Annotated in this window: 107 protein-coding genes, 2 tRNA genes, 2 pseudogenes and 1 riboswitch (2 of these 112 running past the window's edge); of the genes and pseudogenes, 58 read left to right on the top strand and 53 right to left on the bottom strand. The window is 66.8% G+C overall.

The genetic code is table 11. The features are described 5' to 3' along the window. From glpD to purT, 4 genes are all read left to right on the top strand, one after another. Positions 1-1179, top strand: partial view of a glycerol-3-phosphate dehydrogenase gene (glpD, locus tag ACFQRC_RS10810; RefSeq protein ID WP_379961064.1) — the 3' portion only. 282 nt of this gene lie to the left of the window's left edge; the window shows 1179 of its 1461 coding nt (coding positions 283-1461); its start codon lies off the left edge, out of view; its stop codon occupies positions 1177-1179. Positions 1180-1185: 6 nt separating this feature from the next. Next, on the top strand, positions 1186-1599 hold the full coding sequence (locus ACFQRC_RS10815; RefSeq protein ID WP_379961066.1) for a hypothetical protein: 414 nt from the start codon (positions 1186-1188) through the stop codon (positions 1597-1599). Next, positions 1596-2078 (top strand): hypothetical protein, encoded by a 483-nt coding sequence (locus tag ACFQRC_RS10820; RefSeq protein ID WP_379961068.1) that lies wholly within the window; start codon positions 1596-1598, stop codon positions 2076-2078. Before ACFQRC_RS10815 ends, ACFQRC_RS10820 begins: the two co-directional genes overlap by 4 nt. 120 nt (positions 2079-2198) lie before the next feature. Next, positions 2199-3377 carry a formate-dependent phosphoribosylglycinamide formyltransferase gene (gene purT, locus ACFQRC_RS10825; RefSeq protein ID WP_379961070.1) on the top strand — a complete coding sequence of 393 codons (1179 nt, stop codon included), beginning with the start codon at positions 2199-2201 and terminating at the stop codon, positions 3375-3377. Here the strand turns inward: purT and ACFQRC_RS10830 are convergent. From ACFQRC_RS10830 to ACFQRC_RS10855, 6 genes are all read right to left on the bottom strand, one after another. Continuing rightward, entirely contained in the window at positions 3374-4864 is a 1491-nt protein-coding gene (locus ACFQRC_RS10830) for a hypothetical protein (RefSeq protein WP_379961072.1), read from the bottom strand. The two genes, purT and ACFQRC_RS10830, sit on opposite strands and share 4 nt — an antisense overlap. A gap of 86 nt (positions 4865-4950) precedes the next feature. Then, the gene (locus ACFQRC_RS10835; RefSeq protein WP_379961074.1) at positions 4951-5760 is read right to left on the bottom strand and encodes a thiazole synthase; all 810 of its coding nucleotides are present in this window, start codon (positions 5758-5760) and stop codon (positions 4951-4953) included. Between the two features lie 115 nt (positions 5761-5875). Beyond that, the gene (locus ACFQRC_RS10840; protein ID WP_379961076.1) at positions 5876-7705 is read right to left on the bottom strand and encodes a calcium-binding protein; all 1830 of its coding nucleotides are present in this window, start codon (positions 7703-7705) and stop codon (positions 5876-5878) included. Positions 7706-7878: 173 nt separating this feature from the next. Continuing rightward, the gene (locus ACFQRC_RS10845) at positions 7879-8370 is read right to left on the bottom strand and encodes a hypothetical protein (RefSeq protein WP_379961078.1); all 492 of its coding nucleotides are present in this window, start codon (positions 8368-8370) and stop codon (positions 7879-7881) included. 69 nt (positions 8371-8439) lie between these two features. Next, entirely contained in the window at positions 8440-9237 is a 798-nt protein-coding gene (locus ACFQRC_RS10850) for a DUF72 domain-containing protein (protein ID WP_379961080.1), read from the bottom strand. Then, positions 9237-9587 (bottom strand): GFA family protein, encoded by a 351-nt coding sequence (locus ACFQRC_RS10855; RefSeq protein WP_379961082.1) that lies wholly within the window; start codon positions 9585-9587, stop codon positions 9237-9239. The genes ACFQRC_RS10850 and ACFQRC_RS10855 overlap by 1 nt, the downstream gene beginning before the upstream one ends. A 151-nt stretch (positions 9588-9738) precedes the next feature. Here ACFQRC_RS10855 and ACFQRC_RS10860 point away from each other — a divergent pair, with 151 nt between their 5' ends. After that, positions 9739-10140: a hypothetical protein gene (locus ACFQRC_RS10860; RefSeq protein ID WP_379961084.1), complete on the top strand. Its 402-nt coding sequence runs from the start codon at positions 9739-9741 to the stop codon at positions 10138-10140. 28 nt (positions 10141-10168) lie between these two features. On the opposite strand, the gene ACFQRC_RS10865 is transcribed toward ACFQRC_RS10860, so the two are convergent. Beyond that, the gene (locus tag ACFQRC_RS10865; protein ID WP_379961086.1) at positions 10169-10762 is read right to left on the bottom strand and encodes a hypothetical protein; all 594 of its coding nucleotides are present in this window, start codon (positions 10760-10762) and stop codon (positions 10169-10171) included. A gap of 160 nt (positions 10763-10922) precedes the next feature. On the opposite strand from ACFQRC_RS10865, the gene ACFQRC_RS10870 reads away from it, so the two are divergent. After that, on the top strand, positions 10923-11342 hold the full coding sequence (locus ACFQRC_RS10870) for a DUF1801 domain-containing protein (protein ID WP_379961088.1): 420 nt from the start codon (positions 10923-10925) through the stop codon (positions 11340-11342). Between the two features lie 109 nt (positions 11343-11451). Further along, positions 11452-12123: a hypothetical protein gene (locus tag ACFQRC_RS10875; RefSeq protein ID WP_379961090.1), complete on the top strand. Its 672-nt coding sequence runs from the start codon at positions 11452-11454 to the stop codon at positions 12121-12123. A 7-nt stretch (positions 12124-12130) separates the two neighbouring features. Here the strand turns inward: ACFQRC_RS10875 and ACFQRC_RS10880 are convergent, their stop codons facing one another. The 3 genes from ACFQRC_RS10880 to ACFQRC_RS10890 all read right to left on the bottom strand — a co-directional run bounded on the left by ACFQRC_RS10880 (position 12131) and on the right by ACFQRC_RS10890 (position 13727). Further along, positions 12131-12568: a VOC family protein gene (locus tag ACFQRC_RS10880; RefSeq protein ID WP_379961092.1), complete on the bottom strand. Its 438-nt coding sequence runs from the start codon at positions 12566-12568 to the stop codon at positions 12131-12133. A 63-nt stretch (positions 12569-12631) separates the two neighbouring features. Next, positions 12632-12991 carry a VOC family protein gene (locus tag ACFQRC_RS10885; protein ID WP_379961094.1) on the bottom strand — a complete coding sequence of 120 codons (360 nt, stop codon included), beginning with the start codon at positions 12989-12991 and terminating at the stop codon, positions 12632-12634. A gap of 16 nt (positions 12992-13007) precedes the next feature. Further along, complete coding sequence (locus ACFQRC_RS10890; RefSeq protein WP_379961096.1) at positions 13008-13727, bottom strand: DUF899 domain-containing protein; 720 nt, start codon at positions 13725-13727, stop codon at positions 13008-13010. Positions 13728-13886: 159 nt separating this feature from the next. Here ACFQRC_RS10890 and ACFQRC_RS10895 point away from each other — a divergent pair, with 159 nt between their 5' ends. The 3 genes from ACFQRC_RS10895 (at position 13887) to ACFQRC_RS10905 (ending at position 15147) form a co-directional block, all read left to right on the top strand. After that, positions 13887-14240 (top strand): DUF2200 domain-containing protein, encoded by a 354-nt coding sequence (locus ACFQRC_RS10895; protein ID WP_379961098.1) that lies wholly within the window; start codon positions 13887-13889, stop codon positions 14238-14240. 371 nt (positions 14241-14611) lie between these two features. Next, a complete protein-coding gene (locus ACFQRC_RS10900; RefSeq protein ID WP_379961100.1) occupies positions 14612-14734 on the top strand; it encodes a hypothetical protein in 123 nt (40 codons plus the stop codon). Next, positions 14734-15147: a DUF1801 domain-containing protein gene (locus tag ACFQRC_RS10905; protein WP_379961102.1), complete on the top strand. Its 414-nt coding sequence runs from the start codon at positions 14734-14736 to the stop codon at positions 15145-15147. Before ACFQRC_RS10900 ends, ACFQRC_RS10905 begins: the two co-directional genes overlap by 1 nt. Before the next feature lie 308 nt (positions 15148-15455). Here the strand turns inward: ACFQRC_RS10905 and thyX are convergent, their stop codons facing one another. The 6 genes from thyX to cpdR all read right to left on the bottom strand — a co-directional run bounded on the left by thyX (position 15456) and on the right by cpdR (position 20286). Next, positions 15456-16229: an FAD-dependent thymidylate synthase gene (gene thyX, locus ACFQRC_RS10910; protein WP_379961104.1), complete on the bottom strand. Its 774-nt coding sequence runs from the start codon at positions 16227-16229 to the stop codon at positions 15456-15458. Then, positions 16226-17008, bottom strand: coding sequence for a hypothetical protein (locus ACFQRC_RS10915; protein WP_379961106.1), 783 nt, complete (start codon positions 17006-17008; stop codon positions 16226-16228). Before ACFQRC_RS10915 ends, thyX begins: the two co-directional genes overlap by 4 nt. Positions 17009-17158: 150 nt before the next feature. Further along, positions 17159-17668 (bottom strand): GNAT family N-acetyltransferase, encoded by a 510-nt coding sequence (locus ACFQRC_RS10920; protein ID WP_379961108.1) that lies wholly within the window; start codon positions 17666-17668, stop codon positions 17159-17161. Next, positions 17665-19584, bottom strand: coding sequence for a phosphomethylpyrimidine synthase ThiC (gene thiC / locus ACFQRC_RS10925; protein WP_379961110.1), 1920 nt, complete (start codon positions 19582-19584; stop codon positions 17665-17667). The genes ACFQRC_RS10920 and thiC overlap by 4 nt, the downstream gene beginning before the upstream one ends. 26 nt (positions 19585-19610) lie before the next feature. Next, positions 19611-19718, bottom strand: a riboswitch (TPP riboswitch). Positions 19719-19780: 62 nt separating this feature from the next. Beyond that, positions 19781-19855, bottom strand: a tRNA-Val gene (locus tag ACFQRC_RS10930). 53 nt (positions 19856-19908) lie between these two features. Further along, complete coding sequence (cpdR, locus tag ACFQRC_RS10935; protein ID WP_379961112.1) at positions 19909-20286, bottom strand: cell cycle two-component system response regulator CpdR; 378 nt, start codon at positions 20284-20286, stop codon at positions 19909-19911. Between the two features lie 155 nt (positions 20287-20441). Between cpdR and ACFQRC_RS10940 the strand changes: the two genes are divergently transcribed. Next, the gene (locus ACFQRC_RS10940) at positions 20442-21299 is read left to right on the top strand and encodes an N-formylglutamate amidohydrolase (RefSeq protein WP_379961114.1); all 858 of its coding nucleotides are present in this window, start codon (positions 20442-20444) and stop codon (positions 21297-21299) included. A gap of 184 nt (positions 21300-21483) precedes the next feature. Here ACFQRC_RS10940 and ACFQRC_RS10945 read toward each other — a convergent pair whose 3' ends face one another. Continuing rightward, the gene (locus ACFQRC_RS10945) at positions 21484-22584 is read right to left on the bottom strand and encodes a class I SAM-dependent methyltransferase (RefSeq protein ID WP_379961116.1); all 1101 of its coding nucleotides are present in this window, start codon (positions 22582-22584) and stop codon (positions 21484-21486) included. 118 nt (positions 22585-22702) lie between these two features. Between ACFQRC_RS10945 and ACFQRC_RS10950 the strand changes: the two genes are divergently transcribed. Further along, positions 22703-24190 (top strand): alpha/beta fold hydrolase, encoded by a 1488-nt coding sequence (locus ACFQRC_RS10950; protein WP_379961118.1) that lies wholly within the window; start codon positions 22703-22705, stop codon positions 24188-24190. Positions 24191-24260: 70 nt separating this feature from the next. After that, complete coding sequence (locus ACFQRC_RS10955) at positions 24261-24836, top strand: hypothetical protein (protein WP_379961120.1); 576 nt, start codon at positions 24261-24263, stop codon at positions 24834-24836. A gap of 7 nt (positions 24837-24843) precedes the next feature. On the opposite strand, the gene ACFQRC_RS10960 is transcribed toward ACFQRC_RS10955, so the two are convergent. Then, positions 24844-28044, bottom strand: a complete 3201-nt coding sequence (locus ACFQRC_RS10960; RefSeq protein ID WP_379961122.1) for a hypothetical protein — start codon at positions 28042-28044, stop codon at positions 24844-24846. Between the two features lie 347 nt (positions 28045-28391). On the opposite strand from ACFQRC_RS10960, the gene ACFQRC_RS10965 reads away from it, so the two are divergent. Both ACFQRC_RS10965 and ACFQRC_RS10970 read left to right on the top strand, forming a co-directional pair. After that, positions 28392-28973: a YqaA family protein gene (locus ACFQRC_RS10965; RefSeq protein WP_379961124.1), complete on the top strand. Its 582-nt coding sequence runs from the start codon at positions 28392-28394 to the stop codon at positions 28971-28973. Positions 28974-28980: 7 nt separating this feature from the next. Next, positions 28981-29652: a DUF4019 domain-containing protein gene (locus tag ACFQRC_RS10970; RefSeq protein ID WP_379961126.1), complete on the top strand. Its 672-nt coding sequence runs from the start codon at positions 28981-28983 to the stop codon at positions 29650-29652. On the opposite strand, the gene ACFQRC_RS10975 is transcribed toward ACFQRC_RS10970, so the two are convergent. Then, the gene (locus ACFQRC_RS10975) at positions 29649-30293 is read right to left on the bottom strand and encodes a glutathione S-transferase family protein (protein ID WP_379961128.1); all 645 of its coding nucleotides are present in this window, start codon (positions 30291-30293) and stop codon (positions 29649-29651) included. The two genes, ACFQRC_RS10970 and ACFQRC_RS10975, sit on opposite strands and share 4 nt — an antisense overlap. 126 nt (positions 30294-30419) lie before the next feature. Between ACFQRC_RS10975 and ACFQRC_RS10980 the strand changes: the two genes are divergently transcribed. The 5 genes from ACFQRC_RS10980 to ACFQRC_RS11000 all read left to right on the top strand — a co-directional run bounded on the left by ACFQRC_RS10980 (position 30420) and on the right by ACFQRC_RS11000 (position 35917). After that, the gene (locus ACFQRC_RS10980; protein ID WP_379961130.1) at positions 30420-32555 is read left to right on the top strand and encodes a TonB-dependent receptor; all 2136 of its coding nucleotides are present in this window, start codon (positions 30420-30422) and stop codon (positions 32553-32555) included. After that, complete coding sequence (locus ACFQRC_RS10985; RefSeq protein ID WP_379961132.1) at positions 32555-33694, top strand: PepSY-associated TM helix domain-containing protein; 1140 nt, start codon at positions 32555-32557, stop codon at positions 33692-33694. The genes ACFQRC_RS10980 and ACFQRC_RS10985 overlap by 1 nt, the downstream gene beginning before the upstream one ends. 40 nt (positions 33695-33734) lie before the next feature. Next, positions 33735-35120, top strand: coding sequence for an MATE family efflux transporter (locus ACFQRC_RS10990; RefSeq protein ID WP_379961134.1), 1386 nt, complete (start codon positions 33735-33737; stop codon positions 35118-35120). 133 nt (positions 35121-35253) lie between these two features. Next, positions 35254-35514 carry a hypothetical protein gene (locus tag ACFQRC_RS10995; protein WP_379961136.1) on the top strand — a complete coding sequence of 87 codons (261 nt, stop codon included), beginning with the start codon at positions 35254-35256 and terminating at the stop codon, positions 35512-35514. A gap of 43 nt (positions 35515-35557) precedes the next feature. Continuing rightward, on the top strand, positions 35558-35917 hold the full coding sequence (locus ACFQRC_RS11000) for a hypothetical protein (protein ID WP_379961138.1): 360 nt from the start codon (positions 35558-35560) through the stop codon (positions 35915-35917). On the opposite strand, the gene ACFQRC_RS11005 is transcribed toward ACFQRC_RS11000, so the two are convergent. Next, positions 35886-37118: a DUF418 domain-containing protein gene (locus ACFQRC_RS11005; protein WP_379961140.1), complete on the bottom strand. Its 1233-nt coding sequence runs from the start codon at positions 37116-37118 to the stop codon at positions 35886-35888. The genes ACFQRC_RS11000 and ACFQRC_RS11005 overlap by 32 nt on opposite strands. A gap of 229 nt (positions 37119-37347) precedes the next feature. On the opposite strand from ACFQRC_RS11005, the gene ACFQRC_RS11010 reads away from it, so the two are divergent. Continuing rightward, positions 37348-38010, top strand: coding sequence for a hypothetical protein (locus ACFQRC_RS11010; RefSeq protein WP_379961142.1), 663 nt, complete (start codon positions 37348-37350; stop codon positions 38008-38010). 43 nt (positions 38011-38053) lie between these two features. On the opposite strand, the gene ACFQRC_RS11015 is transcribed toward ACFQRC_RS11010, so the two are convergent. Further along, positions 38054-38569 (bottom strand): DUF6456 domain-containing protein, encoded by a 516-nt coding sequence (locus ACFQRC_RS11015; RefSeq protein WP_379961144.1) that lies wholly within the window; start codon positions 38567-38569, stop codon positions 38054-38056. A 92-nt stretch (positions 38570-38661) separates the two neighbouring features. Here ACFQRC_RS11015 and ACFQRC_RS11020 point away from each other — a divergent pair, with 92 nt between their 5' ends. Together ACFQRC_RS11020 and msrB are read left to right on the top strand one after the other, a co-directional pair. Further along, positions 38662-39225, top strand: a complete 564-nt coding sequence (locus ACFQRC_RS11020; RefSeq protein WP_379961146.1) for a helix-turn-helix domain-containing protein — start codon at positions 38662-38664, stop codon at positions 39223-39225. 62 nt (positions 39226-39287) lie between these two features. Next, positions 39288-39779 (top strand): peptide-methionine (R)-S-oxide reductase MsrB, encoded by a 492-nt coding sequence (gene msrB / locus ACFQRC_RS11025; RefSeq protein WP_379961148.1) that lies wholly within the window; start codon positions 39288-39290, stop codon positions 39777-39779. A 128-nt stretch (positions 39780-39907) separates the two neighbouring features. Here msrB and ACFQRC_RS11030 read toward each other — a convergent pair. Continuing rightward, positions 39908-39983, bottom strand: a tRNA-Val gene (locus ACFQRC_RS11030). Positions 39984-40176: 193 nt separating this feature from the next. On the opposite strand from ACFQRC_RS11030, the gene ACFQRC_RS11035 reads away from it, so the two are divergent. Genes ACFQRC_RS11035 through rfbA form a run of 6 tightly spaced genes read left to right on the top strand, consistent with a single transcriptional unit; the run spans position 40177 to position 46051 of the window. Further along, positions 40177-41334, top strand: coding sequence for an NAD-dependent epimerase/dehydratase family protein (locus tag ACFQRC_RS11035; RefSeq protein WP_379961150.1), 1158 nt, complete (start codon positions 40177-40179; stop codon positions 41332-41334). Further along, the gene (locus ACFQRC_RS11040) at positions 41331-42620 is read left to right on the top strand and encodes a glycosyltransferase family 4 protein (protein WP_379961152.1); all 1290 of its coding nucleotides are present in this window, start codon (positions 41331-41333) and stop codon (positions 42618-42620) included. Before ACFQRC_RS11035 ends, ACFQRC_RS11040 begins: the two co-directional genes overlap by 4 nt. Next, positions 42620-43186 (top strand): dTDP-4-dehydrorhamnose 3,5-epimerase, encoded by a 567-nt coding sequence (gene rfbC / locus ACFQRC_RS11045; RefSeq protein WP_379961154.1) that lies wholly within the window; start codon positions 42620-42622, stop codon positions 43184-43186. Before ACFQRC_RS11040 ends, rfbC begins: the two co-directional genes overlap by 1 nt. Then, positions 43186-44277, top strand: coding sequence for a dTDP-glucose 4,6-dehydratase (rfbB, locus tag ACFQRC_RS11050; RefSeq protein ID WP_379961156.1), 1092 nt, complete (start codon positions 43186-43188; stop codon positions 44275-44277). Before rfbC ends, rfbB begins: the two co-directional genes overlap by 1 nt. Further along, positions 44274-45185 carry a dTDP-4-dehydrorhamnose reductase gene (gene rfbD / locus ACFQRC_RS11055; RefSeq protein WP_379961158.1) on the top strand — a complete coding sequence of 304 codons (912 nt, stop codon included), beginning with the start codon at positions 44274-44276 and terminating at the stop codon, positions 45183-45185. Before rfbB ends, rfbD begins: the two co-directional genes overlap by 4 nt. Next, positions 45182-46051 (top strand): glucose-1-phosphate thymidylyltransferase RfbA, encoded by an 870-nt coding sequence (rfbA, locus tag ACFQRC_RS11060; protein ID WP_379961160.1) that lies wholly within the window; start codon positions 45182-45184, stop codon positions 46049-46051. The genes rfbD and rfbA overlap by 4 nt, the downstream gene beginning before the upstream one ends. A gap of 20 nt (positions 46052-46071) precedes the next feature. On the opposite strand, the gene ACFQRC_RS11065 is transcribed toward rfbA, so the two are convergent. The 7 genes and pseudogenes from ACFQRC_RS11065 to ACFQRC_RS11095 form a co-directional block, all read right to left on the bottom strand. Next, on the bottom strand, positions 46072-46998 hold the full coding sequence (locus ACFQRC_RS11065; protein WP_379961162.1) for a winged helix DNA-binding protein: 927 nt from the start codon (positions 46996-46998) through the stop codon (positions 46072-46074). A 285-nt stretch (positions 46999-47283) separates the two neighbouring features. Next, complete coding sequence (locus ACFQRC_RS11070) at positions 47284-48021, bottom strand: aspartate/glutamate racemase family protein (RefSeq protein ID WP_379961164.1); 738 nt, start codon at positions 48019-48021, stop codon at positions 47284-47286. A 59-nt stretch (positions 48022-48080) separates the two neighbouring features. After that, positions 48081-49499: an NAD(P)(+) transhydrogenase (Re/Si-specific) subunit beta gene (locus tag ACFQRC_RS11075; protein ID WP_379961166.1), complete on the bottom strand. Its 1419-nt coding sequence runs from the start codon at positions 49497-49499 to the stop codon at positions 48081-48083. 171 nt (positions 49500-49670) lie between these two features. Beyond that, positions 49671-50120, bottom strand: a pseudogene (locus tag ACFQRC_RS11080) (proton-translocating transhydrogenase family protein); the annotation flags it as partial. A 143-nt stretch (positions 50121-50263) separates the two neighbouring features. Beyond that, positions 50264-50668: a hypothetical protein gene (locus ACFQRC_RS11085; protein WP_379961168.1), complete on the bottom strand. Its 405-nt coding sequence runs from the start codon at positions 50666-50668 to the stop codon at positions 50264-50266. Between the two features lie 34 nt (positions 50669-50702). After that, complete coding sequence (locus ACFQRC_RS11090) at positions 50703-51827, bottom strand: Re/Si-specific NAD(P)(+) transhydrogenase subunit alpha (RefSeq protein WP_379961170.1); 1125 nt, start codon at positions 51825-51827, stop codon at positions 50703-50705. Positions 51828-51843: 16 nt separating this feature from the next. Next, positions 51844-51981 (bottom strand): aa3-type cytochrome c oxidase subunit IV, encoded by a 138-nt coding sequence (locus ACFQRC_RS11095; protein WP_379961172.1) that lies wholly within the window; start codon positions 51979-51981, stop codon positions 51844-51846. 121 nt (positions 51982-52102) lie between these two features. Between ACFQRC_RS11095 and ACFQRC_RS11100 the strand changes: the two genes are divergently transcribed. The 3 genes from ACFQRC_RS11100 (at position 52103) to ACFQRC_RS11110 (ending at position 55433) form a co-directional block, all read left to right on the top strand. Continuing rightward, positions 52103-53578, top strand: a complete 1476-nt coding sequence (locus ACFQRC_RS11100; RefSeq protein WP_379962420.1) for a sigma-54-dependent transcriptional regulator — start codon at positions 52103-52105, stop codon at positions 53576-53578. A gap of 45 nt (positions 53579-53623) precedes the next feature. Further along, positions 53624-54379: an SDR family NAD(P)-dependent oxidoreductase gene (locus ACFQRC_RS11105; protein WP_379961174.1), complete on the top strand. Its 756-nt coding sequence runs from the start codon at positions 53624-53626 to the stop codon at positions 54377-54379. A gap of 148 nt (positions 54380-54527) precedes the next feature. After that, positions 54528-55433, top strand: a complete 906-nt coding sequence (locus ACFQRC_RS11110; RefSeq protein WP_379961176.1) for a manganese catalase family protein — start codon at positions 54528-54530, stop codon at positions 55431-55433. A gap of 38 nt (positions 55434-55471) precedes the next feature. On the opposite strand, the gene folP is transcribed toward ACFQRC_RS11110, so the two are convergent. Then, positions 55472-56545 (bottom strand): dihydropteroate synthase, encoded by a 1074-nt coding sequence (folP, locus tag ACFQRC_RS11115; protein WP_379961178.1) that lies wholly within the window; start codon positions 56543-56545, stop codon positions 55472-55474. A gap of 334 nt (positions 56546-56879) precedes the next feature. Between folP and ACFQRC_RS11120 the strand changes: the two genes are divergently transcribed. After that, positions 56880-57188, top strand: coding sequence for a hypothetical protein (locus ACFQRC_RS11120; protein ID WP_379961180.1), 309 nt, complete (start codon positions 56880-56882; stop codon positions 57186-57188). 100 nt (positions 57189-57288) lie between these two features. Here ACFQRC_RS11120 and ACFQRC_RS11125 read toward each other — a convergent pair whose 3' ends face one another. The 4 genes from ACFQRC_RS11125 to glmM all read right to left on the bottom strand — a co-directional run bounded on the left by ACFQRC_RS11125 (position 57289) and on the right by glmM (position 61595). Continuing rightward, positions 57289-58416, bottom strand: coding sequence for a site-specific DNA-methyltransferase (locus ACFQRC_RS11125; protein ID WP_379962421.1), 1128 nt, complete (start codon positions 58414-58416; stop codon positions 57289-57291). 234 nt (positions 58417-58650) lie between these two features. Then, the gene (locus tag ACFQRC_RS11130; RefSeq protein WP_379961182.1) at positions 58651-59301 is read right to left on the bottom strand and encodes a ribonuclease HII; all 651 of its coding nucleotides are present in this window, start codon (positions 59299-59301) and stop codon (positions 58651-58653) included. A 97-nt stretch (positions 59302-59398) separates the two neighbouring features. After that, entirely contained in the window at positions 59399-60172 is a 774-nt protein-coding gene (gene thiD / locus ACFQRC_RS11135; protein ID WP_379961184.1) for a bifunctional hydroxymethylpyrimidine kinase/phosphomethylpyrimidine kinase, read from the bottom strand. An 88-nt stretch (positions 60173-60260) separates the two neighbouring features. Then, positions 60261-61595, bottom strand: coding sequence for a phosphoglucosamine mutase (gene glmM / locus ACFQRC_RS11140; RefSeq protein WP_379961186.1), 1335 nt, complete (start codon positions 61593-61595; stop codon positions 60261-60263). Positions 61596-61681: 86 nt separating this feature from the next. On the opposite strand from glmM, the gene ACFQRC_RS11145 reads away from it, so the two are divergent. The 4 genes and pseudogenes from ACFQRC_RS11145 (at position 61682) to ACFQRC_RS11160 (ending at position 65341) form a co-directional block, all read left to right on the top strand. Beyond that, complete coding sequence (locus ACFQRC_RS11145; protein ID WP_379961188.1) at positions 61682-62962, top strand: dicarboxylate/amino acid:cation symporter; 1281 nt, start codon at positions 61682-61684, stop codon at positions 62960-62962. Between the two features lie 140 nt (positions 62963-63102). Beyond that, positions 63103-63447: pseudogene (locus ACFQRC_RS11150) on the top strand (NUDIX hydrolase); the annotation flags it as partial. Between the two features lie 111 nt (positions 63448-63558). Continuing rightward, positions 63559-64203, top strand: coding sequence for a DUF47 domain-containing protein (locus tag ACFQRC_RS11155; RefSeq protein WP_379962422.1), 645 nt, complete (start codon positions 63559-63561; stop codon positions 64201-64203). A 133-nt stretch (positions 64204-64336) separates the two neighbouring features. Next, on the top strand, positions 64337-65341 hold the full coding sequence (locus tag ACFQRC_RS11160; RefSeq protein ID WP_379961190.1) for an anion permease: 1005 nt from the start codon (positions 64337-64339) through the stop codon (positions 65339-65341). Between the two features lie 38 nt (positions 65342-65379). On the opposite strand, the gene ACFQRC_RS11165 is transcribed toward ACFQRC_RS11160, so the two are convergent. The 3 genes from ACFQRC_RS11165 to ACFQRC_RS11175 all read right to left on the bottom strand — a co-directional run bounded on the left by ACFQRC_RS11165 (position 65380) and on the right by ACFQRC_RS11175 (position 69915). Continuing rightward, entirely contained in the window at positions 65380-66780 is a 1401-nt protein-coding gene (locus ACFQRC_RS11165; RefSeq protein WP_379961192.1) for an amidohydrolase family protein, read from the bottom strand. A 116-nt stretch (positions 66781-66896) separates the two neighbouring features. Next, positions 66897-68297, bottom strand: coding sequence for an amidohydrolase (locus ACFQRC_RS11170; protein ID WP_379961194.1), 1401 nt, complete (start codon positions 68295-68297; stop codon positions 66897-66899). 1 nt (position 68298) lies between these two features. Continuing rightward, on the bottom strand, positions 68299-69915 hold the full coding sequence (locus ACFQRC_RS11175) for a peptide MFS transporter (RefSeq protein ID WP_379961196.1): 1617 nt from the start codon (positions 69913-69915) through the stop codon (positions 68299-68301). Positions 69916-69986: 71 nt separating this feature from the next. On the opposite strand from ACFQRC_RS11175, the gene ACFQRC_RS11180 reads away from it, so the two are divergent. Next, positions 69987-70625 carry a nitroreductase gene (locus ACFQRC_RS11180; RefSeq protein WP_379961198.1) on the top strand — a complete coding sequence of 213 codons (639 nt, stop codon included), beginning with the start codon at positions 69987-69989 and terminating at the stop codon, positions 70623-70625. 50 nt (positions 70626-70675) lie between these two features. Beyond that, the gene (locus ACFQRC_RS11185) at positions 70676-71032 is read left to right on the top strand and encodes a GntR family transcriptional regulator (RefSeq protein WP_379961200.1); all 357 of its coding nucleotides are present in this window, start codon (positions 70676-70678) and stop codon (positions 71030-71032) included. Positions 71033-71047: 15 nt separating this feature from the next. Here ACFQRC_RS11185 and ACFQRC_RS11190 read toward each other — a convergent pair whose 3' ends face one another. From ACFQRC_RS11190 to ACFQRC_RS11200, 3 genes are all read right to left on the bottom strand, one after another. Beyond that, a complete protein-coding gene (locus ACFQRC_RS11190; RefSeq protein WP_379961202.1) occupies positions 71048-73486 on the bottom strand; it encodes an FG-GAP-like repeat-containing protein in 2439 nt (812 codons plus the stop codon). A gap of 77 nt (positions 73487-73563) precedes the next feature. Next, positions 73564-76029, bottom strand: a complete 2466-nt coding sequence (locus tag ACFQRC_RS11195; protein WP_379961204.1) for a hypothetical protein — start codon at positions 76027-76029, stop codon at positions 73564-73566. A 136-nt stretch (positions 76030-76165) separates the two neighbouring features. Continuing rightward, positions 76166-77893, bottom strand: a complete 1728-nt coding sequence (locus tag ACFQRC_RS11200) for an acyl-CoA dehydrogenase (protein WP_379961206.1) — start codon at positions 77891-77893, stop codon at positions 76166-76168. Positions 77894-77947: 54 nt separating this feature from the next. Between ACFQRC_RS11200 and ACFQRC_RS11205 the strand changes: the two genes are divergently transcribed. Continuing rightward, entirely contained in the window at positions 77948-78892 is a 945-nt protein-coding gene (locus ACFQRC_RS11205; RefSeq protein WP_379961208.1) for an L-threonylcarbamoyladenylate synthase, read from the top strand. Positions 78893-78944: 52 nt separating this feature from the next. On the opposite strand, the gene msrA is transcribed toward ACFQRC_RS11205, so the two are convergent. From msrA to ACFQRC_RS11220, 3 genes are all read right to left on the bottom strand, one after another. Continuing rightward, on the bottom strand, positions 78945-79490 hold the full coding sequence (msrA, locus tag ACFQRC_RS11210) for a peptide-methionine (S)-S-oxide reductase MsrA (protein ID WP_379961210.1): 546 nt from the start codon (positions 79488-79490) through the stop codon (positions 78945-78947). Between the two features lie 73 nt (positions 79491-79563). Further along, positions 79564-80184: a response regulator transcription factor gene (locus ACFQRC_RS11215; protein ID WP_379961212.1), complete on the bottom strand. Its 621-nt coding sequence runs from the start codon at positions 80182-80184 to the stop codon at positions 79564-79566. A 236-nt stretch (positions 80185-80420) separates the two neighbouring features. Next, positions 80421-81506, bottom strand: a complete 1086-nt coding sequence (locus ACFQRC_RS11220; RefSeq protein WP_379961214.1) for an ATP-dependent DNA ligase — start codon at positions 81504-81506, stop codon at positions 80421-80423. A 194-nt stretch (positions 81507-81700) separates the two neighbouring features. Between ACFQRC_RS11220 and ACFQRC_RS11225 the strand changes: the two genes are divergently transcribed. Beyond that, the gene (locus ACFQRC_RS11225) at positions 81701-82291 is read left to right on the top strand and encodes a murein L,D-transpeptidase catalytic domain family protein (RefSeq protein WP_379961216.1); all 591 of its coding nucleotides are present in this window, start codon (positions 81701-81703) and stop codon (positions 82289-82291) included. A 99-nt stretch (positions 82292-82390) separates the two neighbouring features. Here the strand turns inward: ACFQRC_RS11225 and ACFQRC_RS11230 are convergent, their stop codons facing one another. Together ACFQRC_RS11230 and ACFQRC_RS11235 are read right to left on the bottom strand one after the other, a co-directional pair. Then, positions 82391-83683, bottom strand: a complete 1293-nt coding sequence (locus tag ACFQRC_RS11230; RefSeq protein WP_379961218.1) for a L,D-transpeptidase family protein — start codon at positions 83681-83683, stop codon at positions 82391-82393. Positions 83684-83887: 204 nt separating this feature from the next. Beyond that, positions 83888-85429, bottom strand: coding sequence for an aldehyde dehydrogenase family protein (locus ACFQRC_RS11235; RefSeq protein WP_379961220.1), 1542 nt, complete (start codon positions 85427-85429; stop codon positions 83888-83890). A 258-nt stretch (positions 85430-85687) separates the two neighbouring features. On the opposite strand from ACFQRC_RS11235, the gene ACFQRC_RS11240 reads away from it, so the two are divergent. The 5 genes from ACFQRC_RS11240 to ACFQRC_RS11260 all read left to right on the top strand — a co-directional run bounded on the left by ACFQRC_RS11240 (position 85688) and on the right by ACFQRC_RS11260 (position 91205). Further along, positions 85688-86458, top strand: a complete 771-nt coding sequence (locus ACFQRC_RS11240; protein WP_379961222.1) for a sulfite exporter TauE/SafE family protein — start codon at positions 85688-85690, stop codon at positions 86456-86458. A 111-nt stretch (positions 86459-86569) separates the two neighbouring features. Next, complete coding sequence (gene cysD, locus ACFQRC_RS11245; protein WP_379961224.1) at positions 86570-87487, top strand: sulfate adenylyltransferase subunit CysD; 918 nt, start codon at positions 86570-86572, stop codon at positions 87485-87487. Positions 87488-87489: 2 nt separating this feature from the next. Beyond that, entirely contained in the window at positions 87490-89400 is a 1911-nt protein-coding gene (cysN, locus tag ACFQRC_RS11250) for a sulfate adenylyltransferase subunit CysN (RefSeq protein WP_379961226.1), read from the top strand. Beyond that, positions 89397-90122, top strand: coding sequence for a 3'(2'),5'-bisphosphate nucleotidase CysQ (locus ACFQRC_RS11255; protein ID WP_379961228.1), 726 nt, complete (start codon positions 89397-89399; stop codon positions 90120-90122). The genes cysN and ACFQRC_RS11255 overlap by 4 nt, the downstream gene beginning before the upstream one ends. Positions 90123-90131: 9 nt before the next feature. Then, complete coding sequence (locus tag ACFQRC_RS11260; RefSeq protein ID WP_379961230.1) at positions 90132-91205, top strand: mannose-1-phosphate guanylyltransferase/mannose-6-phosphate isomerase; 1074 nt, start codon at positions 90132-90134, stop codon at positions 91203-91205. 6 nt (positions 91206-91211) lie between these two features. On the opposite strand, the gene ACFQRC_RS11265 is transcribed toward ACFQRC_RS11260, so the two are convergent. Beyond that, positions 91212-92054 carry a class I mannose-6-phosphate isomerase gene (locus ACFQRC_RS11265; protein WP_379961232.1) on the bottom strand — a complete coding sequence of 281 codons (843 nt, stop codon included), beginning with the start codon at positions 92052-92054 and terminating at the stop codon, positions 91212-91214. Positions 92055-92337: 283 nt separating this feature from the next. Here ACFQRC_RS11265 and ACFQRC_RS11270 point away from each other — a divergent pair, with 283 nt between their 5' ends. The 10 genes from ACFQRC_RS11270 (at position 92338) to ACFQRC_RS11315 (ending at position 103258) form a co-directional block, all read left to right on the top strand. Then, complete coding sequence (locus ACFQRC_RS11270; protein ID WP_379961234.1) at positions 92338-93780, top strand: exopolysaccharide biosynthesis polyprenyl glycosylphosphotransferase; 1443 nt, start codon at positions 92338-92340, stop codon at positions 93778-93780. A 253-nt stretch (positions 93781-94033) separates the two neighbouring features. After that, positions 94034-94768 carry a polysaccharide deacetylase family protein gene (locus tag ACFQRC_RS11275; protein ID WP_379961236.1) on the top strand — a complete coding sequence of 245 codons (735 nt, stop codon included), beginning with the start codon at positions 94034-94036 and terminating at the stop codon, positions 94766-94768. 46 nt (positions 94769-94814) lie between these two features. Further along, positions 94815-96029 carry a hypothetical protein gene (locus tag ACFQRC_RS11280; protein WP_379961238.1) on the top strand — a complete coding sequence of 405 codons (1215 nt, stop codon included), beginning with the start codon at positions 94815-94817 and terminating at the stop codon, positions 96027-96029. 77 nt (positions 96030-96106) lie between these two features. After that, positions 96107-97162 carry a polysaccharide pyruvyl transferase family protein gene (locus tag ACFQRC_RS11285; RefSeq protein WP_379961240.1) on the top strand — a complete coding sequence of 352 codons (1056 nt, stop codon included), beginning with the start codon at positions 96107-96109 and terminating at the stop codon, positions 97160-97162. 143 nt (positions 97163-97305) lie between these two features. Then, entirely contained in the window at positions 97306-98259 is a 954-nt protein-coding gene (locus ACFQRC_RS11290) for a glycosyltransferase family 4 protein (protein ID WP_379961242.1), read from the top strand. Next, positions 98256-99065 (top strand): sulfotransferase family protein, encoded by an 810-nt coding sequence (locus ACFQRC_RS11295; protein ID WP_379961244.1) that lies wholly within the window; start codon positions 98256-98258, stop codon positions 99063-99065. The genes ACFQRC_RS11290 and ACFQRC_RS11295 overlap by 4 nt, the downstream gene beginning before the upstream one ends. Before the next feature lie 40 nt (positions 99066-99105). Beyond that, the gene (locus tag ACFQRC_RS11300; RefSeq protein WP_379961246.1) at positions 99106-99825 is read left to right on the top strand and encodes a hypothetical protein; all 720 of its coding nucleotides are present in this window, start codon (positions 99106-99108) and stop codon (positions 99823-99825) included. Next, positions 99822-101111 (top strand): oligosaccharide flippase family protein, encoded by a 1290-nt coding sequence (locus ACFQRC_RS11305; protein ID WP_379961248.1) that lies wholly within the window; start codon positions 99822-99824, stop codon positions 101109-101111. The genes ACFQRC_RS11300 and ACFQRC_RS11305 overlap by 4 nt, the downstream gene beginning before the upstream one ends. A 17-nt stretch (positions 101112-101128) precedes the next feature. Further along, positions 101129-101980, top strand: coding sequence for a sulfotransferase domain-containing protein (locus tag ACFQRC_RS11310; protein WP_379961250.1), 852 nt, complete (start codon positions 101129-101131; stop codon positions 101978-101980). A gap of 189 nt (positions 101981-102169) precedes the next feature. Then, positions 102170-103258, top strand: coding sequence for an acyltransferase family protein (locus ACFQRC_RS11315; RefSeq protein WP_379961252.1), 1089 nt, complete (start codon positions 102170-102172; stop codon positions 103256-103258). A 57-nt stretch (positions 103259-103315) separates the two neighbouring features. Here the strand turns inward: ACFQRC_RS11315 and ACFQRC_RS11320 are convergent, their stop codons facing one another. Continuing rightward, positions 103316-103825: a GNAT family N-acetyltransferase gene (locus ACFQRC_RS11320; protein WP_379961254.1), complete on the bottom strand. Its 510-nt coding sequence runs from the start codon at positions 103823-103825 to the stop codon at positions 103316-103318. 8 nt (positions 103826-103833) lie between these two features. Then, a complete protein-coding gene (locus tag ACFQRC_RS11325; RefSeq protein ID WP_379961256.1) occupies positions 103834-104256 on the bottom strand; it encodes an Lrp/AsnC family transcriptional regulator in 423 nt (140 codons plus the stop codon). Between the two features lie 103 nt (positions 104257-104359). On the opposite strand from ACFQRC_RS11325, the gene ACFQRC_RS11330 reads away from it, so the two are divergent. Then, positions 104360-104929 (top strand): cysteine hydrolase family protein, encoded by a 570-nt coding sequence (locus ACFQRC_RS11330; protein WP_379961258.1) that lies wholly within the window; start codon positions 104360-104362, stop codon positions 104927-104929. Here the strand turns inward: ACFQRC_RS11330 and tgt are convergent. Next, positions 104926-106056: a tRNA guanosine(34) transglycosylase Tgt gene (tgt, locus tag ACFQRC_RS11335; protein WP_379961260.1), complete on the bottom strand. Its 1131-nt coding sequence runs from the start codon at positions 106054-106056 to the stop codon at positions 104926-104928. The genes ACFQRC_RS11330 and tgt overlap by 4 nt on opposite strands. 107 nt (positions 106057-106163) lie before the next feature. Here tgt and ACFQRC_RS11340 point away from each other — a divergent pair, with 107 nt between their 5' ends. Next, a complete protein-coding gene (locus ACFQRC_RS11340; protein ID WP_379961262.1) occupies positions 106164-108575 on the top strand; it encodes a winged helix-turn-helix domain-containing protein in 2412 nt (803 codons plus the stop codon). A 49-nt stretch (positions 108576-108624) separates the two neighbouring features. On the opposite strand, the gene ACFQRC_RS11345 is transcribed toward ACFQRC_RS11340, so the two are convergent. The 4 genes from ACFQRC_RS11345 to queA all read right to left on the bottom strand — a co-directional run. Then, on the bottom strand, positions 108625-109881 hold the full coding sequence (locus ACFQRC_RS11345; protein ID WP_379961264.1) for a calcium-binding protein: 1257 nt from the start codon (positions 109879-109881) through the stop codon (positions 108625-108627). Between the two features lie 262 nt (positions 109882-110143). Next, positions 110144-111049 (bottom strand): GNAT family N-acetyltransferase, encoded by a 906-nt coding sequence (locus ACFQRC_RS11350; protein ID WP_379961266.1) that lies wholly within the window; start codon positions 111047-111049, stop codon positions 110144-110146. 31 nt (positions 111050-111080) lie between these two features. Then, positions 111081-111977, bottom strand: a complete 897-nt coding sequence (locus tag ACFQRC_RS11355; RefSeq protein WP_379961268.1) for a DUF5694 domain-containing protein — start codon at positions 111975-111977, stop codon at positions 111081-111083. 67 nt (positions 111978-112044) lie between these two features. Next, positions 112045-112126: the 3' portion of a tRNA preQ1(34) S-adenosylmethionine ribosyltransferase-isomerase QueA gene (gene queA / locus ACFQRC_RS11360; RefSeq protein WP_379961270.1), read on the bottom strand. It continues 947 nt past the right edge of the window; 82 of the gene's 1029 nt are visible here — the last part of the coding sequence; its start codon lies off the right edge, out of view; it ends in the stop codon at positions 112045-112047.

Below are 112126 nucleotides of genomic sequence, written 5' to 3' on the forward strand. Positions count from 1 at the left end.
ATGCGGCCCTGGTGGATGCTCCGCGCCGGGCTCCTCCTCTACGACCTCCTCGCCTCGGGCGGCAGCCTGCCGCGTTCGCGCGGTGTCGGGCGCCGTGATGCGGCGCGGGGCGGGCTGGCGAACCGGGCGACACGCCTCGCGGCCTATTGGGACGCGTCGGTGGACGATGCCCGGCTCGTCATCCTCAACGCCGTCGACGCGGCCGAGCGCGGCGCCGAGATCACGACCCGCACCGAATTTCTGTCGGCGGCGCGGGAGGGAGACGTCTGGCGGGCGTCGCTGTCGGGCGGCCGCGTCGTGACCGCCCGGGCGATCGTCAATGCGGCCGGGCCGTGGGTCGCCGAAGTGCTGCGCGGCCGGCTCTCCGAGACCAGCCGCGCCAAGGTCCGCCTGGTCAAGGGGAGCCACATCGTCGTCCCGCGCCTGTTTGACGGCGAGCATGCCTTCATCCTCCAGCAACCGGACGGCCGCATCGTCTTCGCCATTCCCTATGAGGGCCGCTTCACCCTGATCGGGACGACCGACGTGCCGGTCGAAGCGCCCGAGGATGCCGTCATCGCGGCGGCGGAGGTCGACTATCTGTGCGCGGCGGCCAACCTTTACTTAAGCGAGCCAATCGCGCCGGCGGATGTCGTGTGGAGCTATTCGGGGGTGCGCTCGCTCTACGACGACGGCGAGGCCGATCCCAAGGCGGTGACTCGCGATTATCGGCTGGAGCTGGACGACGATCCGGGCGCGAAACTGCTCTCGGTGTTCGGCGGCAAGGTCACGACCGCCCGCGCGCTGGCCGAGGAAGCGCTCGACAGGCTCGGCGTGGAGGGTCGAAGATCGACCGGCTGGGTCGCGCTCCCCGGCGGCGACATCACGCCCGCGTTCCACGAGCATCTGGCGGATCTCGCCCAGTGGATGCCGGCGCCATTGCTCGCGCGCCTGGCCCGCTCCTACGGCACGCGGCTGCGCGACCTGATCGATGGCGCGTCGTCGCTGGACGGGCTCGGCCGACATTTCGGCGCCGGCCTCCACGAGGCCGAGATCCGCTATCTCACCGACCGCGAATTCGCCCGCACCGCCGAGGATATCCTCTGGCGCCGGACCAAGCTCGGCCTCCACATGACCGCCGGCGAGCGCGAAACCGTCGCCGATCGCCTCGCGGGAACGTGTCCGCCCCGAAACGGTTGAGCCGCCATGGAATTGCCGGCGAATCAAGCGGCCGCCGAGGCTGGCCAGGGGAAGACGGTGATCGGATGGGCGCTGGACCGTGAGCAGCGCAAGGAGCTGCTCCAGCAATTTCCGCCCAAATTTGACAATGTCGTGGCCGATCATGTGACACTCGCGGCCAAGGCGAAGCAGGACGCGGCGCTGCCTTGCGAGAGGCTCGGCGAGATCGTCGGCCGGGTCGACGACGGCGAGGGTGTCGAGGCGCTGGTGGTCGCCATCGACGACAGTACCGACCGGCCGGACGGCAGCATTTATCACATCACCTGGTCGCTCGGCGAAGGGCGGCGGGCGAGGGAGAGCAACAACGTGATCGCCCGCCTCGGTTGGACGGCGATCGACCTGCCCATGCCGGTCAGGCTCATCCCGAGCCGCTGGCCGTGAACCGCCGGCTCTTTCTCGACTGCGACGGCGTGCTCGCCGATTTCGATCGGGGCGCGCAGGCGATCCTGGGAATGAGCCCGAGGGCATTCGAGCAGCGCTTCAATATCGGCAGGATGTGGGCCAAGCTGGCCGGAGCTCCGGATTTCTACGGCACCTTGCCGCTGATGCCCGGCGCCATCGAACTGTTCGAGGCGGTCAGGCATCTCGATCCGGTCATCCTCACCGGCCTGCCGCGCGGCAATTGGGCGGCGGAGCAGAAGATACGCTGGGCGGCGGCGCATTTCCCCGGCACCCCCATCATCACCTGCATGGCGGTCAACAAGCGCAACCATTGCCAGGAAGGCGACGTGCTGGTCGACGACACGCTGAAGCACCGGCACCTGTGGGAAGAGGCCGGCGGCATCTTCATCCACCACCGGGACGTGGCCGAGACGCTCAGTTCGCTGGACCGTTTCTTTCCGCTCCACTCGAACGCCTGAAGCGGTGCTGCCAGCCTTGCTCGCGTGGAGGCCCGATCCTCGCGCGGCGCGCCGAGCCTTTGCGCTTGAGGGCGGCGCGGACGCGCGATAGGCGCCGTCGGGTCAATCGGCGGAGAGCAGATGAACCCCACGGCCACGATCCTCCTCCTGGGCTCGGGCGAGCTCGGCAAGGAATTCACCATATCCGCCAAGCGGCTCGGCTGCCGCGTCGTCGCCTGCGACAGCTATCAAGGCGCGCCGGCGATGCAGGTGGCGGATGCCGCCGAAATCTTCTCCATGCTCGACGGCGACCGGCTGCGCGAGGCCGTGGCGCGACACCAGCCGGATTTCGTGGTGCCGGAGATCGAGGCCATCCGCACCAAGGTGCTGGCCGAGATCGAGGCCGCGGGGACGATTGTCGTTCCCTCCGCCCGCGCGGCCCGGATGACGATGAACCGGGACGCCATACGCGAGCTCGCGGCGGGCCCGCTCGGCCTTCGCACCTCGCGCTTCCGCTTCGCCGAAAGCCTGGACGAGGTGAAGGCGGGCGCGGAGCACACCGGCTTTCCCTGCATCATCAAGCCGGTCATGTCCTCCTCGGGCAAGGGCCAGAGCACCGTCGAGGATGAAGCCGGGCTCGAACAAGCGTGGGACTATGCCGTCGCCAACATGCGCGGCGACCGGGCGCGGGTGATCGTCGAGGAATTCATCCACTTCGATTATGAGATCACCCTGCTCACGATCCGCACCCGAGACGGCGTGCTCTTCTGTCCGCCGATCGGCCACCGGCAGGAGCGCGGCGACTATATGGAGAGCTGGCAGCCCGCCGCCATGTCGGCCGCAGCACTGGCGGAGGCGCAGGACATGGCGCGCAAGGTAGTCGACGATCTGGGCGGCCATGGCATCTTCGGTGTCGAATTCTTCGTGGCGGGCGACGAGGTCATCTTCTCCGAGCTGTCGCCGCGGCCTCACGACACGGGCATGGTGACGTTGATCTCGCAAAACCTTTCGGAATTCGACCTCCATGTCCGCGCCATCCTGGGCCTGCCGATCCCCGAAATCGCGCTCCGCCATCCGGCCGGCGCCTCGGCCGTGATCCTCGCCTCCCGCGCGTCGGAGGATTTCGCGATCAGCGGCCTCGCCGAGGCGCTCGCGCTCGGTGGCGCCGGCCGGGAGGTGGACGTCCGCATCTTCGGCAAGCCGACGACACGCCCTTATCGTCGCATGGCCGTGGCGCTGGCGTCGGGGGAGACGACGGACGAGGCCCGCCGGCTCGCCGCCGACGCGGCCGCTCGCGTCACCTTCGACTATCGCGATTAATCGTCCTCGATCCTTTCGATGTGGAAGACCGCCGGCGGCGCCTTGCCCGCCTCAACCTCCGCCATCAGCGTCCGCGCCGCCTCCCGCAGGCGCGTCGAATGCGGCTCGTTGACCACCGGCGCCAGTAGCGCCTTGGCCATTTCGAAATCGCCATGGAGCGCCTGTTGGTGAGCGGCGTTGAGCCGGATCAGGCTCACCTGCGGCGCGAGCTGCGCCGCGAGCAGCAGGATGTTGCCGACATTCTCGCCGGCGAACGCCGGGTCCGCCGAAAAGCTTTCGGCATAACGGATGAGGGCGGGATAGAAATTCTCGTCGGCTTTGTGCGCCCGCGCGAGCCAGGGTCGTGCCTTGGCGAAATGCTCGGCGCGGGCGGCGCTGTCGGCGCGGCCGGCATGAATGTGAGCGAGTCCTCGCAGATAGAGCGCGTCACGATCGTCCGGCCGCAGCTTCAGGAGCCTGTCGAGCAGCGCCTCGGCCCGCGCCCGGTCGCCATAAAGGAGCTCGGCCCGGATCAGCGCCTCCATCGCGGCGGGATCGTCGGGATGATCCTCGACCGCGTCGCGCACGCGGGGAAGAACCGGATAGGAACCCCAATCGGCGAGGCCCAGGCTGAGGCCGGCCGAATAGAGCAGAAGGTCGTCTTCCGACGGTGGCAGCCGACGCACCGAGATCGCCACCGGATCGGCGCGGCTGGCGCGCGGAATACGGGTGAAGGTCATGTCGTTGCCGTAGCCGCGCAGAATGCGCGTGAAATCGACGGCGTCCATCTCGAACACGGTTCGGAAGCTCGCCTTGGGATCCTCGCCTTCCGCGAACCCCCGCAAATAACGCTGCAGCAAGGCCCGGCGCTCGGGATCGCGCATCAGATAATGGACCATCAGCCAGCTCTGGGCGTAGAAGAGCGAGCCGCCCGCCGAGGCGCTGTCGCGGGTGAGCATGTTGTCGAGGGAATACCAGTTGGCGCGCAGCCAGGTCGCCCGAATGCGATTGTCACGCCCCACATCGACGTGGGTGTCGGTGAATTCCACCGTCGCGAGATATTCCGCGAAGCCTTCGATATACCAGGTGGGATAATTGGCGGGAAAATGCTGCAGCATGAAATGGTGCGCATATTCGTGGAACAGGGTGTCGGCGGCCCAGCCCAATCCATAATCCTTGCGGATCGCGAACGCGGCGACGCCTTCCGAGGTTGCGAGGTAGAAGCCGCCCATCCCGCCGCCGACGTTGCGCACCTTGCGAAGCTCTTTCGAGGAAGATGCCAGGTAGATCCTCAGCTTACTCGGCGACGACGGGTCGTCGACTCCGGTCAGGTCCGCGAGCAGCTCGTGGAAATCCTCGAGTAGGCGGACGTTCGATCGGAGCTCCTGCTCCTTGCCGTCGCTATAGACGAGGAAATGCGGGCTTTCCGCCTCCAACCAGGCGGCCGATGCGGGCGCCGCGAACAACAAAGCCATCACGGGCATCATCAGACGCGCTACGATCCCCATTCCGCTCTTCCCCTTCAAGCCATTGATTGTAAACGCTGCAGCGCGTCGATCAAGGGCGGGACGGGATTCGGGCGGGCTGGCGGGCCCTAGATCAGCCCCGCGAGCGGGCTCGACGGATCGGCGTAGCGGCGCTTGCCCATGCGGCCGGCGCGGTAAGCGAGGCGCCCGGATTCGACCGCGGCCTTCATCGCCCGGGCCATCAGGATGGGATCTTTCGCCTCGGCTATCGCGGTGTTCATGAGCACGCCGTCGCAGCCCAACTCCATCGCCACCGCGGCGTCGGAGGCGGTGCCGACACCGGCGTCGACCAGCACGGGCACCGACGCATTCTCCACGATCAGGCGGATCATCACCCGATTCTGCAAGCCGAGGCCGGAGCCGATCGGCGCGCCCAGGGGCATGATCGCGACCGCGCCGGCATCCTCCAGCTTCTTCGCCGCGATCGGATCGTCGGCGCAATAGACCATCGGCTCGAACCCTTCCTTGGCGAGAATCTCCGTCGCGCGCAGGGTCTCGATCATGTCCGGGTAGAGCGTCTTCGCCTCGCCCAGCACTTCGAGCTTCACCAAAGTCCAGCCGCCCGCCTCGCGCGCCAGGCGCAGCGTCCGGATGGCTTCCTCGGCGGTGAAGCAGCCGGCCGTGTTGGGGAGGTAGGTCGTCGTCGCGGGATCGATGAAGTCGGTCAGCATCGGCTGCTTGGGATCGGCGATATTGACGCGCCGCACCGCGACCGTGACGATCTCCGCGCCCGATGCCGCGACCGCGGCGGCATTCTGCTCGAAGCTCTTATACTTGCCGGTGCCGACGATCAGGCGCGAGCGGAAGGCGCGGCCCGCGACGGTCCAGCGGTCGTCCATGTCGTTGTCGGATGCGTTCGCGCTCGTCTTTTCGTTCATGGGGCAGGCCTATAGCGGCCAAGCCGGACAGGGGGAACCGCCTCCGTCCTTGCAACGAAAAGCCCGCCCGGAAGCGCGAAGGCTCCCGGACGGGCGTTTCCTTTCTCGCGACGGCTCAGCCGAAGACGAAGTCGCTGGCGGTCAGCGTGTCGACATTCTCGAACGTGCCGATGAGCAGCGCCTCATGCTCGGCGCCGGTGCCGTCCTGGTCGAAGAACAGGCGATCGGTAACGCGGTCGAACAGCAGCTGCGGCCCGGCGACGGTCGGCGACGGATTGTTGCCCGAGATGATGCTGAAGTCCGGCGCTTCCTCGAGGCCGAGGAATTCCAGGGAAATCTGGATCTTGTCCTCGCCCCGGGTGAAGTCGGTGAAGATGTCGCCGAACCACGCGCCGTGCAGCGTCTGGTCGGAAACGTCGAATATGTCGCGGCCGGCGCCGCCGGTGAAGGTGTCCGAACCCTCGCCGCCGTGCAGATAATCGTTGCCGGCGCGGCCATCGAGCACGTCGTCGCCGTCGCTGCCGAAGAAGCGGTTGGCGGCGGCGTCGCCGAACAGGAAATCATCCTCCTCGGAACCGATGAACGTTTCCACCAGGCGGAACTTGTCGCCCAGGATCAGGCCGTCGTTGAGCGTCTGGTCGGCGAGATCGAGGAAGGCGGACAGGTCGCCTTCATTGGTGAAGTCGGCGGTGTCGCGGTCGGCGCCGCCGTCGAACGAGTCGGCGTCGGCATTGGATTCGCTCAGCTGGAACACATCGTCCCCGGCGTCGCCGAACAGGCGGTCGCGGCCGACGCTGTCGGTCAGCACGTCGTTGCCGTCCTGGCCGCGGACCAGGTCGTTGCCGGCATCGCCGTCGATATGGTCGTCGCCGGCGCCGCCGTAGAGCTGGTCCGACTGGCCGCCGCCGTGGAGGCTGTCGGCGTTCGCGCCGCCGGTCACGATGTCGCGCGCCGCGCCGCCGAAGAAGTTCAGGGTCTCGAAATTCCGGATCGAGCCACCGCTGGCGAGGTCGATCAGCGCCGAGGAGAAGACGAAATTCTCGGCGATCCGGCTGGCGGTGAAATCGAGCTGGATGGTGTCGCTCTGCGCGCCGCCATCGGCGATGTCCTTGACGCCGATCTCGATGAAGTCATCGCCGTTATTGCCCATGATAGTATCGATTTCGGCCGTGCGGTCGCCCCGGCCGTCGGAGCTGAAGACGTTCGAGACGAGGGTGTCGTTGCCGTTGCCGCCGGTGATCCGGTCGGCGCCCGTGCCGCCTTGGACGAGATCCTCGCCCGAACCCCCGTTCATGACGTCGTTGCCGGCGTCGCCGGTGAGGAAGTCCGCGTCATTGCCGCCGTGCAGCGTGTCGTTGCCTTCACCGCCCTGGAGGAAGTCAAAGCCGTCGAGCCCGCTCAGCGTGTCGTTGCCCTTGCCGCCGAAGAGCGAGTCGGCGAGCAGGTAGCCGGTGATCACGTCGTCGCCGCTGCCGGCGAAGATCTGATATTGCTCGATCCCGGTGAGCGAGAAGGCGGTTCCGAACTGGTTGGTCTCGATCGGGTCCTTGCCCGAGAAACGGATTGCCGCGGTCTGCGAACTGAGGCTGAGGAAGAGGGTATCGACGCCCGAGCCGCCGTCGATCACGTCGCCGATCGTCTCGGCCATCGAGAAAGCGAGGATCGTGTCGTCGCCCGCGCCGCCATTGATGGTGTCCCGACCGGCGCCGCCGGTCAGCGAATCCGCGCCGGTGCCGCCGTCCAGCAGGTCGTTGCCGGCATCGCCCTGGAGCGTGTCGCGATTCTCGCCGCCATAGAGCTTGTCGTTGCCGAGGCCACCGAAGATCAGGTCGGCGCCATAGCCGCCGTTCACGATGTCGTTGCCGCCCTGGGCGAAAATCGTGTCGGACGCGTAGCCGCTGGTGATGGTCTCGTCGGTGTCGTTGCCGAAAATCGGATCAGGCATCTTGTTACCCCTTGATTGTGTTGTGGTTGTTCCGGGGGCGGCCAGTGGAAGGGGGCGCGGAAATCGGCGAGGGGGCATCGACCAAGCTCAAACCGGGTTCGACAAAGAGGGCGCGCGCGCGACGAAGGCGGCGTTTCGTCCGACCAATTGTGCAGGAGGTATATAGGACTTGTTCAGGGACAGCGCGAGCGGGTCAGGGTCGAGCCCTGGCCGGTGACGGTGAGGCTGGCGCCGTCCGGAGACAGGCTGAGACGGCGCTCGTCGGTCCATGTTTCGCCCTCGCCCCGATATTCGGCGGTGACGTCGACCACCTGCTCGCTCTCGATCTCCACGCGGCGGACCATACCGATGCTCTCGTAGAAGGTCAGGCGGGCCGCATCGATTCGGAGGCGCGTTTCGCTGAGGCCGGTGCCGCAGGCGGAAAGGTCGGCATTCCATTCGCCGTGAAAGCGGGCGGGAATGATCGCCGCGGCCTCGGGGTCGGACTTTGCTTCATCGTCGACCGCTGGCGGCGGCACGTCGCTCCGCGAAGCGGCAGCGTCCTCGCCGGCGACGTCTCCGACCACGACGGTGTCTGTCCCCTCACCCGGCGCTCCCCCCTCCGCCGAACAGGCGGCAAGAATCAGGGCCGCCAGCAGCGGCGCGGCGGTCGACAGGTGACGCATGGAGATACTCCGGCAAGGCTGGCTTCACCCTGAATGAACGCGGGCAAGGCGGCTTCGCTCCCCTCCCGGCTAAGCGAGCCGGGCGATCACGGCCTGGGCTGCGGCCGGAGCGCGGAGCTTCGCGCCGTTGATCATGAACAGATAGACGTCGCGGGACGTCGCGGGCGCCGAACCGTCCAAGACGTAAGGGAGGCCCGGTGGTGCCTCGCCCTTCGCCCATCCTTTCGCGACGCCGGTCCAGCGGTCGAGCTCGGCTCCATCATAGCCGGCCGGCTCCTCCTCGCGCGCCTGCTGGAGCCGGGCATAGACGAAATCGGCGGTGACATCGGCGATGCCGGGATATTCCGCATGATCCGCGAACACGATCGCCGCGCCGGCCTTGCGCGCGAGGGCGACGAAGCGCGGGTCGCGGAAGCTCTCGTGCCGGACCTCCAGCGCATGACTAAGAGCGACACCGTCCTGGGCGGCCGGGATCAGCTTCAGAAAAGCCGCGAATTCGTCGGCATCGAACTTCTTGGTCGGCGCGAACTGCCACAGGATCGGGCCGAGCTTGTCGCCCAGCTCGACGATACCCTGCGAGCAGAAGCGCGCGATCGACTCCGCCGCCTCCGGCAGCACCTTGCGATTCGTGCAGAAGCGCGACGCCTTGACCGCGAAGACGAAGCCGGGCGGCGCGGCCTTCGCCCAGCGGGCGAACGTCTCCGGCTTCTGGCTGCCATAATAAGTGGCGTTGATCTCGATCGCGGTCACATGGGAGACGGCATAGTCGAGCTCGCGCGCCTTCGGCAGATCGGCCGGATAGAAGACCCCGCGCCACGGCTCGTAGGTCCAGCCGCCTATGCCGACCCGAATGGTTCCTCCGGCCATCAGAAGCTGGCGCCGTCGATCTGCTTGATCTCGATCGCGTCGAGATCGATCCCCTCGGCGCAGCGCAGGTTGATCTCCACCATGGCCTTCCCGTCGGGCCCGGTTCCTTCCGCGAACGGAGCACAGCCGCAGGTCTTGCAGAATTGGTGCCGGATATTGTGCTTGTTGAAGGTGTAGACGATGATGTCGTCGCGCGAGGCTTCAAGCGTGAACCTGTCCGCCGTCGAGAAATGGTGCAGATAGCCCTTCCTGCGACAGATCGAGCAATTGCATTCCAGCGCCTCGGCGGGCGGCTCCTCGTCGAGCGTATACGCGATTTTGCCGCAATGGCAGCTTCCCTTGATCGGCATGGTCCCTCCTGGGCCGGCTTCACCTTGTAGCGTTTCCGCCGCAGGCAGGCGAATGACGGCTCAGACTTGAGAGCGCGGTTCGAGCGAGCGTTACGCCAATTCTTGATAATGCGAATAACTCGCAATAGGATGGCGGCCAGAGGAGAGTTTCATGGCCTTCGACATCGATCTGCTGGCGCGCTCGCCGGACCTGCGCGCCCTTCCCGCTTGGGAGGCGCGCGTAGCGGTGACGCTCCGGCTGTGGGTGGTGATGAACAAGCTCGGCCGGTGCCCGCTCCAGGCCATGGCCGAGAAGCTCGAATCGCGCCGCGCCGCCGCCCACCTCCATTTGATGCTGGAGGAGGTCGGCGCCGCTTGGCCAGAGCCCTTCTGCGTCAGTCCGCCCTGCTGCCCGCGGCTGAGCCACGACGAGGCGCTTATCCTCGACATGGTCCGCGCCGCCAGCCGGGGCGACCGCCCGGGCTTCGACCGGCTGCTGAGCGATCTTCTCCCCGCCGACGCGCGCGACCCGCTCTTCACCTCCGCCGCTCTTTTCGCCTCCGCTTTGTCATAGATCCGCGAGGGATCCGATCGGCCCGCGCCTACCGCATGATGCAGTTGGTGCCGGCCCAGAGCGCGGTCACCGTGGCGTCGGGCGTGTCGGCGCTGAGCAGGCCGGTATAGCCGCCGCCGTTGAACTCGGTCCCGAGCGAGGTCTGCTCGACCGTCGGCGCGGCCCCCAGCGCCGCCGCGAGGTCGGCGCGCGGCGATCCGATCGTGATTCCACCGGGCGTGCCGATCCATGGCTCCTCCGAACCCGCGCGCAGCTCCCAGCCGACGAATTCGCCCTGGCTGAACATCAGCACGACATTGTCCCAGCTGGCGAATTCCATCGGACCCGCGCCGCATTCGGTCGATTCTTCCTTGTGGTAGGTTTCGCCGAGAATGGGTGTGACCTGCTCGATCGTGTCGAGGCTGTTCGCGCCGAATGCGATCCTGCTCTCCTCGGTGCCGGCCGGGAGGATGGCGTTCGCCTCGAGCAGGACGTTGGGGCTGCCGCCCTCCTCGCCATGCGCGTCGACCGCGTTGGCGTCGGCCACGGCCGCCACATTTGCCTGAGCGTCGCTGGCGTCCGCACCGCCGCAGGCGGCCAGCGCGAACACAGCGGCGCCGGCGAAGAGAATATATTTGTTCATCAATGTCCCCCCTGTCGATAGGCGGAGGCTGCGCCGGGATGACCGGGGCGGTCAAGCCCTGCGAGGACATCCGCATTCCCTCTGCGCGCGGTCCTCCGGATTGCCACGGGCCTTCGGTCCTCGCAATGATGGGGCGAGGAACGGACGCGAGGAGAAGAGGATGAGCGGCGCGGCGGCAGAAGACACGCCCTCTCGGGCGATCGACGCGAAGATCGAGGCGCTTGGCGATTGGCGGGGCAGGACCTTGGCGCGGGTGCGGGCGATTATCAGGGCGGCGGACCCGGACGTCGTCGAGGCGGTGAAATGGCGCAAGCCGTCCAACCCCTCGGGCGTGCCCGTGTGGGAGCATGAAGGCATCCTCTGCACCGGCGAGACCTACAAGGACAAGGTGAAGCTGACCTTCGCGAGGGGCGCGGCGCTGGCGGACCCGGCGAGCCTGTTCAATTCCAGCCTGGAAGGCAACACGCGGCGGGCGATCGACATAAGGGAAGGCAACGAAATCGACGGGGAGGCGCTGGCGGCGCTCGTTCGCGCCGCCGTGGCGGCGAATGTGTCGCGGCCGGCCCGCTCCAAAAGTTAGGCAAAGGTCAGGCCAGGAACGCACCTTTCAGGCGTCGTCGTCGCCAGCGTCGATTGCGCCAACTGTGTTTGTGTAGTAATACAGTATGGCAGACTGAAGGAGGCGGAAGATGGGAATGTGGGCGATCACGGCCGCTGCGGTGCTCGCGGGCGCGCAGCCTTCCGTCGCGGAAGTCCCGGATGTGCCAGCGGCGCGTGTCGAGGCGCAAACGGTGGCGCATCCCGGCGAGGGGGTGACGGTGCGCGTGCCGCCCTCGGCGACTTATGTCGGCGGCGAGCGGTTCACGCTCTACGATGTGGCCGATTGCGAGATCCACGTCTTCATCGAGGCCGACGCGGACCGGCGCATGAAGCGCCTGTGGTGGATCCAGTTCGAAAGCTACCTGCCGAGCAAGCCGGAGCTCGGCTACGATTATGCCGACGGGAATAGACGGATGATGCTGGACGGCACGCCGATTTGGGTGCGCGCCAACCCCGTGCCGACCGACGGGCCGATGCGCGAAGGCTCCGATCGCGAGGCCGTGTTCCGCATCCTCAAAAGCGGCGGTTATCCGATCCCTCCGCAAGTGATGAACGTGCGCATGGTGCAATTGCTCGACGATTCCAAAGGCACCGGCCAGGGCCGGCGCGAGCTGATGATCATCTACAGTGAAAATTTGGAGCCGACCGGCAAGACGCTGGCCGACCTGACGACCGACGGCAAGCCGGACGAGAGGTGGACGGCGATAGGCGAGAAGCTGATCGAGCGAGCGATGGCGTCCGTGACGGTGGAGCGGCGGTAAGCGCGGTTCAGCCACGGAACTCGATCTTGACCGACGGCGCGCTGCGTTTCGCCGGCCCATGGAACACCGCCTCGATATTGTTGCCGTCGGGATCGAGCAGGAAGGCGGCGTAATAATCGGGATGGTAGTTCGGGCGCAAACCCGGCGCGCCATTGTCCTTGCCGCCCGCCGCCAGCCCCGCCTTGTGGAAGGCGTCGACCGTGGCACGGTCGCTGCCCTGGAAGGCAAGGTGGTGGCGGCCGGTGCGCTTGCCCAGCGCCTCGGGGCTGTCGTGGGTAGAGACGAACAACTCGTCATACCAGAAATGCGTGTCCGCGCTGCCGCCGATCGGGATCTCCAGCACCTCGAACAAGGCCTCATAGAAGCGCCGGCTCGCGCCCAGATCGGCGACGACCAGCTGGATATGGTCGATGAGGCGACCTCGGTGCAGTTCCTGCGTTTCCATTGATGCCCTCCTATCCCGCGTCGTCGGATTTGTGTTGAAGCGGATTTCGCTCTTCGGGCGCGGTCATGCCGGCGGAAAGGGCCGCGCGGGCGGTGAGGCCAAAGTGACGAGGTTGCCGTCGGGATCGCGCACCTGCGCCAGCGTCGAATAGTCGCCCTCGATGTCGTCGCCGAGCGCGATCCCCGCGTCTCCAAGCCGGCGGCGCTCGGCCGCGAGATCCTCGACATAGAGGAAGAACATGCCGTGGCCGGCGATCTCCTCGCTGCTGGACAGCATCAGCCCGCCCTGGTCGGACAGCTCCCAGTGCAGCAAGGTGGGCATCGGCCGGTGGTCCGGGCCGCGGCCGAGCAGCTTCGTGTACCAGGCTTCCCCGGCCGCCATGTCCGCGACGAGCAAGGAAGCGTAGCTTTTCCGGATGGTCATGGGTGCCTCTTCCTCGTCACTCCCGTTCGGCATCGGTCGCGAGATCGTCGTGCCAGACCCACCAGCCATAAGGCGGCGTCTGGGGATAGAATTCGGGCGAGTCCTCCCATTCCTCCTGGCGGCCGAGCGCTGTGATATCGAGATAGTTCCAGGTGTTCCCCATCTGCTCGTCGCCGCGGCCGTTGACGAAATAGGTGCGGAATATCTTGTCGCCGTCCCGGATGAAGGCGTTGGTGCCGTGCCATTCGTCGACCCCGAAATCGGCATCGAAACCGTCGGTCAGCGTGTACCAGGGGATATGCTCCCAGCCCATATGCGCCTTCAGGCGGGCGAGGTCCGCTTGCGATCCACGCGAGACGAAGGCGAGGCTGGTGTCGCGGGCATTGAGATGCGCCGGGTGCGCGACCTGATCGGCGACCATGGAGCAGCCGATGCATCCCTTCTCCGGCCAGCGCCCGACGCCGGGATCCATGAAGGCGCGGTAGACGATCAGCTGCCGGCGGCCGTCGAACAGATCAAGCAGGCTCACGCGGCCGTCGGGGCCTTCGAACGCATAATCCTTCTCGACCGCCAGCCACGGCATCCGGCGGCGTTCGGCGGCCAAGGCGTCGCGCGACCGCATCACCGCCTTTTCCTTCTCGCGCATCCGCTCATGGGCGGCGTCCCATTCGGCGCGCGACACGATCGAGGGCGTCTGCATCGGCTTGTTCCGGGCGTGCTCGGATGTTTCGGCCATCGCTCTCCTGCCTCCGATCCATTTGCGGAAGACCGCCGCGAGGGCGGGCCCGGAGTGAACGCCTGTTCGATCGGGAAGGTTGCCGGGTAAAGCTTCGTCCGGGTTGCGCTGCGGGAGAGGCTGGGGCAGCCTGCCTGCTTCAATGCGAAAGGGGCACAGGTGGCCAAGCACCGCATCTACACGACGAGCGTGGCGAGCGTTTACCCGCATTATGTCGCCAAGGCCGAGAAGAAGCGGCGCACCAAGGCGGAGGTCGACGAGATCATCCGCTGGCTGACCGGGTACCGGCAGGACGAATTGGAGGCGAAGCTCGCCGCGGGCACGGACTTCGAGACCTTCTTCGCCGAGGCGCCGGCGATGAATCCGGCGCGATCCGCGATCACCGGCACGATCTGCGGAGTGCGGATCGAGGCGATCGAGGAGCCGCTGATGCGGGAGATACGATATCTCGACAAGCTGATCGACGAACTGGCCAAGGGCAGGAAGATGGAGAAGATCTTGCGGGCGGGGTGACGGGGTCGCCATACCCTCCCTCGAATGGTCCCAACGTTCGCACTGGCCATGAGACATGCGCCGCGAGGGGGCCGCCAGGCGCGTGCAGGGTCGGTCGATCATGCCCCCGGCGCGATCCAGGGGGTGCGGGGCATCCTTTTCCCTGACGCTCGTGACGCGGGTCCCGTCGCGCCCGGGCCGGGGCGCGGGCCGTCCGGCGTTCACCGGCTGCGCGCGCTGTATCGCCATCGCCCGCCTCCGCCCGGCGGCTCATGCTCCTCCACTGTGCTTCATGATGCTCACGCCTTCGAGTCGCAAAAGGAGCGGATCATTTATCTCATCGGAAGGGGTGTAGGAAAATCCCGCTTGGCGGGACGACGGATCGGGGGCGGTTGCCCGGCAGTGACTTCCTCATCCTGAAGGGCGCGGAGGGGCGCGCCATCCGTCTCTGCCTTGGCGGCGGCGGCGCCAAGGTCGTAGAAGCGACGGGCGACCGATCCGAGGGAGAGCATTGATGCCCCAGTCCAAGCCCAAGCTCCTGTCGGGCGGCAACCCGCAGATACCCAAAGGCTATGGCGACGCCCCGGTGCAGGCCTATATCGCCGCCATGCCCGGCTGGAAAAGCGCGGTCGGCGGCCGCATCGACGCGATCGTCGAGAAGGCCGTGCCGGGGGTGAGGAAGGCGGTGAAGTGGAACTCGCCCTTCTACGGCATGGAGGACGATCTCTGGTTCCTGAGCTTCCACGTCTTCGCCCGCTATGTGAAGGTCGCCTTCTTCCGAGGCGCGTCGCTCGAGCCCGTCCCGCCGGTCGCATCGAAGAGCGGCGACACCCGCTATTTCCACATCCACGAGGACGACGCTTTCGACGAGGCTTTGTTCGCCGATTGGGTCCGCCAGGCGAGCCGGTTGCCGGGAGAGAAGATGTAAGCGGGGGGGGGGGGGCGGAATTCGCCAGTTTCGGGCGGCCTAGCCAGGCACGCGCCATGGACGCCGGCGCTCGCGGGCTGGTTGTCCCGAAGCTTCTCCCGGTGAGGAACATGATCAAGGGGCCATGTTCGACCGAGCCGTCGCCCTCGAAGAGCTTGCGGATCGAGAGTAGCGGAGTGAATTAGGTATTGTGTCCCCGGAATTGCCGGTGCGACGAACGGGGTGGGCGAATCGGGAGTGAGCGGGGGCGAGTTTGGTATTGTGTCCCCGGAATTGCCGGAATTGCAGACAGATACCCAGATAGCTCGCTATCGCTTCATCGGCTGAGACCCGTCCATTAGGTCTTCGCGATGATAAACTATAGGAACCCCGCTTGAATCCACTGTAAGCTCAAAGTCTTGAAACACATTGGGCGCTTCGTCCAACAGTATCTTGAGCAAAGTAGCACTGAAACGTCGCATCTCATGGTCTCCGACGATTCCGCCCCGAAGCTTTAGGAAGTGACGTAGAGCTCGGGCGTTAGCAGTAAAAGCCACCTTAGTGGTTGCCGCGTTTGGTAGGACAAGTCTCGCCACGGCATGAGCTTCGCGTCTTCCTTCCTTGCTGCCATGGTCCCCCGCCTTTAAAATACGGTCATAGAGTTGGAGCGATCGCTGCTTCAGCTCCTTCCATTCTTTGGCGATTTCGGGCTCTATGTCGGCGATATCGGGATCAACTACGTCAATGAGTCTATGATCTACGTATTGTTGAGACAGCTGACTGAAAGAGAAGCCGATTCTATGTCGAACCAATTGATGAGAGAAGGACCGGGTTACGTCGTAGGCTACGAACGTCCAGCTTGCATGCTCCAAGACGCTTTCGTGACCAGCTTTTATCAAGTGAGCAATATATTGGCGATTGCTTTTAGGGGATTGTCGATTACCAAAAGAAAGATAGCATAACCTTCCGCAATATTCTATCAAAGACTCCGCAGCCGTGGCATTATCGTCCACACGCCAGCCTGATTTTACTGCAGCAGCAAGACCAGCCACTTCAGGCATAAGTGGCTTAGAAATAAGAATAATCTTAGGATTGTTTGTCATTTTATCCGTTTCTCAATCGCATCCAACCTGTCAGAGATCTGACCGAAATCTACGTCACCTCCAATACTGTCTACCTTCCCTTTAAGCTCGGCAACCTGCGTTTGCGTACTGGACACAACTGTCAAATAGGCAAACCCAACAGATAATACTATTGGGAGGAGCCATTGAAGTAACGTGTTTTTCGTAATCGTATTGACTGCCGCCGCATGGGCTCGCTGGCTGACGTTCATGAAATCCGTACTGAGTGCCTGCTGAGCCGTTCTTACAAAAGATTCCTCATTGGATGCGGTTTCCGGGCGCCTGTCTTTCCACGAAGCCTCCGCATCTGCAGTCAACTGGAATAAAAGAAGGCTGACTAGTCGATCACCTTTCCGGATGGGGTAAGGCTCTTTCCCCATGTTAATCACCGTCATGTGAAGATAGCCCTCGTAGCCGGCGTCCACATGGCCAGAATTGGTCATGAGCAAGCCCTTGGTCGAGACACGCGAAGGCGGAAACGCAATGCCCGCTACGTTGCTAGGCATGTGTAAGCGTTCAAGTGTTCGGATTGTTACCGTTTCTCCTTGCTTTAGGATAACGTCGGCATGAGCTTGTCCTGCTTCGGTTGTAAATTTGCGGAAAAAGCCGCTCGAGTATGGTCGGAATATGTCTCCGACAGAGAGATCGATTGAGGACGCTTGGATGGGCGAGCTCTTTGACGTGTAATCAGCTGGATCAATCTTCGACGCGATCGACGGGACGGCTGCGACCCTGTCGTGTATCTCTTTATCTCTCAGCACCTTTGCCCTCCCCTAGACATCAGACGTCAGGAGCCACCGGAATATACAACGCCCCTCTCTGGCGATAGCGTTCACTCATCTCCGCCATACCCTTTTCCGCCTCCTTAGTAGCGAACGTGTCAAGGCTCGCGGCGCCGTGCCGGCGGGCCATCAGACGGCGGCGGCGCGGCGGTGCTCCATGAGCAGGCAGCGGCCCCAGGGGGTCTCGACGGGGCCGCCGCTGACGGCGAAGCCCGCCTTGGCGTAGGCGCGGATCGCGCGCGCGTTGTCGGGGTGGGGGTCGGTGCCGATGGCGCCGGCGCCGGCCGCGAAGAGGCGTTCGACATGCTGGCGCACGAAGGCGCTGCCGTGACCGCGCCCGAGCAGTTCGGCCGGGCCGATCGACTGATCGACGCCGCGCGCGCCGGGCGGCAAGTGGGCGAAATGGTGGCCGGGCCAGGCGTGCGGATCATAATCCTGGGCATAAGCGATCGGACGCCCGTCGAGCTCGACGATCCAGGCGGCGGTGTGCGGGTCCGCCATGGCCTCCTCGAAGAAACCCCGATCGTCCTCGACCGCGCCCCACCACTCGGCCCAATGGGGCTGCGCCCGCCAGCCATAGAGGAGCGGGAGATCGCCGGGCAGGACGGGGCGAAAGCGATAGAGGGGCACGCCGGTCATTTCGCGGGCAGGTAAATCTCTCCGCCCTTTTCGCGGAATTTCTCGCTCATTTCGGACATGCCTTTTTCCGCCTCGACCTCGTCGAGGCGACCCCTCACCCCGCTCATCTTCGCTGAGTCGCCCTCTCCCACAAGGGGAGAGGGGCTGGTGGCGGCTAAGAATGAGTCTGCGCTCTGGTTTTGCTTGGCGGCGAAGTCGCGGACTTCCTGCGTGATCTTCATCGAGCAGAATTTGGGGCCGCACATGGAGCAGAAATGGGCGGTCTTGGCGCCTTCCGCCGGGAGGGTTTGGTCGTGATATTGCTCGGCGGTGTCGGGGTCGAGGCTCAGGTTGAACTGGTCGCGCCAGCGGAATTCGAAGCGGGCGCGGCTTAGGGCGTCGTCGCGGAGTTTCGCCGCTGGGTGGCCCTTGGCGAGGTCGGCGGCGTGGGCGGCCAGTTTGTAGGTTACCACGCCTACTTTCACGTCGTCGCGGTCGGGGAGGCCTAGGTGCTCCTTAGGGGTGACGTAGCAGAGCATCGCGGTGCCGAACCAGCCGATCATCGCGGCGCCGATCGCTGACGTAATGTGGTCGTAGCCGGGGGCGATGTCGGTGGTGAGCGGGCCCAAGGTGTAGAAGGGCGCCTCGCCGCAGGCTTCGAGCTGCTTGTCCATGTTGGCCTTGATCTTGTGCATCGGCACGTGGCCGGGGCCCTCGATCATCACCTGGACGTCGTGCTTCCAGGCGATTTGCGTCAGCTCGCCGAGGGTGGCGAGCTCGGCGAACTGGGCTTCGTCATTGGCGTCGGCGATGCTGCCGGGGCGCAGGCCGTCGCCGAGGCTGAAGGCGATGTCGTAGGCCTTCATGATCTCGCAGATTTCCTCGAAGCGGGTGTAGAGGAAGCTCTCCTTGTGGTGGGAGAGGCACCATTTGGCCATGATCGAGCCGCCGCGGCTGACGATGCCGGTGACGCGGTTGGCCGTCATCGGCACGTAAGGCAGGCGGACGCCGGCGTGGATGGTGAAATAGTCGACGCCCTGCTCGGCCTGCTCGATCAAGGTGTCGCGGTAGATTTCCCAGGTGAGGTCCTCGGCGACGCCGCCGACCTTCTCCAGCGCCTGGTAGATGGGGACGGTGCCGATCGGGACGGGCGAGTTGCGGACGATCCATTCGCGGGTGTCGTGGATGTTGCGGCCGGTGGAGAGGTCCATGACGGTGTCGGCGCCCCAGCGGATCGCCCAGACCATCTTGTCGACCTCGGCGGCGACGTCGGAGGCGACGGCGCTGTTGCCGATGTTAGCGTTGATCTTGACCAGGAAGTTGCGGCCGATCGCCATCGGCTCCGATTCCGGGTGGTTGATGTTGTTGGGGATGATGGCGCGGCCGCGGGCGACCTCGTCGCGGACGAATTCGGGAGTGACGTAATCGGGGATGGAGGCGCCGAAATCCTGACCGTCCCGGACGTGCTCACGCAGCTGCTCGCGGCCCAGATTCTCGCGGATGGCGACATATTCCATCTCGGGGGTGATGATGCCTTTGCGGGCGTAGTGCATTTGCGACACGTTGGCGCCGGGCCTGGCGCGGAGGACCGTGCGGCGGACATTGGGGAAGGGCTGGACGCCGCCGGAGCGATCCGGACCGAGCTGGCCATTGTCCTCGGGACGGACTTCGCGCTGAAGCACCTCCTCGACGTCGCCGCGGGCGCGGATCCAGTCGGCGCGGATCTCGGGGAGGCCTTGGGCGATGTCGATGCTGGCGGCGGCGTCGGTGTAAGGGCCTGAGGGATCGTAGACGCGCAACGGCGGCTCGCCGCAGGACGGCTCGAGCATGATCTCGCGCATCGCCACCTTGAGCGGGCCGACATGAACCTTGCGGCTGCCACGGATCGGGCCCGTGGTGACCCCGATTATCTCGGTTCTTGCAGGTGCGTCGGCCATGTCTCGTCTCCAAAAACGGGACGGAGGGCTCGCGGCCGCTCCCTCCCTACGCCGGTGTCAGCCGGATCAGGTTCAGCGGGTCATGGCTTCAGCCAAGTCTCAACCGCTCACGCGCGGTCCCCCGGGGATGGAGACGCCATAGGCCATCGCCCGCCCCGGGGAAAGGGCGTTCGGCTCAAGGGTGAAGGGGAGAAAATGGTGGGCGTGGCAAGGATTGAACTTGCGACCCCTGCGATGTCAACACAGTGCTCTACCACTGAGCTACACGCCCACACTGGGAGGGGCCTTTAACCGGGCCCCGCACGGGGCGCAAGCCGGCTTGGGTCACAATCTGCCGTGCTGGTCCTCGCTCTGGAACAGGCGGTCGACCTCGGCGACCAGGTCGCGCAGGTGGAAGGGCTTGGACAGGACCTTGGCGGTCGGCGCGGCGCTGCCGGCCTTGAGCGCCACGGCCGCGAAGCCGGTGATGAACATGACCCGCATGTCGGGCGCGCTGACGGCGGCGCGCTGGGCGAGCTCGATACCGTCCATCTCCGGCATGACGATGTCGGTCAGGAGAAGGTCGAACACTTCCGATTCGAGCAAAGGCAGCGCCGCCGTGCCGCGATCGACCGCCTGCACCTCATAGCCGACCTTTTCGAGCGCGCGCGTCAGATAGAGGCGCATCGACTCGTCGTCTTCGGCCAGGAGTATCTTGGGCATTCGCGCTCCGGTAGCAGGCAATCGGCGCGCGCCGTTCGCCGCCGCAGCCCGTTTATGCCCGAAGCCCTTAAGATTTTCCAGTCGCCGCGAAAGCGAAGCCCCCGGGCGATCCGCGTTTGCACGCGCGCCGCACGCTGCTAGGCTTGCCAGAGATCATGGCCGAGTCCCCCGCCGAGCCGCCTTTCATGCGCGTCGGCCCCGGCACCGCCGCCTCGCCGGTGGTGCTTTCGGTGCCCCATGCCGGCCGTGCTTATTCCGCGAAATTGCTGGACGCATCGCGGCTACCGCGCGAGACGCTGGAGACGCTGGAGGACCGGCTGGTCGATCGGCTGGTCTGGCGGGCGGTCGCCGAGGGCGCGAGCGCGCTGGTCGCGCTGGCGCCGCGCGCCGAGATCGACCTCAACCGCGACGAGCGCGAGGTCGACGCGGCCATGGTCTCGCCACCGCCGCCGGCGCGCGGCCTGCTGGCATCGCCGCGGACGCGGGGCGGCCTCGGCCTGGTTCCGGCGCGGATCGGCGGATCGGGCGCGATCTGGCTGAGGCGGATGAGCGGCGCCGAGCTTGCGCGCCGGATCGAGACCATCCACCGGCCCTATCACGAGACCCTCGCCACGATGCTGGAAGAGGCGCGGCGGCGTTTCGGAGTGGCGATCCTGCTCGATTGCCATTCGATGCCGCCCAGGATCGGCGCGAAGGGCGTCGTCTTCGGCGACCGGCACGGCGCCAGCATCGCGCCGGACTATCTCGATGCGGCCATCAAGGCGGCGGAGGCGGAGGGCTATGCGACCGCGCGCAACGCGCCTTATGCCGGCGGCTACATCACCGCGCGCCACGGCCGGCCGGCGCGAGGCATCCACGCGCTCCAGCTCGAAATCGACCGGTCGCTCTATCTCGACGACGCGCTGCATTCGCCGGGCGCGGGCTTCGAGGCGGCGGCGCGGATGATCGCCGCCGTTGCCGCCGCGCTCGCCGCCAGGGCGCTGGAGCCGCCGCAGGCGATCGCCGCCGAATGACAAAAAAATGACCACCTCGCGGGGGGAGTGCGAGGTGGCCAAGGTTCAGGGAGGAACGCCCATGATGGGCGTAACACGCCGCCCCAAAGGGGGGATGAAGCAGCGTATCTTCCCAGAAATGGGAAGGCGTTAACCAGTTTCAAGAGGGCCGGCCCGGGCCGCCCTCCGTGCCTGTTTCAAGCCCTCATCGGCACACATAATAGAGGTTCATGATGTCGTGATCGAGGCGATGGGTGGTCACTTCGCCGAAGCCGGCATCCTTCAGCATGGCCAGCGCCAGTTCCTCGCCCCAGGCGGCGCCCAGGCCCTCACCGCCCTGGGCGAGCGAGACGGTCATGCAGTGCATGCAGCTGATCGCGTAGATGAAGGAGGCGAGCGGGCGCTCGATATTGTCGGCGACGTCGGAGGCCGAATCGATGTCCTGCATCAGATAGACGCCGCCGGGCTTCAACAAGCGCCGGATATTGGCGAGAACGGCCGCCGGATGCGCCTGATCGTGGACGGCGTCGAAGGTGAAGACGAGGTCGAAGCGAGCCTCGCCTGGAAGGTGAGTCGCGTCGGTGGCGATGAAATCGACATTGGCGAGCCCGGCCGCGACCGCCTCGCGGCTGGCGCTGTCGACCGCCTCGATGCTGAGGTCGTAACCGGTGAACCGGCTCCTGGGATAGAGCGCTGCCAGCCGGTTTAGCGCGCGGCCCGAGCCGCAGCCGATGTCGGCGACCGCGATCCCCGCCTCCAGCTGCGCCGCTAGGCCGGGCACCAGCGGCAGGATCGCCTCGTCCAGCGCGGCGACGACCGTCTGGGCGCTCTCCTCGGCCATCACCTCGTGGAAGCGGTCGAACGCTTCATAGGGAACGCCGCCGCCGGTGCGGAAGCAGTCGACAATTCGGTTCTCGACGCCGCCGAGCACGGCGACGAACTGGAACATCGCGGCCATGTTGCCGAGCGCGGCGTCGCGGCCGAGGAAGGCGCCATGCGCTTCGGGCAGGCTGTAGCGGCGGGTCGCGCGGTCGAACTCCACGATCCGGCCCGTCGTCATCGCGCCCAGCCATTCGCGGACGTAGCGCTCGTCGAGGCCGGCGGCATCGGCCAGCTCCCGGCTGGTCGCGGGCCCGCTGGCCTTCAGCGCCTCGAAAAGGCCGGTGCGGTGACCGATCGAGATCATCAGGCCGAGGGTCGCATGGTTGACCATGGTGACAAGTCGGCCCGAAAATTCCTCTTCCGCCGCGTCCATCGGCGCCGCGGGCTTGTCGAGCTGGGCCATCAAGCCTGTATTGTTGCACATATTCTGGTCCCTTTTCCGTTCGTGGCGAGAGATACGGCTCCCTAGGCGCCGGTCGTTGGCTCCACCGTTTGAGCCGGCGTTGGAATTTGCTACGGTCCCCGTGGGAACGGAGCGCTCAATGGCGGCACCGGGGCATCAGGAACGGATCGACGTCCGGCTGCTGGGCGAGCTGGCCCTCGTCCAGGGCGGCAAGATCCTCACGCTGCCGGCGTCGAAGAAGACCCGGGCCTTGTTCGTCTATCTTTTGCTGTGCGCCAAGGCCGTCCGGCGCGAGCGATTGTGCGAGCTGTTCTTCGACATCCCCGACGACCCGCGCGCCGCCCTGCGCTGGTCGCTGTCCAAGATCAGGACCACGCTCGGCCCCTTCGCCAGCGCGCTGAGCGCGAGCGGCGAGAGCGTCGCGCTCGACGGCACGCGCTTTTCGACCGACATCGACCGGCTCAAGCATGCGATCGACCGGCCCGATTCCCCGCCCGATCCGGGCGACGACGGTCTCGCCGAAAGCGCGATGGACCACGCCCTTCCCGGCCTCGATCTGGCCGGGCTCGACACGTACAATGCCTGGCTCGCCGCCGAGCGCGCCGAGATCGACCGCCTCCGCGGCCGCTTCCTCGCGCTCGCCGCGCGGCGCCGCGGTCTCACCCCGGAGCAGAGCCAGCGTTATGCGAGGGAGGCCGAGGCGCTCGCCTTCGACCCGCCGACGGAAGCGACGGCGGACGCCCCTCCGCTCGACCAGAAGGTTCATTACTGCCTCGCCCCCGACGGCGTCCGCATCGCTTATGCTTGCACCGGCGATGGCCCGCCGCTGGTCAAGGCCGCCAACTGGCTCAACCATCTGGAGCTCGACTGGAGCGGTCCCGTCTGGGGACGCCTCATCACCGAGCTTTCCCGCACCCACCTTCTCGTCCGCTACGACGAGCGCGGCAACGGCCTGTCCGACCGGGAAGTCGGGGATCTGAGCTTCGAAGCGTTCGTCCGCGACCTGGAGACCGTCGTCGACACGCTGGGGATAGAGCGCTTTCCGTTGCTCGGCATCAGCCAGGGATGCGCCGTCTCGATCGAATATGCGGCGCGCCACCCGGGCCGCGTCAGCCACCTGATCCTGCTCGGCGGCTATGCGGCCGGCTGGCGCCACATCGCCGACGCGGCCGAAGCGGCGCGGCGCGAGGCGGTCATCACCCTCGTCGCCCATGGCTGGGGCCAGGACAATCCCGTCTACCGCCAGATTTTCAGCCAGACCTTCATGCCGTCCGCCAGCCACGAGGAGATCGACTGGTTCAACGATTTCCAGCGCGCGACCGCCAGCCCGGAAAATGCCGTCCGCTTCCTCGAAGCCTTCGCCACCCTCGACGTTCGCCACCGGCTCGCCGACGTGAAGGCCCCGACCCTGGTCCTCCACGCCCGCGGCGACCAGCGGGTGCCGATCGCGCAGGGGATCGAGCTCGCTTCCCTCATCCCCGGCGCTTCGCTGGTCACGCTCGACACCGACAGCCATATCCCGCTCAGCCGCGAGCCGGCCACCACCCGGATCATCGAGTGCATCCAGGGATTCCTGCGCCACCCCGCCGAAAGCGGCCCCGTCCATCCCCGCCACTGGGCGCGCTGAGCCCCCGTCGTGGCGCAGCCTCGGCGCGGCGCCTTGGACTCTCCCGGCCGCACGCTTTATCCTCCCGGCCGTGCATCCACCTCGCCCCATCCTGCTCGCCACCCTGGCCGCGATGGCCCTGACCCCGCCGCTGCTCGCGCAATCGGCGGAAAAGCCGCTGGGCGAGATACTGGAATCGATCGAGGAAGCGAGCGAAGCGCCGGCCGCGCCACCGCGCGCGACCCCGGTCCCGATTGATGGCATCGGCACCACGGCGCTGCCGCCATCGCAAATCCAGCAATCCTTCGATCCGGTGGCCGATGACGGCGAGTTCGAGGCGGAGCCGGAGGCGGTGGTGCCGGAGCTGACCGAGGCGGAGCGCCTCGCTTTGTGGGAAGCGGCCGAGCGCGCCCGCCTCGACGCCCTCGACCGGGCGCGCGCCGAGCGGGCCGAGACCGCTCGGCTTGCCCGAGAAGCCGCTCTGGCCCGTCACGAGCGTCAACTCGCCGAGCGCGACGCCGCCATCGCCCGCGCGCAGGCGGATTACCAAGCGGCTCTTGAACGAACCCGCCTCCAGGCCGAGCGCGACCACGCCTTATGGGAAGCCCGCGTCCGCGCCTGCCGTTCCGGCGACCGCGACCAGTGCGCCCGGCCGGGTGAATATTGACCTCTGGCTAGAGGTTGAAATCCGACGAGGCCAGCGCGGTCAAATCCCCGCTGAGCGCGATCTGGAATTCGGCGCCGCTGTCGGCGTCGGTATTGCCGAGGATGACGGTCTCGTCGCTTCCCGCCAGATAGACGATGCGGAGCTGGCCGGGGGCGGTGAAGGCGGCGCCGGCGATCAGGGTGAAGGGGTTGTCCGCGCCGCCGGGGACGGCGTCGATCGCGGAGAGGTCGATGAGGTCTCCTCCTGGAGCGCCGGCGCGTTGGAAGTCGGTGATGAGGTCGCGCGCCGCACCGATGCCGGAATCCGAAGCGGCGAGGAAGACGAACGTGTCGGCGCCGCCCCGCCCGGTCAGCATGTCGGCGCCGCCGCTGCCAGCCAGGCGATTGGCGGCCTTGTTGCCGATCACTTCGTTGGCGAACTCGTTGCCGGCGAGATCGATGGCCCCGGCGTCGCCGGCGGCCGCCATAAGCTCGATCTCGATCGCCGTGGGCAAGACGAAGTCGGCACTTGCGAAAAGCCTGTCCTGGCCCCCGCCCGCACCTTCGAAAAGCAATTCATCGGCGACATTGTCGACATAATAAAGATCGTCGCCGAGGCCGCCGGCGAGGATGTCGTTGCCCGCGCCCCCGTCGAGCCTGTCATCGCCGTCCTGCCCGCTGAGCGAATCCCGCGCCGCGCCGCCCTTCAGGATATTGTTTCCGTTGGTGCCGAAGATCGTCTGCCCGAGATCGTTGCCGGTCAGGTTCAGCGGTTTGATTCCGGCCGCGCCAAGCAATGTTTCGACATGGACGCCGGGGGCGAGGACATAGCTGACGCTGGTCGTGAGGCGGTCGTGGCCTTCTCCGGACCGTTCGATAACCTGGTCGCCGACATTGTCGACGGTGTGGAAATCGTCACCCGCGCCGCCGTCGAGCCGATCGGCGCCGGATCCGCCGTCGAGCCGGTCGCTTCCGCCGTTGCCGAGCAGGATATCGACGCCGCCGCGTCCGGCGAGGCTGTTGTCGCCTTCATTGCCGATGATGCGGTTGGCGAAATCGTTGCCGGTAAGATCGATCGCGGCGGTGCCGGCGGCGCTGTCGGTCGATAATAGTTCGACCTCGGCGTTCCCGCCCAGCCTGTAGCTGACGCTCGCCAAGACGCGGTCGGCATTGCCCTGCCCCGCACGCTCGACGACAGTGTCGGCTTCATTGTCGACATAATGGAAATCGTCGCCGAGCCCACCGTCGCTCCGGTCGACGCCGATGCCGCCGATCAGGCGATCGTTCCCGGCCAGCCCCATCAGCGTGTCATCGCCGCCGCCGCCCGCAAGGCGGTTGACGCCGGCATTGCCGGTGATCCGGTTGGCGATGGCGTTGCCGGTGAGGTCGATGGCGGCGGTGGCGGCGGCGCGCGTGGTCGTCAGCAGCTCGATGTCGGCGTCGGCATCCAATGCATAATCGACGGCGGCAAGGACGCGGTCGGCCAGACCCTCGCCGGCGCGCTCGATCACCAGGTCCGCGCCATGGCCGACGAAATGCAGATCGTTGCCGAACCCGCCATCGGAACGGTCGGCGCCCGCGCCGCCGTCCAGCCGGTCATCGCCGTCACGTCCGTATAATTGATCGGCGCCGCCGCCTCCCGCGATCCGATTGGCGCCGGATTCGCCGCCCAATATGTCGCCGAATGCCGAGCCGGTCAGGTCTTCGACTTCGATATAGCGGTCGCGTTCCGCATTCCCGCCGAAGCCGTGAACATTCTCGTTGAACGACGTACTCACGTCCAGCAAGACGGCAACGGCCGCGACCGAGAAGCGATGATCGACCATGTCGACGCCGTCGCCGCCCTGGAAAAGCTCATCCTCTTCGCCGGGGCGAAACACGTCGTCCCCCTCTTCTCCCAGGATCGTGAATCTGGCCGTCCCCGGGCCGACCGTGCTGAGATCGATCAGATCGTCGCCGTCGCGAGCCGCGATGAGGAGCGTATCGTTCGAACGAAGCTGACGGATCGTGACGAGCGGGCCAAGACCGTCGATCGAGAAGGCCGATCCTGACCGGGCGGCCACAATCGCCTCGTTGGCGGTGCCGCCCCAAATCTCGATCGTGTCGCCGAAATCGCCAGCTTCCGCCCCGAGATCTATATCGACGCGGCCGAGCAGCCCGGTCGTCTGGCCATCGATGAAAATCCGGTCGGCGCCGCCGCCGGGGACGAAGTCGACCCGCTCGACACCCTCGAACGTGAGCCGCCCGGGGCCATCGCGTTCGACAAAATATCCCGTCCCGTCGAATCGCAGATACATAGTTTCGACCGCCATGGTCGTCCCCGTCCCGGTCACGATCGCCCGGTCGAACCCCGCGCCGCCGTCGAACCAGTCCTCGCCGTCGGCCACTCCCCAGCTATAGCGATCGCTGCCGTCGCCCAGCACGGCGTTATCATTGCCGGCGCGGCCTTCGACGAAATCATCGCCATCGTCGCCGAAAAGGACATCGTTACCGCTGCTTCCGATCAGGCTGTCGTCGCCGCCATTGCCGTGAAGCGAGATTCCCATCGGCCCCGAATAATCGGCCGCGGATATCCGATCGCCGCCCAGGCTGCCATGCATCTGGACCCGATCGTTGGCGCCCGCGAAATCGGCGAAAACGGTGCCCGACCCGAGCCCGGAAATGCTGGCCGTCGAGCCGCCGCCGATCGTCATTACATCATCCAGCCCGCCGCCGTGGAAGAACAGGACGTCCTGCCCAGCGTCGGCCACGATCTCATTGGGTGTGGGCGCCAGATTGATATAGACGAACGGGACGTCGCGTGTCGCGCCGGCGTAAAGGGTGATCTGGTCGTCGCCTCCGAGCGCATTGATGGTGACCGATTCGACGCTCGAGAAGTCGACCCCCGACGTGGCCGCGGCGGTGCTTAGCGAGCGCGCGTCACCGCCTTCATCGCTCATGAAGATGAAATCGTCGCCGGCGGTCGCCTCGAAGGTAAGCTGGTCGCTGCCCGCGCCGCCCGCGAGAAGGTCGCGCCCGTCGCCTTCGCGCCAGAAGTAGCGATCGTCACCAATGCCCATGTCGACCAGATCATCGCCGCCGCCGCCCGCCGCCACGTCGTTGCCGCCGCCGGCGTTGATCACGTCGACCTCGGCCGACGGCACCGATCCGGGCGGATCGACGGTGACGGTCGCGCTTACCGAACCGGGAGTGATCGATTCATTGGCGTCGGTGCCCGTGAAGGTGGCCATGGAATCTTCCTTTCGGTTAGCCGCCGGCTCCGGCCGGGGAACGATGAGGATGGTTCTTCGCGCGTGGGATGCGGCCGGGCGGGCCCGCGATGCGGGACAGCAGTCGAAGGACGTCAGGGCCGGCGCAAGTCGGCATGATCAACCTGCTTTCGACTTGGGCGGTAAAAGCCGCGCGAGCGCGGATTTTCATAAAGAAATTCACGATGCCTGTCGAATCGACCCGACACGGAAAAACGGGTCTTGCCGAGCGGGTCGCAATCCTGCGCGACATGGACCGGAGAGCGAAGATTCCAGCCTCGATCTCATTCCCGCTTCTCTAAATCCCCACCCTCCCTTAAGGCGCGCTGATGTTGAGACGCCTCTACGACTGGACCCTCGAAAAAGCCGCGCACCGCCATGCGGAGCGCTGGCTCGCCGCCATCTCGTTCATCGAATCGAGCTTCTTTCCAATACCGCCGGACGTGGTGCTCGGCCCGATGTGCCTGGCCCGCCCCGACAAGGCGTTCCGCTACGCGCTGATCTGCACGATCGCGTCGGTGGCCGGCGCTTTGCTCGGCTACGCCATCGGCATGTTCCTGTTCGATACGGTGGGCCAGTGGATCATCGGACTTTACGGCCTGGAGAAGGAATTCGCCGGCTTCGCCGACAGCTTCAACGATCAGGGCTGGGCCATCGTCCTCCTCGCCGGCTTCACGCCGCTGCCGTTCAAGGTCATCACCATCGCCGCCGGCGCGACGGGGCTCCCGCTCCACGTCCTCGTCATCGCGGCTATTCTCAGCCGCGCCGCCCGCTTCTTCCTCGTCGCCGCCTTGCTGTGGAAATTCGGTCCGCCGATGCAGCGTCTGATCGACAGGCATTTCGCGCTTCTCACCAGCCTGTTCGGCGTGCTGATGGTCGGCGGCTTCGTGGCGGTGAAATATCTGATATAAGGAGCCGATGCTCCTCGCTCTCCTGCTCGCCGCCGCCACGCCTTCGGTCGAGCAGCAGCGGATAAGCGACAATCTCCACCGCCTCGCCTTGCCTGCCGCGGGCATCGCCACCGTGGCCGAAGGGCAGGCCGCGCTCCTTGCCGAAGCCCGCGACGCCTGCGCCCCGTCCTTGCCGGCTTTCGGCTCCTTCACCCTCGACGGGGAGAGGTTCGAGCAGGAATTGTTCTGCCTGCCGCCGGGCGAGCCGGGCGACGATCGTCTCGCCGTCCTGGCCGGCAGCTATGCCTGGCTCGCCGCCAAGGATGGCGGCCGCTACGAGGAGGCCTGGGCGCTCCTGTCGGACCGGGTGAAGGGCGCGTCGCCTCTCGCCCAATGGCGGGCGGCGGCCGAGCGCTTCAACGACAGGGCCGGCCCCGTTCGCGGCCGCCAGGTGACGCGCATCAGCTTCTACCGGGATCCCCCCGACGCGCCCGAGCCGGGCCTCTACGCCGCCGCCGATTTCAGCGCGGATTTCGCCAACCTCGATTTCGTCTGCGGCTATCTCATGTGGCGCCTCGGCCCCGACGGCGTCTGGCGGCTCGTCCGGGAGGAACAGAATCTCGTGGGCAAGCAGGCCGCCGAGGACGTCACGAAGATCGACCGCCCGCGCCTGCGCGAGCAGATGGGGTGCCGGGACTAAGCCGCCCGCGCGAGGAACGCGGTTTCCCGTTCGATCCAGCTCTTGAAACTCGGCCGTTCCAGCATCCGATCGATGAAGGCGGCGAGCTTTGGCCGCCGCTCCAGCCCCAGGTCCAGGCCGAGATGCCGGAAATTGGCGAAGGGACTGGCGACCGCGATGTCGGCCAGGGTCAGCCGGTCCTCCACCAGCCAGCCGCTCTCGGGCAGCACCTTCTCGATATAATCGAGGATCGGCGGCAGCTCGTCGCGTTCCGCCTTGTCGGCGGCGGCCAGATCGCCGTCGCGCTTCAGGAAACGCGGCGCGACGACGCGGTTGAAGAACATCTTCGTCCCGCACGCCGCCAGGATGGTGTCGCCGAACTCCTCATACCAGATCGTCCGCGCCCGCGCTTTGGGCTCGGCCGGGATGAGCTCGGGCTCCGGCTTCAGGGCATCCAGATAGGCGATGATCGCGGTCGAATCGGAGATTCCGAAATCGCCGTCGCGCAACGCCGGGATCTTCCCGAACGGGCTCGCCTGCCTGAATTCGGGATCGTCCGAACCGAGCCCCAGCGGCCTTGTCTCCAGCTCGATATCCTTCTCGGCCGCGAAGGCCAGCACCTTGCGCACGAATGGCGACATCGAGGATCCATAGACGATCATTGGAGGCGCTCCCGAGCTGTTCGTGTCCCTATGAAACCCGCTTCCGCGTCCGGCAAGTCTGTTGACACGAAGGCCAAGGCGGTTATGCGGCAGTTGCGAATGATTTGCAGTTGCAGGGAGTTTTACGTGTACCGGTTCATGCTTTCCGCCACTTTCGGCCTGTGCCTGGCTCCCACCGCTTATGCCCAGGAGGTCATCCAGGAGGAAAGCCGGCAGGATGAAGGAAGCATCGTCGTTACCGCCATCCGCAGCGAGAAAACGCTTTCGACGATTCCTGCGCTCGTCACCATTATCGACGAGGAGGAGATCGAGCAGCAGCGCCTGATCGCGACCGACACCTCTTCGCTGCTCGCCAATCTCGTCCCCAGCTTCTCGCCCAGCCGGCAGAAGCTCTCCAGCTTCGGCGAATCCTTTCGCGGCCGCGATCCGCTCTATCTAATCGACGGCGTGCCCCAGTCCAATCCGCTGCGCAACGGATCGCGCGACGGCTACACGATCGACCTGATGGTGATAGAGCGGGTCGAGGTGATCAACGGCGCCAACGCCATCCAGGGCCTCGGCGCCACCGGCGGCATCGTCAATTTCGTGACCAAAAAGCCCGACCGTTCAGGAGAGTGGACGGTCGGCGTCGAAGCCGCGATCACCGCCGCCGACGGCTTTCGCGACGAAGGCTTCGAACATCGCGCCGGGGTGTATGCATCGAAGCGCTTCGGCGATTTCGATGTCCTCGGCTCGGCGAGCTACAACAAGCGCGGCCTCTTCTTCGACGGTGAGGGCCGGTCGATCGGCGTCGACGCGACCCAGGGCGATCTCGCCGATTCCACCCAGACGAACTTCTTCGGCAAGCTCGGCTGGGAGCCCAATTCCGTCCAGCGTCTCCAGTTCACGATCAACAAGTTCGACCTGGAGGGCGAGAGCGACTGGTCGAGCGTCCCGGGCGACCGCGCCATGGGCATCCCCGTCACCGCCCGACGGGGCGCGCCCGAAGGCGCGCCGCCGCTCAACGACGTCCTCACCATGTCGCTCGATTATACCCATCGCGACCTGCTCGGCGGCACCTTCACCGGCCAGCTCTACCGGCAGGATTTCAAGGCGACCTATGGCGGCGACCGCTTCGCTGTCTTCCAAGATCCCGCCATCGCCCCGGTCGGCACCTTGTTCGACCAGTCGCGCAACCTCTCCGAGAAACTCGGCGCACGCGCGACGCAGCGTTACACCGACATCGCCGGCACCGGCGCCGACATCATCGGGGGCATCGACTATCTGCGCGACACGACCAGCCAGGAGCTGATCCATACCGGCCGCTTCTGGGTACCGGAAACGACCTATGAGAATATCGCCCCCTTCCTCCAGGCCGACCTCCCCATCACCGGCCGCCTGACGTTCGCCGGCGGCATCCGATGGGAGAATGCGACCCTCAAGGTCGCCGATTACAACAGCATCGCCGGCAACCGGCCCGATCTGGTCGAAACCCCGGTGACGGGCGGCAGCCCCAGCTTCGACGAGCTGTTGTTCAACGGCTCGGCCATTTACGAACTGCTGGACGGAGTCAGCGCTTATGCCAGCTATTCGCAGGGCTATACCGTGCCGGACGTCGGCCGCGTGCTGCGCGCGGTCAAGGTCCCCGGCACCAATGTCGACGACCTGCTGACCCTGTCGCCGGTGATCGCCGACAATTACGAGGCCGGGCTCACCGTCCGCCGGGGCGCGTTCACCGCCCAGCTCGCTTATTTCATCTCGCAATCCGACCAGGGCTCCCGTCTCGTCGCCGACCAGGACGGCATCTTCAGCGTCGTCCGCCAGAAGACCCGGATCGAAGGGCTCGAGGCGACATTGGAGGCCGCGCTCGGCTCCGGTTTTCGCGCGGGCGGCAACCTCTCCATCCTCTCGGGCCGCGTCGATTCCGATGATGACGGCGCGCTCGACGCCGATCTCGACGCGATCAATATCGGCCCCAACCGCCTGAACCTTTATGCCGGATGGTCGAACGACGCCGTTTCGCTCCGCCTCCAGTCCGCCACTTTGTTCGACCGCGACTTCAAGGACGCCGCCGGCCTGAATGCGGTCGATTTCGAAGGTTATACCCTGTTCGACGCCTATGCGGGCTACAAGACTCGGTTCGGAACCGTCAGCTTCGCCATCCAGAATCTGGCCGACAAGCAATATATCACTTATTACGGCCAGGCCGGCTCCACTCTCGACGCCGACTATTTCGCCGGCCGCGGCCGCACCTTCACTCTGGGCTTCGCGACGGAATTCTGATGAACGTCCCATTCCGTCATTCCCGCGAAAGCGGGAATCCAGACAGAGGTCGCGCCAGGAGCGGAGGCCGTTCGGATTCCCGCGTTCGCGGGAATGACGGGAGGAAGAAGAAATCCCGCCTTCGCCCCGCTTTGCGCTGGCTCCACGCTACCCTCGGCCTTTTCGCCGCCTTGTATTTGCTGATGGCGGCGGCGACCGGCACGCTCCTTATATTCAAGAGCGAGATTCTGGCCCTCGCCCATCCCGAGCTCGGCGCCCTGCCCGCCGACACGATCGCCCGGGCCCAGCGTCTGTCCGCCAGCCTGGAGCCCGGCAGCTTCACCTCGATCAAATTCCCTGATGATACGCTCGGCGCCTTCATCGTCTATTTGCCGGATCACCGCACCGCCCTTTACGACCCGGCGAGCCTTGCCCCGCTCGACGATCGCTTCGGCCTCAACCGCGCGATGGACTGGCTGTTCGAGCTCCACCATTACATGCTCGCCGGCGAGACCGGAAAGCTGGTTTCCGGCGCGTTCGGCCTTGCCATCGCCGGGCTCGTTCTCATCGGCCTTTATCTCTGGTGGCCGTGGCGGCGCGGCTGGCGGTTATCCAACGCCCGCGCGAAGCGGCCGACCCGCGCGTCCTACCTTGCCGCCCACACCACGCTCGGCATCCTGATGGCACCGGCCCTGTTCCTGGCCGCCCTGTCCGGCGGCGCGATCGTGTTCCACGAACAGGCGAGCGCCCTCCTCACCGGGCTGCTGGGCAAGAAGGATCCGGCGGTCGAAACACCGGCGGCCGCCGGCCCTCTCGCGACCTTGGCCCGCACGCAATTTCCCGATGCCGCGCCGCGCCTCTACATTCCGGCGGCCAAACCCGGCGATGCCGTCACCCTGCGCCTCCGCCAGCCCGAGGAGCGCCATCCCAATGGCCGTTCCACCTTCAGCTGGGATCCGGCCACCGCGACAGCCACCGCCGCCACCAGCGAACCGGAATCGGGCGCCGGCAACCGCCTCTACAACCTCCTTTACCCGCTCCACACCGGCGTGCTGGGCGGCTTGCCGATGCGGCTCGCCTTTCTCGTCAGCGGCCTCATCGCTTTGTTCGCGGCCAGCCATGGCCTGCGCTCGTGGTTCGCCAAAAGGCGACGCCGCTAAAGTCCTTCCACGCCGCGGTCCCCCGCCTTAATGGCGGCCGATGCTCCGCGGCGCTTCCTCACACTCCCATCCCTGGCGCGCCGAGTTTCGCGCGACGATCCTCCTCGCTTATCCCCTCATCCTCACCAACCTCGCCCAGGCGGCGATCCATGCCACCGACATCATCCTCCTCGGCTGGGTCGGCCCGCGCGCGCTCGCCGCCGGCGCGCTCGGGGTCAATCTCGTCAACGCCTTCCTGATCTTCGGGACGGGCCTCGTCACCGCCTCGGCGCCGATGATGGCGCGCGAGCTCGGCCGGTTCCGCCACAGCGTCCGCGACGTCCGCCGCACCGTCCGCCAGGCGATGTGGGCAGCGGTCGCCATCGCAATCCCCTTCTGGCTGATCCTGTGGCAGGCGGAGGCGATCCTGCTCGCTTTCGGTCAGGATGCGGGCCTCTCCGCCGACGCGGCGCGCTTCGTCCGGGCGGTGATGTGGGGTTTGCTCCCCTTCTTCTTCTATCTGATTTTGAGGAGCTTCGTTTCCGCGCTCGAAAAGCCGATCTGGTCGCTGATCATTGGCGGCGGCGCGGTGCTGTTCAACGCGGCGATCAATTACTGCCTGATCTTCGGTGCGTTCGGCTTTCCCGAACTCGGCCTGCTCGGCGCGGGCATCGGCAGCGCCATCGCCAACCTCATCATGTTCGTCGGCATGGCCCTCGTGGTGACGCACCACAAAAGCTTCCGCCGCTACCGCCTGTTCGGCCGCTTCTGGCGCGCCGACTGGCCGCGTTTCGGCCAGATCTGGCGTCTCGGCCTGCCCATCGCCGTCACCCTGGCGCTGGAAGTCACCATCTTCAACGCCGCCGTGTTCCTGATGGGCCTCATTTCGACCGCCGCGCTTGCCGCCCACGCCATCGCCATCCAGATCGCGGCCTTGTCCTTCATGATCCCGCTCGGCCTCGCCCAGGCGGTGACGGTGCGCGTCGGTCTCGCCCATGGCCGGCGCGACCCCGCCGGCATCGCCCGCGCCGGCTGGACCAGCTTCGCGCTCGGCGAGGCCTTCATGCTGGCCATGGCCCTGGTCATGCTCGCCATGCCGCATTTCCTCGTCCACGCCTTCCTCGACGAAAGCGATCCACGGAACGCCGAGGTGATCGCGCTCGCCGTCTCCTTTCTCGCCGTCGCGGCCCTGTTCCAGATCGTCGACGGCGCCCAGGCGGTCGGCGCGGGCATGCTGCGCGGCCTCCACGACACGACCGTGCCGATGATCTACGCCGCGCTCGGCTATTGGGTGATCGGCCTCGGCACCGGCATATGGCTTGCCTTCGGCCTGGGCTGGGGCGGCATCGGCATCTGGATCGGCCTCGCTATCGGCCTTGCGGTAGTCGCAATGCTGATGGTCGCGCGCTGGGTGCGGCGGGAGCGCCTCGGCCTGCTGCAGCGATAGCTCGCAAGTCCCACGCGCGCGCCTTCCGGCTGTTGCGCCGTTGCATCAGCGATTCAGCATCGGTTCATCGACAAAATGTAACGACTCGTCGCAGTCCCCGCTTCGTGCTACAAGGGGGCAGGAGGAACGAGAGATGGTCCATTCGATCATTCACCGCACGGGCGAGAGCGGCTTCCCGCACGACCCCGCCATGCGCGGCTATCACGCACTCTATCGCCAGGGCGAGGTCAATCATTGCCCCGGCTGCGGCCGCTCGCACTGGCTGATCGGCCGCTTCTCCGCCGAGTGCGGCTTTTGCGCCACCGCGCTGGCGCTCGCCGATACCGGCCTGGTCGGCGCCGGTACCCACAGCCGCAATCGCGGACCTCGCTGGACCTACGCCGACGCGGCCTGACGGTTCAGCCCAGCGTCAGGCGGAGCTGCTATCGGCCTTCTCCATGGCGAAGCAGCATCTTGCCGCGGCCTTGCTGATGGCCGCTCTCCTCGCGCCCACTCCGGTCCTCGCCGCGCCGGATACGCCTGCCGAACCCGCCGAGCCAAAACTCCGCGCCGACGCCTTGTGGACCGACTGGAAGGCGATCAACCGCCAGTCGATTCAGGCCGAAACCCAGGCGCGTACCGCTCCCGCCCCTTCCCTCCGTCGCCGAAGCCAGGCCGAAGCGAGCGCGCTCGGCGCCCGTGTCGGCGAGGCGGTGGCCATCGGCGATTGTGCCGAGGGCGAGCGCCTTGCCCGCGAGGCCGCCGATTTCGCGCTTGTGGAGGCGGTCAGGGCGCATTGTGCGCCGCCGAAACCTTGACGGCAACCGTCCGCCGGCGCCCGTAGGTGCCGAGCCGCCACAGCCTTTCCATCGGTCCCTGCTCGAACCGCGCCAGCCACAGGTGCGAGAACAGGATCTGCCCGGCGAAGATGAGCAGGGCGAGACTGTAAAATTCCGCCGGCGCCAACCGCCCGACCAGCCCGAGGCCCACACCGTAGAACAAAGCGATTCCGAGCAGCGAATGGCTGAGATAATTCGTCAGTGCCATCCGTCCCGGCGCGACCAGCAGGCGGAGCGCTCCCTCGGCGTGACGCCACAGCAGCGCGAACCCCGCCGCGTAAGCCAGCCCCAGCGGCACCACGCCTATCGCGTTAAAGACATGGGCGAGGAAGATGCTCTGTGAATCCTCCTGCCAGAATCCGCCGCTCACCGCATAAGCCGCGTTGGCGGGCAGGCCGATCACCGCGCCCCAGATCGCCACCCGTCGCAGCAGCAGCCGGTCCTTGAGCAACCGCCCCTCCACCAGCCGCCGCCCGGCCCACAGGCCGATCAGCATGATCGCCAGCACCTTGGGGATGCGCCAGGTCATGAAGATCGTCCCGAACCGGTAGGGCCAGCCGCCCAGTACCCAAGCCCAATAGCCGCTCCACTCCTCGCGCTGCAGCCACGCCACCGGAGTCGCCGGCGCGCCGCCCAGCGCCGCGCCGATCCGGTCGCCCAGAGTGAAGAAGCCGAAATGCGGCGGAACCCCCAGCGCCTGCACAAGCAGCACGCCCGGGATCGGCACGAGCAACAGCAAAGCCGCCGTGCCGAGCAGCCTTCTGCCGCTCCACATCCGGAAGAGCGGCAAGGACAGCCCGAGCAGTGCGTAGAGCGTCAGGATGTCGCCGTCCCAGATCAGCACCATGTGGACGATGCCGATCGCCAGCAGCACCAGCAGCCGGCGCCGGTAGATCGCGACCCCATTCGCGCCCTTCGACTCCAGCCGCGCCAGTTGCAGCGCGAAGCCGAGGCCGAACAGGAACGAGAAGAGGGTGTAGAATTTACCGTCGATCAGCAGCAGGTGGAGGAAATCGGTCGCTTCTGTCCACGCCCCGCCCGCCAGCGCGGCCTTTTCGGGCGGTTTGATGAAGCTCCAGCCCGACCAATATTGAATATTGGCGAGGAGGATGCCGAGCAAAGCGAACCCGCGCAACGCATCCAGCACCGCGACCCGATCCACCGCCGGCCGCGCCGCCATTCGCTCTTGGTCCCCATCCTTCATGCGCGCGCCCCCACGGCCCTGAGCGAAGAAAGCGCCCATGGCTCCGCCAAGTCAATCACTCGCTGTGCCTGGCAGCGGCGCGTCCGGTTGCCTGGCCTCCAGCAGGCGACCGGCCTTCGCGTTTCCCGACACGGGTCGGCTTGCCTCCGCGTGCGACCCGTGTCAGCCTCCTGCCCAGTGCACCGCGTTGGGGAGGACCAATCCCATGAAGCCTGCCACTATATTGCTCGCCTGTGTCGGCCTCGCCGCCGGAGCGGCCGTCGCCCAGGAAGCGATGACCGACGATCGCCGGTCGCTGGAGCCTTTGTCCAGCTGGTGGATGTCGGACAGTCGATGTCAGATCGACGCCGGCTGGGACAATGGAGCCAGCGCCTGGATCATCGCCCATGACGATCATTTCGACCTCGAAATCTCCGACCCGACATGGCGCGACGTCCCACACGACGCCGAGGTCCGCGTCGATTTCGGCGAGAACGGACAACCCCCCTCGATCAAAGGCGTCAAGGCCCGAGGCTTCAACGGCGAGAAGGGATTCCAGAGCTATGTCGTCGCCGTCGACGAGGCCGTGCTCGATCGGATCGCGGCGATGACATCGATGGAGATGTATCGGGACGGCGAGCAACTGATCAGTCTCGATATGGCCGGTACGGCGGCGGCGGTCTCGGCGATGAGGGATTGCGCGCTTTCGCCCGTCATGATGGACAACGGCATGGGGATGGACATGAACATGACGATGGAAACCGACGCGAACATGGAGGGAGAATTGTCCGCCGAAGAGGCGGCCGCCGTGGAGAGTGCCCTGACCGCCGCAGACGCCGCCGCCGCCGCCGCGCTCGACGAGGAGCAGCCCGCCACGCCGCGGCAGTGATGCGCCGCTGCGCGGGTAAGGCGCCGATCCCTCTCCGAACCCGTCACCCGATCCGGTAATGATCGGCCAGCCGGTCGAGCGCGAGGCCCAGCACCAGCTTGCCCGCCCGCGCGGGCCAGCCCAGCGCCCGCTCGGCGTCGCGCATCCCCTCGCCGGCGCAGACGATCCGCCACAATATGTCGCCCAGGCCCGGACCGGCCGCCGCCGCCGCCGCGTCGAACCGGCGCTTCGCTGAAATCTGCGCGATCGTCGGGTCGTCGGGCCGGGGCGCTCCCCGCGCGACCTTCTCCATCGGCGGCGCATCCCATTTCATGGTGACGGACGGCGCCAGCAGGGCGCGCTCCCAGTCCGACCGCAGCCGTTCGCCGGCGTCGAACTGGCGTGCGCTCAGATGTCCCCGCGCCCTCAGCCACCCGAGCGGTGATTCCGCCAGATTGACGGTGACGGAGCGCACCGCGCGGCCCCGCCTGGGCGTGCCCGGAGGGTGGGACTTTCTTTCCTCACCGTCCGCCGGCACCGCTTGCTCGGCCAGCAACCTGTTCCGTCTCGGTCCCGCCACGCACATGCTCCCATCGAATCAAAGGAAAAGCTTGCCATCGAGGCGCGTCTGTAGGAAAGAGATATAACCGAACCGGTTCCAAAGAGGCACTTATGATTACCCGCATCCGCGAAGTCCGCCGCGCCCGCAAGATGACGCTCCAGGACGTTGCCGATCGGTGCACGCCGCCGACCACGCCGCAGACGATCGGCCGGCTCGAAACCGGGACGCGCACCGTCTCGGTGGGATGGCTCAACCGCATCGCGGCGGCGCTCGGCGTCGAGGCCGGCGATCTCGTCAAGCTGCCCGACCGCGAGGACATACCGGTCGCCGCGATCCTCGAATCGGACGGCGCCCACGCGCCGCGCCGCGAAGGCGTCGTCATCCCGCCGCAATCGGCGCCGGGCCTCGTCGCCATCATCGTCGCCGGCGGCGTCGGCGATTATCGCGGCGGCGACGAGATCTGGCTGAGCCGGATCGGGCCGGAGGCTTTCGGCCAGGCGATGAACCGCGACATCCTGCTCCCGCGCCCCGCCGGCCGCTTCCTGTTCGGACGGCTGATCGGCCGCGAAGAAGGCAAGTTGCACATCCTGCCGCTGGGCAGCGGGCAGCGGCAGCTCGTTGTCGCCGACCCGCCCTGGGCGGCGGTCGCCGTCAGGCTCATCCGCGCCCTTTGACGGAACGCCGGCGACAGGCGTCCGTTCTCCACCCGAAGTCCTGAACGAGGAGGTCCCGGCACATGGAAGACCAGAGCGAGGCGTCCCGCCTTTCCGCGAGCGGCTATGACGTCGCGCCGATCGGCGAGGCGGAGCGCGAGGATCTCGCCGGCGACCTGACGGCCGAGGAGCGCCAGGTCATCCTGAACCACGGCACCGAGGCGCCTTTCTGCGGCACCCTGCTCAACAACAAGGAGGGCGGGCTCTACGCCTGCCGGCTGTGCGGCCTGCCGCTGTTCCGCTCCGGCGCCAAGTTCGAGTCGGGCACCGGCTGGCCCAGCTTCACCGAGCCGTTCGATCCCGACCATGTCCGGGAGATACGCGACACCAGCCATGGCATGGTCCGCATCGAGGTGCGTTGCGCCCGCTGCGACGGGCATCTCGGCCATGTCTTCCCGGACGGCCCACCGCCGACCGGTCAGCGTTATTGCCTCAATTCCGTCTCGATGGAGTTCGTGCCCGAAGGCGAGCAGCCGCCCCGCCGCCTCGACCGGCAGGAAGCGCCGAGGGAATAGGGCGCCTTGTTCTTCCTCTTCTCCAACCGCCTCGGATGCATCGGTTCGGCCGCCGTGACCGTAATCGGCACGTTGATCCTGCTGGCGGTGCTGGGATGGATTTGAAGCCTTCTTCGGGGCTTCCTTCCTGGTGGGCGCTGACGGGCTCGAACCGCCGACCCTCTCGGTGTAAACGAGATGCTCTACCAACTGAGCTAAGCGCCCCTGTCCGGGAAATCGGCTTCTAGGAGCTTTGCCGGGACGGTCAAGGGGCCGGCGTCGGCCCCGCTCGACGCCTCCAGGAAGAACTTCTCGTCCCGGAATCGCGCGGGAAGGACCCGCTTCCGCGTTGACGCGGCTTGCAAAATCGGGACCGGCCCTTATCAGGTCGCGCGATAATCGGCCCGTGGGGGAATGAATGCGAGTTCTGGTCACCGGGGGGTGCGGCTTCGTCGGGCGCAACCTCGTCAAGCTGCTGTTGGCAAGGAATGTCGACGTGCGCGTGCTCGACAATCTGTCGGAGCAGGTACACGGCCCGGACGCGCGTCCCCCCATGGAGATCGAAGGCGCGGAGTTCGTGCGGGGCGACGTCCGCGACCGCGCCACCGTGGCGAGCGCGCTGGAGGGCGTCGATCGCATCGCCCACCTCGCCTGCCTGACCGGTGTCGGCCAGTCCATGTATGAGGTCGAGCGCTATACCGATGTCGGCGAGCGCGGCACCGCGACCCTGCTTCAGGCGATGGTCGATGCCGGCCGCTCGTTCGACCGGCTCGTCCTTTCCTCCTCGCGCGCCGTCTATGGCGAAGGCGAATATGAGTGCGGCGCCTGCGGCATCGTCAGCCCCTGGGGCCGCGCCGAGGCCGATTTGGCCCAGGGCAAATGGGAACCGGTCTGCGACGAATGCGGCGGGGCGCTGACCTCGGTCGGCACAACGGAGAAGGCCGCCAAGCTGCCCCAATCGGTCTACGCCGCCAACAAGCTGGCGCAGGAGAATCTGTGCCGCGCCACTTTGCCCGCTTACGGTACCAAGTTCGTCGCCTTGCGCTACTTCAACGTCTACGGCCCGGGGCAGAGCCTCAACGATCCCTATACCGGCATCCTCCCGGCCTTCCTGCGGCAGGTCGAAGCCGATGCGCCGATCCAGCTGTTCGAGGACGGGCTCGAAAGCCGCGACTTCGTCTATATCGACGACGTCGCCGCGGCCACCGCGCTGGCGCTGCTGGCGCCGGCCGAGCAGTTCCGCCACGACGCCTATAATGTGGGTACCGGCGACGGCGTGTCGGTCGCGCGGCTCGCCGAGACCATCCTTGCCGCCGCCGGCAAGAGCGTGCCGATGCGGGTGACCGGCGCCTATCGGGTCGGCGATGTCCGCCACGCCGTGGCCGATCCGAGCCGGATCAGGAACGATCTCGGCTTCGTCGCGGAAACCGGCATCGAGGCCGGCATCGAGAAATGGCTCGCCTGGGCGATGAACCAGTCGCGCGAGGAAGGCGCGGGCCTCAACGAGGAAGCCACCCGCCAGCTCCAGGAGCGCAACCTCTACCGCAGCGGCGCAAGCGGGGCCCCGGCCGCATGAAGATTTTGGTTCTCGCCACCTGCTTCGACCCCGAAGTCACCGCCTCGGCGCCCTTCACCACCGACCTTTGCGCCTACCTGGTGGAGCAGGGCCACGAAGTGACGGCGGTCGTCGCCTTCCCCCATTATCCGCAGTGGAAGAGGTTCGACGGCTATCGCGGCAAGTTCGTCCAGAAGGACGTGGTGCGCGGCATCAAGGTGCTCCGGGTGCCGAACTACATACCCGAGAACCCGACCAAGTTCCGCCGCATTGCCTATGACAGCTCGTTCGCGGCGACCTCATTCCTCGGCGCCCTCACCACCGGCAAGCCGGACATGATCCTCGCCATCTGCTCGCCGCTGCAGACGGGCGTGACGGCGGCGGCCCTGGGGAAGGTCTGGGGCGTGCCCTACGTCTTCCACGTCCAGGACCTGTTGCCCGAGGGCGCCGTCGCGCTCGGCATCATGCGCGAAGGCAAGGCGCTGAAGCTCGCCAACAAGATGGCGGATTTCGTCTACGACCATGCCGAGCATGTTTCGGTGATCGGTCACAAGTTGCTGGCCGGGGTCAAGGCGCACGGCGTCCCCGACAGCAAGCTCAGCTTCCTTCCCAACTGGGTCAATACCGACTGGGTGACACCGGGATCGCGCCTGTCGAAATTCCGCGAGGAAGCGGGCGCGACGCCCGAGGATTTCGTCGTCCTCTACGTCGGCAATTTCGGCGAGAAGCAGCAGATGGAGACGCTTGTTGAAGCAGCCGGGCTGCTGAAGGACGAGGCCGGGATCAAATTCGTGCTGGTCGGCGAAGGCAATCACCGCCACGTCGCCATCGAGCGGGCGAAGCAGCTCGGCCTCGACAACGTCACCTTCGTCGGCGTGCAGCCCCGCGCCAAGCTCCCCGACATGCTGGCGACCGCGGACCTGCTCGTCCTCCACCAGCGTCGCGAGGTCATCGACATGGTGATGCCGTCGAAGCTCATGTCCTACGGCGCCTCCGGGCGGCCGATCCTGGTGGCGGGCGTCGGCGAGAGCGAGGGCGCGCGCTTCATCGAGGAGGCCGATTGCGGGATGGTGGTGGAGCCGGAGCAGCCGGCCCTGCTCGCCGATGCGATCCGGACGCTGCGGGCGGACGAGGAAGGCCGCGCGCGGATGGGCCGCAACGCGCGCGCCTATATCGAGGAGCATTTCGTCGGCAGCAAGGTGCTCGCCAAGGCCGAGGCTTTGTTCACCCGCACGGTCGAGGGCTTCAGGGCGCGCAAGTCCGGCCGCGCGCCCGAAGCGCGACCGGCGGCAAGCGGGGGCGACTGATGCCGATCCTGCACATCATGCCCAAGCGTTTCGGCGACGAGCGCGGCTGGTTCAGCGAGACCTATAATGCCCGCAAGCTGGCCGGGCATGGCCTCGACATCGCCTTCGTTCAGGACAATCAGTCGATGTCGAGCGAGGTGGGCACCGTGCGCGGCCTCCATTTCCAGACGCCGCCCCACGCCCAGGCCAAGCTGGTGCGCTGCGTGAAGGGCGCCATCTGGGACGTGTTCGTCGACGTCCGCCGGGGCTCACCCACTTACGGGCAATCCTTCGGGGCAATCCTGTCGGCGGAGAATGGCCACCAGCTTTACGGCCCCGCCGGCTTCGCCCACGGCTTCGTGACCCTCGAACCGGACAGCGAGGTCTTCTACAAGGTCGACGGTTATTACGCGCCGGAATGCGATGGCGGCATTGCGTGGGACGATCCGGACCTCGCCCTGGACTGGCCGCTTCCCACTGGCGGACCCACGCTTTCCGCCAAGGACCGGGGTCTGCCGCGCCTGGCCGATTTCGATAGCCCCTTCTCCTATGACGGCACCCCTCTTGGACCCGTGGTGATCTCCTGATGATTGCAAGACGCATTCTCGTGACCGGCGGCGCCGGCTTCATCGGCTCGGCCATCGTCCGCCAGCTCGTGGCGGCGCCGGAAGGCCATCGGGTGATGAATGTCGATTGCCTGACCTATGCGGCGAACCCGCTCTCGCTGAACGACGTGGCCGGGAACGACCGCTATCGCTTCGAACAGGTGGACATTCGCGACGCCGCCCGCGTCCGGGCCCTGTTCGAGGATTTCAAGCCGGACCTCGTCATCCACTCGGCGGCCGAGAGCCACGTCGACCGCTCGATCGACGGGCCGGAAATCTTCGTCGAGACGAACGTCATGGGCACCGCCAATCTGCTGTTCGCGGCGCTCGGGCATTGGCGCGGGCTCGAGGGGGAGGCGAAGGACCGTTTCCGCTTCCTCCACGTCTCGACCGACGAGGTCTATGGCGATCTCGGCGCGGACGACGACGGCCCCGGCTTCTCCGAGGAAACGCCCTACGACCCTCGTTCGCTCTACTCCGCGTCGAAGGCGGGTTCCGACCATCTCGTCCGCGCCTGCTTCCACACGTACGGGCTGCCGATCCTGCTGACCAATTGCTCGAACAATTACGGGCCGTGCCAATTCCCCGAAAAGCTGATCCCGCTCATCATCATGAAGTGCCTCGCGGGCGAGCGTCTGCCGGTCTACGGCACGGGCGAGAATGTCCGCGACTGGCTCTATGTCGAGGATCATGTGTCGGCGCTGTGGGCGGTGGCGGAGCGCGGCGCGCCCGGCGAAACCTACATGATCGGCGGCTCGTCGCAGCGCCAGAATATCGAAGTGGTGCATCGGATATGCGACGCCCTGGACAGGATGCGACCGCGCGCCGGTGGTGCCCCCCACCGCGACCTCATCCAATTCGTCACCGACCGGCCGGGCCATGATTTCAAATATGGCGTCGACGCCTCGAAGATCCGCGCCGAATTGGGCTGGGAGCCGAGCCGCAGCTTCGAGGACGGCATCGAGGAGACGGTCGCCTGGTATCTCGCCAATGAGGATTGGTGGCGGCCGCTGCTCGAGCGCGGCGGCGTCGGCGAACGGCTGGGCCTCGCCGCGCTGAGCGGGGGACGGTGAGCCGCGCGCCGATCCTCGTCACCGGCGGCACCGGCCAGGTAGGGCACGGCCTGCGGCGGATCGGCGGGGCGGCGGGCGCGACGTTCGTGGCTCCAGGCCGCGCCGAACTCGACTTGGCCGATCCGGATTCGATCCGGCGGACGCTGGCCGGCGGCGACTGGTCGGCAATCATCAACTCCGGCGCCTATACGGCGGTCGACCGGGCGGAGAGTGATCGGGACAAGGCCTGGGCGGTCAACGCGGCCGCGCCCGCCATCCTCGCCGAGGAGTGCGCGGCACGGGGCATTCCTATGCTCCACGTCTCGACCGATTATGTGTTCGATGGGGCCAAGACGGACTTCTACGCGGAGGACGACCCCGTCGCCCCGCTCGGCGTCTATGGCGCGTCCAAGGAGGCGGGGGAGCGCGCCGTGCGCGAGGCGTGCCCACGCCACATCATCCTGCGCACCGCCTGGGTGGTAAGCCCCTGGGGCAATAATTTCGTCAAGACCATGATCCGCCTCGGCGCCGAGCGCGAGGAGCTCGGCATCGTCGCCGACCAGCATGGCTGCCCGACCAGCGCCGCCGACATCGCCGCGACCCTGGCAATTCTCGCCGCACGCCATGTCGAGGATGAGGGCGCGGCGACCGGCACCTATCATTTCGTCAATGCCGGCGAAGCGAACTGGCACGACCTCGCTTCGGCGGTGTTCGAGCATGAGGCGATGCGCGGGCGGCGCGTCCCCAGGGTGAAGCCGATCGCCACCAGCGACTATCCGACGCCGGCGCGGCGGCCGGCCAATTCGCGCCTCGCCACGCAGAAGATCGAGCGCGATTTCGGTATCAGCCCGAGGCCGTGGCGGAGCGCGCTCAACGACATATTGGACGAGCTCGACGCCGTCCGCGAGGGAAAGAAGGACGAGGCATGAAGGGGATAATCCTGGCGGGCGGCTCCGGCTCCAGGCTCGCGCCGGCGACGCTGGCGATCAGCAAGCAATTGCTGCCGGTCTATGACAAGCCGATGATCTACTACCCGTTCTCGACATTGCTGCTCGCCGGGATCAGGGACATCCTTCTCATCAGCACGCCCGAGCAGCTGCCCTTTTACGAGCGGCTGCTGGGCGACGGCGGCCGCTTCGGCGTGACCATCGCTTATGCCGAACAGCCGAAGCCCGAGGGGCTGGCCCAGGCCTTCCTCATCGGCGAGGAGTTCCTCGGCGGCGACGCGGCGGCTTTGATCCTCGGCGACAATATCTATTATGGCGCGGGCCTCGGCGGCCTCCTCGCTTCGGCCAGGGCCCGGACCCACGGCGCGACCGTGTTCAGCTACGAGGTCGAGAAGCCCAATGCCTATGGCGTGGTCGAGCTCGACGGGACCGGCCGGGCGGTGAGCATCGAGGAGAAGCCCGACCAGCCGAAATCGAACAAGGCGGTAACCGGCCTCTATTTCTACGACAATCGCGTGGTCGAGTTCGCCCGTCAGGTGAAGCCGTCCTGGCGCGGCGAGCTGGAAATCACCGATCTCAATCGCCGCTACATGGAATTGGGGGAGCTCCATGTCGAGCAGATGGGCCGCGGCTTCGCCTGGCTCGACACCGGCACTCCGGACGGTCTGATGGACGCCGCAGAACTGGTCCGCGTCGTCCAGCACCGCCAGGGCGTTCAGATCGCCTGTCCCGAGGAGATCGCGTTCGACCACGGCTTCATCGACCGCGACCAGCTTCGCGCGCAGGGCGAAGCGCTTCGGAACACCGCCTACGGCCAGTATCTGCTGAAGGTCGCCGGCCCGGCCTGAGGCCGCCCCGCCGACCTCGGTCAGACCAGCAGCGGCGAGATACGCTGCGCGGCCGCCAGATAGGCGTGGAGGCCCGCCGCCGCCGCGTCGGACAATTCGATATAGACGCGGCGGCCGTCCTCGGGGTCGGCCGAGCGCACGAACAGGCCATGCTCGCACAGGGTCTTGATCCAGCGCAAAGCCGTCGTCGGCGGCACGGCGGCGGCGATGCAGAGGCTGGAGACCGCGACCCGCTGCTTGCCCAGCCGCGCCGCCATCAGATCGAGCAGCATGTCCCAGGCCGGATCGGCGAACAGATCGGCATGGAAATATTGCTCACGCAGCCGGCGCGCGCGGATTATGGCGCGGACCTGGCCGGCGGTGATCTCGGCGCCCTTCTCGTCCGTCCGGGCCGCGGGCGCGGGATCGCCGGTCACCGCCTCTTCGGACAGATTGGCGAGGATGTTGGCGATACGGCCTACCTCTTCGCTCAATTGCTGGAGGCGGTCGGTTCCCGGCTCGCGGCCCACGTCGCGCAGCCGCGCGGGCAAGCGCGCCGAGGCGAGCGCGATCGCGGCCACCCGGTCCAGCTCGCTCGCGTCGCACAGATGCCGTACGCCGCCATGCACAGCCCGCGCGGCGATGAGGTCGATCAGCGCCGGCGGCGCCGATACGACGCTGCCATGCCGCTCCGCCCGCGCCGCCGCGTCGAGCCGGTCGAGCAGCCGGTCGAGGTCCGGCCCGTGGTCGCGCTCGACCTCGACCAGCACGGCGTCCATCGCCACCTGCCGGTCGAGCCGCTCGACCGCCCCCTCCATTCCGACCGCATCGCTGACCCGGCATCCGGCGCTCTCCGCCGAGCGGCGGGCGCGTTCCATTCCGGCCTCGCTGTCGGCGAGCACCAGCACGGCCGGCAGGTCGCGATATTCGATCATCTCGAGCGCATCATGCGCGATGTTCGGCGGCATGGCCACTGGTCCTTGTCCCGCGCCCATTTGCCGCCGATGCGGACGAAAATTGAGGGGTGGATGCCTCCGTTTCGGCGCTTCTTTTCCGCTTATGTGACTGAAAAGGATAGATTAGCGCCGATGTGCGACCGGGAGCCCGACGCTTTCGCGAAAGCTCCGACGGAGCCGGCCGCGGCCGATCGCGAGCCCAGAAGAAGCTCAGTCCCAGGATTCGGGGGAGGCTGTCGGGGAATTACATCCATTTCGGAGTCGTTTCCCTCCGCGACGGCGCAAATCCGGGGTCGCTCAGGCCGCGCCCGCGCTTTCCTCGGCCGCTTCCGCCGGCAATTTGTCGCCGGCCAATATCCAGTCGACGGCGGCGCGGCTGTGGAGCGCGGTGGTATCGTAGACCGGCAGCACGTTCGCGCCCGGATCGACCAGCATGACCAGTTCGGTGCAACCCAGGATCACCGCCTGGTTGCGCGCCTGCGCCATCGTCGTCAGGCAGGTCTTCAAGGTCCGCTGCGACACGCGGCTGACGACGCCGCGGGTCAGCTCCTCGAAGATGATCCGGTCGATCTCGCGGGCCATCCCCGCGTCGGGAAGCGAGACCGCGATGCCGTGCGCCTCGATCCGCTCGCGGTAGAAGGGCTCGGACATGGTGAAGCGCGTGCCGATCAGGCCGACGCGCTTGACGCCGTCGGCGGCCAGCGCCTCGGCGGTGACGTCGCCGATATGGAGCATCGGCACCTTCACTTCGGCGTCAACCCGGTCGAACAGCTTGTGCATCGTGTTGCTGGCGATGATCAGCCCCTCGGCGCCCGCCGCCTCCAGCCGCTTCGCCGAGGCGATCATGGTCTCGGACAGCCGCTCCCATTCGCCGCCCGCCTGCAGCTCGGCGATCCGCGCGAAATCATGGCTCTCGATCAGGAGCGGCGCCGAGGCGAGCCCGCCCACGCGGCGCGCCACGGCCTTGTTGATCGCCTCATAATATAGAGCGGTCGAGACCCAGCTCATCCCGCCGATCAAACCCAGCTTGCGCACGTGTCGTCAGTCCCGAATATGGTTCGCCCGGACGAAGCCGGCATGGAATGGGGCGCGCGCTATCCGAGATTCTTGACGATGTCTTCCACCATTTTCTTGGCGTCGGCGAGCAGCATCATCGTGTTGTCGCGGAAGAACAATTCATTCTCCACCCCGGCATAGCCGGCGCCGCCCATCGAGCGCTTGATGAACAGCACCGTCTTGGCCTTTTCCACATCGAGCACCGGCATGCCATAAATGGGCGACGACCTGTCCGTTTTGGCCGACGGATTGGTGACGTCGTTGGCGCCGATGACGAAAGCGACATCGGTGCGGGCGAATTCGGAGTTGATGTCCTCCAGCTCGAACACCTTGTCGTAATCGACATTGGCTTCGGCAAGCAGCACGTTCATGTGGCCCGGCATCCGCCCGGCGACGGGGTGGATGGCGTATTTGACCGTCACGCCCTCTCCCTCGAGCAGGTCGCCCATCTCGCGCAGGGCATGCTGGGCTTGCGCCACCGCCATGCCGTAGCCGGGGACGATGATGACCTGCTCGGCCTGCTTCAGGAGGAACGCCGCGTCCTCGGCCGAGCCGCGCTTGTAGGGCCGGTCGGCCGCCGAGCCGCCGCCGGCGATGGCCGTGTCGCCGCCGAAGCCGCCCGCGATCACCGAGATGAAGCTGCGGTTCATCGCCCGGCACATGATGTAGGAAAGGATCGCGCCCGAACTGCCCACCAGCGCCCCGGTGATGATCATCGCCGTGTTGCCGAGCGTGAATCCCATCGCCGCCGCCGCCCAGCCCGAATAGGAGTTGAGCATCGACACCACCACCGGCATGTCGGCGCCGCCGATCGGGATGATGAGCAGGAAGCCGATCAGGAAGGCGAGGCCGGTGACGGTCCAGAACAGCCAGGCTTCCAGACTCGCCTCGGCCGCCCACCAGCCGATCAGGCCGATGATCGCCGCCAGCGTGCCGAGATTGATGACGTGGCGAAGCGGCAGGATGATCGGCTTGCCCGACATGTTGCCGTTGAGCTTCAGGAACGCGATCACCGAGCCGGAGAAGGTGATCGCGCCGATCGCGACGCCGAGCCCCATCTCGATCCGGCTGACCTGGAGGATCTCGCCGTCCGCACCGAGAATGCCGAAGGCGCCGGGATTGAGGAACGCCGCCGCCGCGACCAGCACCGCCGCCATGCCGACCAGGCTGTGGAAGGCCGCGACAAGCTGCGGCATCGCCGTCATAGCGATCCGCCGCGCGGTGACGAAGCCGATGGCCCCGCCGATCGCGATGGCGATGACGATCTCCGGCAGGCTGGCGATGTCGTGCATGACGAGGGTCGTCGCCACCGCAATCCCCATTCCCACCATGCCGAAGCGATTGCCGCGCCGGCTGCTCTCCGGGCTCGAAAGCCCGCGCAGCGCGAGGATGAAGCAAATGCCCGCGATCAGATAAGCGAGCGGCACCCAGGCCGGCGCGTCGGCGACCTCATGCATGGGCGAAAGTCCTCCCCTTGAAGGGGAGGTGGCGCGCGCCAGCGCGACGGAGGGGTATCAGCGTTCTCGAACTTGCGCCGACCGCCGGGTCCGACCCGGACGCTGATACCCCTCCACCACGCTGCGCGCGGTCCCCCTCCCCTTTTGGGGGAGGATTTTCCTCCCGCCCCCTCATCCCTTGCGCTCCTTCTTCTTGTACATGGCCAGCATCCGCTCCGTCACCGCGAAGCCGCCGAAGATGTTGACGCTGGCCAGCACCACCGCGACCAGCCCGAGCCACTTCGCCCCCGCCGACCCGGCCTCGGCCGAAGCGATCAGCGCGCCGACGATGATCACCGAGGAAATCGCATTGGTCACCGCCATCAGCGGCGTATGCAGCGCCGGCGTCACCGCCCAGACCACGTAATAGCCGACGAAGCAGGCGAGTACGAAGATGGAGAGGATCGAGATGAAATCCACAGTCTGGCTCCTATGCGGCCGCGCGCCGGGGGGGTGGAACCTGTCGCCCCAGTTCTTCCGCAGCCTCGATCCAACAGGCGATTGCGTCATACGCATTGTCGAGCGCTTCCTGAGGTGTTTCGCCGTCGGATCTACATCCGGGCAATTCCGGTGCGATGGCAGCGAATCCCCCTCCCTCGGCGGCGCTGAGCGGCCGGATATCGACCTCGTAATCCTGGGGTTTCATGCGCTCGCTCCTCGTACCGCGTCGATGAACCTGACGAGATCCCTGACATAGACCGGCATGGAGAGGATCGACATGAAGGTCATCGGCCGGCGCTCCAATGGTCCGCGGGATAGAGGCGCAATTCGAGCAGCTTCAGCATCCGCCCGTGATGGCGGTGCCATTTGCGCTCGCTGACAAGCGGGCAGCGCTCCCTCCCGACGGCGGGCCGCTCGGCCGCATCGACGACGGCCTGGCCATGGCGCGCGGCGAGGGCCGCGGCGATCCAATCCTCCCGCGCCCCGAACCGCGCCCTCCAGTGATCGACGACCACCGCCGGATTGCCACCGGAGCAAAGCACGTCCTGCTCGCGCGCCATCTCCCCGGCCGCGTCCATCGCGGCATAGACCGACAGATCCGGCGCGCGGCTCCAGCCGGTGCCGATGCGAGATCCCGAGCAAGCCGTGAGCGCGAGAAAGAAAACGGCGATCAGCAACGGTCTCGTCATCTCTGGCGCTTTCTGCCGAAGAGGCCTCGCGCGGTCACCCGAGCCTCTCGTGCACGACGCTTCCGTTCCGCGTCAGCCGCACCCCCTGTACGATCTCGTCGTCGTCGGGGAGTACCACGCACTTCGCCTCCCCGTCCCAGAAGGCGCTGAGGAAATTGTAGAGGTTGCGGGAGTAGAGGGCGGAGGCGTCGGCGGCGAGGCGGCTGGGGACGTTGCGGTGGCCGACGATCTTGACCCCGTGCAGCTCCACGACCTCTCCCGCGACAGCGCCCTCGACATTGCCGCCTTGCTCCACCGCGAGATCGACGATCACCGAACCCGGCTTCATTGACGCCACCTGCGCGTCGGAGATCAGCCGCGGCGCGGGGCGGCCGGGGATGAGCGCGGTGGTGATGACGATGTCCTGCTTGGCGATGTGGGCGGAGACCAGCTCCGCCTGCGCCGCCTTATACTCGTCGGACATCTCGGTGGCGTAGCCGCCCGCGCCTTCGCCTTCGATGCCGGCGACATTCTCGACGAAGATCGCCTTGGCGCCGAGGCTCTCGATCTGCTCCCTAGTCGCGGCGCGGACGTCGGTCGCTGAGACCACCGCCCCCAGCCGGCGCGCGGTCGCGATCGCCTGCAGGCCCGCGACGCCGACGCCCATCACGAACAGCCGCGCGGCGGAGATGGTGCCGGCGGCGGTCATCATCATCGGGAAGGCGCGGCCATATTCTGCCGCCGCGTCGAGCACCGCCTTGTAGCCGGCGAGGTTGGACTGGGAGGACAAGATGTCCATCGACTGCGCGCGCGTGATGCGCGGCATGAACTCCATCGCCAGCGCTTCCAGCCCGGCGCCGGCATAGGCATCGACCCGGGCGCGCTCGCCGAACGGGTTGAGCGCGGCGACCACCAGCGCGCCCGGCTTCATTCCGTGGAGCGACGCGGGATCGGGCCCCTGCACGCCCAGCACCGCGTCGGCGCCGGCCAGCATGTCCGCGCGGCCGCCCATGGTGGCGCCCGCCGCTTCGTAATCCGCGTCGGCGATGGAGGCCGTCAGCCCCGCGCCGCTCTCGACCGCCATTTCGGCGCCGAGCGCGATGAATTTCTTTACGGTTTCAGGGGTGGCGGCGACGCGACGCTCGCCGTCGGCTTGTTCCTTGAGGACCGCGATCTTCACCGCCGCGGCCCTTGTGTCAGCTACCGATGATCAGGACGACGAGCATCGCCGTGACGAAGGTGGCGATGGCGCCCCACTTCATCATTGCCGAGAAGAGCGAATAGCTCTTCTCATGCGCCTGCATCTCGCTTTGCGTCTCGCCTTCGACCGCCATTTCCATCCTCTTGGGAACCCTGTGCCGCTCCCCCTTAACAAGCCCGGGCCTTGCGCCCAAGCCTTAAAAACGGCGTCCCGGTTAAGCCGGCCTTTACTCCGCTGGGCTACATCCCGTGGCCATGAACCAAGTGGCGAATATGCGGCCGGACGCGACCCGCTGTCTGTTGCTGATCGACGATGAACCGGCACAGCGCCGGCTGGTCACCGCCATCGGCGCCCGCGCCGGCTGGTGGGTGATGGGCGCGCCCGACATCGAGGCGGCGCACAAATTGCTCGCAGGGGAGGAAGGTCGCGAGATCGATGCCATCCTGCTCGATCACTGGCTGGAGGGCGAAGCGGGCACGGCGCTCATCGCCGACATCCGCGCGCTCCGGCCGGACCTGCCGCTGCTCATCCTCACCGCGCAGACCTCCGTTGCGGTCGCGGTCGACGCGATGCGGGCCGGCGCCAGCGATTTCCTGGTCAAGCCGATCGCGCCCGACCGCCTGCTCTCGGCCTTGAACGCCGCCACCGACCGCCGCCAGCGCAATGGCGAGCTCCGCCCTTTGTCGGAGAAGATCGCGCAGCCGCTCGATTTCGACGAGATCGTCGGGTCCGCGCCCGGCTTCCGGGCCGCGCTCGCCATCGCCGCCAAGGCCGCGCGCGCCCGCGTTTCGGTCCTGATCGAGGGCGAAAGCGGATCGGGCAAGGAGGTCATCGCCCAGGCGATCCACACGTCCAGCCCGCGCGGCAAGAAGCCGATGGTCACCGTCAATTGCGGCGCCATCCCGGTCAACCTCGTCGAATCGGTCCTGTTCGGCCACGAGAAGGGCGCCTTCACCGGCGCCTTCGACCGCCATATCGGCCGCTTCGAGGATGCCGACGGCACCACCCTGTTCCTCGACGAGGTCGGCGAGCTGCCGCTCGACACCCAGGTCAAATTGCTGCGCGCTCTCGAGACCGGCGAGATCCAGCGGGTCGGCGGCCGGGCGACGCAACTGGTCGACGTCCGCATCATCGCCGCGACCAACCGCCGGCTGGCCGACGAGGTCGCGCACGGCCGTTTCCGCGAGGATCTCTATTACCGGCTCAATGTCGTCCATTGCGACATCCCGCCGCTCCGCGCGCGCCAGAGCGACATCCCGCCCCTCGCCCGCCACCTGCTCGCCCGGATCGCCGAGCAGCCGGGCATGCGCTATCTGTCGATCACCGACGACGCGCTGGCGGTCTTGATGGCCTATGGCTGGCCGGGCAACGTCCGCCAGCTCCAGAACGCGCTTTTCCGCGCCGCTGTATTGTGCGAGGGCAATGCGCTGACCGCCGCCGATTTCCCGCAGATCGCGCGGGAGGCGACCTATAACAAGCGCGCCGACGATTATCATTCCAAGGCGCTGAACGGCGCGTCCAACACCGCCGCCTTGTCCAACGGCCCCGGCATCACCCTCTACGAATCCGACGGTCACCTGCGGAGCCTCGACGACATCGAATCCGACGTGATCCGCCTCGCCATCGGCCATTATCGCGGCCGCATGACGGAGGTCGCCCGCCGTCTCGGCATTGGCCGCTCGACCCTCTACCGCAAATTGGGCGAACTCGGCATCGGCGACGCGGCCTAGCATCGGGCAGGCGACACGGCCGCGCCGCCGCGCTAAACGGCCTTCATGCAGGACTTCTCAGGCGCCAACATCCTCATCACCGGCGCGGCCTCCGGAATCGGCGCGGCGACCGCCACCCTGCTCGCCCATCGCGGCGCCAAGAAGCTGATCCTCGCCGACCGCGACGAGGACAGGCTGGCCGATTTCGCCTTCTCGCTGCCCTGCGAACGCCAACTCCTGATCGGCGACGTCGCCGACGAGCAGCTCTGGTCCGGCGCCGACCTGACCGGACTCACCCATGCCCTCGTCAATGCGGGCGTCGGCGAAGGCAAGCCGATCGACGAGACGCGGCTGGCCGACTGGCGCCGGGTGATGTCGGTCAACCTCGACGGCGCCTTCCTCACCCTCCAGGCGGCGATGCGGGCGATGAAGGGCGCGGGCGGTTCGATCGTCCTCACCGCCTCGGTCGCCGGGCTCAAGGCCGAGCCCGGCATCGCCGCTTACGGCGCGTCCAAGGCCGGCGTCATCCACCTCGCCCGGATCGCCGCCAAGGAAGGCGCGCCCGATCGCATCCGGGTCAACGCGATCGCGCCGGGCGGAGTCGAGACCCCGATCTGGAGCGCCGTCCCTTTTTTCGCCGACATGGTGATCGACATGGGAAGCGAGGAAGCCGCCTTCGCCGCGATGGGCCAGGCCGCGACCCCGATGGGCCGGTTCGCCAAGCCCCACGAGATTGCCGGGCAGATCGCCTTCCTCCTCTCGGATCAGGCCGCCTTCGTCACCGGCACCTGCCTCGTCACCGACGGCGGCTATTCGCTGTGAAACGGACGGGCTAAACGCGCGTCAGTTCTCTAGCCGTAACAATAAGTTGGCGGCTCATTTCATCGCAAGGTCAGGAACCACCGGCGGAGCCCACCTGTTGTCGGGTCGCGTCCACCCTGTTCCCCTCCCCTCCCCCAGGAGCCACCCGATGTTCATGCACAACAAGAAGCTGCAATATACCGTCCGCGTGGCCGAGCCGAACCCGGTGCTCGGCACCCTCATGCTGGAGCAGTTCGGCGGACCGGACGGCGAGCTCGCCGCCGCCATGCGCTATTTCACCCAGGGGCTGGCGGAGGACGATCCCGGCCGCAAGGACTTGCTGATCGACATCGCCACCGAGGAATTGTCCCACCTGGAGATCATCGGGTCCATAGTCGCGATGCTCTGCAAGGGCGCCAAGGGCAAGATGGCCGAAGGCAGCATGGCGGAAGCCGATCTCTACGCCGAGATCAACAGTGGAGGCATCAGCCACACCGAATCGATCCTGTTCGGCGGCGGCCCGGCGCTCGTCAATTCGTCAGGCGTGCCCTTCAGCGGCTTCTACGTCGACAGCCGCGGCGAGCCGACGGTGGACCTTCGCTCCAACATCGCCGCCGAGGCGCGTGCCAAGATCGTCTATGAACGGCTCATCAACATCACCGACGATGTGGGCGTCAGGGACGCGCTGACCTTTCTCATGACCCGCGAGGTCGCGCATCAGAAATCCTTCGAGAAGGCGCTCTATTCGATCGAAAATAATTTCCCGCCGGGCAAGCTTCCCGGGATGCCGGAATATGCCAGCCTCTACGTCAACACGTCGCAAGGCGAGGGTGACGCCGAAGGCCCGTGGAACAGCGGCGACGAATGGGATCGGATGGACGATATCGCGGGGAGCATTCCCGTCGACGGCGGCGATGGCCTGGCCACCGTCGCGCTGAAGGGCCGAGAGCTCAAGGACAACAAGGCCGCCGCCAAGCGCACCCAGTCCGACCCGTCGGCCAACCCGACCACGGGAGCCGATCTGGGCGCGGGTCCGGGTGCGGGCCAGACCAAGGCAATACCGCTCGACCATTGACGAGGCGGCCGTCGGCGACAGCGTCGGCGGCCTCCCCCTCATGGAGTGAGCGCGGCGTCGCGAAGGCCGCGCCACACCCGGAGCGCCTGCACCGTCTCCTCGACATCGTGGACGCGGAGGAGCTGCGCTCCTTGCTCCGCCCCTTTCAGGGCCAGCGCGATCGAGCCGGCCAGGCGGGCGTCGGCCGGAGCTTCGTTGGACAGCGCGCCGATCATCCGCTTGCGGCTGGCGCCGAGCATGATCGGGCAGGCGAGGCCGTGGAGCAGCGCCAACCCGTTCAGCAATTGGAGATTGTTGCCGACGCTCTTGCCGAAGCCGATGCCCGGATCGACGATGATCCTGTCGCGGGCGACCCCCGCCGCCACCGCCGCCGAGATCCTTTCCTCCAGCCAGTCATAGACGGCGAACAGCACCGGTTTGTCGTAATGGGGGGCGACCTGCATGGTCTCGGGCGCGCCCTGGTGGTGCATCAGCACGACGGGGCAACCCGCCATCGCTACCACCTCCGCCGCGCGTTCGTCATGGAGAAGGGCCGAGACGTCGTTGACGAGGGCCGCGCCCGCGCCGAGCGCCGCCTCCATCACCGCCGCCTTGCGCGTGTCGATGGAGACGGCGGTGCCGGAGGCGGCCAGCCGCTGGACCGCAGGAAGCACGCGCTCGATCTCGTCGCCTTCCCAGACCGGCCTGGCGCCCGGCCGGGTCGATTCCCCGCCGACGTCGATCATCGCCGCGCCGGCGGCCGCCATGGCGTGGCCGGCTTCGCCCGAAGCATCGTGCCGCCCGCCGTCCGAGAAGCTGTCCGGAGTGAGGTTGAGGATGCCGACCACCCGCGGCTGATCGAGCGGCACGATCCGATCGCCCAGCGTCAGCGGCAGGCGCGGCGTGGTCAGCGCGATCCACGCCGCCCGCGCGCGCTCGTCGAGCCGGGCCAGCGCCTCCCCCATCGCCTCGACCGGCACCAGTTCGGTGGAGATTCGCGCGTCGCCTTCCAGCGTGTCGATCTCGACGGCGGAGAACCAGCCCATCCCGCCCGCGAGCCGCGCGACCCTCCCATCATAACCGAACGGCGCATCGACGAACGCGGTCGGACGCAGATAATAGCGCACCGTCATGGCTTGCCCCTCGCTCGGCCGGCTCCTAGTCCCTGCAGGTTGGCGCGGAAGTTCACGAAGTTCCTCGGGTCAGGCGTCTTTTTCCGCTCCTTTGCCAGGAAGCGAGCGGCCCAGGAGGGGGTGGGGGGAGGCGATGGATCCATGCCCTCCGCATAGTCCGGCGAGGGCTGTGTAGGAAATCGCTTTGTGTCGCCGCTGCTCGTTACGGCCACGACGAACGGGCCAGCGAACGAGCCGGCTTGCGAACCCCGATCGGCGGCGCATCGTTTATGTTCCTGTCCCCGCGGGCGGCGTTTTCCCCTGGCGCCGCCCGCATCATCATGGAGTTGAAATCATGCGCATTCTTCCCTTTGCCGTCGCTCTGGCGCTGGCCGCGACGCCAGCCCTCGCGCAGAATCAGGGCCTGGTCGTCGTCGATCTCACCAATGCCGAGGTCGCCAACAACATCGCCCGCGACCTCGACATCAACGTCAGCCAGGTGCCGGTGAACGTCCAGGTGCCGATCGGCATCGCCGCCGCGGTCTGCGACGTGAACGCTTCGGTACTCGCCCAGCAGAAGAAGACCGGTTCGCCCACCTGCAAGGCGACCAGCACCAGCGCCAGCGTCAACAAGGCGGTGCAAAAGGCTATCACCAGCCAGTAAGACGACAACGCGCCGAACAGAAAAAGGGCGTCCCGCTGGGGCGCCCTTTTTGCCAGAGATCGCGCGCAATGGCGACAGGGCGAGGGAGCGACGAGAAACTCTATTCGAGCGTGGCTATGTATTTCTGCCGCAAGTCATCGAGCACGACCAACGCCCCCGCTTGCTCGACGTGCCAGAAGGTCCAGCCGTTGCAGCTGGGTGCGCCCTGGGCCGCGGCGCCGATCTGGTGGATGCTGCCCTGCCTGCCGTCGAGCGCGACCGAGGCGTCGGCCCCGACACGCACGGTCCAGCGGCGCTTGCTGTCGGTGAGGATCGCGCCGGGCTCGATCATGCCGGTCTCCACCAGCGCGCCGAATGGCACCTTGGGGGCGGCGCGCTTCGAGGCCATCGTGCGCATCGCGCTCTCGTCCAGCTCCAGGGTCGAGGCGATGCGCTCGCGGGCGACCTTCACATATTTCGTCTCGCGCTCAATGCCGATCCAGCGACGGCCCAAACGGCGGGCGACGGCGCCGGTGGTGCCGGTGCCGAAGAAGGGATCGAGCACGACATCGCCCTTGTTGGTGCAGGCGAGCAGCACTCGGTAGAGCAGGCTCTCCGGCTTCTGGGTGGGGTGCGCCTTGACGCCGTCGGTCTTGACCCGTTCGCCGCCCGAGCAGATCGGCAGCACCCAGTCCGATCGCATCTGAAGGTCCTCGTTGAGCGCCTTCATCGCCCGGTAATTGAACGTGTAGCGGCTATCCTCGCTCTTCGACGCCCAGATCAGGGTCTCGTGGGCGTTAGTGAAGCGGGTGCCGCGGAAGTTCGGCATCGGATTGGACTTGCGCCAGACGATGTCGTTCAGGATCCAATAGCCCAGATCCTGGAGCGCGGCTCCGCAGCGGAAGATATTGTGGTAGCTGCCGATCACCCACAATGTGCCGTCGGGCTTCAGGATGCGGCGGGCCTCGGCGAGCCAGGCGCGGGTGAAGGCATCGTAGCTGGCGAACGTGTCGAACTTGTCCCAATCGTCATCGACCGCGTCGACGCGGCCGCCCTCGGGCCGGAACAGGTCGCCGCCCAGTTGAAGATTATAGGGCGGATCGGCGAAGACCATGTCGACGCTGCAATCCGGGAGCGCGGCCATGGCGGCGATGCAGTCGCGTTCGATGATCGTGTCGAGCGGGAGTCCCCGCGTTTCAGGCGCAGGCTTTTCCTTCGGGCGTCGCGCGCCCGTTCCCACCCGTTCCATCCGCATTCATTCCGCCCCCGGTTGATCCAAAGACGGCCAGACTGAGTCAGCCGGAGTCGCCGGTCAAGTACAAGCGCTTGCGCGACGCTGTTAACTTTTCGCTATATGTTGGGGGAACGAAAGGAGTCTCCGCTACATCTGGTGACGGAGCCTGGAGTTAAGACTCAATATGAAGTGGTGTGGCGCGAAAGACTCAGCCCGAGGGCATTAGCGTTCCCCGGCGAAAGCCGGGGTTCAGTCTTGCGCCGGAATTTGGACCCCCGCTTCCGCCGAGGAACAGGTTCGCAAAGCCAGTTCATGCTGCCTGACCGGCGCGAAGCTCCTGCGGTGGAGCGGGGTGAGGCCGAGACGATCCAGCGCCCGATAATGTTCGGGCGTGCCGTATCCTCGGTTGGTCTCCCAGCCATAACCGGGATGCTCGCCCGCATGGTCGGCCATGATCCGGTCGCGGGTGACCTTGGCGACGATCGAGGCGGCGGCGATCGAGCGGCTCTTGGCGTCGCCGCCGACGATGGCGCGGGACGGGTAGCGCCAGTCCGGGCAGCGATTGCCGTCTACCAGCACCGTTCCCGGCTCTAGGCCGAGCGCGTCCACCGCCCGGGTCATCGCCAGCATCGTCGCCCAGAAAATGTTGAAACGGTCGATTTCTTCAACGGTGGCAACTCCGACGCCGACGCGGGCGACTTGGGCAAGCTTGCCGTAAAGGCTCTCGCGCACCTCCAGGCATAGTTTCTTCGAATCGTCGATGCCTCGCGGGCAGCGCTTGCGGTCCAGCACCACCGCCGCCGCCACGACCGGTCCGGCGAGCGGCCCCCTGCCCGCCTCGTCGACGCCGACGATCGGCTCGGGGAACGGCTTTTCGATCTTGAAACAGGGCGGCGGCATCGCGCGAACCTATTCAGCCCCGCCCCGTCATTCCAGCGAAAGCTGGAATCTCGCCGCTATTTCCTGTGGATGGATGCGAGGATTCCCGCCGGTGCCACTAACCTTCGATCTCGTCGAACGGGACGACGCCCAGATGATGACCGAGCGGCCCGTGGCCCTGGCCGAGCCCGGGCGCGGACAATATGGCGATGCGGACGAAGCGGACCGCTTGCTCGAATGCCTCGCGGATCGGAAGGCCGCTCCCCAGCCCGGTCGCCAGCGCGCTGGCGAAGGTGCAGCCGGTGCCGTGCGTGTCGTCCGTGTCGAAGCGCTTGCCTTCGAGCCGGTGAAGAGGCCCGGACGGCGAGAACAGTCGGTCGACGACCACGGGGCCGCCCGCGTGGCCGCCTTTCGCCACTAGATGGCAGCCGTGGGCGAGCACCGCCGCCTCGCCGCCGAGCGCCTCCAGTTCGGGCAGGTTGGGCGTGACCACCGACGCGATCGTCATCAGCCGCTCGAACGCCTTGATGGTCGCCGCATCCGCCAGCTCCGCCCCGCTGGTCGCGATCATCACCGGATCGAAGACGATCGGCACGTCGAGCCCCTCCAGCCGCTCGGCGACCACTTGTGCCGTCGCGGCCGAGCCGATCATGCCGATCTTGACCGCGTCGGCGCCGATGTCGCTCAGCACCGCGTCGATCTGCGCCAGCACCATTTCGGCCGGGACCGGCATCACCGCATCGACGCCCAAAGTGTTCTGCGCCGTGATGGCGGTGATCGCCGTCATGGCGTGGCCGCCGAGCATCGTCACCGTCTTGATATCGGCCTGAATGCCGGCGCCGCCGCCGGAATCGGATCCGGCGATGATCAGGATTCGGGGGGTGGCCGTCATTGCGAGCGCAGCGAAGCAATCCAGACCGAAGCGGCGGCGCCTGTGGATTGCCGCGTCGCTGCGCTCCTCGCAATGACGGATGAGGGACTCACGCCGCCTTCACCGCATCGCAGATGCTGTCGACCAGTTCGTGGACCAGGGCCTCGTCCTCGCCCTCGGCCATGACGCGGATCAGAGGCTCGGTGCCCGACTTGCGGATGAGGAGGCGGCCATTGCCCTGGAGGCGGGCTTCGGCCGAGGCGATGGCGGATTTGACCGAGGCGGCCTCCAGCGGGGCGCCGCCGTCGAAGCGGACGTTCTTGAGCAATTGCGGGAGCGGCTCGAACTGGCGGAGCAGCGCGCTCGCCGGCTGGCCGCTCGTCACCAGCTCGGCGAGAACCTGCAAGGCCGCGACGAGGCCATCGCCGGTGGTCGCGTAATCGGACAGAATGATGTGGCCGGACTGCTCGCCGCCGACATTGAAGCCGCGCGTCCGCATCGTCTCCAGCACGTAGCGGTCGCCGACCTGGGTGCGCTCCAGGGTCAGGCCCTGCCCTTCGAGGAAGCGCTCGAGGCCGAGGTTGGACATGACGGTCGCTACGACACCGCCGCCCATCAAGGCGCCGCGCCGGTGCCAGGCGGACGCGATCAGCGCCATCAGCTGGTCGCCGTCCACGACCTCGCCCTTCTCGTCCACGACGATCAGCCGGTCGGCGTCGCCGTCGAGCGCGATGCCGATGTCCGCGCCGGAGCTGGTCACCGTCCATTTGAGCAGATCGGGGCTGGTCGAGCCGCAGCCGTCGTTGATGTTGGTGCCGTTGGGCGAGACGCCGATCGCGACCACGTCGGCGCCGAGCTCCCACAAGGCCGCCGGAGCGACCTGATAAGCGGCGCCGTTGGCGCAATCGACCACCACCTTGAGGCCGTCGAGGCGCAGATGCTCGGGAAAGGTCATCTTGGCGGCGTGGATGTAGCGGCCGCGCGCATCCTCGATGCGGCGGGCGCGGCCGATCTCGGCGGGCGGCACCAGCTTGGGCTCGCGCTCCAGCAGCGCCTCGATCGCGGCCTCGTCGGCGTCGGACAATTTGTAGCCGTCCGGGCCGAACAACTTGATGCCGTTATCCTCGAACGGATTGTGGCTGGCGGAGATCATGACGCCGAGGTCCGCGCGCATCGAGCGGGCGAGCAAAGCCACGGCCGGGGTCGGCATCGGCCCGACCATGACGACGTCCATGCCGACGCTGGTGAAGCCGGAGATGAGCGCCGTTTCCATCATGTAGCCGGAAAGGCGCGTATCCTTGCCGAGCACCACCCGGTGGCGATGGCCGCCGCGCAGGAAATGGGCGCCGGCGGCCTGGCCGACCCGCTGCGCCATCGCCGCCGTCATCGGCATCTGGTTGGTGCGGCCCCTGATCCCGTCGGTGCCGAAGAAATTTCGTGTCATGCGAGGCTGGTCCCGTTTTCGCTTGCCCTCGGCCATCCGGCCATCAAGAGGAGTGATAGCGCCATAAGAGCCGAAGGGCGACGCTTTTGAAACTGTCCCAGCCTACCCGCATCCTGCTCGCCCTCGTCGCCGGCCTGCTGCTCGGCCTCGCCAGCGCCGCGGCCGGCGGCGCGTGGGTGGAGCGCGTCATCGCCATCGCCGAGCCGATCGGCGGCCTGTGGCTGAACGCGCTCCAGATGACGATCGTGCCTCTGGTCGTGTCGCTGCTGATCACCGGCATCGCGGCGAGCGCGGCGGCGGCGCGGGCGAGCCGGCTGGCGGGGCGGGCTTTGGTCCTGTTCATCGTCCTGCTGTGGATTTCGTCGGGACTGGCGATGGTGCTGACGCCTTTGCTTCTCCAATGGTGGCCGCTGCCGGCCGAGGCCGCCGACGCGCTCCGCTCCGCGCTCACCGCGACCGAAACCGTGCCGCAGGCGCCGGGCTTCGCGGATTTCGTCCGTACCATCGTGCCGAGCAATCCCGTCGCCGCCGCCGCCAGCGACGCGATCCTGCCGCTCATCCTGTTCACCCTCGTCTTCGCCTTCGCGATGACGCGGCTGCCGGACGAGCCGCGGCTTTTGCTGACCGGTTTCTTCCGGGCGGTGGCGGACGCGATGCTGGTGATGATCGGCTGGATATTGTGGATCGGCCCGGTCGGCGTGATCGCGCTCGCCTACGTGGTCGGCGCGCGGGCGGGCGGAGCGGCGTTCGGCGCCTTGCTCCATTATGTCCTGATCGTCTCGGCGGTCGGCGTGGTCGTCTGGCTGCTATCCTTCCCGCTGGGCGCGATCGGCGGCCGGACGAGCCTCGGCACCTTCGTGCGGGCCACCCTTCCCAGCCAAGCGGTGGCGGTCAGCACCCAATCGTCTCTGGCCTCGCTGCCGGCGATGCTGCGCGGCGCCGAGACATTGGGGGTGCCGGTACGGGCGTCGGGCCTGGTGCTGCCGATGGCGGTGGCGATCTTCCGCGCGACCGGCCCGGCGATGAACCTCGCGGTGGTGATCTACATCGCTTACTGGTTCGGGATCGAGCTCGGGCCGGCCCAGATCGCCGCCGGGGTGGCCGCCGCCGCGATCACGACGATGGGCGCGGCGGGCGTGCCCGGCCAGGCCAGCTTCATCACCTCGATCGCGCCCATTTGCCTCGCCATGGGGGTGCCGATCGCGCCGCTCGCCTTGCTAATCGCGGTCGAAACGCTGCCCGACATCTTCCGCACCCTGGGCAACGTCACCATGGACATGGCGGCGACGGCCACCGTGTCCGAACGGAGCGGCTTCACCGACGAGGAACCGGCCGAAGAGGACCGCCTGCTGGGAACCAAAGCGTAATCCGCCGATCCTCCCCTGCCTTCGCCGTCACAAAACTGAAACATTTCTTGAAACCGCCGGCTCCCCCGCTAGGGGTAGGCGCGGGCGGCGCTCGACCGCTCTCGATTTCGGAGGCCGTCGGCGTGATCAGGCAATATGGGGTGCTCGCCTACGACATCGCCGACGACGGCGAGCCGCGCTTCCTGCTGATCACCTCGCGCTCGACCAGGCGCTGGGTGCTGCCGCGCGGCAATCCGATACCGGGCCTGTCGCCACCGCAATCGGCGGCGCAGGAAGCGTTCGAGGAAGCGGGCCTGACCGGGCTCGTCTCGCCCGATGAGGTCGGCGCCTATCGCTACGACAAGGTCCGCCGGGACGGATCGACAATTCCGGCGAACGTCCATGTCTTCCCGCTCCGCACGACCATCCAGTCAGGCCACTGGCCTGAGCAGGACGAGCGCCAGACCCGCTGGTTCACCCAGGAAGAAGCGGCGGAGGCGGTGGACGAGCCCGGGCTCAAGGCGCTCATCAGGGGATTCACGCCGCCTCCGGTCGCCGCGAGCCGTGTGCCGATCGCGTCGCTCTCGACCCCGCCGCCGCCTCCTCGCAAATTCCCCCTGTTCAAATATTTCAAGGCGATCATGCCAAAGGAGGATTCCTTCTTCGACATGTTCGCCGCCCATGCGGAAACGATCGTCGGCGCGGCCGACGCGATGGGCGCGATGTTCGCCGGCCAGATCCCGATCCCGGAGGCCTGCCGGCAGATCCGGGATTACGAGCACAAGGCCGACACCGTCACCCGCGACGTGCTGCTCGCCGTGCGCCGCAGCTTCATCACGCCGTTCGACAGGAGCGCGATCACCAGCCTCATCTCGTCGATGGACGACGCGATCGACGAGATGCAGCAGACCGCCAAGGCGATCACGCTCTACGACGTCCAGAGCTTCGAACCCCAGATGTGCGAAATGTCGGCGCTGGCCGGCCAGGCCGCCCGGCTTGTCGTCGAGGCGGTGCCCCTGCTCCGGTCGGTCGGCAAGAATGGCGGGCGGCTCGACCTCATCACCGAGAATATCGTCCATCTGGAGGGCGGGGCGGACGACCTCCACGAGGACGGGCTGAAGACGATCTTCCATCGTCACGGCCATTCGGAGCCGATGGCCTATTTCATCGCGCGCGAGGTCTACAGCCATCTGGAGCGGGTGCTCGACGGCTTCGAGGACGTCGCCAACGAGATCCAGGGCATCGTGATCGATCACGCGTGATGGACTTCTTTCCCGCCGACACCGTTCGTCCTGAGCTTGTCGAAGGACTTTCCTTTTTTCGCTTTGGGAGAAGGAAGGAAAGAGCTTCGACAGGTTCAGCCCGAACGGTTGGAAGCGGATCGGGACGGCGCTGATGGAGCCGGCCCTCGCCTTCCCGCTGCTCGCCGCCCTGATCGGCGTCGCCTTGCTGTTCGATTTCCTGAACGGACTGCACGACGCCGCCAATTCGATCGCCACCGTGGTCTCGACGCGCGTCCTGCGGCCGCATGTCGCCGTCGCCTGGGCCGCGTTCTTCAACTTCATCGCCTTCCTGTTCTTCGGCCTCCATGTCGCCGAGACCGTGGGCAAGGGCATCGTCGATGCGAATGTGATCGACCCCACCGTCATCTTCGGCGCGTTGATGGGGGCGATCAGCTGGAACGTCATCACCTGGATACTCGGCATCCCGTCGAGCAGCAGCCACGCGCTGATCGGCGGCCTGATCGGCGCCGGCACCGCCAAGGCCGGCTTGGCCGCGATCGTCTGGTCGGGGGTCACCAAGACGGCGGTGGCGATCGTGCTTTCGCCGACCATCGGCATGTTCGTCGCCTTGCTGCTGGTCCTCGTCACCTCATGGGCCTTCGCCAGGGTCAACGCCCGGTTCGCGGATCGGGTCTTCCGCCGGCTCCAGCTCATCTCCGCCGCGCTTTATTCGCTCGGCCATGGCGGCAACGACGCGCAGAAGACGATGGGCGTCATCGCCGTGTTGCTCTTCTCGCAAGGGATGCTCGGGGACGAATTCTACGTTCCCTTCTGGGTCGTCATCACCTGCCAGGCGGCGATGGGGCTCGGCACCCTGTTTGGCGGCTGGCGCATCGTCCACACGATGGGGTCGAAGATCACGCGGCTGACCCCGCACCAAGGCTTCTCCGCCGAAACCGGCGGCGCGATCATGCTCTTTTCGGCGACCTGGCTCGGCATTCCGGTCTCGACCACCCACACCATCACCGGCTGCATCGTCGGCGTCGGCGCCGCCCGCCGCGCCTCGGCGGTGCGCTGGGGGGTGGCCGGCAACATCGTCATCGCCTGGGTGGTCACCCTCCCCGCCGCCGCCGCGATCGGCGCCGCTTTCTATTGGGGCATGGCCGCTCTGGGCTGATCGATCCGCTCGCCAGCGCGAGGCTGGCAAGTCCGGGGTCAGTGGTCGTAGGCTTCCGGCAGCGCGCCGCGGTCGATCTCGCGATAGCGGTCGCGAAGCAGGGTCTGGCGGTTCTCCAGCGGCTGCTGGACGCCGTCGATCCAGACGCCTTCGACCGCGCTCGACAGTTCGAGCGGGTCGGAATCCCAGAGCACCACGTCGGCGCGGCGGCCGGGCCGGAGCGAGCCGATCTCGCCGCCGAGGCCGATCGCCTCGGCTGGACCAGAGCTGATCGCGGCGAAGGCTTCGCCCCAGGTCAGGCCATTGGCTCCAGGTATGTCGTTCAGCGCGACGAGGTTGCCCGCATATTGGGTGGAGATGCGCACCTGCCGCGCCTCGTCCTCGCCCAGCATGCCGATGCCGACATCGACGCCCGCCTCGACCATGCGGCCGATATTGGACTGGGTGGCGGCGAGCTGCTCGAAGCTGCTCGGCAAGTCGGTCAGCGCGTTGGCGATGACGGGAACGCCGGACGCGGCGATCCGGTCGGCCACGGTCCAGCCTTCGGCGGCGCCGACCAGAACGAGACGGAGCCTCGGAAATTCGCGCTTCAGCGCCAAAGTCTGGAGGATGTCGCTCGCCCGCTCGACATGGACGAGCAGGAGCTGCCGTCCCTGCAAGACTGGCACCAGGGCCGCCGCGTCGAAGCGGGTGAGGAGCACGTCCTGCGGGCGGTCGAGCGCGGAGGAGAGCAAGCGGTTGTCGGGTATCTCCTCCAGAGGAAGATCCTGCTGCTGCACCGGGTCGCCGCTGGCGAGACCGCCCTCGCGGCTGCTGGTGCCGCGCAGAGTGCCGCCGAGATCCCGCGCCTCGCGGAGCGCGTTGCGGAACAGGGTATGCGCGGCGGCGCGGCTGCCGCCCGCTTCCTCGGCGCCGGTCTCGCCCAGCTCGACGAACTGGAAGGCGCGGCCGCGGGTGATCGGGTTCATGTCGTCACCGAGGTCGATGACCGCGCCCTGGCCGGCGAAGATGCTGCGCGCGCTGACCGGAGCAACGACGGCGCGGGTCACGCCCGCGGCACGGCTGACGGAGATGTTGGACGCCTTCGGGTTGATCGCCGGAGCGACGTCGATGGCGGCGCTGAACGGAGCCCCGTTGGCCTGGGTGTCGTTGGTCGGATCGACCGCGTCGACCTCGACCAGGCCGACCCGCGAGAAGCCGGCGACGATGCCGGGCGTGACCCATTTGCCGCTGGCATCGACGACGGTCGCGCCCGCCGGGACGGCGACGCCGGCGCCGGCCGCGACGATCCGGCCGTCGCGGATGACGACGGTGCCGCCTTCGATCGGCGCCGAGCCGTCGCCAATCGCGACGATTCCGCCGGTGATGGCGACCGTCTGGGCGAGAGCGGGGCTGGCCGAGGCAAGCGCGGTGCACGCGAGCAGGACATGCAAGCCCACCCGTTCGCCCTGAGCCCGTCGAAGGGCATTCTTTCCCTTCCCCGTGCGCGCGCCACGGGAGGAAAGGGCTTCGACGAGCTCAGCCCGAACGGATTTGGTGAGCATAGCGGAACGCCTCATTTCGTGTCCCCCTGGCCCGGTTGGCCGAGTTCGAAGTCGGTGACCGGACGGCGGGTCGGATCGAGCGCGTCGTAGAGCAGAGCGCCGTCGATCCAGACCTTTTCCGGCCGCGTATAGACGCTGAACGGATTGCCGTTCCAAAGCACCAGGTCCGCCATCTTGCCCGGCTTCAGGCTGCCGGTGCGGTCGTCGACCCCGATCGCCTTGGCGGGATTGTAGCTGAGCCAGGTCCACGCGACCTCGTCGGATATCTGGATGCCCATGCGCCGGCCGTTGGCGAGCGCCTTGGCCGCTTCCTGGTTCAGGCGCTGGATGCCGTTGGGGTCGTCGGAATGGACGATGGTGCAGGCGCCGGCATTGTGGACGAGCGGGATATTCTCCTCGATGCCGTCATAGGCCTCCATCTTGAAGCCCCACCAGTCGGCCCACATCGCCGAGCAGACCCCGTTTTCGCGGAGGATGTCGGCGATCTTGTAGCTTTCGACGGCATGGTGGAAGGTCGACACCTCGTAGCCGAATTCCTTGGCCATATCCATGACGACCGCCATCTCGTCGGCGCGGTAGCAATGGTTGTGGACCGAGATTTCGCCGTCGAGGACGCCGCGCAGCGTATCCATGCCGATATCGCGGGTGGGAGCGTCGCCGCCATCCTCCTCATATTTGTCCCACCTGCGGTCATATTCGACCGCCTTGGCCCAGGTCGCGCGGTTGAGCGCGACATTGCCCATGCGACTGCCGGGCATCTGGTTGCGGTTGCCGTAGACGCGCTTGGGATTCTCGCCGCAGGCCATCTTGAGGCCGTAGGGGGCGCCGGGGAACTTCATGCCCTGCATGGTCCGCGCGGGCACGTTCTTCAGCGTCACCGAACGGCCGCCGAACAAATCGGCCGAGCCGGGAAGAATCTGGAGCGAGGTGACGCCCCCATTGGCGAGCGCGCGGGAAAAGCCCGGATCCTGCGGCCAGACGCCATGCTCCGCCCAGACGTCGGGATGGACAGGGCCGGTGACCTCGTTGCCGTCCGAATGCGCCTCGACCGAGGGCGACGGATAGTTTCCGAGATGGCTGTGGACGTCGATGATGCCGGGCGTGACCCATTTGCCGGCGCCGTCGATGACGGTCGCGCCTTCGGGCGCGGCGACATTCTGGCCGAGCTCGACGATCTCGCCGTCGGCGAACAGCACCGAACCATTGTCGATCCGCCCGCCCTCGCCGTCGAAGATGGTGACGTTGGTCACCAGGGTCGGCACGCCCGGATAAGGCTGGTAGGTGGAGGGATAGGGGTTGCGGGAATAAGTTTCCGCCGGCGCCCTGGAGGCGCTTTCCGGTGCCGCATTTCCCGCGGCGCAGGCGCCGACCAGCGAAGCTGCGAGCAGCCCCGCGACCAATTTCATCCCCATATTAGCGTGCCTCTCCCGGCTTCTTTTCCTGTTCGGTATGCACCCCGGCCGCCGCCGGCTCGCCAATCTCGTGCTGGCCCGCCAGCGCCCGATCGTGATGCTCGTTGTCGACATCTTCATGCATCAGGCGCTTGATGAAAGGCGATACCGCGATAACCGCAACGCCGACGCCGATGGCGACCCAGCCGATCGTGCCATAGACATCCATCACCGGAGTGGCCGAGGCGCCCTCGACCTCGGCGCCATGGCCGCCGGTCGCCTGCGCGATCAGGCCACCGATGAAATTGCCGGCGGCGCTGGCGAGGAACCAGGTGCCCATCATCAGGCCCACCATCCGCGCCGGCGCCAGCTTGGTCATCGCGCTGAGGCCGACCGGCGACAGGCAGAGCTCGCCGGTCGTGTGGAGGAGGTAGATGAGGAAGATGAAGATGACTGGAGTCAGGTTTCCGGTCCCGGCCGCGGCCGCGCCGGCGACGAGGACGAGGAAGCCCGCGCCGAGCTGCATCAGGCCCAGGCCGAACTTGGCGGGAGTCGAAGGTTCCCACCCGCGCCGCGCCAGGAACAGCCAGAGGCCGGCGAATACCGGCCCGAGCAGCACGATGTAGATTGCGTTGATCGACTGGAACATCGACGCCGGAACCTCCCAGCCGAAGATCTCGCGGTTGACCTGCTCGTCGGTATAGACGTTGAGCGATGAGCCCGCCTGCTCGAACAGCGCCCAGAACAGGGGCTGCAGCGCGATCAGGAACAAGGCGGCGAGGATACGGTCGCGGTCGATCCGGTCGAGCTTGAACACCGCGGTGAACAGCAGATAGGCGACGACGACGGCGCCGAAGAGCGCCAGCAAGCCGCCGACCACTTCCTGATACTGGATGAGGCCCCAGACGATCAGGACGCCGAGCAGACCGGACAGATAAACCATCCATTCCAGCGGCACGCCCATCACCGGCCGCTTGAGCGCGGCGGCATCGGGCGCTTCGCCGCGGCCGAGCAAAGTCGGGCGGCCCCAGACGAAGACGATGAGGCCGAGCAGCATGCCGACGCCGGCGGCGCCGAAGCCGTACGCCCAGCCATAGGTCTGGCCGAGATAGCCGACCAGCAGCGAGCCGAAGGCGGCGCCGAGGTTGATGCCCATGTAGAAGATGGTGAAGGCCGGGTCGCGGCGCGGATCGCCCTGGCCGTAGAGCTGGCCGACGATCGCGGAAATGTTGGCCTTAAGGAAGCCGACGCCCATGATGATGAAGGCGAGCGCCAGCCAGAAGACGTTGAGATAGGGCGAATCCTGTCCGCCCGTGCCCTCGAACGCCATCAGGCCGTGGCCGATGACGAGCAGGACGGCGCCATACTGCACCGCCTTGCGCTGGCCGATATAGCGATCGGCCAAATAGCCGCCGATCACCGGCGTGATGTAAACGAGGGCCGTATAGGCCCCGTAGATGATATAGGCCCTGTCCTCCGCGAACAGCCAATGCTGGAGCAGGTAGAAGATGAGGATCGCCCGCATCCCGTAATAGGAAAAGCGCTCCCACATCTCGGCGAAGAAAAGGACGAAGAGGCCGCGGGGATGACCCAGGAAGGTCTTTCCGCCCACGGTGGCATTGGCTGCGTCGGTGGCCACTGACTCGCTACTCCCAAACGGTGAAGGGCCGCGTCGGGCGGCCTCGTTGGTCGGGCAGACTAGCGCGATAAATGCTCATGGGAAGCACATTGTTGCAGAGCCGCGACGCTGCTAGCGCATGGGCGATGCTCAACGATCTCTCCACGCCGCTCAAATTTCTCCAGACCCGCCGCTCCGGCCGGCCCCGCGATCTCGTCTCGCCGGGTCCGGACGCAAGTCAATTGGAGACGATCTTCACCATCGCCGGCCGGATTCCCGACCATGGCAAGCTCCACCCGTGGCGCTTCGTCCATGTGCCGGCAAGCGCGCGGGGGGCGTTCGCCGCCTTGCTCGATCGCGCCTATCGCCAGGTCAATCCGGAGCCGGGACGGCTCGAGATCGAGGCGGCCGAGCGGTTCGCCCACCAGGCGCCGAGCCTCGTCGTGGTCCTGTCGAGTCCGGTGACACCGCACAAGATCCCGGTCTGGGAACAGGAGCTTTCCTGCGGCGCGGCCTGCCTCGCCCTGCTCGCCGCCGCCCATAGCCTGGGATTCGCGGGCGGCTGGGTGACCGGATGGGCGGCCTATTCGGACATAGTCCGCGACGCGTTCGGATCGGCGGACGAGCGCATCGCCGGCTTCATCTTCCTCGGCACGGCCGGCTTGCCCTTGGAGGAAAGGCCCCGTCCGCTGCTGTCCGAGATCGCCTCGGAATGGTTTCCGAAAGGCTGAACGCGGCATGAACCATCGGGGCTTGACGCGCGCTGCTGTATTAGTACACTATGTCGGTTATGAGCAATGACGAGCGCCCCGTTTACCTGCGCCTGCGGGACACCATCGCCGCCACCATCCTCGACGGCGGCGTGCGTGACGGCGACCCCCTGCCCTCGGTTCGCAGCCTGGCCGCCGAGCACGGCGCCAACCCGCTGACCGTGGCCAAGGCCTACCAGACCTTCCAGGACGAGGGACTAATCGTGGTCAAGCGCGGCGTCGGCATGTTCGTCGCCGAGGGCGCGACGGCGAAGCTCAGGGCGAGCGAACGCAAGGACTTCCTGGAGCATCGCTGGCCCGCCATCTCGGCCCAGATCCGGCGACTGGGGCTCGACGTCGAGGAACTTGTCGAGCGCGCCCTGGTCTGATCTGGGCGCCGCCGCTCAGACTATGTGATAGTCCGCGTCCATCCGCATTTCGACGAATCCGCGCGTCGGCATGAGCTGATCCTCCAGCGCCGCGCGCTGGGCCTGCGCTTCGGCGAAGGCGGCGGCCGGAGGCGCGGCGGCGGCGGCCGACGAGTAAGCCTGGAAGTCGCCGCGCGTGAGCGTCGTCCCCGCCGTCACCTTGGCGAACTGGACCTGCGCGCCCGCGCCATTGCCGTCGGCGTCGTAGAAGATGTTGCCGGTCGCGCTGTGGAAGATGATCCGATCGCTGGAATCGAGCGCCGCCGTCCCCATGCGGTAAGCGGCCGCCGCCAGCGCGCCATTGGCCGAAATCGCGGAGAAAATCGCGCGATCGAGCATGATCGCATCGTCCGCCGGAACGAAGCCGTTGATCCTGTCGGCCAAGCTTGCCGTCTCGATCGGAATGTCGAAATAGATACGATCGAGACCCGCGCCGCCGTCGAACGTGTCCCGCCCGGCGCCGCCATAGAGATGATCATTGCCCCCGAGCCCGCTCAGCACGTCGTTGCCGCCCGCGCCGCGCAGCCTGTTGGCCCCTTCATTGCCGGTGATCTTGTTGGCGATCGAATTGCCGGTGAGGTCGATCGCGGTGGTGCTGCCGTTGGAATGGGTGTTGAGCGTCTCGACATGGACCGAGTCCGTGAGCGTGTAGCTGATTCGCGCGAAGATGCGGTCGATGCCGTTGTCGGCGAGTTCGACGACGCGGTCGCCGACGCTGTTCACCCGATAGCTGTCATTGCCCGAGCCACCGGACATGACGTCGCCGCCGACACCGCCGTCGAGATCGTCATTGCCCGAGCCGCCACGCAGGCGATCGAAGCCGGCGCCGCCGTCCAAACGATCCGCGCCCGAGCCGCCGATCAGCTCGTCGTCGCCGGAGAGGCCGGTCAGGGTGTCGTCGCCGCCACGGCCGTCGATCCGGTCGTCGAACTCGCCGCCGGACATGGCGTCGTTGGCGACGGAACCCCGAATGTCGAGATCGTTGGGCCGCTCCCGTCCGTAGATCACATAGGCCTCGCCCGGGTTGATGACTCCGTCGCCACCCCCAGGGGCGCCGACGATCACGTCGTCAAAGCCGTCCCCGTTCATATCGCCGGCGGCGGAGACACTGGCGCCCGCATAATCGCCGGCCGCGTCGCCCTGGATCCGGATGCCGTCCGTGTCGGCCAGGGTGGTAACGTCGATCGTCCCGCCGAAGCCGCTCGCCCTTCCGAAGATGATATAGGCGTCTCCGGAATCCGCTCCGCCAGCGTCCGCATTGCTGAACCCGACGATGATGTCGTCGAATCCGTCATTATCGAAATCACCAGCCGCCGAGACGGTGCCGCCAGGGGCATTGCCCTGGATCAGGAAACCGGCCGAAGGCTGGAGCGGCAGCAGCAGGACGTCGAGCGTGCCGGAGGGAACCGCGCTGCCGAAAACGACCCAGGCCTGACCGCCGCCGCTGCCGACCAACAAGTCGTCATACCCGTCGCCATTGATGTCACCGGCCGATGACAGGGTGTTTCCCAGTAATGCGTTGAAATTATCGCCCCGCGTGATGATCATGTCGGCATTGAAAGCCGAGACATTGGTGAAGCCGCCCGCCTTGCCGAGGAAAACATAAGCCTCACCCCGGTCGCTACCGTAACCGCTACGCGGCGCGCCGACGATGATATCGTCGAATCCGTCGCCGTTGATGTCCCCCGCCGAGGAAACGCTGCTTCCCAGCAAGTCGCCCGCCTGCCCGGTCTGGATTAGAAAGCCGTCGCCAGCGGTCATGGTGGCGAGATCGATATTGGAAAGCATCGCCTTGCCGAAAAGCACGTAGGCCGTGCCGGCATCCTGAGCCGCGCCGATATCATCGTAATTCGCGCCAACCATGAAGTCGGAGAAGCCGTCGCCGTTGATGTCCCCCGCCGAGGAAACGCTGACGCCGGTTCGGCCAAGATTTTCCTGGCCGAGAATGGTGATGCCGGCGCCGGGGGCGATGGCGCCCAGGTCGATCGGACCGAAGCCGCCCGCCTTGCCAAAGATCACATAAGCCTCACCATAAGCATAGGGCCCGCTTTCGGCGTTCAACGCGCCGACCAGAAGGTCGTCGAACCCGTCGCCATTGACATCGCCCGCGGATGAGACGCTGGCGCCCGCGAAATCGTACATATTATCGCCGTGGATGACGAATCCCGTCGCGCCGAGCGAGCTGAGGTCGATGACGCCAAAGCCGCCCGCCTTGCCGAAGATGACATAAGCGTCGCCGGCATTGGTATCGGGGCCTTCGTCCCCATAAGGAGCCCCGATTATGATGTCGGCAAAACCATCGCCGTTGATGTCGCCGGCGTCGGAGACGCTGCTCCCGGCAAAATCGTCTCCGGCGTCGCCCCGGATGAGAAATCCCGCGGAACCCAGCGTCGAGAGGTCAATGATGGTGGCCATGATTCGTCTCCCCACGAGAGCCAGGGACAAACCCGATCATCCGGGGCTGCCCGACAGTCCGATCCAATTCACATCGCTCAAACAATATGCATCTCCGTCGCATCGAGACGGCCGGTTGCGAAAATCGGCCCATTCCATCGCGACTGGTCCGGCAAAGATTGCGCGCTGGCCTGCGCCTCGCCGAAGGCGGCGGCCGGAGGCGCGGCGGCGGCGGCCGACGAGTAAGCCTGGAAGTCGCCGCGCGTGAGCGTCGTCCCCGCCGTCACCTTGGCGAACTGGACCTGCGCGCCCGCGCCATTGCCGTCGGCGTCGTAGAAGATGTTGCCGGTCGCGCTGTGGAAGATGATCCGATCGCTGGAATCGAGCGCCGCCGTCCCCATGCGGTAAGCGGCCGCCGCCAGCGCGCCATTGGCCGAAATCGCGGAGAAAATCGCGCGATCGAGCATGATCGCATCGTCCGCCGGAACGAAGCCGTTGATCCTGTCGGCCAAGCTTGCCGTCTCGATCGGAATGTCGAAATAGATACGATCGAGACCCGCGCCGCCGTCGAACGTGTCCCGCCCGGCGCCGCCATAGAGATGATCATTGCCCCCGAGCCCGCTCAGCACGTCGTTGCCGCCCGCGCCGCGCAGCCTGTTGGCCCCTTCATTGCCGGTGATCTTGTTGGCGATCGAATTGCCGGTGAGGTCGATCGCGGTGGTGCTGCCGTTGGAATGGGTGTTGAGCGTCTCGACATGGACCGAGTCCGTGAGCGTGTAGCTGATTCGCGCGAAGATGCGGTCGACGCCGTTGTCGGCGAGCTCGACGACGCGGTCGCCGGCGCTGTTCACCCGATAGCCGTCATTGCCCGAGCCGCCGGACATGACGTCGCCGCCGACACCGCCGTCGAGATCGTCATTGCCCGAGCCGCCACGCAGGCGATCGAAGCCGGCGCCGCCGTCCAAACGATCCGCGCCCGAGCCGCCGATCAATTCGTCGTCTCCGTCCGCGCCGAACAGGAAATCGGCGCCGTCGCGCCCGTCAAGCATATCGTCGCCAAGGCCGCCGCGGATGGTCTGACCGACGCGCGTGCCGATGCGCGTGACGCTGTCGGTCGGCGCGGCGCCGAACACTACATAGGCTTCGCCGGGAGTCGTGCTGGCATAATAGCTGTTCGTCGCCCCGACGATGACGTCGTCGAAGCCGTCGCCATCGACGTCGCCCGCCGCCGAGACGCTCAATCCCAGCCGGCTGGCGACGCTGGCGCCGGTCAGGACGAACCCGTCCTCGGGCTGGATGTTGACGAGATCGATCGGTTCGAAACCGCGCGCCTTGCCATAGACGATATAGGCGTTGCCCGGGTCGAACGCGCCGAAGCCGTCGAACGGTTCGCCGACGATCAGATCGTCGAAGCCGTCGCCATTGACGTCGCCCGCCCCGGCGACGCTGTATCCGGCTCGTCCGCCCGCCCGTTGGCCCTGCATGATGAAGCCGGCGAAGGAAGGCAAGCTGCCGAGGTCGACCGGGCCGAACCCGCCGGCCTTGCCGAGCACTACATAGGCGGCGCCATATCCGACCCCGATCGCGCCCACCGCGATGTCGTCAAACCCGTCGCCATTGACGTCCCCCGCCGATGAAACACTGGTGCCGGCGAGATCGTAAGGGCTGCCGCCCTCGATGACGAATCCATCGACGGGAGCGAGGAGGGCGAGATTGACGTTGGAAAAGCCTCCGCTCTTGCCGAACAGAACGAAGGCCTGCCCGGAGTCCGTCCCGCTTCCCTCCCCCTGCAACGCTCCTATTATCACGTCGTCGAAGCCGTCATTGTTGACATCGCCCGCGGAGGAGACGCTGCGGCCCATGAAGTTGAACGCGCCGATGCCCTGGATCGCGAAGCCGTCGACCGGCGTCAGCGCGGCGAGATCGACCGTTCCGAATCCACTCCCCTTGCCGAAGACGAGATAGGCGCCGCCGGTGTCGGTGCCGCCGAGGTCGCGGCCGGTGGCTCCGATAATAAGATCGTCGAACCCGTCATTGTTGAAATCGCCCGCGCCGGCCACGGATCGACCCGCATCGTCGCTGTCCGCACCGACGATCTGGAAGCCGTCGCCCGTGAGGAGCGTGCCAAGGTCTATCGTCCCCAGGCCGGCCGCCTTGCCGAAGATGACATAGGCCTCGCCCGATCCGGGGCCGCCATCGTCCCCGCCCCGCGCGCCGACGACGAGATCGGCCAGGCCGTCGCCATTGACGTCTCCGGCATCGCTGACGCTGACGCCGGCCCTGTCGCCGGCGATATCGCCGACGATGGCAAAGCCGTCGGCGGGGGCGAGGGCGGCGAGGTTGAGCGGCGCGAAGCCGCCCGCCTTGCCGAAGATGACGTAAGCGGCGCCCGCCTCGTTCCCGCCCAGGTCCGCGTAAGGGACGCCGACGACGACATCGTCGAACCCGTCGCCGTTGAGGTCGCCCGCGCTCGACACCGAATAGCCGGCGGAGTCGTTGGGCGAATTGCCCCCGATGCGGAAGCCACCGGAACCGAGGGTTGCGACGTTTATCACGATGGTCACTGTCGGCCTCCCCACAAGGCGTGCCAGCGCGATCCTTGTCGCCCCACCATTGGCGACTCGATCACCAGGCGATCACAGTGTCATTGATTTTTCCGCTTGAGTCGAGCGGGCGCGCGATCGGGCGTCGCCAGCCCGCTCAATCGACCATTGCGCTCGCGTCGAAACTGTAGAGCAGGTCCGCGCGCGCCATCGCCTGCGCCGCGAAGCCGGCGGCTTCGGGGATGATCCGGTCGAGGTAGAAGCGGGTGGCGGCACGCTTCATCGTCGCGAAGCCCGAGCTGCAGCTTTCGGTCTCCAGAACTTGCCATTGGCGCGCCATCAGCCAGCCGGCGACGGCCGCCGACAGCATCGTCAGGAAGGGATAGGAGGCGGCCAGCCGATCGTCGACGTCCGAGGCCCCCAGCCGCTCGGCCGCGGCCTCGCAGGCATCGACCAATTCCATCAGCGCCGCCTCGCCGCCGGCCTCGGCGCGGATATCGGCTAGCAGCGAAGCCAGCACCGCGCCGCCTTCCAGCCCGAGCTTGCGGCCGACCAGATCCGCCGCCTGGATGCCGTTGGTGCCTTCGTAAATGGGCGCGATGCGGGCGTCGCGATAATGCTGGGCGGCGCCGGTCTCCTCGATATAGCCCATGCCGCCATGGACCTGGACGCCGAGGCTCGCCACTTCGCAGCCGATATCGGTGCCATAGGCCTTGACCAGGGGCGTCAGCAGATCGGCGCGCGCCCGGGCGCCCTCATCGCCGAGATGGGCGCGGTCGGTCTGGCCCCAGGCATAATAAGCCAGCGCGCGGGCGGCCTGGGTCAGCGCCTTCATGCGGAGCAGCATCCGGCGCACGTCGGGATGCTCGATGATCGCCACCGGCGCCTTGTCCGGCGCGCCGGCGCGGGCCGACTGGACGCGCTGCGCCGCATAAGCCACCGCCGCCTGGGTCGCCCGCTCGGCGATCGACACACCCTGCAGACCGACATTGAGCCGCGCATTGTTCATCATCGTGAACATGGCGCGCATCCCGCCATTCTCCTCGCCGATCAGTTCCCCGACGCAATCGTCCTCGTCGCCATAGGACATGACGCAGGTTGGCGAGGCGTGGATGCCCATCTTGTGCTCGATCGAGACGCAGCGGGCGTCGTTAGGCTCGCCGGGCGTGCCGTCCGGGTTGAGGCGGTATTTCGGCACCAGGAACAGCGAGATGCCCCGCGTCCCTGCCGGCGCGTCCGGCGTCCGCGCGAGGACGAGGTGGACGATATTGTCGGTGAGGTCATGCTCGCCATAGGTGATGAAGATCTTCTGGCCCTTGATGCGGTAGCTGCCGTCGTCCTGGCGCACCGCGCGGGTCTTGAGCGCGCCCACGTCCGATCCCGCCTGCGGCTCGGTCAGATTCATCGTGCCGTTCCATTCGCCGCTGACCAGCTTCGGCATCCAGGTGCGCCTCTGCTCGTCGGTGCCGTGCCATTTCAGGGCCTCGACGGCGGCGGGAGACAGCATCATGACCAAAGAGAAGCCCATATTGGCGCTGCCCAGATCCTCCATGACGATGCTCGCCAGGGTGAGCGGCAGCCCCTGCCCGCCATGTTCGGTCGGCCCCGCCAGCGAGCCCCAGCCGCCGTCGACATAGGCGCGATAGGCCTCGCGGAAGCCAGCCGGCATCGTCACCTTGCCGTCGGCCCAGCGCGCGCCGACCTCGTCGCCGACCCGGTTCAGCGGCGCGAATTCGCCCGCCGCGAAGGCGCCGGCGCCTTCCAGTATCGCATCGACGAGATCGGGCGTCACCTCCGCGAAAGCCTCGTGCCCGGCGAACTCGTCGATCTTGACGACATGGGTGAGGAGGAAGCGCTGTTCGGCGATCGGCGGCGTATAGGTCAAGGCGTCTGGTTCCCCGGTCTTGCGTGATACCGGCACCGGCTATAGCGCGGCGAAGTGAGCCCGCGAAACCCGCCATTTCAGACGGAAATCCGCCCCTACGGCAAGGCCGCGATAGCGGAGGCCGCACGGCTGATCGGCGAGGGGCTGCCGGTCGCGGTGCCGACGGAAACCGTCTACGGGCTCGCCGCCGACGCGACCAGCGGGGAGGCGGTGGCCCGAATCTACGCGGCCAAGGGGCGGCCGAGCTTCAACCCGCTGATCGTCCATGTCCGGTCACTGGCGGAGGCCGAGCGGATCGCGGAGTTTGACGATGTGGCGCGCGATCTGGCGGCGTGGTTCTGGCCCGGCCCCCTCACCTTGGTCCTGCCGCTGAAGCCGGGCGCCGGCATCGCGGCGCTGGTGACGGCGGGACTCCCGACCATCGCGCTTCGCGTTCCCGCGCATCCAGCGATGCAGGCGCTGCTGGAGGCGGCGGCAAGGCCCCTCGCCGCGCCGTCCGCCAATGCCAGCGGCCGCATCAGCCCGACCCGCGCGGAGCATGTCGCCGCCAGTCTCGACGGCCGCATCCCGCTCATCCTCGACGGCGGTCAGACCGCCCATGGCCTCGAATCCACCATCGTCGCGGTCGGCGGCGGAAAGGTTCGGCTGCTCCGCCCGGGTCCCATCGCGCCGGCCGCGCTCGGAGCGGTTGCCGGTGACTCGACCCGAACGATCGAGGCGCCGGGCCAGATGGCGAGCCATTATGCGCCGACAAAAAAGCTGCGCCTCGGCGCTACCGAAGCGCGGGAGGGCGAATGGCTGATCGGCTTCGCGGATGTGCCGGGAAACAGCAGCCTGAGCGCGCGCGGCGACCTGATCGAGGCGGCGGCCAATCTCTTTCAGCGGCTGCACGAAGCGGAAGCGGCCGACAGCGCCGCCATCGCCGTCGCTCCGGTCCCGGAGCAAGGCCTCGGCACCGCCATCAACGACCGCCTCCGCCGCGCGGCGGCGCCACGCTGAGGTTTGCGCGACGATCCTCGCTTACGGCGACACGATCCTCAAAGTCTGAACCTCAAGCCGCCGGCTGGGTCTTGAGCTTCTCGGCGAAGCTCTTCCTGAACTTGCGGAGCTTGGGCGCCACCACGGCCATGCAATAGGGATTGCGGTCCCCCTCGCGCTCGAAATAGTCGCGGTGATAATCCTCGGCGGGATACCATTCGCCGAGCGGCTCGACGGTGGTGACGATGGCGCTGTCCCAATCCGCCTGCGCCCTTTCGATCGCCGACCGCGCGGAGGCTTCCTGCGTGGGCGAATGGAGGAAAATGGCGGAGCGATATTGCGTGCCGACATCGTTGCCCTGCCGGTTCAACTGGGTCGGGTCATGGGTTCCGAAATAGATGTCGAGCAGATCGTCATAGGAAATGACATCGGGATCGAACCTCAGCCGCACCGCTTCGGCATGGCCGGTATCGCCGCCGCAGACCTGCTTGTAGGTCGGATTCGTGACGGAGCCGCCCGTATATCCGCTCTCGACGCTCGAGACGCCGATCACGTCGTTGAAGATCGCCTCGGTGCACCAGAAGCACCCGCCCGCCAATGTCGCCTGCTGTTCCGCCATCGTCGCCTCTCTCGCTGCTCGCCTTTCAGATAGGAAGCAGGCCCGCTGATTGAAATGGGCCGGGGGCTGGCGGTCAATTGCTCCGGGCGTCGGCGTCGGTGTCGAGATGGTCGATCTCGGCCTGGACCGCGAGGGTCAAAGCTTCGGCGAGGCTGCTGGCCTGGAGGCGGTCCATCATGTTGGCCCGGTGCATCTCGACGGTGCGCAGGCTGATGCCGAGGCGGCGGGCGAGAACCTTGTTGGGAAGGCCCGCCATCAGGCCCTGCAGCACCTCGCGCTCGCGCGCGGTGAGCCAGCCGATCCGCTCCTGCGCCTGCCGCCTGCGCTCCGCCTTTTCGCCGCGATCCCTGAGCAGCCCGAAGGCGCGTTCGAGGCTGCTCAGCAGGAGGCCCTCGTCGAACGGCTTCTCGATGAAGTCGACGGCGCCGAGCTTCATCGCCCGCACCGCGATCGACACGTCACCATGGCCGGTCATGACCAGGACGGGCCAGTCGACGCCGCGGCTGACAAGCTCGGCCATCACCGCGAAGCCGTCAATCTCGGGCATGCGGATATCGAGCAGGATGCAGCCCGCATCGAGTTCCGAGAAGCTTTCGAGGAAGTCGGCGCCGCTGGCGAAGGGACGCGAGTTCAGCCCGGCGGTGCCGAGCATGAAGCTGATCGAACGGCGGACGTCGCGATCGTCATCCACCACGTAAACATGTTGAGAAGACAGGGCAATTTCCTTCCGGACGGACCAATTTGTCCAAACCCACCCGATAAGGGGATTCCGGCGGCCCGAGTCAACCGGCGCTGATTCAAAATCGAGGGAAGAGCCGAGGACCAAGAACAATGCGGCGGCGGGAGTGGGGGTCCCGCCGCCTTTTGTGCATCAGGACCAGTTGATGCCCTCCAAATAGACACTCCCGGGGTGCCGATTTCAAGGACAACCTATACGGTAGTGACCGCAGGCCGGGTCACGTCCATGGCGCCTTCGAGTTCCGCCGGCCGCGCTTCCGGCGTGAGCTGGTCCATCCGGCACTGCTCGGGCGCCTTGTCGGGCCGCCAGCGCAAGAACCCGGTCCCGTGGCGGAAGCGGTCGCCGGTGACGTGATCGTAGCGGACCTCGACGACCAGCTCGGGCCGCAGCGGCCGCCAGTCGCCGCTGCGGTCGTTGCTCCAGCGGCTCGGCCCGCCGGGCGCCTTGCCGGTGAAGCCCGGCGGCCCGGCCAGCGCCTCCAGCCGCTGGGTCAGCGCGGCCTTGTCGTCGTCCGGGATCGCCGAAGTGAAGCCGACATGGTCCAGCTTTCCCTGCGCGTTGTAGAGGCCGAGCAGCAGCGAGCCGACGACCTGACGCCCCTTCGCGGCATAGCGATAGCCGCCGACGACGCAATCGGCGGTGCGTTGCTGCTTCACCTTGAGCATGGCCCGCTCGCCCGGCGCGTAGGCTTGGTCGCGGCGCTTGGCCACGACCCCGTCGAGCGCGGCGCCGGCGCGATCGAGCCATGCCCGCGCCGTCTCGCGGTCGCGGGTGCAGGGCGACAGACGCAGCGAATCCGCATTCTCCCCGGCATGGAAGCGCTCCAGCGCATCGCGGCGCTCCGACAAGGGCTTCTCGAGCAGGCTCTTGCCGCTCGTCGACAGCAGGCAATCGAACAGCATCAGCTGGGCCGGCGTCTCGGCGGCGAGCTTCCTCACCCGGCTCTCGGCCGGGTGAAGGCGCATCTGCAGCGCCTCGAACGACAGGACGCCGCCGACCGGGATGATGAGTTCTCCGTCAAGCACGAGCCGTTTCGCCTTCAGCGCGCCGATCGCCGCCGCCACCTCCGGGAAGTAGCGGCCGAGCGGCTTGCCCGACTTGGAACGGAGGTCGACGTCGCCGCCGTCGCGAAAGACCAGGCAGCGAAAGCCGTCCCATTTGGGCTCATATTGCCAGCCCGGTCCCTCGGGCAGAGCGTCGACGAGCTTCGCTTCCATCGGCGCGAACCCGGGTTTGACGGCGAGACGGTCGAACGCGCCCATCCCGTCAAGACGCATTCGACCGGCCGGCGGTTCCTGTCCGAACGGCCCCAACGCCTCCTTAAGATTTGTTTCCGATAATGCGGCGAAGCGCGGCCCTGATGCGGTGAATCCTCCTCAGGCGCCTGCCAGTTCATTGAGAGGACAGGGCAAAAACGGTAAAACGACCGGACAGACCGGGGAGGCTTGAACTGATACTCACGCGTAGAAACTTGCTGCAGGCCGGCGCCGCCGCCGGCTTTCTCGCCACCGCGGGAGGCCCGACCGTGGCCGCCGCCGCCGCCTTCGAGCCGCAAATCGACCCGCGCCTCAAGGCCCGCGCCTTACTCGCCCTCGCCGCCCGCCGGTCGAGCGTCCAGAAAGCCGATGTGATCGGCATCGCCGATTTCTCCAGGCCGTCGGGTGAGCCGCGCTTTTTCGTCCTCGACGTGATGAGCGGCCGGGTGACACGCCACCATGTCGCGCACGGCCGGGGCTCCGATCCGGGCCATGTCGGCTGGCTGCAATCCTTCTCCAACGAATATGATTCGCTGGCGACCTCGCGCGGCGCCTATGTGACCGGCGATTATTATACCGGCAAATATGGCTATTCGCTGCGGCTGAGCGGCCTCGACCGCACCAACAGCAATGCCGAAGGACGGGCGATCGTCGTCCACAGCGCCTGGTATGCGGAGCCAGAAATCGCGCGCGAGCAGGGCAAGCTCGGCCGCAGCGAAGGCTGCTTCGCCTTCTCCGCCGCCAGCCACGCCGAAATCCTCTCCCGCCTCGGCCCGGGCCGCTTGCTCTACGCCGACAAGGTCTAGCTCCGACGGGACGGCCGACGCCGGAGCGTTCCCCGGCGAAAGCCGGGGTCCAGTTTCGGCTGTCGGGCTGGGCCCCGGCTTTCGCCGGGGAACAAGATTCTATTCCACGGTCATCGCAGCAACCGCCGTGTCCCCGCCGCCGCGATCGTTGAGCGCCAGCGCCACCGGATCGTCGCGGCCATATATGTCCTTGTAGGCGAGGATCCCGCCGGCATCCTTCGACGCGGCGGCGGTGAAATAGGTGATATAGACCGGCACCGGGGCCGCCATGTCGGCCTGCACGGTCTCGCCCGACGCGACCGTCTCGTCGATCCGCCCCTTGTCCCACTCGCCGGTCGATGCGAGCAAGGTCTGGGCGAACCCCAGCGCGTCCTGGGTGCGGATGCAGCCATGACTGAAGGCGCGGGCATCCTTGGCGAACAACGACTTGGCCGGCGTGTCGTGGAGGTAGATGGCGTAATCGTTCGGCATCACGATCTTCATCCGGCCGAGCGAATTGTTCGGACCCGGGCGCTGGCGCATGGTGACCGAGCCGTCTTCGCCGCGATTGGTGACATAGCCCTTCGCCCCGGCCCCGACCTCGCGGACGATGCTCTGGGGCAGGTTCCACCACGGGTTGAAGATGACGCCCGTCATGGTCGCGCTGAGCTGCGGCGTCGCCGTCTTGGGCTTGCCGACCACCGCGCGATGGCGGGCGACGACCTGGCCGTTCTCGACCAGGGCGACGGTATAGGCCGGGACGTTCACGATCACATATTTCTGGCCGAGGTCGCGCGGCAGCCAGCGCCAGCGCTCCAGATTGGTGCGGATCTTGTCGATCGTGGCGCGGTCGCTCTTCGGCGTCGCCGCCAGCGCGGCCTTCAGTTCATTATATTGGGGGTGGGTCGGCAGCAGAGAGGTGAGCGTGTCGCGGACATTGTGGTTCTGGGTAGCGCGGGCCATCAGCGCATATTGCTGGTTGCCGTTGATGTCATTGTCCTCGATGTGCCAGCCGACGCGCGCGTCGCCGCGGGCGTGGCCGAGGCTGAGGTCCGACGACAGCTTCAGGAAGACGTCCGTCGCCGCCCGATCGAGCGTGAGATCGTCGTCGCCCGCGATGGCGGCGCGGAGCCGCTCGGGATCGTAATCGGCAGGATCGAGGCCCTCCTCATGGATCCGTTCGACCATGGCGAGCAGATCCCCGGCGTCGGCCCGGGTCCAGTTCACCACCGTCATCGGCGCGCGCACGACGGGCGCGGCGGGCGCCTGGGTGGGCGCCGGCTGGGCGCTCAACACCTCGCCCGCCTCGATCTGGCCCTGGTTGGGCACTTCGCCCTCGGAGAGCTGCGCGCCCGCCGGCGCGGCGAGGATCGCGCAGGAGAGGAGAAGGGAATGTCGGCTGATCTTGTGCATGGCGTCCCTGTACCGTTTCTGATCCGCCGGCTCGTCGGTCGGCGGCACTTTCCCCGATAAATGCCCGGGGCGGTGGCCGGTTCCGCGATCCAACATATTGACCCTGAACTGGAAATGGACGGGTACGAAATCTCGCCCAGTCTCTCTTGCCTACTTAGCGTCGTCGGCGCCCGCCGCCAAGCGCGACCGGCGCCAGCCCGCGCGCTAAGCGTCGCTCGGTATCCTGAAGTCGATGCCCTGGGCGAGCGGCAGGTCGCGGCTGTAATTGATCGTGTTGGTGGAGCGCCGCATATAAGCGCGCCAGGCGTCCGAGCCGCTCTCGCGGCCACCGCCCGTCTCCTTCTCGCCGCCGAACGCGCCGCCTATCTCAGCCCCCGAAGGGCCGATATTGACGTTGACGATGCCGCAGTCGGAGCCCGCCGCCGACAGGAAGGTCTCGGCCTCGCGCAAATCGGTGGTGAAGATCGACGAGGAGAGGCCCTGCGGCGCGTCGTTGTGCAGCGCGATCGCCTCGTCGAGGCTGGAATAAGACAGCACGTAGAGGATGGGGGCGAAGGTCTCCCTCAGCACCACCGCGCTCTGCCCCGGCATCTCGACCAGGGCGGGGCGAACGTAGAACGCGTCCGGCGAGGCGCCCGCGCCCACCCGTTCGCCGCCTTCGACGGCGCCGCCCTCGGCCCGCGCCTGGGCCAAAGCCGCCTGCATCGCGTCGAACCCGGCTTCGTCGATCAGCGGCCCGACCAGCACGCCGTCGTCGAGCGGGTTGCCGACCGGCACGGCGGCCCAGATGCGCTTCAGCCGCGGCACCAGCGTATCGTAAATGTCCTCGTGGACGAACAAGCGCCGAAGCGTCGTGCAGCGCTGGCCGGCGGTGCCGACGGCGGCGAAGGCGATCGCCCACTCGGCGAGGTCGAGATCGGCCGACGGCGCGACCACCATGCCGTTATTGCCGCCGAGCTCGAGCAGCGAACGGCCGAAGCGCGCCGCGACGCGCGGGGCCACTTCCCGCCCCATCCGAGTCGAGCCGGTGGCGGAAACCAGGGCCACGCGGTGATCATCGACCAGAGCTTCGCCGGCTTCGCGGCCGCCTTGGACGATCATGGAAAGGCCATCAGGTGCATCGCCGAACCGCCGGGCGGCCCGCTCGAACAAGGCCTGCACCGCGAGCGCGGTGAGCGGCGTCTTCTCCGACGGCTTCCAGACGACGCTGTTCCCGCAGACGAAGGCTAGGCACGCATTCCACGCCCATACTGCGACCGGGAAGTTGAAGGCGGAGATCACGCCGACCACGCCCAGCGGATGCCAGGTTTCCATCATGCGGTGGCCCGGCCGCTCGGTGGCGATGGTCAGGCCATATAATTGTCGGGAAAGGCCGACGGCGAAGTCGCAAATGTCGATCATCTCCTGGACCTCGCCGAGGCCCTCCTGGAGGATCTTGCCGGCTTCGAGGCTGACCAGCCGCCCGAGCGCCTTCTTCTCCTCGCGTAGCACCGTCCCGAATTGCCTGACCAACTCGCCTCGGCGCGGCGGCGGCACGATACGCCAATCGAGGAAGGCTCGATGCGCGGCGGCGACGGCGGCGGCCACGCCTTCCGCATCCGAGGCGGCAACGCGGGCCATCACCCGCCCGTCGATCGGCGAACGCGCTTCCAGCTCACCCGAGGCGAGGAATTCGCGCGGCAGCCCAAGCCGGTCGGCCAAGGCACGAAGTTCGTCGCGGGAATCGAAACTGGATGATCGTGCCACGCGAGGCCTCCAAGGACAGAATGAGGTTCCAGGGAAACCGCTGCTCCTAATGTCCCCCGCGGCGACAAGTAAAGCGTCCGTCCCATCGCCGCTTCACTTCGCGATTGTAAGCGAGGCCGCGCGGAATTATGACGCCGACGTAAAGGTGCAGCCGTCGCAAACTCGCGGCGGCTTTTTTTGGGGGCATCATGACCATTCGCCGCGACCGATTCGGACCCATCGGCCAACCGTTCGACATCCACGCCACGGAGCGGCGCGATGCTTGAGGGCATTGATGTCGATCTTGCCACCCTGCTCCTCTTCGTCGGGGTGGGTTTCCTGGCGCAGATCATCGACGGCGCGCTCGGGATGGCGTTCGGCGTCATCTCCAACACCTTGCTGATCAGCCTCGGCGTTCCGCCCGCCGCCGCCTCCGCCGGCGTCCACACGGTCGAGAGCTTCACCACCGCCGCCTCGGCGACCAGCCACGTCCTGCACAAGAATGTCGACTGGAGGCTGTTCGCCCGGCTGCTCATTCCCGGCATCATCGGCGGCGTCACCGGCGCCTATCTCCTCACCACCATCGACGCCGCCGCCGCCAAGCCGTTCGTGCTCGCCTATCTGACCGCGATCGGCATCTACCTGCTGGTTCGCGGTATCCTCTATCCGCCCGCCGAGAAGAAGCCGAAATGGGTCGAGCCGCTGGGCCTGCTCGGGGGCTTCCTCGATGCGTCGGGCGGCGGCGGATGGGGTCCGATCGTGACCAGCAACCTGCTCGTCCAGGGCGCGACGCCGCGCATGGTGATCGGCACCGTCAACACCGTCGAATTCTTCCTGACCGTGACGATCTCGGCCACCTTCATCGCCACACTGGGGCTCGCCGCCTTCACCGTCGCGACGGGCGGACTGCTGATCGGCGGCATGATCGCCGCTCCGTTCGGCGCGTTCGTCGCGAAACGCGTTTCGACCCGGCCGCTGCTCATCATGGTCGGCTTCGTATTGATGCTGACCAGCGCATACGGTCTGGCCAACGCGCTCTTCACCTTCTAGGCAGGCGCGGAACATACATTAATCGACTGGAATCAACGCTCGCGCGCTCATCGCGCGGTTCGGGGGGCCGGATCGGCCGCAAGCGACAGGAACTTCAAGGCAGTGACTTTCATGACCGCAGCCAGTGAGAACAGGCGCCTCACCCATCTTCAGCGCTTGGAGGCGGAGAGCATCCACATCTTCCGCGAGGTCGCGGCCGAGGCGAAGAAGCCGGTGATGCTCTATTCGGTCGGCAAGGACAGCGCGGTGATGCTGCACCTCGCACGCAAGGCCTTCTATCCCGCCCCGCCGCCTTTCCCTCTGCTCCATGTCGACACGACTTGGAAGTTCCGCGCCATGTACGAGATGCGCGACCGCACCGCGAAGGAAGCGGGGATGGAACTCCTCGTCCATCACAATCCCGAGGCGCAGGCGAAGGGCATCAACCCGTTCGACCACGGCTCGCTCCACACCGACATGTGGAAGACGGAAGGATTGAAGCAGGCGCTCGACAAATATGGCTTCGACGCCGCCTTCGGCGGCGCCCGGCGCGACGAGGAAAAGTCCAGGGCCAAGGAGCGGGTGTTCAGCTTCCGCTCGGCCAACCATCGCTGGGATCCCAAGAACCAGCGGCCGGAGCTTTGGCGGCTCTACAATGCGCGCAAGGCCAAAGACGAGAGCATGCGGGTCTTCCCCATCTCCAACTGGACCGAACTCGATGTGTGGCAATATATCCACCTCGAGAACGTGCCGATCGTGCCGCTCTATCTGTCGGCGCCGCGGCCGACGGTGGAGCGCGACGGCCTGATCCTGATGGTCGACGACGAACGCTTCCGCTTGCATGACGGCGAGGTGCCGGTCGAGCGCTCGATCCGTTTCCGCACCCTGGGCTGCTATCCGCTCACCGGCGCGGTCGAGAGCGACGCGGCGACGCTGCCCGAGATCATCCGCGAGATGCTGCTGACGACCACCTCGGAACGCCAGGGCCGCGCCATCGACCACGACCAGGCCGCCAGCATGGAGAAGAAGAAGCAGGAGGGGTATTTCTGATCATGGCCACCGTGACCGAAAGCTCCTACCGGCCCAACGAACTGATCGACCGCGACGTCGAGGCCTATCTGGAGCAGCACCAGCACAAGACTTTGCTCCGCTTCATCACCTGCGGCAGCGTCGACGACGGCAAGTCGACCCTCATCGGCCGCCTGCTCTACGATTCGAAGATGATCTTCGAGGATCAGCTCGCCGCTCTGGAGGCGGATTCGAAACGGCACGGGACGCAGGGGCAGGAAATCGACTTCGCATTGCTGGTCGACGGGCTCGCCGCCGAGCGCGAGCAGGGCATCACCATCGACGTCGCCTACCGCTTCTTCGCCACCGACAAGCGCAAGTTCATCGTCGCCGACACGCCCGGCCACGAACAATATACCCGCAACATGGTGACCGGCGCCTCTACCGCCGATCTCGCCGTCATCCTGATCGACGCGCGCAAGGGCGTGCTCACCCAGACCCGGCGTCACTCCTATCTCGTCAACCTGATCGGCATCCGGAACATCGTGCTGGCGGTCAACAAGATGGATCTGGTCGGCTACGACCAGGCCCGCTACGACGAGATCGTCGCCGACTATCGCGCCTTCGCGGCCGAGATCGGCATCGAGCAGTTCACCGTCATTCCGATCTCGGGGCTCAGGGGCGACAATATCACGGCGCCGTCGGACACGATGCCCTGGTATGACGGGCCGACTTTGCTCGATCATCTCGAATCGGTGCCGCTCGACGAGGAGCACCTGCGCGACGCGCCGTTCCGGATGGCGGTGCAGTGGGTCAACCGGCCGAGCCACGAATTCCGCGGCTTCAGCGGCATGATCGCCAGCGGCACCGTCAGCAAGTCCGATGCCATACGGGTGCTGCCGTCCGGACGCACGTCGAGCGTGGCCCGCATCGTCACCATGGACGGAGACCTCGACAGCGCCGTCGCCGGCCAGTCGGTCACGATCACGCTGGCGGACGAGATCGACTGTTCGCGCGGCGACGTCATCGCGGCGGCCGAGTGCCCGCTCGAGGTCGCCGACCAGTTCGAGGCGACGATCGTCTGGATGGACGACGAGCCGATGCTGCCCGGCCGCTCCTACTGGCTCAAGATCGGCGGCGTCACCGTCGCCGCAAGCCTCAACGAGCTCAAATATCAGGTCAACGTCAACACGCTGGAGCAATTGGCGGCGACGACCCTCGAGCTGAACGCGATCGGCGTCGCCAATGTCGCCATCGACCGGCCGATCCCCTTCACCTCCTATGCCGAGAATCATGATCTCGGCGGCTTCATCCTGATCGACCGCATGACCAATGCGACGGTCGGCGCAGGCATGATCCACTTCGCGCTGCGCCGCGCGCACAACATCCACTGGCAGCATCTGGAGGTGAACCGCGCCGCCCACGCTTCGGCCAAGGGGCAGGCGGCCAAGGTCCTCTGGTTCACCGGCCTTTCGGGCGCGGGCAAGTCGACCATTGCCAACCTGGTCGAGAAGAAGCTGCACCGGATGGGGAGGCACACCTTCCTGCTCGACGGCGACAATGTGCGGCACGGGCTCAACAAGGATCTGGGCTTCACCGACGCCGACCGGGTCGAGAATATCCGTCGGGTCGGCGAGGTCGCCCGGCTGATGACGGATGCCGGCCTGATCGTGCTCTGCGCCTTCATCTCGCCGTTCCGCGCCGAGCGGCGGATGGTCCGCGACATGATGGCCGAGGGTGAATTCTGCGAGGTGTTCATCGACACGCCGCTGGCCGAGGCCGAGAAGCGCGACGTCAAGGGCCTGTACAAGAAGGCGCGGGCCGGCGAGCTCGCCAATTTCACCGGCATCGACAGCGCCTATGAGGAGCCCGAGCAGGCGGAGATCCGGATCGACACCACCGCCTTGACGCCCGAGCAGGCGGCCGAACGGATCGTGGAGACGTTGCTGAAATGACCGACGCGGAACTGGCGGCCGAGGTCGCGCGCTCGGCCGGCGCGATCCTGATGGCGATCCGCGAATCCGGATTGATGGAAGGCCGCGCCCTTGGCGCCGCCGGGGACAAGATCGCCAATGGCTTCATCCTCGACGCGCTCCGCGCCCAGCGCCCCGACGACGCGATCCTGTCGGAAGAGAGCGTCGACACGACCGAGCGGCTCACCCGCGAGCGCGTCTGGATCGTCGATCCGCTCGACGGCACTCGCGAATATTGCGAGGGACGCGCGGACTGGGCGGTGCATATCGCGCTCAGCATCGCCGGGCGGCCATCGCTCGGCGCCGTGGCGCTTCCGGCGCAGGGTCTCGTCCTTCGCTCCGACGCCCCTCCGGCGGTGCCCGCGCCGGTCGATGGGCCCGTGCGGATGCTGGTCAGCCGCACCCGGCCGCCGGCCGAGGCGAACCGGGTCGCGGAGGCGCTCGGCGCCGAGCTCGTCCCGATGGGCTCGGCCGGCGCCAAGGCGATGGCGGTGCTGATGGGCCTCGGCGACATCTATCTGCACGCCGGCGGCCAATATGAATGGGACAATTGCGCCCCGGCCGCCGTGGCGTTGTCGGCGGGCCTGCACGCGACGCGGCTAGACGGCGCGCCGCTCGAATATAACCGGCCCGATCCCAGCCTGCCGGACCTGCTCATCTGCCCGCCGGCATTGGTCGAACGGGTGCGGTCCGCTTTGGCCTGACGAGGGGCGATGCCAGCCCAGCCGCTCATCCAGCCGGTCATCCTCTCGGGGGGATCGGGCACGCGGCTCTGGCCCTTGTCGGTCCCCGAGCGGCCCAAGCAGCTCCTGGCGCTAATCCACGCGCTGACGATGCTGCAACTCACCGTCGCGCGGGTCCAGGACGAGACGCGCTTCGAGCCGCCGATCCTGGTGTGCGGCGCCCGCCACGCGTCTCAGGTGAAAGAGCAGATGTCGGCGGCCGGCGTGGGCGCGGGTCGGATCATCGTCGAGCCGGTGGCGCGCAACACCGCGCCGGCGATCGCGCTCGCCGCCGCCATCGTCGATCCCGACGCAATGCTGCTGGTCATGCCGAGCGATCATGTCGTCGATGATGTCGATGCGTTTCACGCCGTCGTCGATCGCGCTTTGCCCGTCGCCCAAGACGGCTGGATCGTCACGTTCGGCATCGAGCCCGATCGGCCGGAAACCGGCTACGGCTATATCCGCCGCGCCGAAACGTTGGCCAACGGCGTGTATCGGATCGACCGATTCGTCGAGAAGCCAGACATCGCCAAGGCCGCCGCCTATCTCGCGGAAGGCGACTGCTCCTGGAACGGCGGCATCTTCCTGTTTCGGGCGAGTGACTATCTAGCCGCCCTCGAAGAATATGCGCCCGACGTGCTGAACGCCGTGGTCAAATCCCTTGAGTTTGCGCGGAGCGGGGAGAATGAAATCCATCCTGACGCCCAAGCGTTCGCCGCCGCGCCGAATATCTCAATCGACTATGCCGTGCTGGAAAAGATCGACCGCGCCGCCGTGGCGCCGGTCGATATGGGCTGGTCCGATGTCGGCGGCTGGGACGCGCTCTATGATATCATCCCCAAGGACGGGGACGGCAACGCGCTGTCCGGCGATGTCGTCGCGCTCGACACCCAAGGCTCGCTGATCCGGTCGACGGGCCCCGTCGTCGCCACGATCGGCGTCAGCGATCTCATCGTCGTCGCGACCGGCGACGCGGTGCTGGTGATGTCGCGCGGCGAAGGCCGGCGGATGGGTGAAATCACCGCGGCACTGGAGGCGAAGGCCAAGCCACGAATATCGTGAGCCTTGTCAGGCGATGAGGTCCTTTTTCCAGGCCTTGTCCGCATAAGCGACCAACATGTCCGATCCGGCGTCCAGCTCCAGTTGGGCCGGACCATCCACGACCCAGACGCTGCCCTCCGCCAGCCTGGCCCCCGCGAGATTTCCCCCGCCGGCAACCGGAATCAGCCAGATCGGCAGCCGCGCCTGACCCTGAAGCATGCCTGACACGGTCCCGGTCCAGCGCTCCAGAACGAAGGCCGGACCGTCGGTGAGCACGATGCGCCCGGCGGCAATCTGCGTGGGCGGGAAGGGCCCGGGATAGGGGACGGGGTCCGCCACCGCGAGAGCGTCCTCCAGATGCAAATCGCGGGGGCGGCCATGATCGTAGAGCCGGTAGGTCACGTCGACATTCTGCTGGACCTCGATCACGGTCAGCCCTTCGCCGAGCGAGTGGATCGTTCGCGCCGGCGAGAAATAGATGTCGCCCGCGGCGGCCGGCCGCCAATCGACCAGATCGACGATCCGGCCGTCGAGCGCGGCCGCGCGCAGGGCGTCGCGCGACACGGGCTGGTTGAGGCCGATGCCGATCACCGCGTCCGGATCGGCGGCGGTCACCACCCACGCCTCGTCCTTGCCGCAGGGATAGCCGGCCTCCCGCGCCTCGCCGTCGCCGGGATGTACCTGAATCGAGAGCTTTTCGGATGTGAACAGATATTTGACGAGGAGCTTCCGGTCGGATTTGACCAAATCCTCAAACCAGATCTCGCCGACCGGCTCCGCCCCGGCCTCGATCGTCCCGAAACAGGCCGGCAGGTCGCGCCGGCCCCAGGGCTTCTCGACGCGCCGGGCGACAAGCTGGGCGATGCTCATCGTCCCGCTCGCCCCGCGAACGCGCGCTTTTCCGTCGGAACGGCTATAGTCGAAATCACGCCCGTCACCGCAGTCAATGCCCTCTGGCCTCTCACGACGCCTCCTGCTATGGGTTTATGCACAGAGAAGCTTAACGGACCAGCCAACAGTTGGGCTCTCTTCGTCGTAATGGGGTAGACATCGCTGTCGTTTCTGTAGCGATGGGCCTTAAGCCTTTGTCTTTTTGTCGTGTTCGCGGTAACAGCGACTCGCGAGGACTCGGCTGGTTTATCGGGAGAGGGCGGTGGCCAGCTCAACATTCTTGATCGACGGACTTCGGGAGGAGCCGCTCGTCAGCGCCCCGGCGGCGGACGCCGGCCATGGCGGGATGCACGCAGGTATTTGCGATGTCGGGTCGTCAAAGGAGCTCCTGCGGCTGAGGCTCTATGCCTCCCTCGTCACCATCGATGCGGTCAGCGTCGTCCTCGGCTTCATGCTGGCCAATTACGCGCGGTTGGGCGATCTCCTGCACGGCCGCGGGTGGGACCTGCTCGCGATCGTGCTGCCGATGTTCATCGCGATGGCCGCGAACAGCCGCGCTTATTCGATCGAGGTGCTGCGATCTCCGCGCACGGGCGCACGGCGCGCGGTCCAGGCCCTGCTCATCGCCCTCGCGGTGGTGATCGGCATCTTCTTCTATCTCAAGGCGAGCGCGAGCTTCTCGCGCATGATGTTCGGCGTGGGCGGCGTGGCCTCCATCCTGTTCGTGGGCTTCGGCCGCTGGGGCTTCGGTCAAGTGATCGGAAAGCATTTCGGCTGGCGGTTCACCAATGACGTGCTCCTGATCGACGGAGTTTCCGCCTTCCCCAAGCAGGGCGAGATCGTGCTTTTCGCCGATCAGGCCGGAATTTCACCGCGAACGGACGATCCCGAATTGCTCGACCGCATGGGGCGATTGCTGAAGAATTGCGACCGCGTCCTCGTCGCCTGTTCCCCGGAACGGCGGGCCTCATGGGCGGCCATGCTCAAGGGCACGGACGTCGATGTCGAGGTGCTGGCGCCGGAGCTCGATGGCCTTGGCGCACTGGACCTGCGCCGCTTCGGCGGCCGCTCCACGGTGCTGGTCGGTTGCGGTCCGCTGGGCCTTCGCGACCGGATCGCCAAACGTGCCCTGGACCTCGCCATCGCCCTCCCCGCTTTTCTGCTGCTGCTCCCGGTGATGGTGGCGGTCGCGGCCGTTATCAAGCTGGAGTCGCGGGGTCCTTCCTTCTTCCGGCAGCCAAGGGTCGGTCGCGGCAACCGCATCTTCCACGTCCTCAAGTTCCGCAGCATGCGGGTCGAGAGCGCCGACCACGCCGGCACGCGGTCGGCCAGCCGGGATGACGATCGCATTACCCACGTAGGGCGCTTCATTCGCAAGACCAGCATCGACGAGCTGCCGCAGCTCATCAATGTCCTCACCGGCACGATGAGCATCGTCGGCCCCCGGCCGCACGCCTTGGCGTCGACCGCCGAGGACCAGCTCTTCTGGCACATCGACCCGCGCTATTGGGAGCGGCACGCGATCAAGCCCGGCATGACGGGGCTGGCACAGATCCGCGGCTATCGCGGGGCGACGTCCACCCGCTCCGATCTCACCAATCGTCTCCAGGCAGACCTTGAATATCTTTCGGGATGGAGCCTTGGACGCGACGTTGCGATCATCGCCCGGACCTTGCGAGTTATGGCGCATCGCAACGCGTTCTAACAACGGGTTTTCGTCTCGTCGCGCCGCCCTCTTTCGTGCTATTTTTTGTTGCTCTGCACAAAGGGCCTCTCTAGATCGGGCGCCCGAGCGGGAGAAAGGGGCGCCAGCCTCGTTCCGGCGCGCTGCCGAAGGATGAATCGGGGAAATGACGATGCGCTTCGCAGAATCCGCGCAAGAGGCGTGGACGCCGCCTTTGGGATTACGCGGCCGGACGCGAGCATTCGCCCGTCGGCAGGTCTTGTCCTTCACGCGAATGACCAGCAAGCCGTCCCAGGCCGACTTCATCCGCTGCATCTACAGCCACGCGATCTTCCCGGAGGCCAAGGACCATTTGCGGACCTTCATCCGCACGCTCAAGGCCCAGGCGGATTTCATCGACACGCCGACCCTCGTCGAGATGATGGCATCGAAGCAACCGGTGCGCGGCCGCTACTATCATTTGTCCTTCGACGATGGCTTCGCCAACGTGGTGGAAACCGGCGGCGATGTCTTCGCCAGCGAGAAGGTGCCTTATACCCTCTTCGTCAGCACCGACCTCATCGGCGCGTCGATCGAGCAGATGGAGGGCTATAACGAGACCCAGTTGCTCTACGCGCTGCCGGTGCGGACGCTGACCTGGGACCAGTTGCGCGCATGCGGCGCGGCCGGCGCCGAGGTCGGATGCCACACGCGGAGTCACGCTCGGCTGTCGGCGATCTCCGGGGACGACGCGCGACTCAGGGACGAGATCGTAGCGGCGAAGGCGCGGATTGAGGCGGAAATCGGCACGCCCTGCCGTTCGTTTGCCTGGCCTTATGGCAAGATGGGAGACATCGACGCCAAGGCGCTCGCCGCCATCGAGGAGGCCGGCTTCGATATCACGTTCAGTGCGGTACGAGGCCGAGTCACCCCCGGTTCAACCTCATTGATGAAGGTTCCGCGCCACCAAGTGGAGTTCCACTGGCCGCTCTGGGAAAACCTGTTGTGGGCCGGTGGATGCCGTGAATAAGGCCGGTTCGGAGCCAATCCGTCCGGCCAGGATGGAGCGCCTACCCATGTCCAGACCGACCCTTTTCTGGCTCCTGCTGATCGCGGCTGGACTTCCGGCCGTGTCCTGCGCGCAGGCACCGGTTTACATCGCCGATGACGGCAAAGACGATCGCGCCGGGCTTCAGGCCGAGATCGACCGGATCAGCGCGAGCGGCGGCGGCACGCTGCAGCTGGAGAATGGAACCTACGATCTTGCCAGCCCGCTCTACCTGCGCTCGGGCGTGGAGATCGCCGGGCGCGGCGAGAGGACGATTCTGTCGAGCAAGGCGCTCAACGACCGCGGCTCCTGGTGGGGCACGACCCTGTTCGCCGGGAACCTGACGCCGGGCAGCTTCGCGGATGAAACCGGCCAAGGCTATCCGGGCCGGCCGGTGCGGCGCGTGTCCGCCCAGGAGGTCGCGCTGGAACGCTGCTCCGAAAGCGAAGTGGCGAAGCTACCGGGCAAGGTGGTGTGGCTGTCGTCCGAAGAGACGATTCCCGGCCGCATGGAGCGCCCGAAGCCTGTCCATGGCGAGTTCACCGTCGTGACCGGCGTCGACGGCTGCAGCATCCGCGTGGCCGATCCGATCGAGGTGCCGCCAGACTATGAGCTTCTGCTGCACTGGAGCGACGGAAGCCGGGCCGAACCGGCCCCAGGTACCGGGGAGCCCAATCATCCGATCCGCGACGCCGGCCTGCGCAATCTCCAGCTGGAATCCGGCTTCGACGGACAGGCCCTCCTCTCGAGCGGCTGCTACCGCTGCACCTTTACCGATCTGCATATCGGCAACTCCCGGCGACTCCTCATGGTCCAGGGCATGCGCCACACCCGCTATCAAGGCATCACCGGCACCTTCAGGGAGCGCGGGATCGAGGTCGTGATGTACGCGAAGGATAATGTGGTCGAGGATGTCGAGGCGACCTTCCTGCCATCCTCTGACCACGAGGTGCGACCGGCGATCCGATTCGGGGAATATGCCCGCGACAACGTGGTGAGGAACGTGCGGCTGAACCTTGGCGAAGCCTATGTCGGAAGGGACAAGATCCGCTTCGACCCATCGGTCGGCAACCGTCTGGAGAACATCACGCTGGTCGTGCCGCGCGATGACGATCGGCCGCGCTTCCTCTACAAGGGACCGAACGAACTTCGTGCCGCCGGGGATGTCCTGCCTCCGGAAACATCCCTCGACGGGGTCAGGCTCTGCTTCGCCGGCACCGAAAACTGCGTGCCAATCGGTTGAGGGGCAGCGGCGTGCGACGGGGGTATGCAAACGACAGGCCCAAACGGCGGCTTGCCCTCCTCGGCGCCTATGGCGGGGTGAATGTCGGGGACGAGATGATCCTGCGAGCGGCGGTGCTGCTCGCACGGGAGGCCGGCTACGGTGGACGCATCAACGTCGTCGGCAGCCGCGTTCCGCCGGCCGAGGTGCTCCGCCAGGATTATGATGCGCTCGACCTTGGATTTGTCTCCTGGACGCGTGTCGGCCGCGCGATTGCGGCAGTGGCCGGGCGCGATCTTTTCATTGGCGGAGGCCAGTTGATCGATGGCGCCGCGGGAGTCCAGAATCCGCTGCTCAAGGCCGGCCTGGCTCTGGTCGCCCGGGCCATGGGGGGACGCGTGATGATCGGAGGCGTGAGCAGCGCGAACCTCCGCTCGGCGGCGGTTCGCGCATGCTACGACAAGCTGTTCCGCCTGGCACACCGCATCGTAACCAGAGACGAGGCTTCTCTCGCCGATATAATCGCGATCACCCCTTCGGCCGCGTCAAAGAGCGAAAGCCTTGCCGATCTGGTGTTCAGCCTCCGCGACGAGCTTGGCGGCGCGGCGCCGGCAGCGGAGCGCCCGGTCATCGCCCTGGCGGTGCATCACACTCCGCGGATGACGCTGACCGATCGTGAGCAAGCCTTGCTCCTCCTGCGACGCGTGCATCTTCTTGCCGATCCGGCCCATGAAATCGTGGTGGCCGCGCACGATGTACGCTCCGATTTCGACCTCGGCTTCGCCCAGGGCCTGGCCACCGATCTGAACATCCCACGGGTGACTGTTCGGACGCTTCGGACAACGGCTGAATGCATATCCTTTTACCGGCAGGTCCGAACGATCATCAGCGTTCGCATGCACCCGATCATTCTGGGCGCGTGCGCCGACGCCTTTTGCGTACCTCTGGAGGGAAGCCGCAAGGTCGCGGATATCGCCCGCCGCCTCGGTGTCGGGCAGTGGCGGATGGAGGACCTCGCCTCTCTTCCGGATGCTGAATTCCGCGCGGCTCTGGGTCTCGACCGATCGGGACCGCTCGTGGACGCTTCGAAAAGGGAGCGCATGTCGGATCAGGCGCGCGGGATTTTCGCTAATTTGAGAGCAGATTCCCGATGACGAGCCGGACGATACCCGATTTGTTGTTCATCGGGCCGCTGCCGCCGCCGGTCCACGGGCAGGCGGCGGCGACGAAGGACATACTCGACATGCTCGTGAGCCGCGGACTTCGTGTCGAGGCGATCGACACGGGCGAAGGCCGCATGTCGGGCGCAGCCAGGTCTCGCCGGGCGTCGATCCAGCTGCGCGCCATAAGAACGATCCTGCGTTCGCCGGCGCCGCACCTCTACCTGTCGGTCAACGCCAATCGCGGCATGGCATTGACCGTTCTCCTTTGCCTGGCCGGGCGGATAAGCGGCAAGACGCTGACGCTGCACCATCACGCTTATCACTATATCGCGGAGCATCACTCGATCATGAGCCTGCTCGGCAAGGCCGCTGGCCCGCAAGCCCTGCATCTCGCCCCCTGCCTCGGCATCGGCGCGGATTTGCGGGACCGTTATTCGAGCGTCAGACATATCCAGGGCTACAGCAATGTCGGCGTCGTCGATAACGTCTTGCGTCCGTCCGCGCGCGCGGATGAACAGCCCGTTCGTCTCGGCCACATGAGCAACCTTACCAAGGCCAAGGGCATTGGAACGACCATCGCCGCGTTTCGCGCCATCCGAGCGGCCGGCCGGGAGGTGACGCTGGTGGTGGCGGGTCCTTGTTCGGATTCCTTCGCGAGCGAGGCGATAGCAAGCGCGGAGCGGGAGTTTGGCGAGGCGTTCACCTATCTTGGCCCCGTCTATGGCGAGGCCAAGCAGCGCTTCTTCGACAGCTTCGATATCTTCGTTTTCCCCAGCGAGATGGAGACGCAGGGGATTGTCAATCTGGAAGCCATGTCTTGCGGAAAGCCGGTGGTGGCCACGGGCCATTGCTGCATCCCAAGAGACATTGGCCGCGACGGCGGCCTTGCCGTGGATCCAATGGCCGATTTCGCCCAGGCGTTGCTCGGCTACATTGGAGATTATCTGCAAGATCCGGCCGGCGCGTCCGCACGGGCCCGCTTGCGCTATGAGGCGCTCCTGGCTGAGCATGAAGGCGAATGCGAGGCGCTGGTCGCGGGATTCCGGGGGGATGGAGCCATGAACACTGACGGGCGGGGTGCCGGATGACTCCCGACTTCCTGATCGTGGGCGCGATGAAGGCCGGAACGACGACGCTCTATCACGACCTTTCCGAGCATCCGGACATTTTCCTTCCAGTGCTGAAGGAGCCGGAGGTCCTCACGACGCTTGAGCGCCTGGACGAGATGCGGGCCTATTATGCCAGGCTCTTTCGCCCGGCGCGGCCCGGTCAGCTCAAGGGCGAAGCGTCGACGGCGTATACCAAGCGACCGAACAATGAAGGAGTGGCCGAAAAGGCGCGAGCGCTTTGCGGGAATGGTCTCAAGATCATCTACATCCGTCGTGATCCAGTCGAGCGGATCCGGAGCCAGTACGAGCATGAGAGGCAGCACGGGACGCTCCACGAGGCCTTCCATATCGCCGTTCGGCTCCACCCGCGCCTGATCGATTACAGCCGATATGATTGGCAGATAGAGCCCTGGATCGAGGCGTTCGGCGCCGACAATGTCCTCCAGCTGGAGCTGGAGACCTATTCGACCGACCGCGTGCCGACCCTGCGCAGCGTCCTGCGCTTCATCGGCGCCGACCCCGACCGTCTCGCCGCCATAGATGTCAATGCGGTGTCGAACAGCCGGAAGGAAGCCAAGGCGATCGGCAACCCACTATTGCGCTCGTTCATCCATTCCCGCTTCTACCAGCTGGGCCTGAAGCGGCTGTTCCCGAGAGAGATGCGCGAAAAGGTCCGACGGGCGCTCCTGCCGGCGCCTCGAACGGAGGCCATCGAGATTGACCCATCGACCCGGGAATATATCCGGGCCGAGCTCCGCGCCGCCGCGCCGATCCCTTCGAAATGATCGCCGCCGAACTTTTTCCTCCGTCGCCGGAAACATATCGATGAAACCGCTCCTCGAGCTCAAGCTGAGAATCCGAAACAACCCCCTCCTCTTCCGGACGTTCTGGACGCGCCACGAACGGCCCTATTGGAAGCGCCGGGTCGTCAGGCCGGGCGACGCCGCCGTCATCGAGGGTTATCCGCGTTCGGCCAACACCTTCGCGACCTATGCGTTCCTGGAGAGCCAGGAACCCGGCATCAAGTTCGGGAACCACAATCACAGCCCGGCGCAGTTCCTATTGGCTCGGCGCTACCAAATCCCCGCCATGCTGGTGCTGCGAAATCCGCTGGACGCCGCTTTGTCTCTGATGATTTTCGACGGCGCGATGTCGGCGGAGGAAGCGCTGCTTCGCTACATCGCCTTCCATCGCCCGCTGCTGCCGATCGCCGACAGCTTCGTTGTCGCGCCGTTCGAGGAGGTGACGACCGATTTCGGGCGCTCCATCGAACGTCTCAACGCCCGCTTCGGGACCAATTTCGCACCCATTCATCACGACGAGGCGTTCGCGAAGACGGTGATCGACCAGATCGCGGAAAATCGCGCCAAACGGATCGAGCTCTATCCCCATCTCCTGACCGCCAACCCTCTCAAGACGACGACGCCGACGCCGGAAAAGGAGAAGCGGCGCAAGCAGCTCGTCGCGGCCTTTGACCACCCTTCCCTGGACGGACTGAAGGCCACGGCGCGCGGCCAGTATGAAAGGCTGATGGCGCGGCCGTGAACGCCATCGCCCCGTTGGCGGCCCAGTTGAAGGCCAGATTCCGTTCCGGATCGGGTCGGGCGGTTTTATGGTCGTTCGCCGCCGCCGTGGCGGCGCGTCTGGGGCATCTGGTCCTGGCGGTGCTGCTCGCGCGGCAGCTCGGCCCGACGAGCTACGGCACGTTCACGTTTGCCACCGGCATAGCCATGCTCGCGGGCCAGATGTCGAGCCTCGGCTGGCCGATCCTGATGAACAGGCTGATGCCCGGTCTCCTGAAGGACCGGAACTGGTCCCGCCTCAAAGGCCTGCGCAATGCGGGCGATGCGGTCGTTATCATTTCCTCGCTGGTGGTGGCGGCGTTCCTCTACGGGCTCGGCACCGCGCTTTCCGAACTCGAGAACGGGTTCAAGCTGGCGGCGCTGCTGACCGTTCCCCTCGCCCTCACCTTGCTGAGGCGCCAGCAACTGGCGGCGATGGGCCGTGCCGCTATCGGCCTGATGTTCGATCAGGGTTTCGGCGCGATCGTGCTCGTGATCATCATCCTGCTGTGGGGAGCGGTCACGGTGGAGGCCGCCATCGTCCAATATGCCTGCGCCACCGGCATCGGCATCGTGATCACGACCATCCTGTTCCGGCGCGGCCTGCCGCGGGAGCTGGCGAGCGTGCGGCCCTCCTACGAGTTGCGCGTATGGGCGGCCATGGCCCTGCCGATGATCATCGGACAATCGGCGAAGCTGCTCATGCACAAGATCGATATCCTGATGCTGGCGCCGCTTTCCGACTTGCACGAGGTCGGGCTTTACGGCGCCGCCTTCCGGGTCACTTATCTGCTGAGCTTCCCTCAGGTCGTGCTGATGTCGGTCTTCACCCCTTTGTTCAGCCAGGCCTTCACGAACCGGAACATCAAGGGCGTGCGGCGGATATTGAAGTGGTCGCTCCTCTTCGCCTGCGTGACGACCGTGCCCGCCGCCGCCGCGATCCTGCTCGTTCCCGAATTGGTCATGGGCGGCGTGTTCGGACCCGAGTTCCGCGAGGCGGCGCCGACGCTCGCCGTGCTGACGGTGGCTCAACTCGCCGGGACCATCGCGATCCCTTATTCGGCGGTCCTGATGATGGGCGGGCGCGAGCGCGCATTCGGCGCGTGGAACTTCGGCGCGCTCGGCGCCAACATCCTGCTCTGCTTCCTGCTGATCCCGGCTTACGGCGCCTTGGGAGCCGCCTATGCGACGCTCGTTTCCGCGCTCTTCCTGATGATCGGTCAGATCCTGCTGAGCCGGCCCTTGCTTTCCCTTCCACGACAGGCCTGAGGCGATAGTCGGTAAAAATGTCCAAGAACTTCGTCCAGAACGCCCTTCTCCGCCAAAGCCTGCTGACCGCTTATCGTGGATATGCCCGCGCCCAGTTCTGGCGCTCCGGCCCCCGCATCTTCGTCAACAGCATCCCCAAGGCCGGGACACATTTGCTGACCGCGGAACTCGAGAAATTCCCACAGCTGCAAAATTCCAGGCTGCACATCGAAGCGCATCGGGTCAACGTCGCCTCGGACGGCCGTCGCGCCGAGAAATTCCTCATCGACGCGGGGCGCGTGGCGAGTCAGATCGAGACGGTCAGGCCAGGGCAGTTCTTCACCGCGCATCTCATGTGGTCGGGCGCGCTGGAGGCAGTGCTTCACGAAAAGAACGTGAAGACGATCGTCATGCTGCGCGATCCCCGCGCGATACTCGTTTCGAGACTCCATTATATCAAGGGGCTCAAACGGCACTTCCTGCATGATTTCTTCACCAACGTCCTCGCGAGCGACAAGGAGCGATATCGGGTGTTGATGGAGGGAAGAGACGGTGATCCCTATATCCGCTCGTTCGTCGACACGGTGGACGGGTTTCTCCCCTGGCTCCAGTCGGCGTCGGTGCTCTGCGTCCGGTTCGAGGATCTGGTCGGCGAGCGCGGCGGCGGCACCGTCGAGGCGAAGCGCGAAACGTTTCGGCGGATCTGCGATCACACGGGCCTTCCGACCGAGCATGTGGAGGAATATGCCGTCACGGCCGCCAAGGCTACGCCCACCCTCCGGGATGGGCGCGCCGACAGCTGGCGAGGCAAGCTTCCGGACGATATCCTGGAAATGGCGACCGAACGTCTCACGCCTTCCCTCGCACTGATGGGATATCCGCTTTCCTAGGGTATGATGAGTCATGCACGCGAGCGCGGCAGGCGCGAGAGCCCTTCGCGCGGATGCATCACGACCTGCCGCGGCCGGATCACCCGGCGAGCCGTTGCCTCCTCGCCATGCTGGACCGCACGCCGGCCATTCAGGTAGACAGGCATCTCGGAACCGAGCGAGAAAGAGCGGATGTCGGCGCAGAGAGACATGGCGGTGGACGCCACCAAGGGAGCCCTGATCCTTCTCATCATATTGGGGCACAACACGATCATTCTCAGGAATGTGGATGGCCTCCGACAATTTTTATACAATTGGCACGTATACGCCTTCTTCCTGGTCGCATTCATGCTCCCTGTGCGTCGATACGACTGGCGGTCGCTGCTGGACAGGCTAACCCGCTATTATGTCCCGTTTCTGGTTTTCTTTCTGCTCACGACGATACTGGCTCTCGCGGTAGGGGGCCTTCAAACATGGCCCCAGCGCCTCACGGCGTTCGTCAACGGGTATCTGATCGGGTCGGCCTATTGGACGGAGAGCGCTTCTGGCGCGAGATACTTCTGGTTTCTGCCGGCACTCGCCGGTTTGACCTTGCTGCGATATGCCGGCCGATGGGCGATCGACGCGAGGGTTCCGCGGGCACTTGTCGCCTTGACGGCGCTAGCCTCGTTCCTCCTCGCCGGCCTCACCCCGGAGGAGGTCCTGCGCTGGACGCCCTTCGCCCTCCCGATCGCGCTGTATCTCGTGCTGCCCTGTCTCGCGTTCGTCGCCCTGTGGCGATGGCTCGACCAGGCTTATCAGAAGCAGCCCGGCACCACGCTGGCGGGAGTGGCGGCAACCGCCGCGATTCTGAACGCCATGGCGATCATCAGCGGAAGCACGCTCATTCTAGCCTCGCTCCAGGTATACAGCGTCGCTCAACCCGTCGAGCTACTGCTCCACGCCGCAATTCCGATCGTCAATTGCGCGTTCCTGATCCTGCTGTTCAGAACTGGCGCCGGAGCCAAGGTCTTCGCCTTCTTCGGCAATCATTCGCTGCTGATATTTCTGTCGCACCAGATATTTTTCGTGGCTCTGACGCGGGTCATGCGCGCCGCGGATGTTCCGCCGTCGCTCGCGGCGGGCCTGGTCGTCTACGGCGTCGTCGTCGCCGGCAGCACGTTGCTGGCTTTCGTGATCGCCGGGATCCCCATTCTTCAGCGACTGATCATCCCAAGGACCTGGAACGAGTGGCGCGATACGCTTCATTGGAGGCGTAACACGCGGAAATCGCGAGATTCAGCGGCGGCGGAGAATTGACAGGCGGACGAAACGATCGGCTAGTGTCCTGAATCTAAAGTTCGCTATCGCTTAGACTCAATGTTGCGCGCCCGGCGCCCGCCGCATGATGGCATGCGGAATGACATGATCCGTCACCGTGACGGGATCGATCTCGAATCCGAACTTGCGGTAGAAGCGGATCGCCCTTTCATTGTGGCGGATGACGTTGAGCCATAGCGGCCTGTCCTCGCCAAGCCAGCCGATTCCAGCCTCCATCAGCGCGCCCGCGACCGATGTGCCGTGGAAGTCGGGATGGACCATCATCCAGTCGAGCTCGAGGCTGTCGGGAGCGTGGACCGTGGCGATGACGTAACCGGCGAACACATCGCCGACGAAGGTAGCGGCGAATCGCTGATGGTCGTTCGAGGCCGCGGCAAGGCAGGTCGCGGCGCTGATGGCGACGATCCGCCGGTTGGACGCGATCTGCTCCCCGGTGAGGTCTTCGCGGTAGAAAGTAGCCCGCGTCGCCGCCTCGGTAAGGGCCGTAATAGCAGCGGCGCCGGCCCGGTCGGCCGCTTGCCGATCGACATAGAGTTCAATTTTCATCTTCTTCCTCAGCCGAGATGGCGTTCCAGCACGATGTGGGTGGAGACGTCCGCCACGCCGGGAACGGCGGCGACGGCGGAACGGACGGCCTCGAGGGCCGCGACACTCTCTCCCTCGACGCGCAGGATGAGATCGAGGACGCCGCTGACCGAATGGATTGAGGCGACGGCGGGGATGCACTTGAGCTTCGGCACGACCTCGGCGCAACGCTTCCCGGCTTCGAAGCGGACCATCAGCCAGGCCGTCTCGCGCGCCGCCGCGGCGCCGCCCTCGGCCAGGGTGAAGCCGGCGATGGCGCCCGACGCCTGGAGCCTGGCGAGCCGATCCTGGGTGGCGCTGCGGGACAGGCCGAGATCCCGCGCCAGCGCCACCACCGGGCGGCGCGCGTCCCGCTTCAGGAGGGTCAGCAACAGCCTGTCCTTCTCGTCCATCCCGATACGCTCCCCCACCGGCATAATGCCGGCCCCGCCGACGTCTTGCCCAATGAAACCGGCGGAAGGAAGGGGCAAGAGGCCTCAAGACAAGGAGACCGAAATGACACTCGACCTTAGCCGCGCCGTCCTGCTGCCGATCGACATCCAGAAGGGTTTCGACGACCCACACTGGCCGAAAAGGTGGAATTCGGATTTCGAGGCCAACGCGCTGGCCGTGCTGGCGCACTGGCGCGCGTCGGGACGGCCGATCATCCATGTCCGCCACGATTCGGCGGAGCCGGGGTCGCCGTTCGCGCCCGGCCAGCCCGGCAACGACCTCCGCCCCGGCTTCGAGCCGCGCGCCGGCGAGCCCCTGCTGACCAAGAGCGTCAATTCGGCCTTTATCGGCACGGATCTCGATCTCAGGCTGCGCCGGATGGGCGTGGACACCGTGGTCGCGTTCGGAATGTCGACCGACATGTGCGTTTCGACGACGATCCGCACAGGCACCAATCTCGGCTGGAAGATGGTGCTGGTGGCCGACGCCTCCGATTGCTTCGACCTGCCCGATGGCAGAGGCAGCACGATCCCGGGCCGGATGGTGCACGACGCCCATGTCGCCACCCTCGCCTATGAATTTTGCGACGTGATCGAGACGGCCGACCTGATCGGGCTCCGCGTCGCCGCCTAATCGCGGAGGTAACGCGCCCGGAAGCCGTCGGCGAAGGCCTTCAGCCGGCCCTCGCCGATGGCGGCGCGCAGGTCCGCCATCAGCGCCTGGTAGAAAGCGAGATTGTGCTCGGTCATCAGCATCGCGCCCAATATTTCGCCCGAGCGGACGAGATGATGGATATAGGCGCGGCTCCAGCCGGCGCAGACGGGGCAGCCGCAAGCGGGATCGAGCGGTTCCTGGTCTTCGGCGAACCGGGCGTTCTTGATGTTGATCGGCCCATTGCGGGTGAAAGCCTGCCCCGTGCGGCCGGAGCGGGTGGGAAGGACGCAGTCGAACATGTCGATGCCGCGCTCGACCGCGCCGACAATGTCGTCCGGCTTGCCGACGCCCATCAGGTAGCGCGGGCGATCGGCGGGAAGCATGGCGACGGCAAAATCGAGCACGCGCAGCATTTCCGCCTGCCCTTCGCCGACGGCAAGCCCGCCCACCGCATAGCCGTCGAAGCCGATGTCGATCAGTTTGTCGGCGGAGATTTTGCGCAGGTCGGCCTCCATGGAGCCCTGCTGAATCCCGAACAGGGCCGAGACCGAGGCATGGCCCTCCCCGGCGTCAAAGCCCTCGCGCGAGCGCATGGCCCAGCGCATCGAGCGTTCCATCGACGCCGAGGACTCCTCGCGTGTGGCGGGAAAGGAGGTGCATTCGTCGAAGGCCATGACGATGTCGGAGCCGAGCAGCCGCTGTATCTCCATCGAGCGCTCCGGAGTCAGCATATGCGCCGATCCGTCGAGATGGCTTTTGAAGCTCACCCCCTCCTCGCTCATCTTGCGCAGCTCCGACAGGCTCATCACCTGATAGCCGCCGCTGTCGGTCAGGATCGGTCGGTCCCAGCCCATGAATGCGTGGAGCCCGTCCAGCCGCGCCACCCGTTCGGCGCCGGGGCGCAGCATCAGATGATAGGTGTTGCCGAGAATGATGTCGGCGCCCGAAGCGCGCACGTCGGCCGGCTTCATCGCCTTGACGGTAGCGGCGGTGCCGACGGGCATGAAAGCAGGCGTACGGATGTCGCCCCGGATCATCGAGATCGTGCCGGCACGGGCGGCGCCGTCGGTGCCGGAGAGGGTGAAGGCGAAGCGAGGAGACGGCATCGGCGCGCCTTTACACGATCGACGACCAGTGAAAAGGCCGCGCACGGGGCGGCGCCGATCGTTGCCTTTCCTCATGGCAAGGGTTATTCTGCGGTCGGAGGGCAGGAATGGCGTCTCGCACTTCGCCGACATGTCCCGCGCCGCCGCAGCCGCCGGATAGGGACGTGACGGGCGCCGGCATCATTCTGGCCTCCAGTCCCGACATCGACATCGGCCCGGTCCGCATCCTTCCCTCGCGAAGATTGGTGAGTCACGCGGACGGGCGCGAGGCCGTGGTTGAGCCAAGAGCCATGAAAGTGATGGTCGCGCTGCTCCGCTCGCCCGGAAGAGTGCTGACGCGGGACGACTTGTTCGATTCCTGCTGGGAAGGCCGTGCCGTTAGCGACGATGCGATCGACCGCGCTATCGCCCGCCTGCGCCGCGCGGTGCAGCCGCTCGCCGATGGCGTCTTCACAATCGAGACGGTAACGAAGGTCGGTCATCGGCTGGTCCTCGCGCCCGGCGGCCATGGCCCCGTTCCCGCCCCCACGGCCGCCGCGCCGGACGCCGCCCCGCCGTCCGAGCGAGCGCCGGCCGGAACGCCCTCGCTCGGCGCGCGGGGACGTATCGAACGGCCGCGCTGGCTCCTTCCCTGCGCCCTCCTGCTCCTCGCCGTCGTGGGCCTGGCGGCCGGCATGTGGCAACAACGCGAGCGCGAGCCGGCCGTGGCGGTCGCGGTTCTGCCGTTCAGGAGCCTCACCAACGGCGGCGACGCCTATTTCGCGGAAGGCCTCGGCGAGGAAATCATGGCGCAGCTCGCCCGTCAGCCCGGGCTGCGCGTCGCCGGGCGGACCTCCTCCCAGCAGTTCAAGGGCGAGACGGCCGACCTTGGCGAAGTGGTGCGCAAGCTCGGCGTCACCCACGTCCTCGAAGGCAGCGTCCGCTCGGCGGACGGGCGGGTCCGGGTCAACGTCGCCCTGGTCCAGGCGTCGACCGGCATGCAGCTCTGGGCCGGGACGTTCGACGGCACGCTGGACGACGTCTTCACGATCCAGCAGCGGATCGGCGCCGATGTCGCCGCCGCCCTCGGGTGGAGGCTTGTCGAGGCCGCGCCGGCGGTTCGACGCGCGACCAGCGGCGCGGTCTACAGCCTGTATCTCGGCGCGCGCGGGCGAATTCGGGAACGCAACCCGATCGCGATGGCGGTGGCCCGGGAAAGGCTGGTTCGTGCCCTTCGGCTCGATCCCGCCTTCGCGCCCGCCTGGTCGAGCCTCGCCCAGATCACGAGGTTCGAATCGAACTCGCCGGGCCCGGAATCCGAGCGCGGGCGGGAGCAAGCGATCCGGCAGGCACGCAGGGCGCTTTCGCTGGCTCCGGATCTCGCCGAGGCCCACGGCGTGATGGGGATGCTTCTCGGCTTCGATCATCGGCAAGGGGCGCGACATGTGAAGCGGGCCGCGGCGCTCGATCCAGGTAACGCCGAGTTCCAGTTCTGGCTCGGGCATGTCTTTGCGAACGAACGGGACTTCCCGAGGTCGTTGAAGGCCTATCGCACCGCCTTCGAAATCGACCCGCTTTGGCATTACGCCCAATATCAGCTGGTGGAGTCAGCCTGGGAGATGGGGCACCGCGAGGAGGCGATACGCTATGTCCGGCGCATCGAGCGCGACGGCAGCCGCCAGCAGGCACATTTAAACCGTGCGACCCTGGCTGGGGCCAGAGGCGATTTTTCCGGACAGGCGGCCGAACTGGCGGCGGCGGCGGCGGCGACGGGGGATGCGGGCAAACGAACGGGGGCTGCTTATGAGCGGGCGTTCGTCCTTTTCAGCCTCGGCCTGTTCGACGAAGCACGCGCGGAATGGAGCGAGGGGTGGGATGCCGCCGGCATTGCCGCGATGCGACCCCAACGGATGGCCGAATACGAGCATCATTTTGCGATTCGGCAGGGCCGGCTGCCGAGCCTCGCCGAGCTGCGGACGCGAGGCCGGAGCGCGTTCGACAAGGACCGGTCCTATGCCACGATCGGCGCCAAGCTCCTGATCAACGCGGGCCGCGCCGCCGACGTGGTCGCGCTTTATGACGGGCCAGATGGTTTTCTCGGGCTCGCTCGACCGCCAGGCTCCGGAGGCTTTTCCGCGCGCCTCACCGATGGCCCGATCGTCGCCGCGGCGCTCCGCGCCGTCGGGCGAACGGAGGAGGCCGACGCGATCCTGCTCCGCTTCGACGCGATCATCGCTGCGGGCCTGGCCCGCAGCGGCGGCCAGGCTCCCTCCACCTTCCTCGCGGAAGCGGCGACTGTGTGGACGATGCGCGGGAATCACGACGCCGCGCTGTCCGCGCTCGAACAGGCCCGGCGGCGCGGCTGGGCCTATGTCGAGCCGGACGAGGGCGACACCTCCCTCCCCGACATTGGCGACGAGCCCGCTTTTCGCTCGCTGCGGGGTCAGCCCCGGTTCGAGCGCCTTCGCGCGGAGCTCCGCGCGCACCTCGACCGCGAGCGCCGCGAGGTTGCGTTGCAGATCGCGCGGCCGGCGGCATGAGGCGGGGCGGCGCCGGGGCCGGAGCCGCCGGCGCCGCGCCCGAGACCGCTCACAGCATGAGCAGGTCGTGGCCGAGAGAGATCTCGGCGCCGCCCCGCCCGGCGACGAACGCCGCGGACATCGCGAACATGGTGGCCGAAGGCTCGTCGAACGCGAAATTGTCGGCGCTGAGCTGCTTGGCTTTGATGCCGCTGAGCAGCACGGAATCGCCCGTGCCCCAGCTCACCAGCACGTCCTTGTGGCCGACATCGACGATCGTAAGATCCCCGAAATCGTCGATCCCCGCGACGTCAAGAATCGCGACCACATCCTTCTTCTCGAAATCGAGGACCGCGTCGGCGCCGCTGCCCTCGCCGAACACGAAGCGATCGCTGCCGCTGCCGCCCGACAGCAGGTCGCTGCCGGTGCCGCCGTTCAGCAGATCGTCGCCCTTGCCGCCGGCGAGCACATCGTCGCCGCCCGGGTCGCCGAACGCGATAGCAACGTCGTCGATCGTCTCGATCGACCCGGAGTTGCCGCTGACGATTCCGATATGACCGTCGCCGAGCAGCACATCATTGCCGCCGCCGCCACCGAGATGATCGTTGCCCCCGTCGCCGGCCAGGACGTTGCCGCCGCCGTCGCCGGTGAGCGAATCGGCATAGATCGAGCCGGTCAGATTCTCGATGCCGGTCAGGGTCATCAGGCCCTGCTCGGTATCCTGGGCGGTGCCCTGCAGCAGCAGCGACACGGTGACTCCGTCGGGGCTGATGTCCTGGCCGAAATTGCCGGATAGCGAGGCCGTGTCCACGCCGGCGCCGCCATCGAGCAGATGGTCGCCCGCACCGACCGACAGCAGATCGTCGCCGTCGCGACCGTTCAGCACGTCATCGCCGCCGCTCGATCCCCACAACCAGTTGGCATTGCCGTCGCCGGTCAGGATGTCGTCGAACGCCGTGCCCGAGACATGCTCGATATCCATGAGCGTGTCCATGCCGAGGCCGGTGTCCTGCGCCACGCCCTGGATTCCAAGATCGACCATGACGCCGGCGAGTCCGTCGAAGAAGGAGACGCGGTCGAAGCCTTCGCCGCCATCGTGATAGTCGTCGCCGAAGCCGCCGCGCATGAAATCGTCGCCTGCACCGCCGAGCAATATATCGTTGCCGTTGCCGCCGTTCATCGAATCATTGCCGTCGCCGCCGTCGAGCAGGTCGTTGCCGTCCTGGCCACCGAGCCCGTCATTGCCTTCGAGGCCGTATATCTCGTCATCGCCCGCCGTTCCTACCAGCGGGAAGTCGTCGCCTGATGTTCCGAAAATGATCGCCATGATACCTGCTCCTTTGTCGCCATGATGGCGGCAAGGGAGGATCGCGCATCGCCGCGCCGCTGCCCGGACGGAGCGCGGACGAAGCCCGGACGAACGCCCGATTTTGTGCCGACGGCGACGCTGCCCGTCGGAGCCGGAGGGGGTAACCCGACGGGGGAGTCCGTGCGCGCTCGATAAAGATGCGAATGGAGAAGCATGGGGTCGAAGCTCAACCCCATCCCGCCTGCTGCAAGTGGCGGCGCAGCTTCGCCTCACCGGCGCGTCAAAGCGCCATCTCCCAAATCTCGCCTTCTTCGGGCTTGCCGAACGCCTCGTGCGTCTCCTCCTGGACGACGCGCATCCCGGCTGCGGCATAGATGCGGCGGGCGCTGAGGAGAACCTTGTGCGTCCACAGGCTCATGTTCGAATAGCCGGCGGCGCTGGCGAAGGCGATGCATTGGGCGACCAGGGCCTGGCCGATGCCGAGGCCCCGCGCCCACGGTTCGACATAGAGCAAGCGGAGCCTGGCAACGCCGTCGCCGCCATCGACGAGCAGCACCGAACCCGCCATGGCGCCGGCGCGCTCCGCTACCCAGCATTGCTCGCGGCCCGGCTTGAAATCGCGGAGGAAGGCGGTGGTGATCTCGCCCTGCAATATTTCCATCGGACGGCCCCAGCCCCAGCCTTCGGCATAAAGGATCGACTGGCGGGCGGCGATCATCCCCATGTCTCCGGGCTGGAAGGTCCTCAGGCTCCAGTCGCGATCGGCGCCGCCGCCGAGCAAAGCACGCACGGCCCCGAGGGCTCCGACCAAGGTCTCGCGGTCGGTGGGGCCGAGCGGGTGGAGGCGTCGCTCGACCTGCGCGCGGGTGCGCCGGTCCAACGCGTCGAACGCCGTCCGCCCTTCGGCGGTAAGGCCGATGGGACGCCGCCGGGCATCCTTGCCGCGCCCGCGCTCGATCCAGCCGCGCGCTTGGAAGCGCCGCAGGAGGCGGCTGACGTAGCCGGCATCGAGCCCGAGCTCGGCCCGCAGTTCCGAGGCGACCGTCGCCTCGCGATGGGCGATCTCGTAAAGCAGCCGCGCCTCGACCAGCGAGAGGTCGCTCTCCAGATAATGCGCGTCGAGGGCTCCCACGAAACGGGTATAGAAGCGGTTGAACGCGCGCAGCGCGACGGTGGCGTCTTCCATGCCACCATCATGCCCAAGATAGTTGACAATGTCAACTATCTTGGGCATCGCCGTTCGGACAAGCTGGCCGAGCCGCCGCTTCCGGGAGGTTAGCGAGCGGATCAACCACCTCGAAGGCGCCCGACTCCTCGGCGAACTGGGCGAGCAGAGGCCCGTGGCCCGCGCCATAGATGACGACGACCCTGTCCTCGGGTCTGTCCGCGAGCCGGACCAGATTGGCGAAAATCTTGAGGTTGCGCCCATACCAGCTGCCGACCCAGTTCGCCCCCGGATTGGTCTGCGCGTCGCCGACGAGGGCGATGTCGTAATAGGCTCGGTGGCTTTCGCGTCGCGCCTCCGGCGTGTTCAAATTGCGCAGCCACGCCGCCACATTGGTGCAGCGCATCCGCCCGGTTTCGCGGTTCGCCTGAGCCTGCTTCGCCGCCCTCGCCTTGTCGAAGCTCTCGGCCAGGCCATTTTGCTGGGCATAAGCGAGGAAGTCATAATCCGCCTCCTCGCCGGGGGGCATCTCGTTCCAGTCGACGGCATGGACCCGGTCGAGCCCGAGCCTGGCCGCGAGCCTGAGGCCGATCTGGTCGCGCTCGTCGCGGCTCAGTTGGTAGCGGCCGGCGCGATAGTCGGCATAGCGCTGGTCGAGCTTCTCCTGACGGCTGCTCCTCCATTCGACGGCGACGTGGGTGGGCCGGAAGGCGGCAAGCCGCTCGACGATCGCCTCGATCTCGCGCTGTCGCCCCGGCGTCAGCACGTCCTCGATCTTCTGGTTGACGATGTCGCGGCCCGGATTGTCGAAATGGGGCGTACCCAGGACGAGCATGGCGGGGCGCGCGTCCGGCGCGCGGTCACCGAGGATGCCGAAAGGCTGGCGCGCTGACGCGGTGCCAGCTCCGGCGATCAGGGCGGCGGCGGCAGCGGCGGCGACTAGCTTCATGGGATGCAGCTCCTATCGAATGACGGAGCCAGAATGAACGCACCGACTGAGTTAGTCAACTAATACACTAAGCGGGCAGCAGAAGGCTCGCATCCCCATAGGAGTAGAAGCGGTAGCCGTCGTCGATCGCGTGGGCGTAGGCTGCCTGC

Origin of the sequence: Enterovirga sp. GCM10030262, assembly GCF_042666435.1 — a bacterium.
Taxonomy (GTDB): domain Bacteria; phylum Pseudomonadota; class Alphaproteobacteria; order Sphingomonadales; family Sphingomonadaceae; genus Allosphingosinicella.

Bases quoted from the DNA above. Each gene is read 5' to 3' on its own strand.
- ACFQRC_RS10815 (WP_379961066.1), top strand. From the start codon at position 1,186: ATGGAATTGCCGGCGAATCAAGCGGCCGCCGAGGCTGGCCAGGGGAAG.
- purT (WP_379961070.1), top strand. From the start codon at position 2,199: ATGAACCCCACGGCCACGATCCTCCTCCTGGGCTCGGGCGAGCTCGGC.
- ACFQRC_RS10830 (WP_379961072.1), bottom strand. From the start codon at position 4,864: ATGGGGATCGTAGCGCGTCTGATGATGCCCGTGATGGCTTTGTTGTTC.
- ACFQRC_RS10835 (WP_379961074.1), bottom strand. From the start codon at position 5,760: ATGAACGAAAAGACGAGCGCGAACGCATCCGACAACGACATGGACGAC.
- ACFQRC_RS10840 (WP_379961076.1), bottom strand. From the start codon at position 7,705: ATGCCTGATCCGATTTTCGGCAACGACACCGACGAGACCATCACCAGC.
- ACFQRC_RS10845 (WP_379961078.1), bottom strand. From the start codon at position 8,370: ATGCGTCACCTGTCGACCGCCGCGCCGCTGCTGGCGGCCCTGATTCTT.
- ACFQRC_RS10850 (WP_379961080.1), bottom strand. From the start codon at position 9,237: ATGGCCGGAGGAACCATTCGGGTCGGCATAGGCGGCTGGACCTACGAG.
- ACFQRC_RS10855 (WP_379961082.1), bottom strand. From the start codon at position 9,587: ATGCCGATCAAGGGAAGCTGCCATTGCGGCAAAATCGCGTATACGCTC.
- ACFQRC_RS10860 (WP_379961084.1), top strand. From the start codon at position 9,739: ATGGCCTTCGACATCGATCTGCTGGCGCGCTCGCCGGACCTGCGCGCC.
- ACFQRC_RS10865 (WP_379961086.1), bottom strand. From the start codon at position 10,762: ATGAACAAATATATTCTCTTCGCCGGCGCCGCTGTGTTCGCGCTGGCC.
- ACFQRC_RS10870 (WP_379961088.1), top strand. From the start codon at position 10,923: ATGAGCGGCGCGGCGGCAGAAGACACGCCCTCTCGGGCGATCGACGCG.
- ACFQRC_RS10875 (WP_379961090.1), top strand. From the start codon at position 11,452: ATGGGAATGTGGGCGATCACGGCCGCTGCGGTGCTCGCGGGCGCGCAG.
- ACFQRC_RS10880 (WP_379961092.1), bottom strand. From the start codon at position 12,568: ATGGAAACGCAGGAACTGCACCGAGGTCGCCTCATCGACCATATCCAG.
- ACFQRC_RS10885 (WP_379961094.1), bottom strand. From the start codon at position 12,991: ATGACCATCCGGAAAAGCTACGCTTCCTTGCTCGTCGCGGACATGGCG.
- ACFQRC_RS10890 (WP_379961096.1), bottom strand. From the start codon at position 13,727: ATGGCCGAAACATCCGAGCACGCCCGGAACAAGCCGATGCAGACGCCC.
- ACFQRC_RS10905 (WP_379961102.1), top strand. From the start codon at position 14,734: ATGCCCCAGTCCAAGCCCAAGCTCCTGTCGGGCGGCAACCCGCAGATA.
- thyX (WP_379961104.1), bottom strand. From the start codon at position 16,229: ATGACAAACAATCCTAAGATTATTCTTATTTCTAAGCCACTTATGCCT.
- ACFQRC_RS10920 (WP_379961108.1), bottom strand. From the start codon at position 17,668: ATGACCGGCGTGCCCCTCTATCGCTTTCGCCCCGTCCTGCCCGGCGAT.
- thiC (WP_379961110.1), bottom strand. From the start codon at position 19,584: ATGGCCGACGCACCTGCAAGAACCGAGATAATCGGGGTCACCACGGGC.
- cpdR (WP_379961112.1), bottom strand. From the start codon at position 20,286: ATGCCCAAGATACTCCTGGCCGAAGACGACGAGTCGATGCGCCTCTAT.
- ACFQRC_RS10940 (WP_379961114.1), top strand. From the start codon at position 20,442: ATGGCCGAGTCCCCCGCCGAGCCGCCTTTCATGCGCGTCGGCCCCGGC.
- ACFQRC_RS10945 (WP_379961116.1), bottom strand. From the start codon at position 22,584: ATGTGCAACAATACAGGCTTGATGGCCCAGCTCGACAAGCCCGCGGCG.
- ACFQRC_RS10950 (WP_379961118.1), top strand. From the start codon at position 22,703: ATGGCGGCACCGGGGCATCAGGAACGGATCGACGTCCGGCTGCTGGGC.
- ACFQRC_RS10960 (WP_379961122.1), bottom strand. From the start codon at position 28,044: ATGGCCACCTTCACGGGCACCGACGCCAATGAATCGATCACTCCCGGT.
- ACFQRC_RS10965 (WP_379961124.1), top strand. From the start codon at position 28,392: ATGTTGAGACGCCTCTACGACTGGACCCTCGAAAAAGCCGCGCACCGC.
- ACFQRC_RS10970 (WP_379961126.1), top strand. From the start codon at position 28,981: ATGCTCCTCGCTCTCCTGCTCGCCGCCGCCACGCCTTCGGTCGAGCAG.
- ACFQRC_RS10975 (WP_379961128.1), bottom strand. From the start codon at position 30,293: ATGATCGTCTATGGATCCTCGATGTCGCCATTCGTGCGCAAGGTGCTG.
- ACFQRC_RS10985 (WP_379961132.1), top strand. From the start codon at position 32,555: ATGAACGTCCCATTCCGTCATTCCCGCGAAAGCGGGAATCCAGACAGA.
- ACFQRC_RS10990 (WP_379961134.1), top strand. From the start codon at position 33,735: ATGCTCCGCGGCGCTTCCTCACACTCCCATCCCTGGCGCGCCGAGTTT.
- ACFQRC_RS10995 (WP_379961136.1), top strand. From the start codon at position 35,254: ATGGTCCATTCGATCATTCACCGCACGGGCGAGAGCGGCTTCCCGCAC.
- ACFQRC_RS11000 (WP_379961138.1), top strand. From the start codon at position 35,558: ATGGCGAAGCAGCATCTTGCCGCGGCCTTGCTGATGGCCGCTCTCCTC.
- ACFQRC_RS11005 (WP_379961140.1), bottom strand. From the start codon at position 37,118: ATGGCGGCGCGGCCGGCGGTGGATCGGGTCGCGGTGCTGGATGCGTTG.
- ACFQRC_RS11010 (WP_379961142.1), top strand. From the start codon at position 37,348: ATGAAGCCTGCCACTATATTGCTCGCCTGTGTCGGCCTCGCCGCCGGA.
- ACFQRC_RS11020 (WP_379961146.1), top strand. From the start codon at position 38,662: ATGATTACCCGCATCCGCGAAGTCCGCCGCGCCCGCAAGATGACGCTC.
- msrB (WP_379961148.1), top strand. From the start codon at position 39,288: ATGGAAGACCAGAGCGAGGCGTCCCGCCTTTCCGCGAGCGGCTATGAC.
- ACFQRC_RS11035 (WP_379961150.1), top strand. From the start codon at position 40,177: ATGCGAGTTCTGGTCACCGGGGGGTGCGGCTTCGTCGGGCGCAACCTC.
- ACFQRC_RS11040 (WP_379961152.1), top strand. From the start codon at position 41,331: ATGAAGATTTTGGTTCTCGCCACCTGCTTCGACCCCGAAGTCACCGCC.
- rfbC (WP_379961154.1), top strand. From the start codon at position 42,620: ATGCCGATCCTGCACATCATGCCCAAGCGTTTCGGCGACGAGCGCGGC.
- rfbB (WP_379961156.1), top strand. From the start codon at position 43,186: ATGATTGCAAGACGCATTCTCGTGACCGGCGGCGCCGGCTTCATCGGC.
- rfbA (WP_379961160.1), top strand. From the start codon at position 45,182: ATGAAGGGGATAATCCTGGCGGGCGGCTCCGGCTCCAGGCTCGCGCCG.
- ACFQRC_RS11065 (WP_379961162.1), bottom strand. From the start codon at position 46,998: ATGCCGCCGAACATCGCGCATGATGCGCTCGAGATGATCGAATATCGC.
- ACFQRC_RS11075 (WP_379961166.1), bottom strand. From the start codon at position 49,499: ATGCATGAGGTCGCCGACGCGCCGGCCTGGGTGCCGCTCGCTTATCTG.
- ACFQRC_RS11085 (WP_379961168.1), bottom strand. From the start codon at position 50,668: ATGACGAGACCGTTGCTGATCGCCGTTTTCTTTCTCGCGCTCACGGCT.
- ACFQRC_RS11095 (WP_379961172.1), bottom strand. From the start codon at position 51,981: ATGGCGGTCGAAGGCGAGACGCAAAGCGAGATGCAGGCGCATGAGAAG.
- ACFQRC_RS11100 (WP_379962420.1), top strand. From the start codon at position 52,103: ATGAACCAAGTGGCGAATATGCGGCCGGACGCGACCCGCTGTCTGTTG.
- ACFQRC_RS11105 (WP_379961174.1), top strand. From the start codon at position 53,624: ATGCAGGACTTCTCAGGCGCCAACATCCTCATCACCGGCGCGGCCTCC.
- ACFQRC_RS11110 (WP_379961176.1), top strand. From the start codon at position 54,528: ATGTTCATGCACAACAAGAAGCTGCAATATACCGTCCGCGTGGCCGAG.
- folP (WP_379961178.1), bottom strand. From the start codon at position 56,545: ATGACGGTGCGCTATTATCTGCGTCCGACCGCGTTCGTCGATGCGCCG.
- ACFQRC_RS11120 (WP_379961180.1), top strand. From the start codon at position 56,880: ATGCGCATTCTTCCCTTTGCCGTCGCTCTGGCGCTGGCCGCGACGCCA.
- ACFQRC_RS11125 (WP_379962421.1), bottom strand. From the start codon at position 58,416: ATGGAACGGGTGGGAACGGGCGCGCGACGCCCGAAGGAAAAGCCTGCG.
- ACFQRC_RS11130 (WP_379961182.1), bottom strand. From the start codon at position 59,301: ATGCCGCCGCCCTGTTTCAAGATCGAAAAGCCGTTCCCCGAGCCGATC.
- thiD (WP_379961184.1), bottom strand. From the start codon at position 60,172: ATGACGGCCACCCCCCGAATCCTGATCATCGCCGGATCCGATTCCGGC.
- glmM (WP_379961186.1), bottom strand. From the start codon at position 61,595: ATGACACGAAATTTCTTCGGCACCGACGGGATCAGGGGCCGCACCAAC.
- ACFQRC_RS11160 (WP_379961190.1), top strand. From the start codon at position 64,337: ATGGAGCCGGCCCTCGCCTTCCCGCTGCTCGCCGCCCTGATCGGCGTC.
- ACFQRC_RS11170 (WP_379961194.1), bottom strand. From the start codon at position 68,297: ATGGGGATGAAATTGGTCGCGGGGCTGCTCGCAGCTTCGCTGGTCGGC.
- ACFQRC_RS11180 (WP_379961198.1), top strand. From the start codon at position 69,987: ATGCTCATGGGAAGCACATTGTTGCAGAGCCGCGACGCTGCTAGCGCA.
- ACFQRC_RS11185 (WP_379961200.1), top strand. From the start codon at position 70,676: ATGTCGGTTATGAGCAATGACGAGCGCCCCGTTTACCTGCGCCTGCGG.
- ACFQRC_RS11190 (WP_379961202.1), bottom strand. From the start codon at position 73,486: ATGGCCACCATCATTGACCTCTCGACGCTGGGTTCCGCGGGATTTCTC.
- msrA (WP_379961210.1), bottom strand. From the start codon at position 79,490: ATGGCGGAACAGCAGGCGACATTGGCGGGCGGGTGCTTCTGGTGCACC.
- ACFQRC_RS11220 (WP_379961214.1), bottom strand. From the start codon at position 81,506: ATGCGTCTTGACGGGATGGGCGCGTTCGACCGTCTCGCCGTCAAACCC.
- ACFQRC_RS11230 (WP_379961218.1), bottom strand. From the start codon at position 83,683: ATGCACAAGATCAGCCGACATTCCCTTCTCCTCTCCTGCGCGATCCTC.
- ACFQRC_RS11240 (WP_379961222.1), top strand. From the start codon at position 85,688: ATGCTTGAGGGCATTGATGTCGATCTTGCCACCCTGCTCCTCTTCGTC.
- cysD (WP_379961224.1), top strand. From the start codon at position 86,570: ATGACCGCAGCCAGTGAGAACAGGCGCCTCACCCATCTTCAGCGCTTG.
- cysN (WP_379961226.1), top strand. From the start codon at position 87,490: ATGGCCACCGTGACCGAAAGCTCCTACCGGCCCAACGAACTGATCGAC.
- ACFQRC_RS11255 (WP_379961228.1), top strand. From the start codon at position 89,397: ATGACCGACGCGGAACTGGCGGCCGAGGTCGCGCGCTCGGCCGGCGCG.
- ACFQRC_RS11260 (WP_379961230.1), top strand. From the start codon at position 90,132: ATGCCAGCCCAGCCGCTCATCCAGCCGGTCATCCTCTCGGGGGGATCG.
- ACFQRC_RS11265 (WP_379961232.1), bottom strand. From the start codon at position 92,054: ATGAGCATCGCCCAGCTTGTCGCCCGGCGCGTCGAGAAGCCCTGGGGC.
- ACFQRC_RS11275 (WP_379961236.1), top strand. From the start codon at position 94,034: ATGACCAGCAAGCCGTCCCAGGCCGACTTCATCCGCTGCATCTACAGC.
- ACFQRC_RS11280 (WP_379961238.1), top strand. From the start codon at position 94,815: ATGTCCAGACCGACCCTTTTCTGGCTCCTGCTGATCGCGGCTGGACTT.
- ACFQRC_RS11290 (WP_379961242.1), top strand. From the start codon at position 97,306: ATGTCGGGCGCAGCCAGGTCTCGCCGGGCGTCGATCCAGCTGCGCGCC.
- ACFQRC_RS11295 (WP_379961244.1), top strand. From the start codon at position 98,256: ATGACTCCCGACTTCCTGATCGTGGGCGCGATGAAGGCCGGAACGACG.
- ACFQRC_RS11300 (WP_379961246.1), top strand. From the start codon at position 99,106: ATGAAACCGCTCCTCGAGCTCAAGCTGAGAATCCGAAACAACCCCCTC.
- ACFQRC_RS11310 (WP_379961250.1), top strand. From the start codon at position 101,129: ATGTCCAAGAACTTCGTCCAGAACGCCCTTCTCCGCCAAAGCCTGCTG.
- ACFQRC_RS11315 (WP_379961252.1), top strand. From the start codon at position 102,170: ATGGCGGTGGACGCCACCAAGGGAGCCCTGATCCTTCTCATCATATTG.
- ACFQRC_RS11320 (WP_379961254.1), bottom strand. From the start codon at position 103,825: ATGAAAATTGAACTCTATGTCGATCGGCAAGCGGCCGACCGGGCCGGC.
- ACFQRC_RS11325 (WP_379961256.1), bottom strand. From the start codon at position 104,256: ATGGACGAGAAGGACAGGCTGTTGCTGACCCTCCTGAAGCGGGACGCG.
- ACFQRC_RS11330 (WP_379961258.1), top strand. From the start codon at position 104,360: ATGACACTCGACCTTAGCCGCGCCGTCCTGCTGCCGATCGACATCCAG.
- tgt (WP_379961260.1), bottom strand. From the start codon at position 106,056: ATGCCGTCTCCTCGCTTCGCCTTCACCCTCTCCGGCACCGACGGCGCC.
- ACFQRC_RS11340 (WP_379961262.1), top strand. From the start codon at position 106,164: ATGGCGTCTCGCACTTCGCCGACATGTCCCGCGCCGCCGCAGCCGCCG.
- ACFQRC_RS11345 (WP_379961264.1), bottom strand. From the start codon at position 109,881: ATGGCGATCATTTTCGGAACATCAGGCGACGACTTCCCGCTGGTAGGA.
- ACFQRC_RS11350 (WP_379961266.1), bottom strand. From the start codon at position 111,049: ATGGAAGACGCCACCGTCGCGCTGCGCGCGTTCAACCGCTTCTATACC.
- ACFQRC_RS11355 (WP_379961268.1), bottom strand. From the start codon at position 111,977: ATGAAGCTAGTCGCCGCCGCTGCCGCCGCCGCCCTGATCGCCGGAGCT.